This is a genomic window from Ruegeria sp. HKCCD6426 (genome assembly GCF_057221115.1).
This window is the reverse complement of sequence record NZ_JBWVBF010000005.1, coordinates 1-115,343: the sequence shown is the minus strand read 5'-3', so window position 1 is coordinate 115,343 and position 115,343 is coordinate 1. Positions and strand designations below refer to the sequence as shown.

The window sequence follows — 115,343 nt, the reverse complement described above, 5'->3', positions numbered from 1 at the left end:
GCGAGGCGTCGCGCAGAACGACCCCGCGGATCATGTCCATGAAATGCGTGGCGGGCAGGATCTGGGCGATGATCTGCACGGGTCGCGGCATACCGTCGAAGGGGAACATGAAGCCGGACATCAAGATAGAGGGCAGCAAGACGAAAATGGTCATCTGCATCGATTGAAGCTGGTTTTGGGCGAGGGTGGAAATGACCAACCCCAATGACAGGCTGGCAATGATAAACAGCAGCGTCACTACAAGTAGCGCACCCAAGCCACCGTTCATTGGAACTGCAAACAAAACGTGTCCCAAACCAAGTATGATCGCGACCTGTAACAGGCCCAGAAAAATGTAGGGAATGATTTTTCCGATCATCAGCTCGATTGACCGGATCGGCGTGTTGATCAGCATCTCCATATTTCCGCGCTCGCGTTCCCGGACGATTGCGGCAGAAGTGAACAGGATCATTGTCATGGTCAAGATAACTCCGACGAGACCCGGCACAATATTGACGGCGGATCGTTGCTCGGGGTTGAAATAGAGCGTGACCTCGAATGTCGGCACCTGCCGGTTCGGCGGCATTTTCAACAACTCGGTCAATGGCATCGTGCGCAGGGACTTGATCGCGCTGGCCACCATCGTGTCGGAACCATCGACGATCCAGTGCGCGACCGGACGGCTGCTGGTCAGATTAGTAGTATCAGGCAAGCCTAGCCCGACAGAGGGGCTGCGCGCGATCCGATTATCTACGTCCGGCGGGATGATGAAGGCAGCCCGTACGCGGGATTCCGTGATTGCCTGTTCAGCTTCTTCCGGGTTTACCAACTGTTCGGTCACGTTCACGACCTGCGTCGCCTGAACCAATTGCGCCAACGTCCGTGACAATTCCGTATTGGCCTGATCCACAACTGCCACTGGGACGTGCCGTAAGTTGGTGTTGATTGCATAGCCAAACAGAAGCAGCTGAATCAGCGGGATCATGATGACCATGGCGAAGGTCATCCTGTCCCGCCGCAACTGAAGCAGCTCTTTCCTCAGGACAGCGGCGATGCGGCGTAGAGAGATCATGACCCTACCCCACGTGTTGCGCTAACAAACACATCTTCCAGATTGGGGCGCTGAGGCGTCAGAGACAGATCTGAAAAAGTACCAAGAAGCGATTGTAGCATCGCAACCGGATTGGATTCGGATTTGTCAATCAGAACCCGCAACCGCGAACCGACCTGCGCAGTCGACAGTATTTTGGCTTTGCCATCCAGTTCGTGTTTGACCTTCCGCAGGTTTGGGCCTTCGACCTCGACGACGACGGCCTGTAGGTCCTCCATCAACTGCCGTGGCGATCCATCGGCTTTTTTCACACCGTGTTCGAGGATGGCCAATCGATGGCACCGTTCCGCTTCATCCATGAAATGCGTGGACACGATCATCGTTGCGCCGTCATCGACCAGATCGAACAACTGCTCCCAAAAAGTGCGGCGGGTCTCCGGATCAACGGCCGAAGTTGGTTCGTCAAGAAACAGCAGCTTTGGGTGGTGCATGACTGTCGCTGCAAGGGCCAGTTTCTGCCGCTGGCCGCCGCTCATGCTGCCGCTGAGCTGATTGACGTTGTCGGTCAGATCATAGGTGTGGAGCAGCTCCTCAATCCGCGGCGCGGCTTTTTTCCGGGGGATGCCATAAATCTCGGCAGCAAATCTGAGGTTTTCCAATACCGTTAAATCGCGGTAATACGAGAAGATCTGTGTCATATAGCCGATTTCGCTTTTCAGCGGCTCGGCGGCATCAGGCATCGGCCGACCCAGAACCGAGGCCGAGCCACTGCTGGGTGTCAGCAACCCGGTCAACATCCGCATGGTTGTTGTCTTCCCGCATCCGTTCGGACCCAAAAACCCATAAATCTGGCCGGTTCGGATTTCCAGATCCAGGCTGTCGACAGCTGTTTTTTCACCGAACCGCCGAGTCAGACCCTGCGTCGAGACCACCAGGTCGGTCATGGCATCCTGACCTGTACCGGGACACCAGCAGGCAAATCCGGTGATGCGCCCGGCAAGTCGATTTCCGCCAGATAAACCAAGCGGGTTCGGTCGTCCTTGTTCAACCCGTAATAGGGGGTGAACGAGGCGTCATCGCTGATCCAACGCACCACGCCCTCTAACGCGTCATCCAGTCCGTCAACGCGGACCTCAAGACTATCACCCGGTTTAATACCCACGCGATGAGGTTCCGGAATGTAAACACGGGCATAAGGCGTTTGACCGGTGACCATGACGGCAACCGGGCTTCCAGTGGTGACACGTTCACCCAAATTCCAGGGCAGGGAGTCCAGCACACCATCTCGGGTTGCGACGACGGTCAGGTCGTCCAGTACAGTTTTCTCGGCCTTGACCAAAGCGTTTGCGGCACGAACGTTTGCTTCAGCAACGGCCAGATCCTCGGGTCGCGTGCCATTTTGCAATTCCTTCAGAGATTCCCGCGCACTGACCAGTTCTGCACGTGCAGAATCCCGTAAGGCCAGATCCTGTTCCAAACGTGCCTCGGTCACCACTGAATTGACCACCAACTGAGAGTTTCGGTCGTACACCGCCTCGGCGTCGGCTAGCCGTGCCGCGGCACCGGCAACTTTGGCTTCTGCAATCGCAATCTCTTCTTGCCGCGGACCGACCTGAAGCTTGAGAAGCGTTGCCTCAGCCTTTTCAAGCTCCGCCTGCGCCAAACTCAACTTTGCAGTTTGCAACGTACCGTCGAGTTGGACGAGAATATCGCCCGCTTTGACCAGCGTTCCTTCGGGAACCGGCAGGTCCACGACAATCTCGTTCGAGGTCGCAGTCAGAGCCACCCTGTCCCGTGCCAGAACACCCAGGGCTGCGCTGGCATCAGTTCCCGAGCATCGATCCAGAACCGCCGGCAACGCGGCAACGAGGATCAAAGGGATGGGTAGCGTCATGTTCAGCACAGGTCACCTCCTATAGCGGGGCTCCAACAAATGTCAGGTCGATGCCCAAACATACATTCGCGCATTCCGAGTTGTATATACTGAAGTCACTGATTTCCCCCGCTTCTGTAGTACTTAGGTGTATGGCGCTGGCTAAATGAAAACGTCGCAGCAGAGCAGACAGCCATTCCCATCACGTCAATTTTTCTGGCGAAACTTGGCTCAATTCGGTGAAGCTGCTATCGAGCGACGGCATGATAGCTAAATCGAACTTCCAGATGTCAGGATCACATTATGTCCAGCGGCGGTGAAATCAACGGGTTCTGGGAAATTGCCACCGAGCGCAGCGTGGTTATCCGGTCCCTCAGAATTGCGCTCATTGTTGGAACCGTATTGGCGGTGATCAACCATGGAGACCGTTTTTTTACGGGTTCTTTCGATGTGGGGGCCATCTTCAAAATTGCTCTGACTTACCTGGTGCCCTACTGCGTTTCGACTTATTCCTCTGTTCTGGCCGTGCGCGAACGGTTGCAGAGTGTGGACCCTGCACCCGAATAGGAACCGTTCCGGATGGGCGCTTGAATGCCGTCAGTCGTTGTTTTTGGGCTTGAGTCCAATGAAACGACGTAGAATTGCAGATCTGTTTCGACGGGCGAGCGCAAGCAGGCAAAGGGATCTTTCATGAAACCGAATCCAGAACTGACCGCAGAGTGGATGCTGCCGGGTTCGATGCTTTTGCAACAGGGCCGCACCATGGCCGCAGAGTGGCCCTTGGGTCGCAACCTGTTTCTGGACAGCCAAAACGTGGTTTCCGAAGCGGAGTATAAACGTGCCCAGGCGGCCAAAGGGCGCATCATGCAGCACGCGCATATTGGTTTCCGCAGCATTGACCGAACAGTTGATGCGATGACCCGGCTGCATGAAACGGGCTTGGCGCGTGAAGTTGAGATCGACCGTTTCGGCATCACACTGGATTGGTCGATGGGCTATCCACCCGAGCATCGCGCCACCGCCGGTCGCGGCACTGGCATCATTCTGTCTGGACCCGAAGATTTTCGTAGGATCACCAATGCGAGCCCCGCTGCCGCCCATTTCGGGGACTTCATGCTTGGGTTGCCAGGGGCGTTGCACAATACACAGGCTGCTATTGCCGCCGGGGCGACAGCGATTGGCAATCTGGGGCAGTACTTCACCTTTCGGCTGCCCTTCTGGGATGACGACGTTGCCACAACCGAGGCAACTGTCACCGCGCTTGGTCTGATCGCGGCTCAGCCGGGCGAAATTCTGGTGCATTCCAACTTGGATGATGGCTTTGCTGGCTTGTTTCTGGACGTGACCAGCGCCTTTGGCATGATGCTGATCGAAAAGCACATCGTTGAAGACCTGATCGGAGCCCGGGCCTCGTTCTGTTTCGGGCACCATTTTCCCGACCCGCTGACTCGGTCAGCCTTTCTCGCCGCACTGGCGCAAGAAATTGAAACTCCCGGTACGATGATTTTCGGCAATACGGTCGCGTATAGAGGCGTACCAGCGGCAAATTATGCCAGCCTCGCCAATTATCTGCTGGCTGATATCTCTGCGCTAAATCATGCCCACACCGGTCACGCGATCAATCCAGTACCTGTCACGGAAAATCTGCGTATTCCGGATGTGGATGAGATTTTGGATGCGCAGACATTCGCTTCGCGGTTGGCAGAGCATGCTCCCAGCTACACCCGATTGGTTGATCGTGAAATAATCGACGTTTTGGCGCAGAAACTTATTAACGGCGGGCGCAAATTTGCTAGTGCAGCCTTGGCCGGCCTGTCCGAGCGCGGGGTCGACATCACTGACCCGGCCGCTCTGATGCTGGCCATTCGCAGGCTCGGAGCCAAGCAAATGGAGGCGCTATGGGGGCAGGGGCATAAGACCGGTGATCGTCGCCGCCCGCTTGTCCCGGCGGATTGGGCGCAGGAGCTGGACGAAATGGCGCAAGGCTGGGTTCGAACGAACTGCCAAAAAAGCGAAGCTCTGACTGATCTACACGTGGCTCTGGGTACGACGGACGTGCATGAACATGGCGCCTATCTGGTGCGGCAAGCGCTTGAAGGGCTCGGTGTGCGGGTTTCGGATGCGGGTGTTGCGCTGGATCCTCAAACACTTGTGACCAGCGCCTGCGAAGTAGAGGCGGACGTGATCGCGGTCAGCACCTATAACGGCATCGCCCTCAGCTATGCCCGGGCGGTTCAGGACCAAATGCTCCGGCGGGGGCTGGAAATGCCCGTATTGATCGGAGGGAAACTGAACCAAATTGCCGAAAACTCCAACTCCGACCTACCCGTGGATGTTTCAGAGGAGCTGACGGCACTGGGCGCCGTTCCCTGCCATGGGCTGGACGACATGTTGCAGGCCTTGCAAAGCCTGCGTGAGCAAAGGTCGTCCTGATTGCGCCCAATCTTCAAAGTAAAAACAAGGCACGTGAAATGCCTTGTTTAGATAGAACAATTTGTCCGATCAGGCCTTATTGTGGAAGATGAAGCCGATGAAGTTCAACAGCAATTGTGCGGCCAGTATCTGGGTGCTTTCGCTGGGGTCATATGCGGGGGCGACTTCAACCAGATCGATCCCAACGACATCGCCGCGTTTGGTCAGGCCCTGTAGAATTTCCAGTACGTCATAATACTGGAACCCACCATGGCTGGGCGTTCCGGTGCCCGGAGCGATTGACGGGCAGAAGGCGTCGATATCGATGGTAACGTAATAACGGCTGGCCTCTGGAATACGATCCAGAACGCCCTGAGTACCCAACTTGCGCACCTGACGAACCGACAAGATATCCGAACCGCGCGCGCGGGCATCGTCATAGCCCTCTTTCGCAGTAGACGAGACATTGCGGATACCCAGCTGGGTCATGCCGGTCACATAATCCTTCTCTATCGCGCGACGCATCGGGTTGCCGTGGCCGACGGTCACGCCGTGACGTTCATCGACGAAATCCAAATGCGCATCAATCTGAATGACGTGAAGCGGGCCGTTCTTGGTGCAATCCTCGGCATAGGCGTTGATACAAGGAATATTGACCGAATGATCGCCACCGATGGTGACGGGGATCGCGCCTGCATCCAGGATTTTCTTCACACCATACTCAATATTGGCGTGGCTCTCTTCGGTCTTTGTGTGAATGATGTCGGCGTCACCCAGATCCACGATGTGTACATCGCTGCCCAGATAGGTAGCATCATCTTCGTGATCATATGCACCTGCGTGACCAAAGCTGAACAAGGTCGATGCTTCGCGCACGGAACGGGGACCGAAGCGCGCGCCAGGCCGGAACTGACAACCGAAGTCAAACGGCGCCCCAAGGATCGCCACATCCGCGTCGATCTCGTCCCAATTTTCGACATAGGGTTTCTTACCAAAGGTCGAGATGCCGACAAAAGGCAGATTCAGACGACCAGCTTCATAACCATGTCCCGACATGATTTCTCCGTTTCTTATGGTTTAGCGATAGGCCAGTTCCGGCAGGAACAGGGCGATTTGAGGGAAGGCTACCAGCAACCCGGTCACAATCAAAAGAATGATCAGGAACGGTGGCACTCCACGTACGACTTCAACAAAGGGTCGCCGGAAGACGGCGATTGCGGTGAACAGGTTGCAGCCAAAGGGGGGAGTAGCCGCGCCGATGGCAACTTGCAGCGTGATCAGGACACCGACAAGCACTGGATCCAGACCGCTGGCCTTGATCATCGGGGCAAAGATAGGGACCAGGATCAGGATTACCACGATCGAGTCCACAAACATGCATCCGACAAAGAAAGCGATGTTGATGGCGAGCAGAACCATTAGAGGGCTAGCCTGTTCCAGCCCTAGCGCGGCAATGATGGATTGCGGTACTTGTGCAAAGCTAAGTGTCCAGCTGAACGCGGCGCCTGCCGCGATCAAGATGAACACGACCGAGGTGATAGCGCCTGTAGACAGGGCGATGTCGAATAGGTCCCCAACCTTGATCGAGCGGAATATCACCACCTCGAGCACGACGGCATAGAGTACGCAGATCGCAGCAGCTTCGGTCGGTGAAAAGACACCGCCATAGATGCCGCCCACGATGATGGCGGGGAAGCCCATCGGCCACAACGCCTTGCGCAGGGCGGTGAAGCGTTGCCCCCAGCCTTCGCGGGGCAGTACCGGAATGTCGTGGCGATAGGCATAAAACATGCAATAGGCCGAGAACAACACCACGATCAGCAGACCCGGCAGGATGCCAGCAATGAACAATTGCGAGATCGAGGTGCCCGACACGACGCCATAGATAATCATGCCGATGGATGGCGGGATCAGATATGCCAGATCGGCGGCGTTCACGATCAGACCGATCGAGAAACTGTCGCTGTAACCCGATTTCAGCATGCGCGGACGCATCGCTCCACCGATGGCCACAACTGTGGCCTGGGTCGAACCACATACCGCGCCGAACAGCGCGCAGGCCGATGTGACGGAAATAGCTAGCCCGCCTTTGATATGGCCCATGAAGCTCATCACCAGATCGATCAGCCGGTTGGCGGAGTGCCCCCGCGTGATGATGTCGGCAGCCAGAATGAACATTGGTACTGCGATCAATGCAGCAGGTTTAACGCCTCCGATCATTTGCTGAATCAGGATCTGCATGTTCATTTCGGGGAAATAGACGAGGAAACCCAGTACCGCTGCCGAGATTAGCGGCATTTTCATTGGAAAGCCCGCAAGCAGCAGGACGATCATGACGGCAAGCATCAATTCAGTCATTTGTCTGCCTCCGCGGATTCTTCGAATTTCTTGATGGCTGCCGCCGTTTCCGGGTCTTCATAACTGTCAATTTCGAGGTACGAGACATAGACGTCTTTCTCGGCAAAATTCAGGTTCCGGATCGCCGTCAGCAGGTATTGGAATGAAGCGAGGCTCAAGCCGATCACTACCCAGACGTAAGTCAGATAGAGAGGTAGTTGCAGCGCCGGAGTGATCCGCCCGCGTGAAGCCACTTTCTGCACATATTCCAGCGCGTACCAGGCTAGAACTGCCATGATCACGGCCGTCGTCGTTGCAATCACGACCATCAGCCCTTTGCGGATTTTTATCGGTAACGCGTCGTAGATTGCCGACATTCGAATATGGATGCCCTTGCGTGTGGCATATCCCAGCCCCATGAACGTGACGATGACAATCAGGAACTCGTTTAACTCCTCGGAAAAATAGATGGACTGGTTGAACACATAGCGCCCAATGACATTGGCAATCGTGTTTGCAGCCATCAGGATGATCCCCCAGCCCAGGATCCAGACTTCGATCCGTCCGATGACGGCGTCAATCCTTCCCAAGAAGCCGAAGGGAGTGGCAGTACCGCTTGGCATAGTTTCCTCCCATTTTCTGAAAGCCCTCACGCACAAAGTGCGTGAGGAGGTGTTGCGCGTGGTTTGGGGGGAGGGATTAATTGCCCGACAGTTCTGCCTGAAGCGAGTCCAGCAATTCCTGACCACGGTCGCCAACAGTTTCGACATAGGCGGCAGAGGTGCCGGTGCTACGTTCGCGGAAAGCGTCACGCTCTTCTTCTGTCAGCACAACCAGCCCGATATCCGGTTTGGCTTCCTTGATGATATCCAGACGCTTTTGGTTAAAGTCGGTGACTACGCCATCGATGAATCCGGTCATGTCCGCCATGGTGTCGCGCACCAGCTGCTGACGGTCAGGGTTGAGGGTTTCGAACCAGTCCGATCCGGCCACGACGGTGGTGACAAGCTCTTGCTCACCAGCCCAGATCAGGTGGCTGGTGACTTCGTAGAATTTCATCTCTTCGATAGTCGGGATCGGGTTGACCTGACCGTCGACAGCACCCAGCTGAAGCGCGCCGAACACTTCACCAAACGGCAGCGGCGTCGGGCTGGCACCCATGTTCTTGTAGGTTTCCAATAGGATAGGCGAAACCATCACACGCATCTTGAAGTTCTCGAAATCTTCAGGCGTGCGGATTTCACGATTTGTTGTCCAGACCTGCGGGCCTTCGGAATACATGGTCATGACTTCCAGACCGCGCTTGCGGAAATCGTCGTTCAGCGGGCCGTAAATGGTTTCCGACGTGCTGAGGATATTCGAAATCGCCGCCGGGTCAGAGGGCAGCAGATATGGCAGCAGGAACGCCTGGCTTTCCGGCACGATGGTGCCTAGGTTGCCAATCGAAACGTTGGTGAACTGGATCACACCGTCCGCAGCCTGCTCGACCGTCTCGGTGGGCGTGCCCAAGGTGCCCATCGGATAGACGGTCACGGTTACTTCACCATTTGTGGCCGCTTCGATGCGCGATTTGAACTCTTGCGCATAGGCATCCATGATTGAGCCTGGAATCTCTTCGATGGCGAATTTCCAGTCCTCGGCCAAAGCGGCGAGCGGTGTTAGGCTAAGCAGGGCAACTGTGGCAGTTGTTCTCACGTGTCGTAGGGTAAATGTCATGCAGGTTTCCTCCCTATGGTCCTTTGCAGTCTTCAGGTTGGTGACCAGCACAGCACAGAAAAATACACAAAAAAATATCATATTGATTATGTTCACATGAGGAAGTTTTATGTAATCCTGCATCAGAACTCATAGGGTAAATAGGCATTGAAACTGCTCAGAAATACACTGTTGGAAACCTTCGTGACGGTGGTCGAATGCGGCGGGTTCACCGATGCACAATACGCGCTAGGCATCACTCAATCGGCGATCAGCATTCGAATTCGTGACCTGGAGGCGGCGCTTGGGTACCGGGTGTGCGAGCGCGGGCGCGGCGGGTTTCGCCTGACCGAGCGGGGCGAAATCGCCTACAGGAAAGCGGGTGAGATTCTGCGCAATGTCCGGGATTTTGATGCCGAGCTGCTGGAATTGCGTGACGCTGTCACTGGGGATCTGAGGATCGGTATTGTGGACACGGTCAATACGCTCGCAGATCTGCACCTGACCAAATCGCTAAAAAGGTTCCTGGATCGCCCGAACGAAGTCCGACTGGAGATGGTAGTTGCCTCGCCTACCGAATTGACGCAGCGGTTGATCACCGGCGATCTGCACGTCGCCATCGCGCCCTTCCGAAATCATGTGGCAGAACTCAGCTACACCAAGCTTTGTCAGGAGGAACACCGGCTATATTGTGGGCATGGCCATCCGTTGTTCGACATTCCGGATGAAGAAATCAGTCCTGATGTTCTTTCCCAATATCAGATTTGCCAGCGCTCTTACGACATGTCCGTTTCGCCGGAGATAAAAACGACAGAGTTAAGGGCCGTCGTTGCGAATATGGAAGCAATGGCAGCGCTGATAGAAACCGGGCATTATCTTGGAACTTTGCCGGTGCACTTCGCACAAAACTGGATGCACTTCCAAAAGCTCAGGGATCTTGCCCCAGACAAATTGCAGTGGAATTCGACCTTCTACCTGGCCACTCGATCGACCCACGTGAGCAGGCGCGCGGTCGAGCTTTTTGTCGAAGACATGTTTTATTTTACCGTCGGCAAGAACAGCGACTGACGGGATGATATGCCCTTCGTTTAGGTTCCAGCGTGTAGTCTACGAAGGAGGCATCCTTGAAGGATGACCAAACAGCACCGAGCGTGACCATGACTTTGTAGCGAAAAACTCACAGTTGATGTAAAGGCATCATCACGTTGTGATTTCAATCACGGTGTGTACGGAGGCCGAATGTCAAAACGTTCAACGATCTCGGAGATTGCGCGTGCAGCGGGTGTTGGAACAGCGACTGTGGACCGCGTGCTGAATGATCGTGGGAATGTCAGGGAAGAAACCAAGCGCAAAGTATACGACGCAGCGGTTTCCGTTGGCTATCATGCCGTACCGCTGCTGCGCGACCGACTGCGGTCGAGTTTTACCGTTCGGAAGCTGGGTATTCTGCTGCAAAAGGAAAATCAGGAGTTCTACCAAAGCCTTGCACGGAAATTTGAAGAGCATGTTTTGGCATATCCGGGTATCCGAGGGCAGGCTGAAATCGTTTACGCGAAATCACAGGATCCCAATGAACATGCCAAGCTTCTGGCCGAGTTGGGACGGAGAAATCACGTCGTTGCGGCAACGGCCGTAAACCACCACGAAGTATCACGCACTGTGCGGGATTTACGAGAAACCAACACGCCTGTCTTTTCACTTCTGAACGATTTCGGTCAGGGGCTGACGCATGCCTATATCGGCTTAAACAATATGAAAGTTGGTCGTATTGCAGGTTGGGCGGTCAATAGTGTCACTCATCGCAAAGGAAAAATTGCGGTATTTGTTGGAGGCAGCCGGTGGCATGGTCACGAGTTGAGGGAAACCGGCTTTCGCAGTTACCTTCGGGAGCACTCTTCGCATCACCATTTGCTGGAAACACTGGTCAACTTGGAAACTCGGAACGTGACCTATGAGGCAATGCTGGATCTGTTGCACCGGCATTCAGATCTCAGAGGGGTTTTTGTCGCCGGAGGGGGCATGGAAGGCGCGATTCAGGCGGTGCGCGAAAACCGGGACCCTGGCGAGGTTGCAATAGCGGTCAACGAACTGACCCGACTGTCCCAGAGCGCCCTTCAGGACGGGTATGTAAGCTTGATCTGTAGCACGCCGTTGGATCGGTTGTGCAAAACGTTGGTTCAAACGATGGTAGAAGCCTGCTCTGAACATTCAGCAGGTGAACCCCGACAGATATTCCTGCAGCCAGAGATTTTTGTGCCGGAAAGCCTTTGATGATTTAAATACATCATAGCAAAGCTATTTCACATCACCTTTGATGTGATTTTAGTTGGTTAACAGTTGATTTGGCTCTGTTTGAATTGCTTGAGTCACACTACCTTCCAAACTCAGTCGGAGCCCAACGTAACCCGAGCTTTCTCATCGAATGTTCCGAACGCTGCTAAGTTAAACCTTCCGGGTGTACCAGCAACCCAGCGAACCGGACTGACCTTGGGCAGGATGTGCAATATCGAGGTGTGAAATGACTATAAGAATGGCCCTGCTCGGAGCAGGTCGAATAGGTAAAGTGCATGCTCAGGCGATTGAGGGAAATCAGGATGCTAAGCTTGTAGCCGTATCGGATGCGTTCCCGCAAGCGGCGCAGGGTATCGCAGACCAGTATGGCTGCGTAGTTCGAAGCACTGACGAGATTGCTAACGACCCAGACATCGAAGCGGTGATCATCTGCACGCCCACCAACACACACGCCGACCTCATTGAGCAGTTTTCGCGTGCTGGTAAGGCGATTTTCTGCGAAAAACCGATCGATCTGGATCTTGATCGGGTCAGGGCGTGCCTGACGGTTGCGGAAGAAAACAATGCCCGCCTGATGCTGGGCTTCAATCGTCGTTTCGATCCCCATTTTGGTGCGGTCAAACAGGCAATCACAAATGGCAAATTGGGCGCCGTCGAGCAGATCACCATCACCTCACGCGACCCGGGCCTGCCACCGTATGAGTATATCGACGTATCCGGTGGCATCTTCCGGGACATGACGATTCACGATTTCGACATGGCTCGTTTTCTGCTGGACGAAGACGTCGCGACGGTGATGGCCACGGCCTCGGTTTTGGTCGATCCCAAAGTTGGTGACCACAACGATTTTGACACTGCCACTGTGGTTCTGACCACAGCGAGCGGCAAGCAGTGTACCATACTGAACTCGCGCCGCGCTTCTTATGGTTATGATCAGCGTGTCGAAGTGCTAGGCTCCGAGGGGCTGGTTTCGGCCGAAAACCAGCGGCCTGTTTCCATCGAGATCGCAAACGCCAACGGGTACACCCGCCCTCCACTGCATGATTTTTTCATGACCCGTTATACCGAGGCCTATGCGGCTGAAATCGCCGCCTTTGTCGCCACAATTCGTGATGGCGCGAAAGCATCTCCATCGGGATATGACGGTATGATGGCGCTGGCCCTGTCCGAGGCGGCTTTGAAATCCGTGGCCGAGGGGCGTGTTGTCTCGGTGAGTGAGATTCTCTGAGGCGGCCATGACAAAGACCCTGGGACTTCTCACCATAAGCCGATCCTCGGTCGATCTGCGCCGCGCGCGGCCTGAAACAGCGGCGCTTAAGGCGGTGGAACTGGCGCGATAATGTGGCGTGCGGACAGCAATAGACATCCAATCGGTGGGGTGTTGATGGGCATGGCGGCCGAGAGGGCCGTCATGTTGAAAGCGCGAAGGTGACGAAGATGCTGCAATCGATCCTTCACCAGTTCGATCTCATCGCCGGGGACCGAAAGGAGATTTACATTGCCCGCGGCACTGCGGACGCAAACGCGGCTCCGCAGGCCATCCGAGCGGTGACTGACGCGGCTGTTGTTCGCAAAAGTGACCCTTTGGGTGCCGGGGACGGGTTCATATCCGGCTTTCTCAAAAGTTGGCTGGATGACGATAACTGGCCAACTGCGCTGGATTACGCCAATGCCTGTATGATGGGTGTCAAGATCACCGCTGTGATCCCCGACAACCGGCGCTTTGGCTGCATCAACCGACTGCAAAGTGGCACTGGGGGTGCCGAGTTCAACAACTTGCTGAACCACACCCATCACGTGAACCCGTCAAATATCGACTTTGCCGCGCATACGGCATCGATGGAGGCGGCCAGCACTCACGTAGGTTCGATTGCGGAACTGGAAGAACCCCTTGCGCGTGGTAAAAAAGCAGCTCTGCGTGCACGCCTGAACTGAATGTAAAGACGGATAAATTCATGATCCAATACGGAACGAACCCCATCGCCTGGGCCAATGACGACGACCAGACCCTAGGCGCGCATATCCCTACCGAACAGATTCTGGCTGAGGCCAGCCAGATCGGCTTCGATGGGATCGAAAACGGCCACCGATGGCCGCAGAACGACCCCGAGGCGTTGAAGCAGCTATTGGGCGGGCATGGCCTGCAGTTTATTTCCGGTTGGCATTCTATGAACCTGCTGGCGCATTCGGTTTCAGAGGAGAAGGCCGCGATTCAACCGCACTTGGACAAGCTCAAGCACAATGGCTGCAAGGTGTGCATCGTCTGCGAAACGTCAAACTCGGTGCAAGGTCTTGACGTACCCGTCAACGACGCGCCAGTTCTAAACACCGATGAGATGACAGAATTCGGAGCAAAAGTCGAAGAGATTGCCCAATACTGCTCGGATCAGGGCATTGATTTGGTTTATCATCACCACATGGGAACAGTGGTTGAAACTCTTACCGAGATCGACGCCTTCATGGCATCCACTGGTCCGGCGACCAAACTGTTGTTCGATGCCGGCCATTGCTATTTCGGGTCCAACGGACAGGACCCTGTCCCGGTGCTTGAGAAATATGCCGACCGGGTGCGCCACTTTCACGCCAAAAACGTGCGACCCGATGTAATGAAGCGAGTGCGCGAAACAGACATGCCATTCATGGATAGTGTCCGGGCCGGTGTTTTCACCGTGCCAGGCGACCCTGAAGGAGGCATCGACTTTACCCCTTTGTTACGCGTGCTCAAAGACAAGGGCTATGACGGGTGGATCGTCATCGAGGCTGAGCAGGACCCCGAGGCGCGCAACCCGTATGACTATCAGTCCATGGGTCTGGCCTCTCTGAAGCAGACCGCCCGCGACATCGGGCTGGAGAGAGGTCGAGTGGGCGATGTTTGACACTTCTCACCCCTGGTTCCGACCGCTCTGGGTGCGGGTTGTCTTGGTTGCTGCCTGTCTGGGATGGGCCGGGTTTGAATTTTTGACAGGATCTCCTGGGTGGGCTCTTGTATTTGGAGGGGCTGGTGCTGTCTGCGCATACGCTTTGTTGTTGACCTATAAACCGGAGAATTCAGATGACTGATCTGTTGCGCAAACCAACAGCGCCCGCAGGCAAAGTACATGACATCACTGTGGCCAGCGCAAAAGGCCCGCAAAGCTCCGATTGGAGTTACGTTGGCTTTGGCCTTTATCATCTGGAGCCGGGCGAAACCGTGTCCGAGGCGACCGGTGACCGAGAAGTCATTCTGGTGTTGGTCGAAGGTAAGGCAAAGCTGTCTTGCGACAATCTGGATTTTGGTGAAATGGGCGACCGGATGAGCGTGTTTGAAAAGACGCCACCGCATTGCGCCTATGTGCCCAATGACAATGCCTGGTCCGCGACTGCCACCACCCGATGCGTTCTAGCAGTGTGCAGCGCGCCGGGCGAAGGAAACTACCCCGCCAGCCGTCTCGGACCAGAGGGGATCGAACTGACGCCACGTGGCTCGGGACAGAACACTCGGTACATCAATAACATCGCCATGGAAGGTCGCGACGTGGCCGACAGCTTGCTGGTAACCGAGGTTTTCACACCTGACGGCAACTGGTCTTCGTACCCCAGCCACCGTCATGACGAGGATGACTTCCCCAACATGACCTACCTGGAGGAGACCTACTATCACCGGATAAGTCCGGGGCAAGGTTTCGGGATTCAGCGGGTCTATACCGAGGATGGCAGCCTGGATGAAACCATGGCCGTCAAGGATGGTGACGTGGTTCTTGTCCCGAAGGGACACCATCCCTGTGGCGCTCCCTACGGGTATGAGATGTACTATCTGAATGTAATGGCCGGTCCGATGCGAAAATGGCGGTTCAAGAACGATCCCGACCACGACTGGATCGCACAGCGCGATGCGTGATTATGGCGATTGCCACTACAGCTGAATCAAGGCCTGAATTTTCGCTATATCCGAGTTCGTTTTCCGCGATGGGGCGAATCTCGTAAATGGAGGCTAGGTCAGTGTAGTGCATCCGTTCGATACAGACGAATTTTCGTACCACCATGGTCGACGATCGGGCCAGGTGGCAACAGTGGCAGGCGCGTCGAACGTGCCAGTGAAGCGTTGCTGGTGACGATCCCGACCCGCCAGCCCTGAAACCGGGACATCAAAACTTTGCCAAGGCTGCCATAAAGCGAACGCAGCCGTTTCTCGTCTCCGATCCGCGCACCATAGGGTGGGTTGGCAATGACCAGACCCGGAGGGCCATCCGGCGGTTTTATCTCGCCGATAGAGCGCTGCTGAAACCGGGTGATGTCCCCAACGTTGGCACGCGAGGCATTTGTCGAAGACGCCTCAATGGCGCCTGCGTTTCGATCCGAACCCCAAAATGTCAGGTCTGGCGAATGCGCAACCGCATTGCGCCGCATATCCTGCCAGGAATCGTTGTCGAACGTCAGAAGATTTTCGAACGCAAATTGCCGGGATCGGCCGGGATACAGCCCGGACGCGATCTCCGCCGCTTCGATCACAAATGTACCTGAGCCGCACATCGGATCCAGTACCGGTTCGGTCCCATCGAATCCGCATTCACGCAAGAACATCGCTGCCATGGTCTCACGCATCGGAGCCTTGGCAACGGCGGGTTTATGGCCGCGTTTGTGTAGGGGCTCGCCCGAGCTGTCGACCGAGAAGGTGCAGATGTCCTTTTCGATTCGCAGCATTACGCGCAAGGCAGCATCCGGCGAAATGGTGGCCCCAAGTGTTTCAGAAATGGCCTTTTCAACTCGCTGGCGCGCCGCCCCGGCATGATAGATGCGGGATTTTCGACTGGTCGCTTCAACCTTGACCGGGACGTCGGCGCGCAAAATGTCGGGCCAGGGAAACTTGCGGGCGCGCTTATCCAACTGGGCAAGATGCACTGCGGGAAAGCTGCCCAAGCGCACAAGGACCTTATTTGCCCCGCGCAGCACGAGATTAGCGCGCCACACCTCGCGCCAGCTGCCTCGGCAGACCACACCGCCACGAACGATCTTAGCACTTGCGAATCCATTTTGAACGGTTTCCGCAAACAAAGGAGCCTCTAGCCCCGGAGTGGCAATCAGGAATATCTCAAGTTCTTCAGTATTTTCCATTTCGGCTGCTTATACCGGATGTCGTTGGGGTGCGACAGGCAAATTGGTCTGGTCAAACTGTTCAGAATTGGTCCAAATTTGTATGAAAGTGATGATCAGACCTCAGTTTCTGCGGTAACAGGTTTGCGTTTAGCCCCGTCCCCGCGTAAAGGAGCCCTAATCGGAGTAACGCCTACGGATTTTGGACGGTTTTCGACGCTTTTGCGACCGGTGCCGAAAAAAGCCACGCTATTGGATGTCCCCTAAAGGGCGTCGCAGATAGAAGGCGCAGGACAGAAGCTTGGAAGAACGTAGCCACATGCAAACTTTCAAACTGAAAAAAGGGTTGGATCTGCCGATAGAAGGCGCGCCCGATCAGACCATTCAACCAGGACCGGAGTTTTCCACGGTTGCCGTTCTAGGCGGTGATTATATCGGCCTGAAACCCCGGATGCTGGTGCAAGAAGGCGATGACGTGCAACGGGGCACGCCAATATTCTGCCATAAGGATGCTCCCGATGCGATGATGGTCGCACCGCTTAGCGGCAAGGTCGTCGCGATCAACCGCGGTGCCCGTCGGGTTTTGCAGAGCGTCGTCATTGAAGTGTCAGACATCAATGACACCGGTGTTGATTTCTCGGGCATTGGCGACGGGGAAAGTGCAGAAGGCATTACTGCCAAACTCTGTGCTGCTGGTCTGTGGGCCGCCTTCAGAACGCGTCCCTATTCGAAGATGCCAGAGCCGGGTAATAAACCGGCGGCAATCTTCGTGACTGCGATGGATACAGATCCGCTGGCGCCCGATGCAGCAACGATAATTGCCGATGCCAACGAGGCATTTACCGCTGGTCTGGCCACCGTATCTCGATTGACCGATGGCAAGACCTACCTTTGTCAGAAGGAAGGCGATTCGATTTCCGGTACTGATCTGCCAGGTGTCGAAGCCGCTGGTTTTTCTGGGCCACATCCGGCAGGGCTGGCGGGTACGCATATCCATTTCCTTGAACCTCTGGTAGGTGACAAACAGGTCTGGACCATCGGCTATCAAGATGTGATCGCCATCGGTCGCTTGATGCAGACCGGTCATCTGGATCCTAATATCGTGATCGCTCTGACCGGGCCGGGTGCACGCCAGCCGCGTCTGATCCGGACCGTCATGGGAGCTTCGACAGACGAACTGACCCGCAACGAGATCGATCTGGACGGGAAGGCGCGCATTATCTCGGGCTCGATCCTGTCCGGTCGACATGCCGAAGGTCCGCACGCCTATCTTGGCCGGTTTGCGCGTCAAATCACTATCATTCGCGAAGATCCCGATCAGATCACGATGGGATGGATCCTTCCGATGCCATCGAAATACGCCGTGCAACCGGTTCTCGGGTCGGCTTTTGCGAAAAAGCTTTATGCCTTCACCAGCAACCTGAACGGTGGACGCCGCGCGATGGTACCTACGGGTACGTTCGAGGAGCTGATGCCGCAGGACTATCTGCCAACGCAGCTGCTGCGCGCGCTTTTGGTGATGGACACCGACACCGCACAAGCGCTGGGTGCGCTGGAGCTGGACGAAGAGGATCTGGGCCTTGTGGGCTTTGCCTGTCCGGCGAAATATGAATACGGGCTGGCGCTGCGCGACTGCCTGTCCAAGATTGAAAAGGAGGGCTGAGCCGAATGGGTTTGCGCAGCTTCTTTGACCGGATCGAGCCGAACTTTACCAAGGGCGGCAAGTACGAAAAACTCTTTCCCATCTACGAGATGGTCGAGAGCTTTATCTACACTCCGAAAACCGTAACCACGGTCGCGCCTCATGCCCGGTCATACGTGGATATGAAGCGGATCATGACCTATGTCGTGATCGCCACGATCCCCTGTATCCTGTGGGGAATGTGGAATACCGGCTATCAGGCCAACTCGGCCATCGCGACGCTGGGTCCGGAGGCCGCGACTGGATGGCGGATCGCCCTCTTGCAGATGTTCGGCATCTCACTGGACCCGTCCAGCATCTTTGCCAACACCATGCACGGGCTGCTTTATTTCCTGCCAATCTACATCGTCACACTCGTGGCAGGCGGTATCTTCGAGGTGATCTTCGCCACCGTTCGGGGTCACGAAGTGAACGAGGGTTTCCTTGTTACTTCAATGCTTTATACGCTGATCTTGCCTGCAACGACGCCATTGTGGCAAGTGGCATTGGGTATCATCTTCGGCGTTGTGATCGGTAAAGAAGTATTCGGCGGCACCGGCAAGAACTTCCTCAACCCAGCACTTGTGGGTCGCGCGTTCCTGTACTTTGCCTATCCGGCTCAGATGTCGGGCGATGCGGTCTGGACACCTGTCGACGGGTTCTCGGGCGCGACGGCTCTGGCAGTTTCGGCGGCTGATGGTTTCCAGGCGCTGGCCGCGGACGGTATCACCTGGTGGAGCGCGTTTTACGGCACCATTCAGGGTAGCTTTGGCGAAACATCGACGCTGGCCTGTATCATTGGTCTGGCCTTCCTGTTGATGACCAAGATTGCCAATTACCGCCTGATCGTGGGCTGTCTGGCCGGGACAATCGCCTTTACTTGGCTGCTGAACCTGATTGGATCGGACACCAACCCAATGTTCGCGATGCCGTGGTATTGGCATGTTGTTCTGGGTGGGTACGCCTTTGGGCTGGCCTTCATGGTGACCGAACCTGTTTCGGCCAGCCACACCAATCTGGGCCGCTATATCTATGGCGCGCTGATCGGTATCATGGTTGTGTTGATCCGTGTGGTGAACCCGGCTTTCCCCGAAGGCATGATGCTGGCAATCCTGTTCGGCAACGTCTTTGCGCCGCTGATCGACTATTTCGTCGTTCAGGCAAACATCAAACGGAGGGCGCGTCGCCATGTCTGATACGCAACCCCCAGCAAAACACGACGCACCGAAAGGCGCGATTGCCCGGTTCCTGGCGGCTTCGCCGGATTCCGTTGGCAAGACGATCTTTGTCGCCGTCGCCGTTTGCCTTGTAGCTTCGATGATCGTATCGGCCGCAGCGGTCAGCCTGCGCCCGGTTCAAGAAGCCAACAAACTTAAGGACAAGCAGGTCAACGTTCTGCAGGTGGCGGGTGTCTACGAACCCGGCATCAACGTGACCGAGGCCTTTGCTGCGTTCGAACCGCATGTGCTGGACCTTGCCACAGGTGAGTTTGTCGACGATCAGTTCGACCCGGCCACATTTGACGATCTGGCCGCAGCCAGCGACCCTGCGCTTAGCGTCGCGTTGGACAATGACCCCGCAGGGATTGGCCGCAAAGCCAAGTACCGCGTGATCTACCTTCTGCGTGACGATGCAGGTGATCTGGACAAGGTGATCCTGCCGCTGCATGGCTATGGCCTGTGGTCCACGCTCTACGGCTTTATCGCGCTGGAGAACAACGGCAACGATATCTATGGCCTTCAATTCTATCAGCACGGTGAAACCCCCGGACTAGGCGCCGAGGTCGACAACCCACGCTGGAAAGCGCTGTGGAATGGCAAGAAACTACGCGACGATGCAGGCGACCTTCAGATCACCGTGGCCAAGTCGCAGCCCGCTGCTGGACCAGATTTCTATGTCGATGCGCTGGCTGGGGCCACGCTGACTTCGGTCGGTGTCGATAACCTGGTGAAATTCTGGATGGGCGATGCGGGCTTTGGTCCGTTCCTTGCCAAACTGCAAGCAGGAGATCTCTGATGTCCCAGACCAAGAAAGAAATGCTGGTCGATCCGCTTATCGACAACAACCCGATCACCTTGCAGGTGCTGGGGATCTGTTCGGCGCTGGCGGTGACTTCGTCGCTGCAGGTGTCGATCGTGATGGCGTTGGCAGTGATTTTTGTGACCTCGTTCTCGTCCTTTTTCATCTCATGCCTGCGCAACCAGATCCCCGGTTCCATCCGGATCATCGTGCAGATGGTGATCATCGCATCGCTGGTGATCCTGGTGGACCAGATCCTCAAGGCTTATGCCTTTGAGATATCCAAAACCCTGTCGGTTTTTGTAGGTCTGATCATTACCAACTGTATCGTGATGGGCCGTGCTGAGGCATTTGCCATGAAGAACCCGCCGGTCGCGTCTTTCATTGACGGCATGGGCAACGGCATGGGCTACGGTCTGATCCTGCTGCTGGTCGGTTTCATCCGCGAGCTATTCGGGGCAGGATCGCTGTTCGGCGTCACCATTCTGGAGACCGTGAACAATGGCGGCTGGTACGTGCCCAACGGCATGCTGCTGCTGCCGCCCTCGGCGTTCTTCATCATCGGTCTGATCATCTGGGCTTTCCGCACATGGAAGCCGAACCAGGTCGAAGAACGTGAATACAAAATCCAGCAGGTAGAGGCGCACTGATGGAAGGGCTTATCTCTCTGGCCGTTAAGGCCATCTTTGTCGAAAACCTCGCGCTCAGCTTCTTCCTCGGCATGTGTACTTTCATCGCCGTGTCGAAGAAGATTTCAACGGCGCTGGGTCTGGGTATTTCGGTCATGGTCGTGCAGGCGATCACGGTTCCCACGAACAACCTCCTGCTCAGTTATTTGCTGAAACCGGGTGCGCTGGCCTGGGCTGGCTTCCCGGATGTGGACCTGACCTTCCTCGGCCTGATCTCGTATATCGGTGTGATCGCCGCGATGGTGCAGATTCTGGAAATGGTGCTCGATAAGTATTTTCCGCCGCTCTACAACGCACTGGGGATCTTCCTGCCGCTGATCACGGTGAACTGCGCCATCCTTGGTGGTTCGTTGTTCATGGTGGAGCGGGACTATAACTTTGCCGAAGCGGCGACCTATGGCCTGTCTTCCGGCTTTGGCTGGGCGCTGGCGATCACCGCAATGGCCGGTGTTCGGGAAAAGCTGAAGTATTCGGACATTCCGGACGGCCTGCAAGGTCTTGGTATCACCTTCATCACCGCGGGACTGATGGCCATGGCCTTTATGTCCTTCTCGGGCGTGAAGCTGTAAGGGGAGGGGCGAATGGAAACTTTTACCCTGGGCGTTGCCCTTTTCACCCTGATCGTTTTGGCGCTGGTGGCGCTCATCATGGCGGCCCGGTCCAAGCTTGTCTCGACCGGCAACGTCAACATCACCATCAATGGCGAGAAAACCATCGCCGTGCCTGCGGGCGGCAAGCTGCTGCAAACGCTGGCGGCCGAGAAGCTGTTTGTTCCATCGGCTTGTGGCGGCGGCGGAACCTGCGCCCAGTGCCGGGTCCGCGTACATTCCGGTGGCGGGTCGATCCTGCCGACCGAAGAAAGCCATATCACCAAGCGCGAGGCTGCTTGCGGTGACCGCCTGTCCTGTCAGGTGGCGGTCAAGCAGGACATGGACATCGAAGTTCCCGAAGAGGTCTTTGGCGTCAAGAAATGGGAATGCACGGTTCGTTCGAACGAGAACGTGGCGACCTTCATCAAGGCCCTCACGCTGGATCTGCCCGAAGGAGAAGATGTGAACTTCCGCGCTGGTGGATATATCCAGATCGAAGCGCCGGCACACCAGCTCAGCTACACCGACTTCGACGTGGAAGAGGAGTATCGCGAGGACTGGGATCGCTTCAATCTGTGGCAATACAAATCCATCGTGAACGAACCGATCGAGCGCGCCTATTCGATGGCGAACTATCCGGACGAAAAAGGCATGATCATGCTCAACGTCCGCGTTGCATCGCCGCCTCCGGGGTCTGAGGGCATCCCACCGGGTCAGATGTCATCCTACATCTTCAACCTGAAACCGGGTGACAAAGTCACGATCTCAGGTCCGTTTGGTGAGTTCTTCGCCCGCGAGACTGGCAAAGAGATGGTTTTCATCGGCGGTGGTGCCGGAATGGCACCGATGCGCAGCCACATCTTCGATCAGCTCAAGCGTCTTGAGAACCGCAACCGCAAGATCAGCTTCTGGTATGGTGCGCGGTCCAAGAAAGAGATGTTCTTTGTCGAGGATTTCGACCAGCTGGCCGAAGAGTTTGACAATTTCGAATGGCACGTCGCCCTGTCGGATGCTCAGCCTGAAGACGATTGGAAAGGCTATACCGGCTTCATCCATAACGTCCTGTTCGAAGAGTACCTCAAAAACCACCCGGCTCCGGAAGATTGCGAATACTACATGTGCGGCCCGCCAATCATGAACCAGTCAGTGATCAACATGCTGCTGGATCTGGGTGTGGATCGCGAAGACATCATGCTCGACGATTTCGGCGGGTAAGAAATAAAAACCGGCGCCCATTTGGCGCCGTTTTTTATTTGTGGGTATCGATGCCCAACACCGCCTGAATCGCTGTTGGCGGGTCCACGGAATGCACCTGTATATAGGCCTCTACTTCGCGTAGTTTCGCGTCGACAAGATAACGGTACCAAAACCCTTGGAGCAGGTGAAATCTGCGCCCCTGCGGGCTATCCAGAAACCCGAGCCGAAAAATGAAACGCCACAGGAAATAGGCCCCCGCGCGGAAACCCGGGGGAAGGCGCAAATAGAAAACCTCTTTGATCCAACGTTTGCGCGCGGCCTGTGCGCCTTTGGCCGCGGCAATGGTCTCATACGGCAGAAACTGATGCCGTAGGTTAATCAGGTCTACCACTTCGCGACTGGCATATGTGTTGTGCTTGTCGATCCACCAGCCCAGTGGTTTGAGGTTGTCGTCCAGAACATGCCCGGACAACCGCACCGTTTCCCCCTGAACCTTGATATGTTCATCCATCCAACGAGCTTCACACCGACCCTTCCCCGCGCGAAACAGACGCAGCACTTCGACGGGGAATAGCCCGCCGCGGCGTACAGGGCCGCCCAGGAAGTTCATGTATCGCGGGACGTAAGCACCGGCGACATTTGATGAAAGTTCCGGCAGTTGCCGGGCAATCTCCAAACAAAGCGGTGGGCTGACAATCTCATCTGCATCCAATCGCAAAATCCATTCAGACTGATCTGACACCTGATCTAGCGCCCAGTTGAATTGTTCCGCATAATTGCGCCATGAGTTGTGCAGTACTTCTGCACCCAGATCGGCGGCAATTCGGCATGTTGCGTCCGCTGACCCGCTGTCTACAACAACTATCCGAGCAGCAACGGGCTGAACCGAAGAGATCGCTCGTGCGATATGCGGTTCTTCGTCTTTTGTCAGGATGATTACGGTCAGCATTCGTTCAGGGCGCGTGCCGGGTTGCCGACCACGGTTTGACCATCGGGTACCGACTTCATCACCACGGCCCGAGCGCCGACGATGCTGCCCTTACCTACGCAGACGTCCGGTCCGATGAATGCATCCGCCGCGATCCAGCTGTCAGACTCAATCCGGATCGGAGGTGTCAACAAAAGCCGGTCGTTACTGCGATGGTCATGGGTTCCTGCACACAGATGGGCACCTTGAGAGATCGTTGTTCTGGCTCCGATGTCAATCCGCCCCAAGGCATAAAGGATGGCACGGTCCCCGACAGCGCATTGCGTTCTCAGGGTAAGGTTCCAAGGCATTGTAATCGAAACGGTGGGAAATACATGGACGTCGCGCCCGACAGACGCTCCAAATCTGCGCAACAGCCAACGGCGCCACCCCCAAAAAGGACGCGGGCTGAGGCGAAACAAGGGCGCAGCGAAAGCCCACAGCACGCGGGCCGCCTGAATGCGACGCGGATACTTCCGCGCCTTCCGGTTTGTTGAAATATCAGTCAAAAAAGGCTTTCGTAAAACTCCAGCATTCGCTGTGCTCGACTACCCCAGTCGTGATGGTTGCGCATGAAGGCACGCGCATTCCCGCGCAAGAGGGGGACCGGGAGCCGACACAAGACCTGCGCAAGCGTTGCGGCCTCACGCGGAACGCTAATCGCAGCGCCAGCTGCTGCTGGCCCATCGGCAATTGTACCCTCTGTTCCGATCAACGTGCCGCCTGCGGCCATTGCTTCGAGCGCCGCATTCGAGTTGTTTTCAAACTTCGAAGACATCAGCACGGCATCCGCTGCTCGCAGCCAATTGTGCTTTGTTTCAGAATAGACCGGCCCATGAATGTGAAGCCTATCGGCCACACCAAGATTTCGGGCAATAGACACCAATCGGCCTAGGTCACCGCCATCTGGCCCAACTAGATGCAAATGAGCACCGAGGCCGCGGTCGCACAGCAGACGCAGTGCCTCAATTTGGAGATCAATCCCTTTGATCTGCGCTATGCGGCCTAAAAACACCAAGTTCAAGTCCTGCGCCGCCTGCCCGAATAACCTTGTCCTTAACTCGGCACGAGAGGCATTTTTCGCCGGTAGATTGACGCCATTATCGATGATGACGGACGGTCGACCCGCGGTACCAAAGCTGGTTTGCGCTTCTGCTAGTGTCTGAAAATGATAGCCGGTTACGGTCGCCAGTTGCCCACGACCGATAAGTTGCGAAAAGACCGCCTTTGCAGCAGGTGATGATTGCGCCATCGCCGATTTTTGCAGAGACCCTCGCGGAGAGAGCACAACCGGCTTACCGGCACGACGTGCCAGCACGATCATGATCGACGCGAACCCGTTCCAGTATGAATGCACGTGAACCACGTCTACCCGTTTTATGGCTCGATCCATCCGAGCCATTGAGCCGGGCTTGGGGCACCAGAAACGGCTGAAGGCGTATTGAACGGTGTGTCGCGCGGCCAAACCTTGGATCGAAGGCTCTTGCGTATCTTGACCGCAGATCAATTCGACCCGCCCCAAGGACCGTTCGGCCATAGCGGTGACCAAGCCCGCAACGCTCTGGCTGGGGCCGCCGTGGTGCAAAGCGATTGAGGGGATGGCGTGCAAAACGGTGAGGCCATTTTTTGCGGCTGGGGCGGAAGTTCTTATTTGCACTGAAATTGAAACTTTTCAACAAACCCAGCGCCTGGGCAGAGTGTATTCAAGCGCCGTAATTCGGACTGCACCAGCGTATGGCTGTCCGTAGTGAACCAGTCGAACTTGCGCGCTGCATCCGAGGTAACAGTGGTTGGCGCTTTCTGACCTGAATGACGGGTTGCAGCCAATGCCGACAGGCGCTCTCGATCGCAACATCCGTCGAACCGCTCGATTGATCGCGCCAACTGATTTGCCATTACCTTTGGATCAGCGGTGTAGGTCAAAATCGTATCCGTTCCATATCGCTCGACAGCGGCGGCGATGTGATCCGCCCAAGGATGTGGAGACTCGTATGGGTTGGAAAGCTCGGCCTTTAGAAAACCGGCGAACCGGTCCCTATCCCGACGAGCCGGGGTTGATATGCCGTAGCGTTTCACAAAAAGGGACGGGAAAAGCTCATACGGTGAGCGCACGATGTAGAAAACCTTTTTCAAGCCACCCAGGCTCAGGTCGTGCCCGTGCAGCACCTGTGAATAGAGCTGAGGCCACGAATAATGCCGAGGCACGGGCAACCCATAGTAGGCGCCCAGAATTGCCCCAATCCAAGATGTTCCAGACCTCGGATAGCCACAAATTGCAATTGAACGACGGCGGCCCAGCGACCCGCAATAAGTCCGGGTAGCGTGGCTAGACAGGCCTCGCGCCAGCCATTGCACCCGCCCTTTTCGGGCGTCTTGAACCGGGCGATCTACCAAACGCTTTGCACTTTCATCCGGCGTGAAAGAGCCAGCAAAGCAGAGCGTCCAACCAGCAGGACTAACGGTAGAGTCAGCATCCGGTGTACCGCCTGGACCCCATAAAACATTGTGTAAAAGCTGGAAGCTGCCACAAGCAGAACGAGCGTGACCAGCAACGTATCGCCCTTCCGCGCCGCCAATTGGTCAAGCAAGGCCGCCAACGCCCCAAAGTAGGTGGCGATCAGGATCAGAGTCGGGAACCCTCCGGCAAAGTACAACTCGGCGGGAACAAAAAAACCGCCACCATGCACTGCAAAACCGGATAACATAAGCGGGCCGTTGTACAACGTAACGCCAAGGCTGCGCAAAAGACCTGACGGCACAATCTGTACCCACAACGTCACCAGAAACTCTGCCGCACCGCCCCAGTAGGTCTGGTATCCGGACAAACGGATGGTGATCGCATAAAACATATGCGCGATGGACTGCGGTAACAGATCAATCTCGGTCAGAAAGCTGCCCTCGGCCGAGGGTGCCTGCATACCCCAAGATCTCAGGTAAGAGATCTGATCCAGTGCAACCAAAAGTATTGCCGCCAGAATTACGGTCTGAAGCATAGCGCGCCAGCCAAGACGCGACATCCCTACAAGGTAAAACCCGTAAGCTCCTACCAACAGAAACAACAGCGATCCGCGATCCCCGGCTAAAGCATAGTGAATAACAACCGCCCAGAATGCAGTACGGGCCAGATGAAAGTGATGCCCGGTTCCACGTGCCCGGTTAACTGCAATCAGAATAAGTAGATTGGCCATAGCACCTGCACCGCCCAGAGGGATCATCTGAAAAAGCCCCTTGTTCTGAGGATAGGGAGCGAATAACCACCAGCCGTCCGCAGAGATCGCAACCACCGCAAGGCCCGCCACAAGCGGACCCAAAACACCACCATCGGATTGGGAGAGCGCAAGAGCTGGAATTCTCAGCCGAGTTACGATCCACCAGCCTGACAGAAAGCACAGGGTGAAGGCACCAAGTATTGCGCAATTGGCCGTGACAAAGGCAGGTGGTAATTGAGCAAACACACGAACCTGTTCGATCTGACCTGTTACATCAATGGCCAGAACATAAACCGAGTAGGCAAGTACCGTAGCCAACATGCAGGCCGTAACCAGGTTTCGCCTGAGCGCGTTGTGCAACACGAATACGGTCAGCACTGCGATAAGAGGAATTTGATATTGGGGCAGGGTGATCACGCCGGACGAACGCCCGGTGTATGGGATATGATCATGGCCCAACTCAGGAACAAGGCAGATTGGCCAACTTGCGCACCGACAACGCCCCAAATCCCAAATTGCCACGCGCCCAGTAAGATCAACGCGCTTCCCAGAACAGCGGTGGAAACGCGCGGGCGCACCAGCACGGCACTATTCATGGCACCAAACTGGTGCAATGCAATCAGCTCCGCGCTGGCTGTGAAACCAGCGGTCAATACAAGCCATGGCAAGAAAACCGAAGCTTCCTGGTATTCCGGCGCGACCAGCAACCGCGCAATTTGAGTGTGAAACAGGGCAGCAATGACAAAGGCCATCCCCGTCAACCCAAGCGCCCAGAAAGTCACTCGCCAGAGCCTGTAAATCGCCGCCGCCTCATCCTGTTCGAGTTGATCGAACAACCGTGGGCTCAGGAAGCGCAGGATAGCTGACATACCAATACGTGCTGGCGCCAGCGACATTTGAGCAGCAACCGCGTAAAGAGCCAGCGAGTGAGCATCTGCAAAACTCTGCAACGCCCACCGATCCACCACCAACAGAAGCCATGTGAATGGCGCCCATGTGTAAATTGGCCGGGCAAAACGTGAAAACACCGGGTCTATTGTAAGCTCTTTACCGCATTTTACCTCAATCCCTCGCGGTGCGTGCCGGATAGACAGCGATACTAAAACCAACAGGCTGCTTGTAGCGTAGGCTGCGAACAATACCGGCACTGTTGTCCCAACGAAACGTGCAGCCAGTAGAACCAGCACAATTTTTAGAAAGGCATCCGCCGCCTGGTGCAGCGCAATCAAAATTCGAGCGCGCGCTGCGTTTCCAAGCGCGATCAGCGCGCTAACCACACCGTTAAGCAACGAATAGGGCAGAACGACCAGGATCAGGCAGGCCCATTCCGGATAGTCAAATGCCCAAGCCGCCAGAGCCAATACACACAGAGTGACGGACCAAACCCAAGACACGCGCTGATACTTGCGCCAAGCGCACATGTAATAGGCATTCCGCCCTCCGTAACGCGGTGCCAGGGCATATAGGCGCGTGATCGATTGGTTTAGCCCTCCGTACACAACCACCTGGCCGAAGCTGAACAATGTCATCGCGAGCGCCAACTTTGCGTATGCCTCGGGGCTCAGTAATTCAGTTTGAACGCGCAGCAGCAACAGCCCTCCGACCAGTAGGGCAGACTGGCCGAGCGCGACCCAAAAAGCCTCACCCCTTGCGGTCAAAGGGTGCCTCGGGTCGTTATCACTCGAGATTCAATCCCAAAGAAAGCTTCGATTATTTGCCGTGATAGTCGCGAAACCATTCGACGAAACGGGCAATGCCATCCTTGAAATCGGTCTGCGGGCGGTAACCGGTCAGGCGTTGCAAAAGATCGGTATTGGCCCAGGTGGCCGGGACATCGCCCATTTGCATAGGCATGTAGTTGCGGATGGACTTCTTGCCCACAGCCTCTTCAATGGCATCGATGAAATCCAGCAGGCGAACCTTGTCTCCATTGCCAATATTGACAACCCTGTAAGGAGCGACGGGGGACAGGCTGTCTCCCTCTTCAATCTCTTCCGGGTTTGCAGGGCGGACCGGAGGAGTATCGATCAGCAGCCGGATCCCGCGCACCAGATCATCCACATCGGTGAAATCCCGATACATGTCACCATGGTTGTAGATGTCTATCGGGCGGTCATCGAGTATCGCGTCAACGAATTTGTACAGGGCTAGATCAGGCCGACCCCAGGTGCCGTAGACCGTAAAGAACCTGAACATTGTGGTCGGCAGATCCCAAAGATGGGCATAGGAGTGGCCCATTGCCTCATTCGCCTTTTTGGTAGCAGAATAAATGGTCAGCTGGGTGTCCGCCTTTTCGACCTCAGTAAACGGCATCTCTTCATTTGCGCCATAAACCGAAGACGTTGACGCCATCAGTAAGTGGTCCACCTTTTGCAGCCGGGCAATTTCCATCACGTTGAAAGTGCCAACAATATTCGAGTCGATATAGCTGCGTGGATGCTCAAGGCTGTAGCGAACCCCAGCCTGAGCGGCCAGATGGACGATTACATCAGGTTGGAATTCCTCCGCCACTTGTATCAGGCGGTCATAGTTTTCCAGCAGATCCTCGGTCGTTGTAAAGCCAGGAGATTGAAGCAGCATCTGATGACGGCGCTGTTTCAGGGCGACGTCATAGTAGTCGGTCATCCCGTCATAGCCATGCACACGGAACCCTTCGGACAGCAGCAGCTTTGCCAGATGGAACCCGATGAATCCGGCCGTACCTGTGATCAGAACCCGTTTCATGAAACCCTCAGACGCATATGGAACCCTTGCCATCAGGGATACGTTCCCCTCGGCAACGTCAAGGGGTTTCTCATTGAAAGGTCACCCATTTGCCGCATCCAGCCCCGCATTGACCAGCGAGGGCAGGAACTGATCCAGTGCCCGACCCCATGTCGTGATTGGTTGTTCCTGAATGAAAACGATGTCGTTGGGCCGCAATTGCATCCGCGCGGCCACCGATAGGGCCGCCGGGTTGCGGGCATCCAGATGCCACGCAGTGACGGCACCGAATTCCTCGGGCTTAGGCGAGCTACGCAGTACATAGATATGTGCGGCATCCGCTGTTCGGGTGCTGAACCCACCCTGACCGAATAACGCATCCGCGAGATTAAGGTGCTGGCCGTAAGGCAGCGGCAGGCGCGCATTGCTGCGGAACTCTCCACCCAGGTAGACATAGTCGCGCTGCTCTGCCCCCAACTCGGTCCGGGTGGTGAAGTTGGTGCGAGACTCCGTCAATTCGTCCCGTTGCAGACCAACCGCGAGGTCCAGTTCAGTCAGGGCATCCGCCCGGGCCTGCCGGTTCAGGCTGATCACATCGATCTGGTCGCGGTAGTACCCCAGCGCGCGATCCAGATCATAGCTTGTATCCACAAAAACGGCGTCCCCGTTGAGCAGGTTCAGCTGCTGCAAATCAGGACGCCGAAGGTAATCCTTCATCGGAATCTGATAGAGATCGCCGGTTCGGTAAATTCTGATCGTGCCATAGTCGCGGTCGTGTGTCGTGAGTCCACCGGCAGCGGCGATTGCCTGGTTCAGGGTCAAAGGCACAACGGTTATCGCAACATTCTGAGGTGCAGCGACCAGCCCGCCAACCGCTACGCGCTTCGAGTTGTACCCAGTTAGTTCCAGCGAGAATGCCGGGTCGATCTGACGCGCGGCAAACGCATCGAAGACAGCAGCCTCAGCATCGCGCAACGATCGGTTTGCTACGCGTACGGTGCCGATGTCGGGCACGGAAATCGATCCGTCCGAACGGACAGTATACTCCCCGGAAGGCGTGCTCTGGCTAATCGCCAGCTGCCCACCTCTTTTCAGCGTGACAGTATCCCCAGTTCCCAACCGATAGGCCGGTGGTGTGACCCGAGGCGGCGGTCGAAGCTCCAATGGCTGGGGCTCGATCCGCGGCACGTCAGGTTGGGGGGGTAAGGCACCAAGCCGCCGGGTGGCGGCGCCGGTTCCGGCGGTGTCATAGAAGGATGCCGGTAATCGGCGCGGAGTGTAGGCGTTGGAACGATTGGCCACCAGAACCGTTTGCGCGGTCAGGTCGACCTCACGAACAGCGACGCTGTCTAACTGGTTGGAGACGCGGGGACTGGTATACGTCACGCCGCAGGCGCCAGGACTCAGCCCAAGCAGTAACAGTGTCAGGGTGCGGATTATGTTTGGGGTCATATTGCTCTCTGAATATGGTAGCTCAGCGGACCAGGTGTTCGGTCCACACATATCCGGCAAGGTCGCTGACCCATTGCCGGGATTTCCACAGAAACCCGTCTGACCCGGCCCAGTAGATATTGGTCACGGTCCGGCCGGGTGTCGTACAGAATTCTTCGATCCGCATGGTGGAGTGTGGTTGGTCAAGGATGATAATTTCTTCGCTCCGGACGGCGCCGCGTTTGCACTGATACGCTCGAAATGAAGTCTGATATTCACCATCGAGGTAAGAATTCAGGCGAATGTAGTAACCGTTCTCGTCCCCCTCGAGCATGGCCAGTGTCCCCGTCACATCGGCGCTCATCAGGTCGGCACCGAGTCCACGGGTGGCCACCAAAACCCCTTGTCGAAAAGATAATGACGCCCTGTCGCCCGAGGCCCAGCTGATCACGTCCGCATTCTCTCCTACCGGGGCAAGCGTTGCGGCGACCTTGAGCTCGAGCAGTTCCACTAGCAAGGTCGGTTGCCCCAAATCGTCCAACTGCGCACGACTCAGCAATGTGCGTGGATCATCCTTCTGCGGCGCGCAGGCGGCAAGCAACAACAGCGCCAACACCCGGTTCATCGCCAGAACCGCCCCCAATTCGCTCGCAGGTCTTGCTCGCGCAGGCCTCGAACTGTGTCGTAAAGCCGCCCGGCCACCTCAAGTTGCGCACCGCCATCGCGCTGAACCGGACGCAGAACAGTGGTGAAGTCATCCCGATTGGGCGCGCCCGAAAGCCAATCGATCGGAATGGTGACCACAATGCCCTTGTCATAGGACCCTTCGCCAAATTCGGCAGCAGAAGCACTGGTGAAGGTAGCAAAAGCACCGACGCGCCAACCGTTCCTGAATTCACGGTTTAGGGTGACAGTCGAGCCCCAATCTCCCGCTAGATAGCGTCCGGCGTCGACTTGCAGGTGATAGCCTTTCTGCAATTGCCAATAGCCAGACACATGCCCTGTCGCGACCGAGTAGTCCTGAAAGCCAAACAGCTGGTCAAAGTCCCGTTGCCGCACATAGTTCAATTCGGCCCCGAATGCGGCGCGGGATTTGAAGGGGAACCAAAGCAGCTCGGCTGACAGACCGCCAAACATCGGCTCCAGATACCCGGCAGTGACACGGCCAAACAGGTCTGAACCGGTTTGGTAATAATAGGCGGCCGTTAGTTCGGTGATTGCGGGGCTGCCCTCGGCATCATAAAGCGCCCCGTCGCTGCGAACGCGGGGAAGGGTTGAATCCGACTGCCGTGTGGATTGATCCAGATTGCCCACCAAAGGCTGCCGCAAGATACCACGCAGGATGAGACCTCGCGCAACCTCGACCTGAGCCGAAGCCTGAATGCCGAAGTCAACCCGCACGGGTTCGTCCGGGTCGAAGAGCGCAGGTTGCAGGTATGGCGTGAGTCCGGTGTCCCAGACCGGGAAGGCCGCATTGGGACCAGAGATTGCAGGCTCTGGTTCCGAGATCTGCGCGCGGGCATAGGTGGACCAGCTACCATCCAGATCATGTTCCAATGATTCCAAGTCGGAACGACGCAGAGTAACGCGTGTTGGTGTTAGTCCACTCACGGTCGGAGTGATCTGGAACTGCTCGATTTCAGGCGGCAGAGTGCGGGTCATCACCCGAGCCGTTCGGCCGATGTCCTGCGCGGTTCGGGTCCGCGAAGTACCCCCAAAAGTAACATGAGCCGTTCGGCCGCGAATGTTCAGTGCGCGCAGACGTAATCCTTCACTCTGCAAACCAGCGGCCAGTTGGCGCTGTACGCCCAACCCGGTCGTTCGCGCTGGTTGAGAGTTCATTCCGCGAACCATAACCGGAGGCGGCGCCTTGTCGCGCGACCCGCCGAAGGGCGGGTTTTTGGGGTTGAGTGCCAAGGTCAGGTTCACACCCAGCTCTGACCCGTAAAGATACGTCAGTGCCACATGCGCATTTGGGCGCAACCGGTACTGCGCGGCGATATTGATCGGGGATTTTCGGTCAAACGCGGTTCCGTCCTCCTGCGGGTAAGCGTCCGACGAATACTCCGCCATCAGCTTCCACCTGTCGCTGGCCTGCCAATCTACCCCACCGAACATGGCAGCTGGTCCTCGAAACCAGTTTTGCGACTGAATGGTGCCACCTTCGTCGCCTTCGCGTCCCGGCCGAGTGTCCATCCGACTTCCAAACACGTAGGAAAGAGGATTTCGAAATGCGCCGACACCGGCCAGGCGCCCCCATCCCATGCCCATGGTAATACGCAGCCGTGGATGTACTGTCTTTGAAGCCACCACATACTCCGACTGATAAATCCCAGTTCCCAAGAAATCGTTCAATCCAACTGCCAGCGCTGGACGACGCCGGGTTTCGTTTAGAAACCGGTAGTGGATCGAGAAACTGCGGTCGAAAACCTCATCCTGTACGGCCGCGCCGGAAGTGTTCCCCTTTACGTCCCGAAGCGCGGAATATCGCAGACTAGCCGAAAGGCGCGGCGTTGCCTGAAAGGTCAATGTTGTGCGTGTCGTATTGCGAAAGTGGCTGAAATTCATGGCCAACTCGGCGTCCGGCCGACTGAGTGCCGTTGGCATCTCGACAAGCCCCGGGTAGCCGAAGGTGTTATAAGTCGTCTGCACCTGTGGTTCGGCGAAACTCACGTTTGGCACGCACAGAACCAGCGCGACCGAAATTGGCAGGTACCACAGGGTTTTAATGACCGCTGTCTCCGATCAGGGCCGAGAACTGACTGATTTTTCGTAGGTTTTTGGCTGCGAGCACGCCAATACCCCCCACGTTATTCCGCTTCAATGCCCGGTAATCCTCGTGCGTCTTTGTAATGAGCCCCGAAAGTGACCCGGTACTGACGCCACCCTGACGCATCTTGACCAAAACACGCGGTACGTAAGCCAATCGGATGCCACCTGCCCAGATCCACCGCAGCATCGCATCGTAATCTCCGGCAATTCGATACGTTGTGTCATAGACACCCAACCGCTCGAACACATTGCGCCGCAGATACAGGGTAGGGTGGGGCGGCATCCAGCCCCAACGCATCCGGTCGCGCCAGAAAGGACCTGCCCTCCAGTGACGCAAAACACGCCCTGAGCCGGAAATCATGTCCAGGTCTCCGTAAACGCCATCCACGGTTTCGTCCGAAAAGGCATTCGCGACTTCGGCCACTACTTTAGGATCGGCGAGCACGTCGTCAGAGCCAAGCAGTCCAATGACATCTCCGCGGCATCTGGAAATGCCCTTGTTCACAGCGTCATACAGTCCTTGGTCGGCAACACTGTGAACACGGACCGGATGAGACCCGTTCCAATTGTTTATAACATCCAGCGACCCGTCCGTTGAGCCCCCATCCTGAACAGCATGTTCAATATTGCCATAGGTTTGTACTGATACTGACCGCAGTGTTTCCCGGATAGTGTCGGCCCGGTTCAAGATCGGAGTAACGATAGAGATTTTCATTGAATTTTGGGGCTATTAGCTCAGCTCTGCACGTTCGGAATATCAAACAGCAATCCATAGGACAGCCTTCGATCGCTGACAAAACGGATGCCTTGATCTTCAATCACATTACGCAATTTTTGCAGGTTATCCTTGCGGGACTGGGGTACTCCGTCGACGGCTTCGTAGCGGGTGATGGTTGCAGCCCCAACACCCGATTGTTCCGCCAGGCGCCGGACGGACCAGTTCAAAGCCCCCCGAGCCGCTCGAAGCTGTTTGCCAGTGATCGATGCCGCATTAACCTGCGAGTCGTTTTGAGTCATTTTATGAAGATTTGCCTGATTAACGGCTACCGCACCGGAAGAGACTTGGGTCAGCCTTCTGGTTGTGCATGAGTCATGGCGCAAACTTGGCAGGCAAACGACAAAATTTCAATCGCTAAAGTTGATTTTGGGAATGAAATTTCACCCACCGATCATTTTTTATACATTGTTTCAAATAGGTATCGTCATTCAGCTCTGAAAATTTAACGAGTTAGGGGACTGTTAACCATTTCGCGTGAACCTCAAGAAAATTCTTGAGGCGACCTGATGCGATCCAAAATGCTCATCCTGGCAATTTGCAGCTGCATTCCGGCTAATCCGGTCTTGGCGCAAAACAGTGCGGCAATTGATACGGCTCGTAGCCTCGATGCCTGTGGTGGAGCCAAGATCAAAAGGGCAAGCTGGAAGCGCGACGGCAGCCTCAGGGTTGTTTGCGACCGACAATCCAGGGCGCCACGAAACACGCCCCCTGAGATTACCCCAGGTGCCACCAATGTGGTTGGCTTACTGATCCCGACATTGGGGCTTGGCGCAGCCGTCGCCGCGGCTGCGGGAGCGTCGTCCTCGCCTTCGGCAACAAACAGTACAGGGCGAAATTAAGTGCTCAATAGCCGTCTCGACATGGCGTGTAGCCCAATTCAATCATCTGACGTCCGGAGAGGCGGTAAAATCCGTGCAGGCGGTACCGGGCGACTTCAATATACCAATGACGCAGCGCCGGGCTGTAATGGTCGGCAATCACGTTGCTCCAGTATTCAAAGCTTTTTTCATCGAGCGGTAGCCCCCACAGGTTTGGTCCGTGAAACCCAAACACAGTTTCTGCGCCAATGCATACATCACTTGCCCCAAGAAAAAGGGTGCAGGCAGAAAAACAAACCCGACCGCGAATTTCGACCCGATCACCTCGGGTCCGCAGAGTTTCAACCCAGGCCGCGCGGCGATCGATCCTGCCACCCAGATCATTTTTTACAATATGTACGATCTGCGGATTGCCGGGCCGCGCTGCTATCGGCGGGCACCACATCAATGCCAAAACAAGCCACGTCAGTGCCCGCATCGCCTTCCCATACACCACAGACACATCACCACTCCCTGACTGAGCGTTCCGTTCTTCTCACTCTGATCAGTGCTGAATTAACAGCCGGATAAACTTACAATTCTCTGAAAACACGAGGTATCAGCATGACATTTCGCTCCCCCGCCGATGCGAAACCGGATCCGGAAAACTGGTTTGCCGCTCAGCTGCGCCCAAACATGCAGTTGATTGCTGAACGCAACCTGACCCGGCAAGGGTTCGACAGTTTCTCGCCCAAACGGATGGAAACCTTTCGCCGTCGCGGGCGCCTGAAAACCGAAGTGCGGCCGCTTTTTCCCGGATATATTTTTTGTTCGTTTCAACCCTCACGCCTTCGGATGGCAGGCCATCAACGCAACTCGTGGCGTTTTGCGGATCATCACCGATGCCGCGAACAGACCCACCCCATTACCTACTGATTTTATGCAAAGTTTGCAGTCAAGATGTGACCCGAACGGCTTGCTGCAAACAGCCGAACACCTGAGCCAGGGAGACCGGGTGCGTATTTTGTCGGGCCCCTTCGCAGGCCTTGTTTCGCGCATTGACAATTTGGATCAGCAAGAGCGGTTGCACCTACTGATCCAGGTAATGGGACGTCAGGTGCGCACAACTCTGCCAGCGGACATTGTCGATAAAATTCAACACCCTGAACTAGCCTGAGGCGCGGTCAGGCCGATTGCAGACCCACAGGCCCGATATCTTTGGCCCACAGGCGCAATAGCGCTATATGCCCCATCATGTCGGGCCCCAGACTTAAAGCGCTCTGCTTCAAGTTCGGAAGGCCCGGGGCGCTGACTGTACCGGCGGCGGATAGGGTGAACTCAGAACTTGAATGGCGCGACGCGATGGCAAATGGCGCTTTACGGTTCGGGCCAATTTCTCCGACCGCCGTCGCAAGGCTAGTGGCAGTACCATTGGCCCGCTGAATCAACTCAATTTGACCAAAGTTGGGTGCTTCGGCCGAAACTTGATACGTGATCTGATCACCGGTGTCGTTTGACCAATCAAGTATTCTGACCAACCCTGAGCCCGCAACAATATCAACGCCACCCTCGACAGCCAGCGAAACGGCGTTTGAGATCACTGGATCAACCACGTGCGTTGATCGCAATTCCAGCGTATCCGCCGCACGCGCGACCGGCACATCCTGCGTTGCAATATATGAAGACGGAGAAGACCCGATCTCCAGTTGTGCGCCCCAAATATAGGTGAAGCCGGGTTGGGAGGACGCCGTATTCAGATCGTCCTGTGAATTGTAGACCTCAAAATCCGACGCAGCGGTCCGTGTTGCTTCGACGGTAATGGAACATCGGAACCAACCGTTTCCTACATCATGCATTGCAGCGGTGTGGACCGAATTCACTGTTCCCGGAACGCCTTGCCGAAGGTTGAAGTAGCTGTCTTTTGCAAAGCCATTAGTCCGTTCGCGCAAGAACACATAGTCCCGATCACCCGCTTTTGCATAAATCGAAAAGCTCAGCAGCTGACCGGTCATATAACTGGCAGATTGCCGGACGGCCCCATCATACGTGGAGGTGGTACTAACCAGCCGACTGGCCGTCATTGACCCATCCGGTGCCGCACCATCATCCGCTACGATGCTAGACCGGGTTTTCGTCCAATCCGAATGCCCGAGGTCCGCCGACCGGAGCAACATATTCTCACGTGCTTCGCTTTCTAACAGCAATCCGTGACTGACCCATTGACCATCCATCAGCCGGTGATCCAGGCGCGGTTCCCCAGGCGCAGCCCATGATAGAACACCCGATGCATTCGTATAAGTTCCGCCGGTTACTCGTGAAAATGCAAACAAGTTGTCAAATCCGGACGAGTTTGCACCAGCGAATACGCCCCGCCGGAAATCTGAAACAACATCCGGGCGTAAGGCGTTTACTGCATATGCCGCTCGTGGATCATGCTCGGGCTCGTTTCGGCTGCTGTATGCGAACCGGCCGCCAATAAATCTACCTCCTGGCTTCATAGCTCAACCAACCAGAACGGTAGCCTGAGCGTTGTCGCCCACCAGCCACAGACGTTCACCCGATTTCATTTGCAACGCTAGTGATCTGCCTGGCTGCACTGGATGGCCAAGCGCGGCATCCAGCGCGGGAGTAGTGTCCTCCTGAGTGATCTCTAAACGAACAGTGGCACCACTGACATTGCTAAGCAGTATATCCTGATCGGAAGCGGCGGTATGGCGGTTGGTCGCGCTCCAACCAGCTGCAAGTTTGTAGGTGGCCGATGGCATGGGAATCTCCTGATATTTAACGAGCGCCACACTAGGGCAAATCAACCCTGCGTTGCTCGTTCGTTGGATTAAGGCTCTGTTCACGCATGGCAGCACGAGACAATTGCCCCTGGTCGCACAGCAGGTTACTGATCGAGACAAATGAAACCGACTTGGATCAAAAATCTGTTCAGGAAAGCCGCGCCAAACGACGGTAATTTCCCCATGCTTTTACCCGCCGCGCGGTTTTACGCAGTCGGCGATATCCACGGGCGGCTTGACCTGCTTCAAACGCTCCTGAACCGCTTGGATTCTGACTGCCCAGTTGTTTTTGTCGGGGATTACATCGACCGCGGAGATCAAAGCGCGCAGGTTCTTCAACATCTGCATCACCTCGACACGAGTACCAACCGCCAGATTACCTGCCTTATGGGAAACCATGAGGAAATGCTGCTGCAATTCCTGGACACACCCGAATACAGCTGCCGCCTGTGGCTAAGGAACGGAGGCATGCAAACCTTGGCGTCCTTTGGTGTAACCGGCGTTAACCATGCACTCGACGAATCCGAAACCGTCGCAGTTGCAAACCGGCTGCGCGAGGCTATGGGAGTCGAACTCCTGACCTGGTTGCAATCGCGTCCTCTGACTTGGACCAGTGGTAATATTACTGCAGTTCATGCGGCTCTTGATCCGTCCCGCCCAATTGAAAATCAATACAGACAGACCTGCCTTTGGGGGCATCGTCAGTTTCCAACAAGCAGGCGTAACGACGGACAATGGGTGGTTCACGGCCACACGATCATTGCCGCTCCCCGCGTGGGTGACGGTGTTATTTCAATTGATACTGGTGCATTTGCGACCGGACGCCTAACCGCAGTTGAGGTTTCATCCGGGAGCACTCGGTTTATTTCGACAGGCTGATTGACAGCGTAGTGAGTAAATTTATGTCACTCGCATTGGTCAAAGGTCAGCTAGCAGATCACTATCAGAGAACAATTTGCTAACGCGCTGTTAAGGTTAACCAAAAATTTACCAATCTCTTGCGACCCTCAGCCTGTCGAAGGCGCGAAGGAACCTGCTTTGCGTTGTGATCTTCAAAGCAGAGGGTACAAGAATGCCGGACTACGACTTCGTCGTATTGCCTCCAGACAGCCCGGTGGCATTTTTCGACAGGAATACCGATCCCCATCGCGTTTTCTTCGCGATAAAGCGGAGTACGGACGTCAGTTTCTCGCTACTACTTTTGCCGCTGTTGGCTGTATTGGCGGCAATACTGTTGATCCTCAATCCGATACTGAACAAGGGGCCATTGTTGTTTGCCCAGATTAGAATGGGAAAAGAGCGCAGGCCATTTGTTGCTTATAAGTTTCGCTCCATGAGACCAGGTCTCCAGACTGAACGCAAACCTTTCGACCCCATCGAAAACCATAGGATCACTGTACTCGGCCACTTGTTGCGTCGTTGCAGGATTGACGAGTTGCCTCAGATCATCAACGTGCTGAAAGGCGAGATGAGTTTGATCGGCCCTCGCCCGGATTACGTCCATCATGCTCGGTACTACGAACGTCATATTCCCGGCTATCGGTCCCGGTACTGCATTAGGCCTGGCATTAGCGGCTTAGCGCAGACCGAGATCGGCTATGCGCAAAACTCCGCGACCATCACCTCCAAGGTGCGAGCGGACATACAGTACATCAATCATTTGAGTATGATTCAGGATATCCGAATTTTCTGCCGTACGGTTCAGACCGTTCTGGGTCTGAAGGGCAGGTGAAATGTCAAAGTTCGCCAAAGGATCAGATAGAGTACGTCGTTCCGTCCACAGAGCAGAAACTGAAAGAGATGAGCCCGGAGATTTGCTGGATCTGCTCACCTTGATATGGTCAGGAAAACGGACGATTGCATTGTCTGTTTTGATTGGCGTGGTTCTTGCGCTTGTTTGTGCCTTGTACGTCGTCAAACCCGTCTACCAATCGGAAACCACACTTGTTTTCGACCCTGGCGTAGATGAGTTGAATGGACCGGCTGCAGGGTTAGGCGGGTTGAACAGCGACATTTCTGCGATCAACACGGAAATTGAGGTGATCCGATCGCACCAGATGATGCGTGATTTGGTCTTGCGCCTTGACCTGATCAACGACGCTGAATTCAATCCGTTATTGCGAAAGCGCCTGTCATTTGTCGGGACCACACAAAACACTCCTACCGCACTAAATTCGACTGCGGAAAAAACTGCCGACGCAATTACAATCGAGCGGGTGCACAATTCAAACGCATTGATTTTGAGCGCGCGCGCCCAAGACGCCGAGAAATCTGCGTCCATCGCCAATGCATTGGCGACCCTCTACATACAAAAACAGGTTGAGGAAAAGCAGCGCGACATTGTCAATTCTGTTGGGTGGTTGTCCGAACGCGTAGCAACGTTGGAACAAGAAATAGAACGTCAGAACAATGCTGTTCAGGCGTTGAATGCGTCGGTCGTTTTGTCCGAGGCCGAAAGTCTGGCTGTGCGTATTTCAGAGACCAAATCCCGCTTGTCAGCACTGTCACAAGAGCAGCGGCGCATTGTCCAACAATCTGACATTATATCAAACCTGGATGCCGATAATCGTGAAGCCGCGATCGATGACGCCACACTGAAGCGGCACCTAACTGCTGCCCGCAATGGTGATCAGTTTGCTGTCGTCGCCTTTGAAAACCGAAAGGTCGAGCTGCGTGAGTCGCTCGAGCACGATCTGGCACTGTCCAGACGACACTCCACATCGCTAAAGGACGCCCTCAAGCAGTTGGAAGCAGAGTATGAAATTCAAACCAAGGCATTGGTCAATCTGCAACAAATTGATCGTGAAGCCCGGGCAACAGAGCTGCTGCATCAAACTTTCCTGTCTCGGTTGAAAGAGACCGCGCTGCGACGGGGTCTGCAAGCGGCCGACAGTAGGATTGTTTCACCCGCGCCGCCTGGCGAGCGGGTCGCTCCGCGTACGGTTCGTATGGTCGTTCTGGGGGCTCTGGCTGGTGCCGCACTGGGAACGTGCATCGTGTTGTTGCGGCAGCGTCAACGAGCCTCTTTACCAACGGCAGCTCAACTAGAAACTGCCACTGACTATCGTGTTCTGGGTCATATTCCCCAAGCACCAATCCGTGTGCGCAATCAACTGGTCGACTATCTGGCAATCAACCCAACAACCCCACTGGCCGAAGCCGCTCGTAACCTTCGGACCTCGTTACTGTTGGGGAATGCCCAAAAGCCTCCTCAAATCATTCTGAGTACGTCTTCGGTTCCTGACGAAGGAAAAACGACAACCGCTATCGCTCTGGCTTACAATCTCGCTGGGTTAGGTCGGTCCGTCCTCTTAATCGAAGCGGACATCAGGCGTTTGTCTTTTCAGTCTTATTTTGAGGTTAATCCCAACGGTGGATTGATTACCGCGCTTTCCGGAAAAACACTATTGTCAGATGTGATCTGCCGGGACGATCGGATCGGGGTCGATATTCTTATGGGAGAAAAAAGTACGCGTAGTGCGGCTGACGTGTTTTCTTCACCCGAGTTTCGAAGCCTGCTGACCGACCTCAGGGATAAATATGACCACATTATAATCGACAGCCCTCCGGTTTTAGCGGTGCCGGATGCCCGCGTAATCGGGCAATCCGTTGATGCCATCCTGCTGTCTGTCGCGACCTCACGCACCAGTCGTGAAAAGGTGCTACAAGCGCTGCGAGAGCTTTCAAGCGTCAATCTGCACGTAACCGGTCTGGTAATGTCCGAACTGGGAAAGACGACTGATGCCGCCAACGGCCAAGCCTATGGGGCGTATTCCCAATACTATGAGACCTAAGATCAGTTAGCCGACAATCATCTGCTTCATTTTCAGAGCTTCATATTCCAGCTCTTTCAGCCGGAAATGGACCACGTCGCCGATGGTTATGATTCCTTGCAAGTTGCCATCGCTCAGAACCGGCATATGACGAAAACGGCCTTCGGTCATGGTTTTCAGCACATCCATAAGACGGTCTTCCGGAGCGCAGGTATGGACCTCGCGTGTCATCAGGTCTTCGACGGATTGCGGAAGCGTCTGGCCCGGAGTGTCTGCCATGCGCCGCACGATATCGCGCTCTGACAAAATGCCCTGCAGCGCACCATTCTGATCGGTCACGACAACTGCACCGATATGTTTATCCTTCAGAGTGTCCACAACGGCATGAATTGTATCGTTGGGTCGCACCGCAAACACTGCATCCCCTTTGCCTTCCAGAAGTTTGGCCACGGTTGACTGTGTATGCGACAAATTCGACTCGATAGTTTGGCTACGGGTAGTGGGCTCGCCCTTGTCGCCGCGTGTCGGGGGCTGGTAAGAGCTTGGGGCCATGGGCGGTCTCCTCTTTCACAGAAATTGGCTGTCTGTTTCACCTTAGCGCAGGGAGGAACTCTGTATAGGGTGCAAATTCACAAACTGGCGCAACTCTGCCACTTCACAAGGAAATCTTGCCACGTGAGCCAACTGTACCTGACCCCGCCCGTGGCTGCCCTGATCTTCTTTTGTGTAGTAATTTGCGGGCATAATTTTAGAAAACTATGGAAGCAACAGCCTCCCGGATGGCAAAAACGAGCTTGGCTGTTTGGGATTCCGGCCGCCGTCGGTTTGCTTGTGCTTGGCTTCGTACCGCTGAAACTCTAAGCCCGGTTTGACTCTGATTGGGCCCACTGGCATATGCCGGACACGGCTTTTCCAGGAGATCGCCCCATGCGTCATTTGACGGCTCTGGCCCTAACTCTTTTTGTTTCCGGCTGCCTTTTTGACAAGGAGCCCGATGTCGTCCGATTGTCAGGCGAAACTATGGGTACAACGTTCAACATCACAGCCATTGGTGACGATCTGGACGAAGCCGCACTTAGTACAGCAGTACAGGACACATTGGCGCGCGTGAACGCAAAAATGTCCAATTGGGACCCGAATTCGGAAGTGTCGACTTTTTCCGCCTCTACCGACACCGGGCCGGTTCAGGTCTCAGAAGAATTCGCTCTGGTGATTGAGGCCGCAAATGACGTGCATGCGAAAAGCAACGGGACGTTCGATGTCACACTTGGACCACTGATCGAGCTTTGGGGGTTTGGCCCGCGCAAGCCAGAAGACCCCATCCCGGCTGAGGCCGATGTTCGCGCGGCGCTCAACTCGGTAGGTCAAGCCCGGCTGCTAAAGCTTGATCGCGCCGCCGGGACATTGACCAAATCCGAACCTGCTGTTGGAATCAACCTGTCTGCAATAGCGAAAGGTTACGGCATCGATGCGGTGGCGGGGACTTTGCAAGAGGCCGGTATCGAAAACTATATGGTCGAGATCGGTGGGGATCTTGTCGCCCAGGGTGAAAACGACAAAGGCGAAAGCTGGCGCATTGGCGTCGAAAAACCTGAAACTGGGGCGCAAGGCGTTCAGTTGGTTGTTCCGCTGGACAATTTGGGGATGGCCACCTCGGGTGACTACAAGAATTTCTTCGAGCAGGATGGAGTGCGGTATTCGCATATCATCGACCCCGCAACTGGCTACCCGATCACCCACCGCACCACTTCCGTCACTGTGCTGGCCGAGAATGCGATGTTGGCCGACGCATGGGCCACTGCAATGCTGGCGCTGGGACAGGAAGAAGGCTTAAAACTGGCCGAGCAGCATAATCTTGCCGTGTTCTTCATTTCGCGTGATGTGACAGCAGGCGAAGATGCGTATATCACGGTACAAAGCAGCGCATTCAATGAAACGCTGGGATCGAACTGAAGGGCGGACACCGCAATGAGCACCTTTATTTTGGCATTCATTCTTTTGTTGATCATTGTGGTTGGCATGTCTTTGGGCGTTTTGTTGATGGGTAAAACCATCAAGGGCAGCTGCGGCGGGCTAAACGCAATTTCGGGCGCTGACAAATGTGTGGTCTGCCAAAAGGATGTTGATCCCGACAGCCCCCTGCGCGATCAGCTGCAATGTAAGCGCGCCAAGAAAGCGCTTGAGCAAATGGAAGGCTAGGAATGCCCCAGGTCGCCTGTGCGACCACAGATTTAGCTTCCGATTGCCAAAAGGCGGTTCACGCTCGGGCGGGCAAGGGATAGAAGATGGGCCAAGAGCAGTAACCGGAGATCCCAATGACCGCGCCCAAGCCTGTTGTTCTATGTATTCTCGATGGGTGGGGCCTGTCAGACGACACTGCCGCCAACGCGCCCTATTTGGCGAATACGCCAACTTTTGACGCGATCATGGCTGAAGGTCCTCATGCAACACTGATCACGCATGGGCCTGATGTTGGTCTGCCCAGTGGTCAAATGGGGAATTCCGAAGTAGGTCACACCAATATCGGTGCCGGTCGCGTCGTGGCTATGGACCTTGGGCAAATCGACTTGGCGATTGAGGATGGATCCTTTTTCGACAACAGATCTTTGCAAGATTTTATCTCAAAGGTCCAAGCAGCTGGCGGCACTGCGCATCTGATGGGTTTGATCTCGGATGGTGGTGTGCACGGGCATCTGAACCACATCGTCGCTGCGGTGAAGGCCATTACCGAGGCTGGCGTTCCGGTGGTGCTGCACGCCATCACTGATGGGCGCGATGTCGCGCCAAAATCTGCGTTCACTTACATTGCCGAACTCGAAGACCGTCTGCCCGAAGGGGCGCGGCTTGTTACGGTCAGCGGGCGCTATTTCGCCATGGACCGCGACAACCGCTGGGAACGCGTCGCCGAGGCATATAATGCGATGATCAAGGGGCAGGGGCGGGAGGTCACGACCGCACATTCCGCTGTTGATCATGCATATAACCAATCCGAAACAGATGAATTCATCACCCCGACCATTCTGGGTGACTATGACGGCTTCAAGGATGGGGACGGGTTGTTTTGTCTCAACTTCCGCGCTGACCGTGCCCGTGAAATCCTACGCGCGATTGGAGAGCCGGGATTTGCAGAATTCGACATTGGCTCCCGCCCACACTTGTCGGCCCTGCTGGGTATGGTGGAGTATTCTGACGGCCACAATGCCTACATGACGACCGTATTTCCCAAGCGTGATATCGTAAATACGCTGGGTGAATGGGTTGCCAAACAGGGCTTACGTCAGTTCCGGCTGGCCGAGACCGAGAAGTACCCCCACGTCACCTTTTTTCTGAACGGTGGCAAGGAAATTCCCGAATGCGGTGAAGATCGGTACATGCCCAAGTCACCCAAAGTGGCGACATATGACTTGCAGCCTGAAATGTCTTCGGCCGAAGTTACCGCCAAGTTTGTCGAGGCGATCAAGGCGGGGTACGATCTGATTGTCACCAATTACGCCAACCCGGATATGGTCGGCCACACGGGCGATCTTCAGGCCGCTATCAAGGCCTGCGAGGCAGTGGATCAGGGCCTGACCGAAGTGGTTGCCGCTTTGCGCGCGGTGGGCGGCGCAATGATTGTCACAGCCGATCACGGCAATTGCGAGGTCATGGTTAATCCTGAATCGGGTGGCCCGCATACAGCACATACTCTCAATCCGGTTCCGGTTGCCCTGGTCGGGGGTTCTAACGGCATTGGTTTGCGAAATGGGCGGTTGTCTGATCTTGCGCCCACAATTCTCGAACTGATGAACTTGCCCAAACCTCCGGAAATGACCGGAGAAAGCCTTCTGACATGAGGCGGATGGCCTCTGTTGCTGCGTTGCTGATCTGGGCAGCGCCAGCTCAGGTCAAAAGCGATCCGGGACAGGCTGCTTTAGAGGCCGCTCAGATGCTTGAGCAGGCCTCGGTTGCCTTGACCGAAGCTGATAGCGCGCGTGATCGTGTACGCGCCTTGACCGAGACAATTCAGGCCTTTGAAGCCGGATTGACGGCCATGCGGGAGGGCTTGCGTAAGGCCGCTCGGCGAGAAGTTCAACTCAGTGCAGAACTGCGGGCAAGCGAACAGGAAATTGCGCAATTGCTCGGCGTTCTCCAGACGATCGAGACGACCGCACCGCCTGTTCTGATGCTGCACCCGTCCGGCCCCCTTGGAGCGGCGCGGACAGGCATGATGCTGTCTGAGGTCACACCGGGACTGAATGCACAAGCTCAGGCTTTGGCCAATGACCTGCAAGAGGTTAAAACCCTGCGGCAGTTGCAGCAGAACGCTGCCAATACTCTGACCGAAGGCCTGACCGGCGTTCAGGATGCGCGTACCCGACTGAGCGAAGCCATCGCGGATCGCACGGACCTTCCACGCCGCTTTGTCGAGGACCCCGTGCGAACGGCAATCCTGATTTCGTCTACCGAAACACTTGATGGGTTTGCCAGCGGTCTTTCGGAGATATCAGCCGGTGAAATAGCCCAGTCTCGGGCCAGCGTGTCGGATAGAAAAGGTCAGATACCCTTACCCGTGCAAGGTGTTCTGCTACATCGGGCCGGTGAAACGGATGCCGCAGGCGTTACCCGTTCCGGTCTTGTCCTTGGCACTCGGCCCCGCGCATTGGTTACGACGCCAACCGAGGCAACAATCCGATATCGCGGTCCGTTGTTGGATCTCGGAAACCTTGTGATCCTTGAGCCCCAACCCGGGTTGTTGTTCGTTTTTTCGGGTCTGCAAGAAGTCTATGGTCAGACCGGAGAAGTGATTCCCGAAGGCACTCCGGTGGGCTTGATGCCCGGTGAAATGCCCGAAATAGGCGCGATTATGTCAACAAGCAGTGATGGCACTGGAACTGACCGGTCAGAAACGCTCTATATAGAGGTAAGACAAGACAACTCTCCCGTGGACCCGGAAGCGTGGTTCCAGACGGAAAAGGATGGATAGACGAGTATGAAGAGATTTTTGATCGCCGGCGCGGCCGGAACCCTGGCAGGGTTGATCGCAACAACTCAGATCGCGGGTCCCTTGTTGGCGCAAGAGGCTGAAAACAAAGCCAGCGTGTACGAGCAATTGGATCTGTTTGGCGACATCTTCGAACGCATCCGTGCCCAATATGTCGAAGAGGTCGAGCCTGAAGAACTGATCGAGGCCGCCATTGATGGAATGCTGACTTCGCTCGACCCGCATTCCAGCTATCTTTCACCAGATGACGCCGAGCAGATGCGCGTTCAAACCCGTGGCGAGTTCGGAGGTTTGGGGATTGAAGTCACGCAGGAAGATGGCTTTGTCAAAGTCGTCTCACCCATCGACGATACGCCCGCAGATGCGGCCGGGATCGAGGCAGGCGATTTCATCACCCATGTAGACGGCGAAAGCATTCTTGGCCTGACGCTCGATAAGGCAGTTGAACTGATGCGCGGCCCGGTCGGATCCGAGATCGTAATCACCGTTGTGCGCGAAGGTGAACAGGAACCTTTTGACGTCACCATTATCCGCGACACCATCAAGCTGACAGCGGTACGCGCTCGCACCGAAGGCACCAGCGTCGTATTGCGTGTCACCACGTTTAATGATCAGACCTACCCAAATCTGGAGGCAGGTCTAGAGGAACAGATCGAAGAAGCTGGCGGCCTCGAAAATGTCAACGGCATCGTGCTGGACCTGCGCAATAATCCCGGTGGTTTGCTGACACAGGCGATCAAGGTATCGGACGCGTTCTTGAACGAGGGCGAGATTGTTTCGACCCGAGGTCGTGATCCGAATGATGGCGAGCGGTTCAACGCCACGATCGGTGATCTGGCAGAAGGCAAACCAATCGTGGTTCTGATCAATGGCGGCTCGGCATCGGCATCGGAAATCGTTGCCGGCGCGTTGCAAGATCACCATCGTGCCATCGTTGTAGGTACCAAAAGCTTCGGCAAAGGATCGGTTCAAACGGTGATGCCGCTGCGCGGCGATGGGGCCATGCGCCTGACTACCTCTCGTTATTACACTCCATCTGGTCGCTCGATCCAGGCGCTGGGTGTCAGCCCCGACATCATCGTCGAACAACCGCGTCCGGTGCCTGAAAACGAGGACGATGAAGAGGCAAACGCCCGCACACGGTCCGAGGCCGATTTGCGTGGCAGTCTGAATAATGACAGCCTCAGCGAGGATGAAATCAGACAGATCGAAGAGGACCGTGAAAAAGCGGAAAAAACCGCCGAACTTCGGGAGCAGGATTATCAGCTGGCCTATGCCATCGATATCCTCAAAGGATTGTCCGCTTTCACGCCTACTGGGCCATCCCAATAATAGGAACAATAGGAAAAGGGCCGCGCTGACAGCGGCCCTTTTTTGGTCAGGGTGGGCTAGCTTTCGACTTTGTGCAGCTTCTGTTCATCCAGCATCACTGCCAGAATGATCCCGAATGCGACCGACAGTGTGGCAAAGACAAAAGCCATGTTCATGCCGGTGTCAAAAGCGGTCGCAACTGCGGATTTAACCTTTTCGGCCTCAGCAGAACTTAGTTTCTGTATGACTACCTGAGCTGAATCCGTGTTTAACGTGCCGCCGTTGACAATTTTTAGATCAGCTTCCGACATGGTTATCCCAGCCGCTTTTAGCTGGGTACGCAAGCTGGAAAGGCTGGTGACATACATAATAGCGGTTGCACATGCTACCGAGATCGCACCGTACACCAGATGGGTCATGAAACTCAGCCCGCCTACTAAACCCGCCCGTTCGGGTTTGACGGCACAGACAGCTGCGGTGCCCGACGGCCCGACGGTCAAGGTTGCACCAAGACCTATAAGCGCCATTCCCGGAAGGATCTGGAAGTAGCCCAAGCCTGCGGGCATCAAAACGATGCTCGCCGCACCTGCAGTGGCAGAGAGATATCCCCAGAACAACAGCCGCTTGGGGCCAAAATCATTGTACAGTGTCCCTGAAAGGATGGATCCGACGGCTAACAGACCCGTCAGGGGCGCAAGCCCTAAGGCTGATTGAAATACCGACCAACCCAGCACCTTCTGCATGTATTGAGGAAAGTAGAGCAGTCCGACGAAGGCTGCTGAGACATTAAACATATTAAGGCCCAGCGTGATCAGAAACTCTCGGTTCTGCATCAGCTGAGGCAACAGCAGCGGTTCTTGCACCCGCTTTTCGACCCTCGGGAACAACCCAAACAACACCGCGCTGACAAAAAACAACAACAGCAACGGGACCGAGGTCCAGCCCCAGTCCGCGCCCACGTCCAGACCGTAAAGCAGTAGCAAAACGGCAAAGGACAAGATGCCCATGCCGGCAAAATCGATATGTTCGCCCTTTTTGTGCTGGGTCTCCCGTTCCATCAAAAAGATCGCCGTAGCCATCGAGATGCTCGAAAACACAACGTTAGCCAAAAAGAACAACCGCCAGTCACCCAGATCGACAACTGCGCCGCTGATCATAGGACCAAAGACATTGCCTGTGGTAACCCCAGCAAGGATCAGCCCCATGACCAGAGCACGATGTTCCGGCTTGGAAACTTTCGTGGCACCAAAGGCAAGAGTGCAGGGCCAGACACACCCCGCACCAATCCCCTGCAATGCGCGAGCACCGATCAGATAGTCTAGTCCCGGCGATACGAAGCATAGCATCGAGGCAAACAGAAAGATCGACAGCCCGATGATCATTACCTTTCGGTGACCGTACATGTCGCCGAGGCGGCCACCGGCGACCATCGTCATGGCGAAGAAAAGGGCGTAAATATTCAACACCCATTGGGTGCTGGTAATATCAGCGTCAAAGCTGTTTTCGATGGCCGGAACCAACATCAGCGCACCGGTAAAATCGATGCCGATGCCAAAAGCCGTCACCATCAGAGTGATGACCTTTATTATGCTCTTGCGATCCAAAGATGGTCACCCCGCTTGATCCGGACACCTTAATGATGCACGGAAAAAGCTGAATTGATAGGATAATTACCTATTCAGTTGGCGTCAGCCCATCACCAAGATCACTGATCTGGGTTATGCATCCGACGGAAAGCACGTTTCAACATGTCCAGCTCTGCGCGCAATAAGTTGATTTCAGCACGCAGGTCATCGGAAGCCGGAGACCCTGCAATTACCGAGAAGGACTCCAGTTTCTGCCCGGTTTTGGAATCGCAGATTACAAAGGTATGCACACCCTCGGATAACGCTGAAACCGGAACCGGAAAGCTAAATTGCCACCCGTCGCCTTCCGGGACAATTTCAGCACCCGGCACCGCTTCCCCCAGATACAAAACCTCAATCTCGGGGGTATTTGCGCCAGTGAGAATCCCTACCCAAATGCCGTTTTCAAACCGGATCGGGGTCAATGTTGTGTCGGTCATGGCGTGTCCATTTACATATCCGCACGGTGATGGCGGCAGAAGGTCAGATCGCGCAAGGTAATCCGGTTCATTGCGGGCCGGTCAAATATCAGATCCAACCAGACCTTTTCTGTGCGCTGCTCGTTGATCTTCAAATGTGCGAGGTCAAAGTCCACCGAAACCGTTGGGTTAGTCATTTCCAGCTCTCGCAAGACTTGCTCGGTATTTGGGCCATGCTGAACATTAAGACGGGCAAATCCACCAGTGATGTGCTCAGCTTCAATGACCGCATCGACCCGCATTAAGTGCTGACGGGTCAAATCTGTTGCAGCTTCCAAAGGTAGTTCGACTGACAACGACAAGAAAGAACCCTTGAATTCAAACACTTCAATCGCCAAACTGAAAGGTGCCAAATCCTTGTCCCGCCGATTTCGGATTTGCCGCAATGTAATCTCTGCCAGGTCGCAATCGTGAAACAATGTCACCTGTCTATCCATCGGCGCCTTGCGCGGAGCCGACGCCAAGCCGGATCGCGCCAAAGGACCACGCCACAGGTCGGGGCGCCAGGACCAGTCTGTACCCAGAGGTCTGGGGAACTGCGACGAGCCGATCGAAGGACGAATTAGCCGACCATCTGCCTTTTGAATCAGCCGGTCCAGTTGCGTCCGCAGCAACCGTGCCGTGTCACGCTGGCGGCGCAGCTCGGACAAAGCAACCTTATCCGCCAGTTGCCCGGCTAAGCGCCAACGAGACAGAACCTTGCGGTTCAAATAGCGGTCCAGAATTCTTCCCATGGCCCCATCGTCCTTAACTGACCCTCTTTAGTCAAAGATCAGGCTTGGGATAAACCCGTCTCGAAGGAATACCCGCAGAAAATGCCCTAATTGTGAAGCAGGGCAGGTACCGGCGCTGGGTTTTCGCAGATTTCTCACGGCTGGCATTCTTGCAATAGGTCAACCCGCAGCTTACCGTCTGCTCTCTGGTCAAAGGCAAAACTAGCCGGTGCAACAGATCAAAGAAACTGGTGACAAGGCAGGGCATGGAACCCACCCTATTTTCATTCATCTGGAAATACTCGAAAAAGCAGCAGCTGGTCCTGCTGTTTCTGACCGTGCTTTCTTTCCCGTTCCTCTATGCCTCGCTGGAGTTGCCGAAGCAGATCATCAACGATGCAATCGGTGCTCCCACTGACTCGGTAACCATCTTCGGAACGACCGTGACACAGGTTCAGTACCTGCTGATCCTGTGTTTCGCCTTTTTGGCCACGGTGATTGCCAGCGGGCTTATGAAAATGCGCATCAATACGATGAAAGGTGTGCTGGCCGAGCGCATGCTGCGTCGTCTGCGGTTCACATTGATCAGCCGATCGATGCGCTTTCCAAAGTCCTATTTCGCTACGACCAGCCAGGGTGAGTTGGTCTCGATGATCACCTCCGAGGCCGAACCGATGGGAGGCCTGATGGGCGACGCCATCGCGCAGCCGGTTTTCCAATTTGGCCAGATGATGACCATCGTCACCTTTCTGTTCATGCAAAGCGTTTGGTTCGGATTGGCCAGCATCGCACTAATTCCGTTACAGGCTTGGCTGATCCCCAAATTGCAGCGTCAGATAAACTTGTTGAACAAAGACCGCATTCAGGAGGTCCGCCGGCTAAGTTCTGAAATTGGGGAAAGTGCTGCCGGCATCAGCGACCTGCGTACCAACGGCGGCTGGCGGTATCGTCTGGCCCAGTTCAGCCACCGCCTGGGCACGCTGTTCGAGATCCGGTTCAAGATTTACAACAAGAAATTTTTCATGAAATTTCTGAATAACCTGATTACCCAGATGACCCCGTTCTTGTTCTATTCAGTCGGCGGTTATCTGGCGATCACGGGTGAGGTGACAGTGGGCGCTCTGGTCGCGGCGCTGGGGGCTTACAAGGATTTGAGCGGCCCTTGGAAGGATCTTTTGACCTACTACAACCAGGTGCAAGACATGTCCTTGCGGTGGGAGGTCGTAACCGAGCGCTTTGCCCCGGCGAAGATGATCCCGGAAGAGCTGTTTGACGGTGAACCCGAAACCATTCCTCGTCTTACCGGTGAAATTGAGCTGCGCAACGTGACCGTTCGGGACGATGACGGCAAAACGATCCTAGAAGATATCGATCTGACCATTCCTCAGGGCGCGCGCGTGGCTATTCAATCCGCCAATGCGTCAGAACGCAGTGCGCTGGCCCAGTTGCTAACGCGTGAGGTGCTGCCAGCGCGGGGTGAGGTCATAATGGCAGGCCATGACCTGAATGACTTGCATCAGAAGGTGATCGCGGCACGGATTGGCTACGCGTATTCCCGGCCGTACCTGTTTGACGGAACGCTGGGTGACAACTTGTTGATGCCATTGCGTACCCATCCGCAGCACGAAGAGGATGCTCTTAAAGTACCGTCGCGCCGTCAGATAGAAGCCGTGCGCGCTGGCAATCCGCCCGACTCGCTCAGCGATGAATGGATCGATCCCGATTTGGCCGGATTGGAGGATATCGAGGATATCCGCAACTGGTGGTTCAAATTGGTCGAGGCGATGGGGATCGACGAGTTTATGTTCCGCCGTACTTTGCGGTCGCAGTTCGACCCAGAATTACACCCTGTTCTAGCGCAGAAAATCGTTGACCTCCGAGGCACCGTTGCCGAGCGCTTGCAGGAAAGGGGTTTGGACAAACACGTCTACAGGTTTGATCCTGAACTCTTTAACCCCGCTGTCCCATTGGGCGGGAACCTTTTGTATTCAGCTCCTACCCGCGACATTTCTCCTGACATTTTGGCGGGTGACGAACGCTTTCTGTCGATGTTGACCGCGCATGAATTGGATGGCGATGCGCTTAGTATTTCCAATGCCGTACTGGAAACACTGAACCAGACTTTTGGACGTGACGGGGCCGACCACCCGCTTTTCCTTCGATTGGGCATGTCGAAGGATATGTATCACCGACTTTTGGACATCCAGGAGCGTGGCAAGACCAATGGTGATGCCGATCTTAGCGACAAAGACCTGGCGCTATTGTTGACGGTTCCGTTCATGCTCACTGCCGAACAAATTGGACCCAGCTTCCCTGAGGAGTACAAGAACAAGATTTTGTCCATCCGGCATAACCAGGCCGAGCGTCTACGCAACGCCATGGACGGCATGTTCATCCCTGTAACGCCGGACGTGTACCTGCCACGTCTGACAGTTCTCGAGAACGCGTTATTTGGCCGTGTGTCTATCATGGCGGGATCGCAGGCGGACGCTATTGAAGATCTCGTTGCCGAAATACTGAATGAGGCGGGACTACGCCGCCGCGCCGCCGCAATCATTTACGATCTGCCGTCTGGATTGGGTGGGAACAACCTTCCAACTGTTTTTCAGGAACGCGCCTCTTTTTCACGTGCTGGAATCAAGCGTCCGGATGTTCTGATCCTCGACAAGGCGCTGGCCAGCCACGATTCGGAGAGTCGTCTGCGCACACGGTTGAAATTGCGGGAATTGCTACCCGAGTCGATCATGATTTTCATGGAAGACAGCTTTGCGCATCCTGAAGCATATGACCTGTTTGTCGAAATCAAGGACGGTCGCATCGATGGTGTCTCGCGCACACGGGTCGATAGCGAAGACAGCGCTTCGGATGATCTGAGTCGCAAGCTCAAGATTATCTCTTCAACCGAGCTCTTTTCGCGTCTGGATGGTCGAAACCAGCGGCTTTTGGCGTTTTCCGCCCAATGGTATGAAGCTGCTGCAGGCCAGACCATCTTTGCCCGTGGTCAGGCGCCGGATGCGGCATACCTTTGTATCTCGGGTGAGGCCAGTTTGAACTGGCAAGGTCAGGATGGGCAACAACGGTCGATATCCACAGTCGAACCCGGCCGTCTGATCGGCGACCTCGCGATCATTACCGGTGAGCCGCGGCAGATGGATCTGGTCGCCACCACGCAATGCACATTCCTCAGAATCGGTGCGGAAGAACTGCGGGCAGTTGTCGAAAGTGATGCAACCGTTGCCATGCAATTGCTCGAAACCGTTGCGGGGTACCTGACAACCGTTGGCGAGCGCCTACGCGATTCGAATACGCCTTTTGGCGAAGAGGCACATATTTCGGATTCTCAAAATGCCGGCTAACCGGACCGGAAGAGCGTACGCCAGCCACGAGCAACTGGTAGCGGAGGCCCGGTATTATCCGGAGATCTGGCGGCTGATAGTCGGGTTGGTAATCGTAACCGTCATCATATTGGCAATGAACGCCGTTCTGTTTGTTGTAGTGGCCAGTCTTGGCCCCCCCGACTGGGTTGCAGATTTTCTGAACGGCACGACACCTCTCTCGCTGCTGGTGGTCTTGTTCAGCTTTGCCTTTGCGACGCTCGGGGTCGCGATCGCTGCCAAGCAATTACAACATAGAACACTTAGGTCCATCATCGGAGATCGGATCGAGACTTTTTGGCAATTCTGGCGTGTGTCGCGGGCAATGATTCTGCTGGGAGGTGTCCTGCTGATCCTTCCTCCCTACGACATGGGTGCACCCCTGGTACCCAATTTGCCCTGGGCGACTTGGATTATGCTGTTACCCCTGACGATCCCCGCCGTTCTGGTTCAGACCAGCGCCGAGGAAATACTGTTTCGGGGCTACATTCAGCAAAGCCTGGCGGCGCGATTCCGGTCCCCTCTGATCTGGATGGTTCTGCCTTCGGCTCTTTTTGCCCTTGGGCATTACACCCCTGTTGCAGCAGGCGACAATGCGTTTTTAGTCACCGCCTGGGCTTGTATTTTTGGACTGCTATCGGCCGATCTCACTGCCCGTTCCGGTACATTGGGACCTGCGATCGCGCTGCATTTCTTCAATAATTTCTCAGCTCTTTTGCTGATCTCCATACCCGACAGCCTCAGCGGACTGGCGCTGTATCATTTGCCCTACACCATGTCTGATACCGGTATCGTCCGAGAATGGTTGTATGTCGATTTCGCCATCATGATCGTAGGTTGGTTGACAGCAAGGGTTGCGCTCAGGCGCTGATTGCAATTCCTGCCGTTGCGTCTTATTTGACGTCAACGCCGTATTAGCAAGGTTCCGACATGAACTGGATCACAAACTACGTCCGCCCCCGGATCAACTCGATCTTCTCGCGCCGGGAAGTGCCCGAAAATCTTTGGCACAAATGTGACGAGTGCGGAACGATGCTGTTCCATCGGGAATTGGCAGAAAACCAGAATGTCTGCACCCAGTGTGATCATCACATGGCGATCACCCCGCGGGAACGTTTCAAACATTTGTTCGATGGCGGTATTTTTACCGAAGTAAATGTACCTGCCCCAAAAGACGATCCCCTGCTATTCCGTGATCAGAAGAAGTACCCTGACCGGATGAAGGCCGCGCAGAAAAAAACCGGCGAGAAAGAGGCGATGCTGGTTGCATCTGGCGAGATCGGCCGCACACCGATCGTGGCCGCCGCACAGGATTTCTCGTTCATGGGCGGGTCGATGGGCATGTATGTCGGCAATGCCATAATTGCCGCCGCGCAAGAGGCGGTCAAACTGAAGCGTCCCTTGATCCTGTTTTCGGCCGCTGGTGGCGCGCGCATGCAGGAAGGCATCCTAAGCCTGATGCAAATGCCGCGCACAACCGTTGCCGTCGAGATGCTGAAAGAAGCCAATCTGCCTTACATCGTTGTACTTACTCACCCCACGACAGGTGGTGTGACAGCGTCTTACGCGATGTTAGGAGACGTGCATATTTCAGAACCCAATGCGCTGATCTGCTTTGCAGGCCCCCGCGTGATTGAGCAGACTATTCGCGAAAAACTGCCCGAAGGGTTCCAGCGTGCCGAATACCTTCTGGATCACGGTATGTTGGACCGGGTCACCAAACGCACGGAGATGCGGGAAGAGTTGATCACCATCACACGCATGCTGATGAACCAACCGCCCGCAGTCAAAGGCGACTTGCCCGCACCCGATCCTGAAAACGCTGCGGACGAAGCACCTTCCGAAAACACGGACGAAAAATGACCACCGAATCCTCGGACGTCATCCTGGACCGGATGATGGCACTGCATCCAAAGATCATTGACCTGACCTTGGATCGTGTTTGGCGTTTGCTGGCCGCTCTGGACAACCCGCAGATCAAACTACCGCCGGTTATTCATGTCGCTGGTACAAATGGCAAAGGTTCTACCCAGGCTATGATCCGAGCAGGGCTCGAAGGGGCAGGGCTGAGCGCTCATGCCTATACTTCGCCGCATCTCGCCCGGTTTCACGAACGCATCCGGCTGGCCGGAGATCTGATTTCGGAACCAGATCTGACCGCAGTTCTGGATGAATGCTACGCGGCCAATGGTGGTGAGAACATCACCTATTTTGAGATTACGACCTGCGCGGCCCTGCTGGCATTCACCCGGGTGAATGCAGATTACACTCTTCTTGAGGTTGGTCTGGGCGGCCGCCTTGACGCCACCAACGTGATCAGCGACCCCGCCGTCACGGTGATCACGCCGATATCGATCGACCACGAACAGTTTCTCGGCGACACACTTGGCAAGATTGCGGCGGAAAAGGCGGGTATCATCAAACCCGGCGTACCCTGCATTGTCGGCCCGCAGCAGGACGAGGCGCTGGAGGTCATCGAATACACCGCCGCGCGCCTCGGGGCGCCCCTTTTGATACACGGCCAGCATTGGCATGTGAATGAAGAGAACGGAAGACTGGTCTATCAGGACGAGACCGGCCTTCGCGACCTGCCGTTGCCCAATCTGCTGGGCGCGCATCAGATCCAGAACGCTGGCGCCGCTCTGGCCGTTCTGCGTCACCTCGAAATTGGTGATGAAGCGTATGAGGCTGCCGTCAGCAAAGCTGAATGGCCCGCCCGGATGCAGCGATTGAAAACTGGACCGCTTGTGGAACAAGCTCCGCAAGCCGAACTCTGGCTGGATGGTGGCCACAACGCTGCCGCCGGAGAAGCATTGGCTGAAGTGCTTTCAAAACTGCCCAACCGCCCAACCCACATGATCTGCGGGATGCTGAACACAAAAGATGTAACCGGCTATCTGGCGCCATTGGCCCAAAAGGCCCTAAGCCTGACGGCGGTATCAATTCCGGGTGAGGCCAACACACTCAGTGCAGAAGAAACTGCAGCGGCCGCTGGAAATGTGAATCTTACCGCAACAACCGCAGCCAGTGTTTCAAACGCGTTGTCATCGATTCTTGCCGAAACCCCGGACGCAAGGGTTTTGATCTGTGGTTCCCTCTATCTGGCTGGAAACATCCTGCGCGAGAACGGGTAGAACTCCTAATTGAGTATCCCTTGCTAGTTTACGGCTGACAGTGATTGCAGCGAAGCCCGCTACTTCCCCCAATCCTTATCCTGCATTTCACGCAGGCGAGACGCAGTCCGTTCGAATTCAAATGTCCCTTCACCTTCGACATACAGCATTTCGGGCTCAGCTGCAGCGGAGCAGATCAGCCGAACACCTGCCTCGTACAATGCATCAATCAAGGTCACGAACCGTTTCGCTTCATTGAAATTATTCCGCGACAGGCGGGGAATGTCCTCTAACACCAGAACTTTGACGGCCTCAGCGACCGCAAGGTAGTCAGCGGGCCCCAACATGCGGCCGCACAGGTCATAAAACGTCGCGCGCGCTACTCCGTTTCGGAAAGCCGGCAGTTCAACCTCGCGCCCGTTTACCTTCAACCCCAGAGGTTCCGCAGGGCCACCGGACAGGTCCGCCCAGACCGCCCTGATCTTTGCCCGCGCTTCGGGTCCAATCGGAGAAAAGTACACCGGAGAACCTGCGAGCCGGTTTTGCCGGTAATCTGTAGGCGAGACCAACTCATTCACTTCAAGTTGTTCCTTGATGTGGTGAATGAAGGGCAGGAACAACTGTCGGTTCAGCCCATCCTTATACAGGTCGTCCGGATGGCGGTTCGAAGTCGTAATCACCACAACCCCGCCTTTATGCAGCATGTCAAACAACCGCCCGACGATCATCGCATCGGTGATGTCCGTAATTTGCATCTCGTCAAAGGCGAGCAGCCGAACCGATTTGACTACGCGCTCGGCCACCGGAGCCAAGGCGTCTTCCACACCTTCTTCGCGGGCTTTGTGCAGACCTAAGTGAATCTCTTGCATGAAGGCATGAAAATGAACACGCCGGGCCGGGATATCACCCAAAGACTCGACGAACATATCCATCAACATTGACTTGCCGCGCCCTACACCTCCCCAAAGGTACAGCCCCTTGGGTGGGGGCGGTGCCTTTCGAAACAGCCCGCGCTTAACCGGAGCAGCCAGAGCGGAGCGAATACGTTCGAATTCGGGAAGAACCGCCTCCTGCGCGTCGTCACGCGTCAGAGTGCCATCCGCGATACGGGTCTCATAAAGCGAAATCAAATCCGTCATATCCGAGGCATAGCGTTCGCTCTACACCTTGAAAAGCAGACAATCCAATCGAGCATCAAATTTGGTTAACCGTGACCGCAAAACTCCTGAATTGACGCTTTCGACATTCCCGTTAGTGTCCCGTTGGACCCAAAGCGGAGGCTCCATGTTGCCATCGGCTCGTTTGCTTAACCCGGTTCTGATCGTTGGATGTATCATAATCACGGTCAGTTTTGCCGTTCGTGCATCCTTCGGCGTCTTCCAGATTCCCATTGCCGATGAATTTGGTTGGCTTCGCACCGATTTTTCACTTGCGATTGCAATTCAGAACCTTGCATGGGGCATTGGGCAACCAATTTTTGCGGCTATCGCGGAAAAAGTCGGAGACCGTCGGGCGATTGTTCTGGGCGCTTTGACATATGCTGCGGGCATGGTCCTGTCTGCTTGGTCGGTCACGCCCTTTGGCCATCAGATGTACGCTTGGCTAGTGGGTTTCGGTATCGCAGGTACAGGGTTCGGTGTCGTGCTGGCAGTGGTAGGGCGCGCGTCTTCCGATCAGAACCGATCAATGTCACTTGCGATCGTTACGGCCGCAGGCAGCATTGGTCAGGTGATTGGTGCACCGGCTGCGGAATGGTTGCTCAGCTTTTTGCCCTGGCAACAGGTCTTCATCATCTTCGCCGTTGCCATTCTCGCGCTGATCCTGACGCTGCCGTTCATGCGGTCTCCGCAACAGGTCACCCAGACCGAGCTGGCAGAAGGCATGAGCCAGATTCTAGGGAAGGCGTTACGTGATCCGTCTTATACTCTAATTTTTCTGGGCTTTTTCAGTTGCGGCTATCAATTGGGTTTTGTCACGGCCCATTTTCCGGCTTTCGTGACCGAAATGTGCGGCCCGATCCAGCCCGGCGGCGTGCTGCATTCCATCGGCATCACCACCACGTCTGCTTTGGGGGCTCTTTCGATTTCACTGATCGGGCTGGCCAATATTGCTGGAACACTGCTTGCAGGGTGGGCCGGAAATCGCTTTCCCAAGAAATACCTGCTGGCCACAATTTACGCCGGCAGAACGATCGCAGCGGCGACATTCATTGTCTTTCCGATCACTCCAGTCTCAGTGATAGCATTTTCGCTCGTCATGGGCTCGCTGTGGCTGGCAACAGTCCCTCTGACTTCAGGTCTGGTCGCGCACCTCTATGGGATTCGCTATATGGGTACGCTTTACGGCATCATTTTCTTAAGCCACCAGATCGGCAGTTTTCTGGGCGTCTGGCTGGGCGGGCGTTTGTATGATCAATATGGTGACTACACGATGGTGTGGTGGATTGGCATCGCCATCGGTGCGTTCAGCGCCATCGTTCACTTGCCCATTCGCGAGAGCAAACCCGCGGCGGTTGCGGCCTGAAAATAATACTCTTCCAGCCCAAACAACCGCCACACTGAGATGCGCAACATACAGGCCTAGCGCAGTTCCGCTTCGGTGTTTCCTCCATCGACCGTCATGATGTGACCGGTTGTGCGCTCCATCAATGCGAGCGCCACAAAGGCGTCGGCAACGTGAACCGCCTCTACCTCGCGGCCCAAGAGATTACCTTCCATATATTTTGCCTCAGTAACACCCCGTGCATCGGCGCGTTCTTTAATGAAGTCATCTGTTAGCAGGCCCGAGCGGATTCTGTCGGCATTCACACCATTCACACGGACTCCGAACTCGGCCAGCTCCAACGTAAGTTGCCGCAAAAGGAACATCGTCGCGGCCTTTGGCGTGCCGTAGGCGCCCATATTCCGTCCCGGATTGATCGCTTGCTTGGAAATGTTGAACAATACCTGCCCACCACGACCCTGCGCTTGCATCACGCGCGCGGCATTCAGGGCAAAGTTTTTGTGGGCGAAAAAGTTCAGTTCGAATGCGGCCCGAAAGTCCTTGTCATCAAGCTCCATCATCGCGCCACCGGTTGCTGAACCCGCGTTGGACACAAGAATATCGAGCCCGCCAAACCGATGAACGGCAGCTTCCATCGCTGCTTGCGCGGCACCATCTTCGGTAATGTCGCAAGCGAATGACGCGTGCCAGGGGCCAAGATCTTCGACAGCCTGCGCCAAAGCCTCCTCATCTCGGTCTACCAACAAAACATTGGCGCCCTTGCCGGCAAAAGCTTTGGCAGTTGCAAGGCCAATTGCTCCGGCGCCACCCGTGACCATCACGACCCTACCTTGGAATGGCGGTGGCGAACTCTTGCCAAGCTTTGCTTGTTCCAGAGACCAGTATTCGCAATCAAACTGATCTTTTTCACTCAACGGATAAAACCCGCCTGCGTCTTCTCCGACCGCGCGTACTCTCAGGTTTTGTTCGGCCAAGTCCGAAGCAATCGACGCAGCCTTGGCGTTCGGGCCCATACCAACAATGCCAATTCCTTCGATCCAGGCGTGTTTTGGATCGGTCGACAGAATTTTCTTGGGCTCATCTGCCTGCGCAGCCTGCCGTTCGAAATAGTCGCTGTACGTAGCAGCGAACTCTTCCACTTTTTCCTTTAGCCGCGCACGCCCGCCGGACAAGTCTGCCGCTCGCAGCACCAGCGGGCAACCTTTCGTGCGCAATACATGGTCCGGAGAGGCCATGCCGCGTGCTGCCAGTGCCTCCAAGTCCGGGCGTTTGAAAAATTCCATAACCTCCGAGCAGTTGCGCAGATCGAATACCGGCATCGGATCATCGCGACCTGCCGATGTCTCGGCAATGATGCCTCGAAGCACTGGTAGAATGTCCGAATTCACAGCCGGTTCACGAATCCCCAAAGGGGTCAGGTCGTGCATACCAAAATAGGCCGCCACTTCGTTGGTATGCGCCACGATCTTGCCGTAGCTCTCCTTCGCGGTCTGTCCAAACGTGAAGTGGCCATGTTGCAACAACAAAAGCCCTTCAACTTCCGGGTTCTCCTCGAATACTTCGGCAGCTTTTTTCGCCAGCCCGAACCCTGGCATGATATACGGCACGATGCCTAAACGGTCGCCAAAAATCTCGCGGCAGATTTCGGTCGCGTTGGGAAGGTTTGCCAAGACAAGAAACGGAGTGGCGTGCGTGTGATCTACATATTTGTGAGGCAAGAACGCGTGCAAAAGAGTTTCAACTGAAGGGTTCGGTGAGCCCGAGTCCAGCAGGTTGGCACGTTGGACGTTTACCATGTCGAAATCCGACAGCTGGTTCAGCGCACGCAATTTCATCAGGGGGTCCAGCCAAACACCTGGCAGACCCGGTGCCTGGATTGTGTCCAAATCCCAACCAGAGCCCTTCACGTGAAGGACCCGCTGAGGTTCGCCAAAAAGATCAGGACGTTCCAGTTTGACTGATGTGTTTCCTCCGCCATGCATCAACAGATCGGGATTTTTCCCGATCAGCCGAGAGGTATATACACGTTCACCCAGCTCCTGATCAGCAGGGTCGGAACCCGCATCACGTCGCCATTTTTGCGCGTCTTCGGGATCATACCAGTTTTCAATCATTGTTCTTGCCTTATGAGATCCGGCGACGTTTCCCGGATGTATCTTAACAAAGTGTTAACCGGCCCGGTCCGGAAACAGTGCAGCCAGCCCCTCGGCTGATGCGTCACAGACACCGCGTTCGGTAATCAGGCCCGTCACGAGCCGATTGGGTGTAACGTCGAAAGCAGGATTTCCACCTTCGGTCCCTTCGGGCGTGACCCGAACATCCGCAACACGGCCCTTGCCGCCAACACCCAGAACATGCGTAACCTCACGCTGATCGCGTTCCTCGATCGGAATTTCGGCCACGCCATCACGAACAGTCCAGTCGATGGTCGGGGAGGGCAGGGCGACATAAAACGGCACGCCGTTGTCACGGGCAGCCAGGGCTTTCAGATAGGTACCTATTTTGTTGCACACATCCCCTTGCGCGGTTGTTCTGTCCGTCCCGGTGATCACAGCGTCAACCAGCCCGTGCTGCATCAAGTGCCCGCCGGCATTGTCCACGATATAGCGGTGCGGGATTCCGTGTTCTCCAAGTTCCCAAGACGTCAGAGCACCCTGATTACGCGGTCGGGTTTCGTCGACCCAAACTTCAACCTGAATACCTGCCTCGTGTGCGTGATACATGGGGCTGGTTGCCGTTCCCCAATCCACCGTCGCCAGCCACCCGGCATTGCAATGGGTCAATAGGCGCACGGGCTCACCTGCGGGCTTGTCAGCCGCAATTTTCTTGATGAGTTCCAGACCATGCCGACCGATCCCGGCATTGATCTCGACATCTTCGTCAGCAATTTCCTGTGCGAGTTTCCAGGCGTGATCAGCCCGATCTCCAACTGCCAATGGCATCAGTGCTTCGCGACATCGGTCAAGCGCCCAGCGAAGGTTTATTGCTGTCGGGCGCGTGGCGTTCAGTACCTTGTAGGCGGTATCGAATGAACGGTTCGAGCTATCGCGGGCCATTTGCTCGGCAATCCCAAATGCGGCTGTTGCCCCAATAAGCGGCGCGCCTCGGACCCACATATCCCGGATCGCGGCTGCAAACTCATCCAGCGTTTTGAGAGTCACTATTCGGAATTCATGCGGCAACCACCGCTGATCAATTATTCGGACTTCGCCTGCTGCCTTGTCCCACCAAATCGAACGGTAATGATCGCCCTTCACTTTCATAGTGTGATCTCCCAAATCGAGTGTACATGTTCCGACATTTTCGACGTCACCTCCGGTTTCGAAGACAATTTGCCGACCTTCTCCGGAATTCTTTGGCATCGTAAATGCTTTTGACCGCAATTCGAGTGTTTCGATTGTGGGCGAGTTGCGCAAGTAAAAGGTGGGCTTGAAGTCTCTTGAATTATGAGAGGTTATCCTCTTTTGGCTGCCCGTATTTCCCGCTCAAGCGCATCCAGAAAACGGGAGCGATCGGTTTTACCAAATGGTTTCCCACCGCCACCGGCACCCAACGGATTGGCGGCGCGCAGATCAGCCATCAAATCGCGCATCGCAAGTTGCTGGCCGATATTTGCGGCCGTAAAGGCCTCGCCGTTCGGACGCAGAACACGGGCTCCTGTTTCGACGCATTTTGCGGCGAGGGGAATGTCCGACGTCACGACCACATCGCCCGTGCCGCAGCGTTCAGCGATCCACTTATCTGCCTCGTCTGCGCCTTCTGCGACGATAACCACTTGAACCAACGGATTTGGCGACGGGCGCAGCCCGCCATTGGAAACCAAGGCCATCGGGACTTTGTGCCGAGTGGCCACCCGCTCGGCCTCGGTCTTAACCGGGCAGGCATCGCCATCGACATACAGGGTCGTCACGCGCTTTTTGCCTCTTTCTTGGCAGGTGTGGCGGCCTTCTTTTTTACTTTGAACTCGTCCGGGATTGGCATCCGGTTGAAGGCGTCCAGACCGGCAATTTTATAGGCCTCGGCCAATGTCGGGTAGTTGAACGTATTCTGGACAAAGTAATCGACCGTGCCCTTCAGGTTCAGAACGGCCTGCGCGATGTGAATCAGCTCGGTCGCGCCTTCACCCACGATCTGCACGCCCAGGACCCTTCTGGTTTTCAGCGAGAACAGCATTTTCAACATGCCGTGCTCCAGTCCCATGATATGCCCGCGCGAAGTTTCGCGGAACCGCGCCACGCCGACCTCGTAGGGTATGCCACGTTCCTGCAACTCTTCTTCGGACATCCCGCAGGTTGAGATTTCCGGCACCGAATAGATACCGTAGGGATACCAGGGACTTTCGGGCAGGGTGGGGGTTTCAAGCGCGTGGCAGGCAGCCACACGGCCTTGCTGTAGGGAAGTCGATGCCAGCGACGGGTGCCCGATCACGTCTCCGGTGGCGTAGATATGCGGAACTGAAGTCTGATAGGTTTTACGATCGACAGTGATGCGGTTGCGGTGATCGGTTTCAATTCCTACCGCCTGCAGATTCAGAGTCGAGGTCGCTCCCATACGGCCCGCCGCGAACAAAAGCATTTCAGCCCGCACATGGCGTCCATTGTCCAACGTAATTTCGACGTGGCCGCCGGCGTCTTCGATTTTTTCCACGGCGGCACCCAACCGCAAGTCTACTCCATTTTCGCGGATCTGATGGGTGAAATCGTGGATCAGCGTTTTGTCGATGAAATCCAGAAACGTCTCGCGTGGTTCTATCAGTGTCACCCGCACGTCCAATGCCGAGAACATGGTGGCATATTCCACACCGATAACACCTGCGCCAATTACGCAAAGCGAACGGGGGATTTCGTCCATCTCGAGGAAATCGTCCCCATCAACAACCGTTTTGTCGTTGAATGGAACGTAGTCGGGCCGATAAGTCTTGGTCCCGGTAGCAATCAGGAACTTGGACGCCGTCAGGCGGGTGGATTCACCTGCATCCGTAGCCACCTCGACCTCGTGCGGGCCAATGAACTTGGCCAGACCATTCAGCGTTTCCACGTGGTTTCGGTTGAACTGGTGTTCCAGAACATCGACCTCGTGGTCGAGCGTCATGTGCAGTCGTGCTTTCAGATCCTCGGCATGGATTTGGTCCTTTACCCGATAAGACCGCCCGTAAAAGCTGCGCTCGCGCCAGCCGGACAGGTTCAACACTGTTTCCCGCAGGGTTTTGGACGGGATTGTCCCAGTGTGCACTGACACACCGCCGAAACGGTCCTGACGGTCGATGACCAAAACTCTTCGCTGTAGCTTTCCTGCCTGAATTGCCGCGGACCGGCCTGAGGGGCCGGAGCCGATGATAATCAGGTCATAGTCGTATTTGCTCATGCCTCAGTCTCCGTACAGCGCTTCGGCATGGAAGGACACGTGGTCTTCCATGAAGGTCGAGATGAAGAAATAGGAGTGGTCATAGCCGGGCTGCATCCGGAATGTCGCTTGTTGGCGACGTTCCGCGATGGCACCTGCCAATGACTCGGGGCGCAGAAGATCAATGAACTGATCACTGGTGCCGGTGTCGATCAGGATCGAGCCGTCAAAACCCTTTTCCTTCATCAACAGGGAGGAATCGTGTCTGACCCAAGTTGTCTCATCATCACCCAGATAGGCACTTAACTGCTTGCGGCCCCACTCGGTGTTTGTTGGATTCGAAATGGGAGCAAAGGCCGAGACCGATCGGAATCGCCCCGGCAGGTTCATCGCAAGGGTCAGCGCACCGTGGCCGCCCATGGAATGGCCGGTGATCGACTGTCGGTCCGAATCAATGGCAAAACTCTGGGCCAGCAGCGCGGGGAGTTCCTCGGCTACATAATCCCACATCTGAAAATGCGGTGCCCACGGATCTTGAGTTGCGTTTACGTAAAATCCAGCACCCTGGCCCAGGTCATAATCCTCGTGATCCGCCACGCCTTCGCCGCGTGGCGAGGTGTCGGGAAAGACCAGCGCGATACCCTGTTCAGCAGCCCAACTTTGCGCGCCAGCCTTGGTCATGGCGTTTTCGTGGGTGCAGGTCAGGCCAGACAGATACCACAAAACAGGAACCGGGCCGTCCTTGGCCTCGGCCGGCAGAAACAGCCCAAAGGTCATATCGCATTTGCAGGCAGAAGAGGTATGGCGGTAAACGCCCTGCACGCCTCCGAAACAGGCATTTTCCGAAAGGGTTTCCATCTGGTTTTATCCTTGCAATGGGTTTGTGCCATGGCTAACGGCCCGCAAGCCTGAGGTAAAGTCTATGGGCCTTCGGTGCGCTCTTTTGTCGAAAAGGTGAAGGTCAGGGGGTGCCGACCCAGCCGATCACCAGCGGAACGGTCAGAATGCTTGCTATTGTCGACAGCAGAATTGCTGCAGACGCGCGCTGAGGCGCCACCCCGTAATGGGCCGCCAGCATATATACATTGCCCGCCACCGGCAGGGCCGCCGCAGCTATGACCACCATCGCAGGAAACGTGGCGATCGGGATCAGCCAAAGCACCATCAAGGCAACACAAAGCGGATGAATGACTAGTTTGCAAAGGCTCAGCCACGCCGCGATCTGAACACGCTCGGCGGATTTGCCTGCCAGTGATGCACCAATGGCAAAAAGCGCCCCGGGTGTGGCAGCTCCGCCCAGGATTGTCAGAAAGTCGCCAAGCGGTGGCGGAACCGGAATACGCAGAGCCGACCAGATCAACCCAGAGGAGATGGAAAGGATCATCGGGTTCTTCAACAAGCCGATACCGATTTGACGAAGGGTTGCAACGGTCAAACGCCCGTCACGGCCACCGTTGATCAGGATCACGATCAGCGACGAAAACACCACCAGATCAACTGTCAGCACCAACATTACTGGTCCAATTGCAGCTTCGGTAAACAACAGCGCCAACATTGGTAGCCCCAGGAACCCGACATTTCCAATGGCGGCGCATTGGGCCTCGACTGCAGCCGTAGGAATATCCAGTCCACGCAGATTGGCGACCAGTGTCGCCAAGGCGTAAACTCCTGCTGTGCCAATCAGATAGCCGACAACCAATCGTCCATTGAAGATATCGGCGAAGGGCAGGGTGGCCGAAAAGCGAAAAAGCATCGCAGACAGGGCAAAATAGAAAACGAACTTGGTCAGGTATGCCGTGGCTTCCTGTGGAAAAAACCTACTGCGCCCGGCCCAGTATCCCAGGCCGATTATCGCGAAGAAGGGCAGGGTGCGCAGAAAAATCTCGACCATCGGCGAAGTCGTATCACGGTTTGCGACGACCGCAAGCCTTTGGTCCAGAGCCGCCCTGCGTAGGCTGACAGTGCATTTTATGGGAGCGCGGGATTGTCACACGCGCAACATTGTGCGAATCGTTGAAACTAAACCAATCGGTTTATAAATTCAGTAAAACACCACGCAAGGAGATGACATGACCCAAGCCGCCACGATTCTGCGTACAGGACGGAAGTTCGATCAGGTTTTGCGTGGTGCGCGAGAGGTGTTCATGGCGGATGGGTTTGAAGGGGCGAGTGTCGATGACATCGCACGCGCAGCCGGCGTGTCGAAGGCGACTCTGTACAGTTATTTCCCGGATAAGCGTCTGCTGTTCGTGGAAGTAGCACAAACCGAATGCAGCCGAATGGCCGACCGTGTAATCTCGATGGTTGACGAGACAAAGCCTGCGCGTGAAGTTCTGATGATCACAGCGACTCAGCTTGCTGCATTTCTGGTGTCAGATTTTGCACAGCAAGTCTTTCGCGTCTGCGTTGCTGAACGTGACCGCTTTCCTGAACTGGGGCAGGCATTTTACCAGGCAGGGCCCAAGAACGGGCAGTGTCACATGGCAGCCTATCTGGAAAAAGCCGTTGCCAATGGCGAATTGCAAATCGAAGACGTGCAGATTGCTGCCGCTCAATTGTCAGAATTGTGCAAGGTCCGCATATGGAATCGCGCAGCTTTTGGGATTCAGACGGATTTTTCACAAGAAGAGATCGATGAGGTTGCCCAGCAAGCCGTAGACATGTTCATGGCGCGTTACGGCGTTTGACAGACATTCTGTGGTGCGGGTGGAGGGACTTGAACCCCCACGCCTTGCGGCGCCAGAACCTAAATCTGGTGCGTCTACCAATTTCGCCACACCCGCAACCTGATGCCATGGCATCGGAATGTCGCGCTCAATAGCAAAGCTTGCCTTGGAGCGCGAGAGGTAAAATCAGTCTAACGGAAAGATTGTTGCAAGTGGTATCGCACCCGGTAGGGCGTGTGCTTAGTCAAAGGCCAGGCTGGCACTGGTTGAGGCGGCGGGCCACTGTGTGTTCACTGGCCAGTGAGACTGGCAATTCAAACTGCGTTGAGCGAACTAAATTAAAATTTGATAACAAAATGGCTAATGGACTTAATTCACCCAATCGATGTTTCCATTTTAGAAACGATGAGGCGTATTTGATGCCAAATAATAAACACGCAAACGTTGAGTGTCTGAGTGCCGACTGCATACACCTTAAGTTGGCCTGCGAGAATGCAGCCGTAACTGCTTCACAGTGATCTTGTGCTGAGTGCGTTTATTAAGTGAGCATTATCAGTAACTAACTTGAATACTTCATCGCGGAGCAACGTCGGGGTTTGCGAGCCAGCCAAGTGAAAATTGACCCACTCCCTGCTCCACTCAACCAAATTTCTCGCTTAGGTTGAGGCAATACTATGCAGGCGCCACCTTATTTGCGCCACATTTCAAACGCCAAAAAATCTTATTCGCGTCAAATTAAGACCGTGGTGATCGTAATTGATGGAGCACCAGGAGTTAATGAGTCTTTTCGCCACCTGGCAATGTACGAGTTTTAGCTCAACTCCAGTAGCAAGGGTCTCTGTCGTGACCAATCAGATATATTCCGCTGCCTCCGAGCAAGACGCTGTTGATCTTGCACGTGAAAGTTTTGTTGGCGAGCTGAAAACCCTGAACAGCCAGCATCCTGGCACCGGGTTCGGCATCGCACTAAAAACCCACTCGGGTAATCGTTACCTGTTGGCCAATGCCCGCATGCCATTGCCTGCCAACAATTCTCAGGACTTCCCGACCGGGCGCCGCGTGGCGAGCCTGGAGAATGGCGAACACTTCAGCTCAATCGAAGTTCTGGCAGATTCGTTCGCTTACGAATCGATCTCGCCCAAAACCGAGGCGGCAATTCTGGGCAATGCGTTGGATCTGATCGCTCGGATCGACATGTTGCCGGGTAACCCCATCGGCGGTCTGCCGGAAAATAAACAGGTCCACATGGCCGCAACAGGAACCGGAGGCTGACAATGGCGCGCAACGACCACCTTCTGTCCGTAGGAAACGAATCCCTGACCCCGATGACCGAGGCGATGGGTTCGTTGACGACTCAGATCGACCAGCTGACAGAGGTGGCGGATGCACGTTCCTCAGCGCGTCTGGCGACGCTCAAAACGCGTATGGAGAATTTCACCGCCAACGTCACGCTGGTGGGGCAGGTCAAGGCCGGAAAGTCCTCGATTGTGAACATACTGGCGGGACGACCCAACCTGTTGCCATCAGATGTTAACCCCTGGACGTCCGTTGTGACGACGCTGAACATCAATACCCGCACGCAGAGCGATACCCGTTCCAAGTTTACCTTTTTTGAGCAGGAAGAGTGGGACAATCTGATGGTTGGTGGTGGTCGCCTTGGCGAACTGGCCAACCGCGCGGGCGCCGATGACGAAATGGACGACATCCGGCGGCAGATTGGCGAAATGAAGGCGAAGTCTGAAGACCGGCTGGGCAAGCATTTCGATCTGATCCTGGGACAAAGTCACCAGTATGACTATTTCGATGAGGAACTGATCCAACGGTATGTTTGCCTGGGTGACGAGGACGACCCTGATATCAACCCCAAAACCGGTCGTTTCGCCGACGTGACCAAGTCTGCGGAATTGTACATGGACATTCCGCAGTATCCCATTGCGTTGAAACTGTGCGATACACCCGGCGTGAACGACACGTTCATGGTTCGCGAACAGATCACGTTGCGTAGTCTGCGCGGGTCCGAAGTCTGCATAGTCGTTTTGGCGGCCAGCCAGGCTCTGACGACCATGGATATGGCGCTGATGCGGATCATCGCGCAGTTCGAGAACCGCCAGATCATTCTTTTCGTGAACCGCATTGACGAGCTGTCGGACCCTGTAAATCAAGTGCCCGAGATCCGCGACCGGATCCAGGACACACTGAAACAGAACAACATCGACACCGATACCAGCATTGTTTTCGGCAGTGCACAATGGGCCGAAGCTGCTCTGACAGGCAATCCGGACATCCTGACCGAGGAGTCGCGTCAAGCGCTGAATACCTTCTATCTGGCCGCCGGTTTTGGTGATCAGGCCGCCTCGCTTGACAAGATCTGGGCGCTGTCGGGCCTACCGGATTTGCTGCTCGCGATGAATGAGCGCATCGCCGAGGGGGCAGGAAACCGTCTGCTGGATCGCGTTCGTCATCGCGCACGCAATATCGCCAGTCAAATTCGTGCCACCGCCGTTGCAAAAACCCTGGCTGATGGCGAAGGCGTTGTTCGGAATCTGGACGGGATTTCACCGGATGAAGCGATTGCGACCGTAGCCGCCGAGTATGAAAAGAAGGTGGCCGATCTGACTACCGCATTGCGCAGCAAGGTACTGGAGCGATTGAATTCTGCCGAGGCCAACTTTGTCAAACGCGCGACGGATTCGCTGATTGCACATCTCGAACAGAATGGAGAAGAAGGGACCTGGCAGTACGATCCTGCTGGCCTGCGAACCTTGCAAAAGGCAGCCTATTTCAGCTTTGCGCGGTCGATGCGCAAAGAAGCTGGTTCGCTTTACTCTGCCGCGGCTGCCGATATCGGTGCGCTGTATCACAAACTTCTGGGGAACCACCTGGGTGAATTCAGCATCGAAGCCCCGATCGTCCCTCGCGTACCGCCGCCGTTGGGCATTGGCCGCACAATCGCATTGGACCTGCAAAGCACGTGGTGGCGACGCTGGTGGCATAAGCGGAAAGGGTTCGAAGCTTACGCCGCAGATTACACTCGTCTGATCGCATCCGAGGCAAATTCGATCACCAAAGACATCGAGGAGAACCAGATCGCAGCCGTTCTGGAAAATGTCCGGGCCACATTGGCGGATTTCATGCGCGAGCAAAAGGAAACCCTTTTGAACATTTCGCAGTCTGCCGAGAACGACCCGGCCAGGACTTCGGAATTGATGGCCGGAATGCAGCCGCAAAAGTCGCGCGATGACATTCTGGGCGACATCCTCAAAGACCTCAGCAACGAAGCAGCATAAGAAGAGTTATGGTAAAAGATTTTCAACCCCGCTTCGTCTCTCCTAAAGCATGGGAACGCATCGAGCAGTGGTCCCGCCGCAAACCTGTCTTTGCGCTTATGGGAGAATTCAGTGCCGGCAAATCGACACTGATGAACTTTCTCTTGCGCAAGCAGGCATTGCCCACACAGGTCACGGCAACGCAACTGCCGCCCATCTGGTTCAGTTGGGGACGACGGCCTGCTTACATCAAACGCCACGATGGCAGCACGCAGACGATCGAGCTGGATCAACTGGATACGGTTGGCGTGAACGATGCACAGTTTGTACGCATTTTTCTGGAAGCCGACATTCTCGAGGCTGTAGATCTGATTGACACGCCCGGTATTTCCGACCCAAAAATATCGACTGATGTTTGGCGACGTGCGGTTGGTCAGGCCAACGGTGTATTGTGGTGTACGCATTCGACACAAGCCTGGAGGGAAACCGAACGGGCGACTTGGGTGGCGTTGCCCGAACGGCTGCAGAACAATTCTCTGTTGCTGGTGACCCGGGCAGATGCTCTGAATCAGAAAGACCGGCAAAAAGTACTGCGACGGGTGAACCGTGAAGCTGGCCACCTGTTTAACCGTTCGATCCTGTTTTCGGCCCGTGACGCAATTATTGCCCGCGACAAAACTGGCGACGCGGAAATGTGGGCCCGCAGCGGCGGCGGCAAGATGGTCGACAGTTTCCTGGAGATCACCGAACAGATAATGGACAATCGCGCGAATATGCTTGCCCGGTATCAGATCGACAAATCCATGGCGGGTGGTGCCAGAGTGCAGCCCATTCGGCCAACCAGTAGCGCTGATTCTGAAGTATCGACGCTGAAACTGGTTGAAAGAGTCGATCCGGAACCTGCAGATCAAGATGTCGTTACAAACTTCCCTGTCCGTCCAGCGCGCGTTGAGCGGAGAGAAGAAGACACGGGTCGTTCGCGCATTGACGCGGAAGAGGCCGAGAAGCTGCGTGCGGAAATGGTGCCTGAGGTTGATGCGTCCGGCGACGAACTGCGCGCGTACTTTAAGGATACATCTGATGATCCGTTGGATCTGAACGTTTTGGCGCGTCCCGGGGATGACGTGGATGAATTCGAGTTTCTTGCTGACGAAGATCAAGATGACGAACCTGAATTAATCGTCATCGCGGCAGAAGAAACAGATGGACCCCTAGACGCAGAGGCCAAGCCGCATGACTCGGAGACAGAGGCCAAAGAAGCAGGATCGGATATCGAAACATCGGTCTCTTCAATCACGGCGTTACTGGCCGAGCAGTCTCAGAATACCGACCAAGAGTATGAACCAGAACCGGAATCGAATGCCCTGACAGGTGACCATGTCGTTTCAATGGTCAGCGAAGAAAACGAGCAACAGGTGAATACAACCCGGGTCGACGAGGCCGCTCCGGAACTGACAAACTTGCTGAACGTGCCAGCCGGTGTTCCGCTCAGCGCGTCGGATATGTGGCACGAGGTTGTTGCGAACGAGGAACTCCCCGAAGACGCCAAAGGCCTGCAAAGCGTGTTTGCTGCATTTTTGACCGAGTTCGATCAGATCGCTCGGGAACACAGCAACGGCAGCGAGAAAGAGCGGCCAATCCCGAAGCTCAAGGAAAATGGCGGAGCAGATTGGCATGTACTGTAACAGCCCTGCCCCTAGGTTTTTTCGTATTAGGTTATTCGAACGAGTCGAGAGATGACGATAGACGTAGCCTTGTCCTCTGCCATGAAGACCATACCCGACTGCATCGCAGCCGGGTATGTCGATATGGAGACCGGAATGTTGCTGGGGCTGCAGGTAGCAGAGGCTGAACATTCTGAAGTATTGGAGAACTTAGCGCTGGCCGTTGCGAATCTGTTTCAGGGCCGTGGCGTCATTGCCTTTGAAGGACTGTTGCGTGCGGCGGGTTCAGATGGGGCCGATCATCCGGGATTTGGGGAAATCGCGGTGTTTTCGGACAACCGGCTACACATCTTTCTGCGAACGCGGCAATATCCTAATCATGTGATCTGTTACATTTGCCGAGACAGTGCCAATGTCGGGTTGGCACTGACAAAATCGCATCTAAGCCTTGGGCCGGTGGCAGAGGCAGTTTAGACGGGACCAGAGGGGGTCACGGATATGATGGACACAGACATAATGGAGATGCTCGAAGATATCGGGCGATCCTCGACTGCGCGCTTGTCACCTGCCGTTCACCTTGCAGGGGATACAGCAAACGAGCGTCGACAAAAGGTACTGGGCACTATTCGGGGCACAATCCTGCCGCGTCGGCTGGAATTCACCGCATCCACCGGCGATTGTCTCGCGATTGAAGTCAACAGCTCGCGGATTACGGACATCTTTCGCAGCAGCACTGGACCTTTACCCGACTTCGAAACCGAACCGCGCGCCGAACTCACGACGAAACTGGCCCACTTGGTAACCGACATCGCAGGTGCGCCAGGGCCCCTTGAACTGGTATCAATGCGACCTGACACCGCCCTAGAGGCGGATGATGTCGGCATCACCTATTCCGAGATCGAAGCTGCCTGCGCGCAGATCAGTCTACCGGACGAACCGCATGTTTCCATCGTCCCTTCCAGCGCCGAAGACACAGTTGACGCGTGCGATAACAATTCCAGTGATCCAGTGGGCCTGGCCCGTCAGTTTTACGACGATGCCGCGCGTTTTGCGCAGGGCCAAGCTCTGTTCGACGATCAAGACAGTTCCGCACCACTGCTCGATGGGCTATGCGCCCCAGGTCAACCAGCGCACCCGGACGGCGATATTCTGGCTCAGTTTACTCGCGATTTGGCAGGGTGGGATGCTGACACTAAAGCATCGCTTTCGCGACCTCAAATGGTTGTATTGCGCCCGACAGGCGGACAAGGCACTGGTCTAGCTTTGTTGCGGGATGGTCAGCAAACCGTTGCAACTTTGCATGACGCGCGCAAGCTGGGCGCCATGGTGAATTTGTGGAAATCTTTAAAGGGCGCCGTCGAATGACCGCGATCCTGCCCAATATGTTCCTTTCTAATGTGTCAGTCCGAGTATACGAGTTATCAGGGTAAGTATTATGAGTGAGTTTAACCGCCGTGAATTGATCCGCATCGCCGACGAGATGAACGGGATGAGTAATGACGAAACCCGTCAATTCATCACGCGTATTGTGGACGACTTATCAAATCTCAAGCCTTCAATTGCATTCGTCGGCCAGATCAAAGCCGGAAAATCACGCCTGATCAACGGCTTTACCGGTCAGGCGGAATACCTGCCGTCGGATGTGAACCCTTGGACCACGGTTATTACCGACATGCATTTCGGGCACCCGTCCGGGCGGACTTCGGGTGCCGAGTTCCATTTCTTCGACAACCGCCAGTGGCAAGCCCTGATCGCTGAAGGCGAAGAACTGCGCAATATGTTTCCCGATGAGGAAGACAGCTATAAGCGCGAGATGATCGAAGAGCAGGTCGAGGCGATGAAAACCCGCGCCAAACTGCGTCTGGGCGAAAGCTATAAGCACCTGCTGGGTCAGCATCATGATCTTGACGAGCTGACGTCGGATGATTTGGCGCGATACGTCTGTGCCGGCGATGACCCGACAGAGGAAGGTGAATACGATCCGGGTTCGGACCGAGGGCTGTATAGCGACATCACCCGCAAGGCTGAGGTCTATTTCGACATCGGTCATTTTCCGTATCCGTTGACGGTAACCGACACACCAGGCGTCAACGATCCGCTGCTGATCCGTGAAGAGATCTCGCGACAGTACCTCAAGGAATCCGATTTTTTCGTCGTTGTTTTGTCGGCACATCAGGCCCTGTCACGCGCCGATCTGAAACTTTTCCGACTGATGCAAGCACTGGAATTGGGTCAGATCGTCGTATTCATCAATCGTGTGGACGAGTTGGGCGGTGGTTCGGACGATGCTGCCAAAGTTCGCGTCGATGTGATGGACGGACTGGAAAAGGCGCTTGGCAATTCGGACATCGATGTCCTAATGGGCAGCGCCCAATGGGCGCATTACGCGCTGACCGGTGATGATGCCGGAATCAATCACGACGATATTCTGGCCTGGCTGCGCGCCCATCCCGAGCAGATGAAGCAGTACCTGGATGGTGTCGAAGAGATCAAGCAAGGCCCCGGACCCATTAGCCGCGAAGCTGTATTGCGTTTTGCAGCGATGATCGCTTCGGGTCTGCCGGATCTGCGTCGTCACGTGACACAGGCCCTGACCAACGGCCCGCGCAACGAACAATTGCGCATGGCGTGGCAACACCTGAACAGCTTTGCGCAAGGTGAATTGGAGCGCAGCAGCGCAAGGCTGCGGGCGCTGGAGGCTGAAGAAGGGCCAAACGCCAGTGACGCGGATAACAACAAGACCCTCGCCGAGTTGCGCGCGCTAATCGGGAATAAAACCGAAGCAATCAACAATGATATGGATGATGTTCTGGCCAACCTGCGCGGTGTCATGGACGATACCGTGGCCGAGGCGGTCTCGATCGTAGTGCGCGGGCCTGACGGTCAGTCCCCGTTGTTGGCCAAGAATGGCGAAACCGAACTCAACTTTACACCCCTGCGCGAACGGATGCGCGAGCTGGTGCAGGGTGCAACTCAGGTCGTTCGACAGCGCATGCTGAGCGAACTGTATGCCATTGATCTTCAAAGCAACGCTGCGCTGCGCGCCCTGCCGGGCTGGCAGGAACCGGTGGACAACCGAATGAACACCAGTGCCGTGCGCTGGTTCCGCCCTGACATGACCGCCCTGACCCGTGGCATTACCGTGGAACTTCGTGTCACCTGGTTGTCGAGGTTGATTTCACGTAAGAGCGTTGTAAACCGAGCCGAACGGATGATCGTCCAGGAATTCGAGATGATCGGCGATGACCTGATCGATACCGCCCGCAGTGATCTGGTTGAACGGTTACAAACCGTTTTGGACCATTATTTGGCGCTGCTCGCCGGGCATCTGGAACATCGCGTCGGGCCAGACGGGTCCAACCCACGTACCGAGGCTCAACGCGCCGTCGACCAGGCTCGCCGCATTACAGATGAGCTGAGCACGGCGCTGGGACCCATCACCGCGGATAACCCACAGGCAGAGGCTGCAGAATGATCGAATTCCCCAGAACCGAGCAGGAAGTGCGTCAACTTGAACGCTTTCTGACCGCGACTGAAAAGGCACCGGCATCGGATGAGCTTGAGCAGATGCGCGCAAGCGCTCTGATACATGCAGAACGGCTGTCCAACGCGGTAACTATCGGTTTTGCCGGAGAGTTCGGCGCGGGAAAATCCAGCTTGGCTAATATGCTTGCTGGTGCCGATATTCTGCCCACCGGACCGCAACATCTGAAGCTGCCGTTGGTCATCGTGGCGTATGCCGAGCAACCCGAAACCACAGTTGGCTGGTGGGACAAGGAGCCCAAGGTTTATTCCGGCATTGCCCTGGATAAAGCAGCCGGTGACAATCCGGACTTTATCTCGGTCGGAGTAAACACCCCTGCCCTGCAAGAGATTTCGCTCTATGATTTGCCCGGCTCCGGCGCACTTGACGATACGTACAAACAGACGCTGGAATTGCTTGAATATGTTGATTGCGCGATCTGGTGTACCAACGGCACAACAGCCTGGCGAGAAACTGAGCGGCATTTGTGGTCGCAAGTCCCCCAAAAACTGCGGGACAACAGTTTGCTGGCGGTAACACATGCGGATCTTTTGTCTGATGAAACCGCACTCGACAGGGTTACAAAACGTCTGGAGAAGGAAAAGGGAGACCTATTCCAAGCCGTTGTTCCAATTGGCACGCCGGTTGCCGTGCGTGCCATGGCAAAGGAACCCGAACCTGATTTCGATCTCTGGAACGCCTGTGGCGGCCAAAATTTGGCCGAACAAGTGTTGAACATAGCATCCTGCCGTCGTCAGCGCGATCTTGATGCTGCACAACAGGACCTGAAAGATCAGTTTCTGCCTTACCTGGCATCTCTCGAGGGCTCCGAAGAAGTTTCTGACCCAACACCTGGCTCGCATTCTCAGTCGGTTCAATCCAGCTTAAGTGCCGCCCTGCCCCCGCTGGACAATCCAATCCTTGAGGATTGGCTGGCGGCCATTACCAGCATCTATGATGATCTGCGGGAATCCTCGGAAATGGAGCCTGCAGCATTCCTGCAAAGTTGTCAGGAGATCGTCGAGGATTTTGCGGAACGGCTGGAGTCCGGCAGTGAAATCGACCCCGAGGCCGACTGGATTCCCGGTGAGTTCGAAAAGGCAACAGACTTGTTGTTACTGTTGCAATTCGAAAGCGGAGATGCACCACTGAAGGACGCTATCAGCATCCTTGCGCAACTGAGCGACAACTTGGCATGGGCAGGCAGTACCGTGGCATCCGCCTCGCCACGTACCGGAACCTGATCGATTCTCGCTAAAATTGAGTCGAAATCCGACGATTCGAATGAGGCAGAATCATCTTTTTATTGTTTCGAGTTCGTAGACCAAACAATCGAATTCAAAGAATAAGTACACATCGCCTTACCCTAATTTTACAACATGGTGTGTCGATTGTGACGGTAACCACTATATGTGCGATTCTGTAAAATCGCATCCTTAGTGAAGCCATGAGGCGGCCCCAATAAAGTCAAATTTGAACCGTCTAACCGTTTCAAGTGTCCTGCGGTTGTTTTTGGTTGTGAGTTTCGTGGGCTGAATGTCCGGTTTTTTGTGCCGCAAACTAAATTGAATGGGCGGGAAGACATGAGCCACAACCAGGCGGTCGGCGCAACGCACGACGAACCTCAAATCGAAGGCCTGAAACCGGGTGCAAAGCTTTTGCGCGGCCAGTACGAGATCATCAGTTTTCTCAGCAATGGCGGTTTCGGAATCACCTATCTTGCACGCGACAGCCTGGAGCGCGATGTAGTCATCAAAGAGTGCTATCCGGGTGCTCTGTGCCATAGAAATGGCGATCTGGTCGAGCCAGCCGATCCGGACCATAAAGACGACTTGCGTTCGATCATAGACCTGTTCATTCAGGAAGCCCGCAATCACGCGCGGCTGGTACACCCCAACATCGTCGATGTTCACCAGGTGTTCGAAGACAACAACACTGCTTACATCGCGATGGATCTCATCCGCGGTTGCGACCTGCTGGATTACATCGACAAGCCCAACAACGAAAGCGGACCTGACTTTATCGTTCAGGTCACTGAAAAAATGCTGTCGGCGGTATCATTCATTCATCAAAGCGGCATGTTGCATCGGGACATATCGCCCGACAATATCTTGATCGACGAACATGGCGAACCGATCCTGATTGACTTCGGTGCAGCGCGCGAGCAAGCGGCACATAAATCCGCCGCCTTGCTGACACTGCGCGTGATCAAGGATGGCTACTCGCCACATGAGTTTTATGTTCGCGGTGCGGAACAGGGTCCTAGCAGCGATCTCTATGTTCTGGCGGCGACATTGTATCACGCCATCAGCGGCGAACGTCCAATCGATGGTCAAACCCGTTTGAACGCCTTCAACAGTGGCCAATCCGATCCATACACGCCACTGGCCGAACTCTTTGACGGGTATCCGGACGGGTTCCTGGAAGCGATCGACAAGGCGATGGAAGTGCACGCCACTGACAGGCTTCAATCCGCGTTGGATTGGTTGCGTATGTTCCGGGGTCCGGACGTCATGTTCGAAACCTTTGCCTACCGTCCGGTATCAGTCATCGTCGGAATGGACCGCAAGGATGAAGCGGCGGAAAAAGCGCGCATCAAAGCGGAAAGCGACAACGCCGAAGCCGTGGTCACAGCACTGTTGGCTGGTAACGCGGATTTGGCATTGGGCAATGAGGACAAGTCGGAAGAAGAGCTGGCCAAGTTTACGCCCAAGGAAGAAACCCCCACAGCGGTGGATACCATCGTCCAAAGCGGCTCGGGCGGCAGTAGCAAGATGGTCATGGCCGCCGGCGTCGCGCTGGTTGCCCTCGCTGCTGGAGGATATTTCGTAATGTCGGGCGACAAGACACCGTCCGAAGCAAGCCCGGTAACAGCGCAGGCTCCGGCCACTCCGGAGCCAGTGAACGCTGTACCGGAACCGGTCGAGCAGACCGCCGAAGCCGTATCAGAGCCGGAACCGGCCGAACCCGCTTTGGCAACAGAACCAGAGGTCAGACAGGAACAGCCTATCGAGCAGGCGCAGACCCAACCTGAAGCCTCGGCCATCGCCGAAGCCACGAACGAAAAAGCAGAGACGACTGAAGCTCAGGTCGAAGTCGCCCAAGAGGCCGACACTGCAGCCGCGCCGGTCGAAACGACGGCCAACGTGGAAGATGTTCAACCCGTTGAACCCGAACCGGTTGCAGTTGAAGCTTCGGTGAACGTGGCTGAGCATCAGGTTGCATTTGGCCATTGGGACGTTGAAGTCCCGTTTAACACGTCGAAACGTCGCGGTACCACCGGGAACGTTCTTGCTGTCACCGGCATAAAATCCGGGCAGGACATGTCCGTCATAGGTGACTGGGTACAGCGCGGCGCGACGATCTACACGTTGAATGGCAATCCTGTGCGCGCAGATGCATCTCTGGCGGCGCAAGTACTGGACGGCTTTTCGGTTGATCCGGATGGATTTATCCGCGTTACCGCGCGTTACCGCACGTTGGGTAAAACCCGGGCACAGAACGGGTTGCTGGCCTTGCCCGCTATCCGCGCGTTCGGGTTGCAAAACGGCTACACGTTCGAGGCGCGGCATTCAGGCGATACAGGTTGGCAGACTGTTGTGACTACTGCACCGCAGCAAGGTGCAGGCAACCTTCAGCAAGGCGACGTTCTGTTGCATGAGACCCAAACTGGTCTGGCGATTGACGCCCCTGAAGGCCTGGATGCGGTACTGGCCTCTCTGGTTTCCAAAAATATACCCCAAGCGAAAGTGACCGTACTGCGTAATGGGGCTGAGACGGCTGCAACCATGCAGCTAACCCAGGAGTAGATCTGACCGGTGTGAGTGAAATTCGCCAGTGTGTGTTTGCTGAGGGCGGCGTTAATATCGCCTCTCTGTCGGGAGCCGGCCCGTCGCGAAGTTAATTAGTTTCGCTGTTTCTCCTTCATCAGTGACCCCGCCCGCAAGTGCGGAGGTTTGTAGCAACGCCGCGGATTGAACCCCGTGCCAGAACTAAAAAAGGTGTCGACACCATGTTCAAATACAAAAGCCCTCTCAGCCGGCTTCTCGAAGGTGCCGGCAAAACCAAAGACGAAGACAAAGCTGAAGCCAGCGCCGCAGAAGCCGAAAAAACAGAGCAGCCCGCACCGATTGCGGACTTCGCCGCTCTGCGTCAGGCATTGGGCGGCGGTGATACATCTGCAGAAAACTACGAAGAAGCAGATGAGCTGATCCCCGAAGACAAGATGCCCGATTTCGCCGAAAGCGACGTGGTTGAAACTGCGCCGGAATTGGAAGACGAAAGCTCCAGTTCAGAAATCGAAGACACCGAGGCCGAGGCACCAGCCGAAGAAATTGAAAAGAGTGATGAACAGATCGTCACTCTGCACTTAAACCCGTCCGAGTCGGATGGCAGCGAAGACGCCATGCTAGCGGCTGTCTCAGAAGCCGCCACCGAGAGTGTAGACGAAACGCTGGAAACACCCGTCGAGCCTGCTTTGGTTGAAGTTTCTTCTGAGCCCGCTCAGGAACCGAAGCCCGAACCGGTTGTTGAACCCGTGATCGAGGTAACCTCCGAATCGACCGTAGTTGTTTCCGAGCAACCCGCACCGGCCCCGGCCACCGATCGTCGTTCTCGTGTTAAAACGACCTTCCTGGGCTTCGAACGCGCGGATACGCATGTTCAAGAGATGATTGAAACAGCCGCCCCAGTCGCCAAGGCCGAAGCTGCTCAGCAAACCTTTCCTGTAGGTTGGCTGGTTGTGACTGCTGGTCCCGGCCGTGGCTCATGTATTACCCTGACCGAGGGTTTGATGCAGATCGGCCGCAATGACGATCAGGCTATCCAGTTGGATTTTGGCGACACCGGCATTTCACGCAGCAACCATGCGGTGATCGCCTATGATCCCGAAGATCGAAAATGCTACCTGGGTCATGGCGGCAAAGCCAACCTCGTGCGATTGAATGGGAAACCGGTGCTGAGCACCGTTGCCCTATCCAACGGCGATTTGATCCGCATCAGCGAAACCTCGATCCGGTTTACCGCCTTCTGCGATGACGGCTTTGACTGGCGGGATGCCGATTAATGCTGGCGACGCCTGCATATGACATCGCCCTAATTCTGAATCAGGGTCAGCGCGATGGGCAGGAAGACGCGATTGCAGCCCGTGTCTCGGACACGGCCAGCGCGGGATATGTCGTTGTCGCCGATGGGATGGGCGGGCATGACGCAGGCGACATCGCGTCAGAGCTGGTCATTTCCGCATGGCGCGAGGCAATGGATGCTCAGCTGGATGAACCCGACCTTGTTGAGGGCGCTCTGCTCGACGCCCTGCCGTTGGCCGCAATGCAGGCCAACGCCGCTGTGGCAAGCCACGGCGAAGAACACGGGGTCAGATTAGGGTCCACCCTGCTGGGCATGCTGATGCTGGGCCGCCGGGTGTTCTGGATCTCGATCGGTGACAGCCCGTTGTATTTGTTCCGCGACGCGGTGCTGACGCAAATCAATGAGGACCATTCGATGGCTCCCGTGATCGACGCTAAGGTCACCGAAGGTACGTTGACCACGGATGAAGCTTTGTCGCATCCCGACCGCAACCAACTGACTTCGGTCATCATGGGAGCCGCAATCCCCAAGGTGGATTGCCCCGAGCAGCCGCTGGCACTGCGCCCAGCGGACATTCTGATACTCGGCAGCGACGGTCTGCAATACCTCAGCAATCCTGAAATCGAGACCCTTATACGCACTCACGCCCAGTCACCGGCCCGCGATATCGCAGACGCCCTTTTGCAGGCCCTTCAAGGCAAGGGCGATCCGGATCAGGACAACATTTCAATCGCCGTGGTCAAACCGGCGAAACCATAAAAAGGCAAAGCAACGGGACCCATGAGAAAACATCTGATCATATCCAGTCTGGCACTTGCAGCCGCAACAGGCACAGCCTCGGCGCAAGAAGCATGCTCGACGTATGAAATTAAGCGCGGCGACAGCCTACGCGAACTGGCGATTGCGGTCTACGCAACCGAAGACTATCGGTTTATTTTTGACGCCAACCGCGATGTCATTGGATCGAACCCGAACATCATTCGCGTTGGCGACGTCCTGACTCTTCCCTGTCTCGACGAAATAGGGCGCGCGCCGCAGCTGCCAGATACTGAGGCCGGGCGTATGGCTGCCGAAATGGCCGCAGAGCTGGTCAAAGCCGCCGAGCAGCGGGCGGAAAAAGCCATCGCCGAGGCCGAAGCCCGCGTTGCTGTAGCCGAGGCAGAAGCCAAGAAGGCCAGTGAAGAGGCCGTGGTCGTAGCCAAAGCAGCCGCAAAGGAAGAAATCGAAGCGGCGCGCGTGGAAGGCGCAGCCCTGATCCGCAACGCGGATGACGGCGCACGCCCGGAAATCCGTGACCGCCAGCTGCTGTTGATTACCGGCGGCAACTATGCACCGTTCACCGATGAAAACCTGCCCCAACGCGGCCTCTATACAGAGCTTGTTGAGACTGCCTTTCTACGCGCTGCGCCTGAACAGAATTACAAAATTCAGTTCGTAAACGACTGGTCTTCGCATCTGGACCTGCTGATGCCGACGCTGGCCTTTGACGCGACTTTTCCTTGGTCGCGGCCGGATTGCGACTCGGCGGAGGCGCTGTCTGAAAGCGACCGCGCGCGGTGCGAAACTTACAATTTCTCAAACCCTTTCTACGAAGTCGTGGATACGTTCTTCGCCCGCGAGGGATCCGATTACGTTGAAACGCGGACTTACGCAGATTTTGCGGACGCCACGATCTGCCGCCCCGAAGGCTGGTCCCTGTCGCACATGAACGCAGTAAGCCTGTACGAACCAGTCATCAAGCTGATGCGACCAGTATCCCCCGATGACTGTTTTCACGCGGTCATGGAGGGCAACGCCGACATCGTCGCGATCGAGGCGCATCTGGCAGTCGAGGCCATCAGCCGCTTGGGTTACGAGCACCAGATCGTCGAAAACCCCAACCTTGCGGCGATCAAGTCTCTTAACATCATGACACACAAAGATAATCCTGACGGTGAAGCGGTCCTTGAGACGCTGAATCAGGGTCTGGCGATCATGCAGCAATCAGGCGAATGGCGGGATATCGTGTCCACTGCCCTGCGTCATCAAATGGAAAATGGATAAGGCTCCTAAGAAGCCTGACAACACAAATCACTGGAGGAAGTGGAAATGTTTGATATGAAGAAAATCGCGATGTCGGCTGTGGCCTTCACAGCAGTGAGTGCCGGTGCAGCTGCCGCGCAGGAAGCATGTACCAACTACACGGTTGCGGACGGTGACACGATGGCAACCATTGCCATCGCAGCTTACGGCACATCAAACTATCAGCCGATCTTCAACGCGAACCGCAATGTCATCGCCAATCCGAACAGCCTGGAACCCGGTCTGGTACTGGCTTTGCCTTGTGAGGACGGAAGCCTGCCGAACGGTCAGTCGGCACGAGAAATCATCGCTGCGGAAGAACAGCGTGCGGCAAACGTAAAACGCTCCAGCGTATATCAGCCTCCGATCAAGTTGGTCACCGGCAACGGCTGGGCTCCGTTTGCGGATGAATCGCTGAATGGCGGTGGCGCCATCACGCGTCTGGGAACCACAGCCCTGCAGCGTGGCGGTAACGCACGTGATTATTCGGTCAGCTTCGTTGATGACTGGAATTCACACCTGGAAACACTGTTGCCTCTGGGCGCGTTCGACGTGTCAATGGCGTGGAACATGCCGGATTGCACGAACCGTTCCTATGAATGGTCTTGGGAAACCGAAGTTCGCTGCACGCAGTTCGACTCGTCAGTTCCGGTTTATGACATTGTCGTCGGCTTCTACACGATACCGGAAAGCGATTTTGCCGGTGCAACGACCTTCGAAGAACTAAAGGGCGCAACCATCTGCCGGATGGACGGCTGGTTCATTCACGACCTGGAGCAGGAAGGCCTGCACAACGGCGAATCCATGACACTTATGCAACCTATTACGGCTCGTGAATGCCTTGATGCCGTTTTGACCGGAACCGCTGACGTTGCGACTTTCGAAGTTCAGCTGTTCTCGGATACCATGGTGGAAATGGGTTTGAACCAGAACGATTTGGTTGAAAACCCCTTCGTGACATCACTGTCGTCGCTGCGCTTTATCAGCCACCGCAGCAACCCATTCGGCAAGCAATATCTGGCCATGCTGAACAAGGGTATGAATGAAATGCGTGAATCCGGCGAATGGTATGCCATCGTTTCGGATACACTGCGTGAACATAACGAAAAACTGATGGCAGCATCGAACTGATCCCTCGGTTCAGCTGGAAGACTGGGGCCGGTCGTGAGACCGGTCCTTTTTTTGTGCAGCGGAACTTCATTGGTCAACGGCCGTACTTTTTACCGAAATCAGGGTTAACCAAATACGGAATACTCGGCGATTGCCATCAGTGTATTTGCTTATTTGGATATACGTTATGTCTAAATTACGCGTAACTTGTTCACAAAAACTGGTTCACTACGGGAATCCCCTAATATTCAGGGCGAGTAATGAGAGTAGGATTAACTCAACTACACCGGTGTGGCGTAAGCCCCACCACTCACTCAGAAAGGGGCTGGCTATGGGGGCCGGCCCCTTTCTTGGTTTGCTGAAGCAAAAAAACCGGCCTCAGGAAGGCCGGTTTTCATTTCTGAATACAGTGAACCTAGGTCCAGACCCTGTTAGGGTCTGGGTTCTTTTCATCACCCGATAATCGCGTTCAGTGTCGCACTGGGACGCATCACTGCTGCGGCTTTGGCCGGATCAGTGTGATAGTAGCCGCCCAAATCCGCCGGTACGCCCTGCGCCGCGGCCAGTTCGCCCAGAATCTGCTCTTCCTTGTCGGCCAACTCCTTGGCAATTGGCGCGAACTCGGCTGCTAGGGCGGCGTCGTCCGACTGTGCAGCCAGCGCTTCGGCCCAATAACGGGCGAACCAATAGTGGCTGTCGCGGTTGTCGGGCTGACCAACCTTACGGCTGGGTGACTTGTTGTTGTCAAGAATGCCCTGCGTTGCAGCTTCGGCCGCAGCACCCAGAACACCAGCCTTGGCGTTGCCCTTGCTGTCGGCCAGGAAGTTCAGAGATTCACCAAGCGCACAGAACTCACCCATCGAGTCCCACCGCAGGTGGTTTTCTTCGACCAGCTGCTGCACGTGTTTAGGGGCCGAGCCCCCTGCCCCGGTTTCGAACAGACCGCCGCCATTCATCAGCTTGACGATGGACAGCATCTTGGCCGAGGTGCCCAGTTCAAGGATCGGGAACAGGTCGGTCAGGTAGTCACGCAACACGTTGCCAGTGATGGCGATGCTGTCCTTGCCGGCCGTGATCGTCTCCAGCGACTGACGGGTTGCTTCGCGCGGGGCCATGATCAGGAACTTGTCTGCCACACCTGCGCCCTCAAGCGCCGGTTTGACGTATTTGATCAGTTCGGCGTCATGGGCGCGGTTCGCGTCCAGCCAGAAGATAGCTTCGGAACCGGTCAGGCGTTGACGGTCCATCGCCAGCTGAATCCAGTTCTCGATCGGCGCTTTCCGGACGGTGCAGGCACGCCAGATGTCGCCCTTTTCAACGTCATGCGAATGTAGCGTTTCGCCATTAGCCAGAACGATACGGATAGAGCCATCGGCGGGTGCTTCGAATGTGGTCGGGTGGCTGCCGTATTCCTCGGCCTTCTGCGCCATCAGGCCCACATTGGCGACGGCGCCAACCGTGGCAGGGTTCAACGCGCCATTGGCTTTGAAGAACTTTATGCTCTCATCGTAAACGGGTGCATAGCAGCGGTCGGGGATGATGCAGTTGGTATCGCCCTTGGCGCCGGTTTCATCCCAGCCCTTGCCGCCCGCGCGGATCACAGCAGGCATCGAGGCATCGATGATCACGTCTGATGGCACGTGCAGGTTGGTGATGCCCTTGTCGCTGTCCACCATATACATCGACGGACGGTCGCCCTTGATCGCGTCAATCGCGGCCATGATGTCGGCATTGTCCTTCACACGGTCCAGCAGATCGCCCAGGCCGGAATTCGGGTTCACACCCAACGCCTCCAGTTCTGCTCCGAACTTCTCGAAGACAGGCGCAAGCCACGCCTTTACCGCATAACCAAAAATGATCGGGTCACTGACTTTCATCATCGTGGCTTTCATGTGCAGTGAGAACATGGTGCCGTCGGCTTTGGTATCCTCGATGGCATCCGCCAGGAACGAGGACAACGCCTTGACCGACATGAACGTCGCATCGGCTACGGTGCCTTCAGTCAGCGGCCAGCAGTCTTTCAGAACGGTGACACTGCCATCCTTGCCTACGAATTCGATCTTGGCGTCGCCAGCCTGCGCGGCGGTTATGGTGGCCGATTTCTCGTTTGCGTAGAAATCGTTGCCCGGCATGGACGACACTTTGGTCAGGCTGCCCGACGCCCATTCCCCCATCGAATGCGGGTTCTTCTGCGCGTAGTTCTTGACCGCACGTGCCGCACGTCGGTCGCTGTTACCTTCACGTAGAACCGGATTCACGGCCGAGCCCTTGATGGCATCATACCGCGCGCGGATCGCTTTTTCTTCGTCAGTCGAAGGCTCTTCGGGATAGTTCGGAATATCATAGCCCTGCGACTGCAGCTCTTCGACGGCTGCCACCAATTGCGGGACCGAGGCCGAGATGTTCGGCAGCTTGATGACATTCGCATCCGGCGTCTTCACTAATTCGCCCAAAGCGGCCAGATCATCGGTGATGCGCTGTTCATCGGTCAGGTTTTCAGGGAACGTCGCCAGAATGCGCCCAGCCAGCGAGATATCCTTGGTTCCAACGCTCACACCCGCGGCCGAGGCAAACTTGCGGATGATGGGCAGGAACGATGCGCTCGCCAGCTCGGGCGCTTCGTCTACAATGGTATACAATACGTCGAAGTTCGATTTTTCTGCCATATTCCTCTACCTTTTTTAAAGCCTTTCAGGGGCGTGCGATCCAAGAGTGTGTGCCGTTGTGAAACTGGCACCGAGCCGTAACGGGGCGATGGCACCCCACGGGAGACTCTGATTTGACAGGGCCTCCCTTAAATGAGGATTGGTCTGGGATCAATCCGTGTCAGGGAGCGCATATTGACACGGGGGAGTTCAACATCAGTGCCTATTCGCGATGTCAGTGATGCTCTGCCGGGTTTTCCTGACTTTGTAGAGCCCAGTCTGGCGCCTCATTAAATCGGTGAGAAATGTATGCCTCGACGAGAAGTTCATCCGTGGCTCCATCGCCTTCCGATATATCGACGCCATCGTCTACTAACAAAGACACCAAAGTCTCCCGTGCCTCAACGCCGGAAATTTCCAAGAATTCTATCAGTTCGGGGCGAGCAAGATCTCCTCGGGCCAAATGTGCAAACAACATGCCCCTGCGCAGAAACTTTTCGCCTTTCATGAGACTGGATTCCTCGCCGGTTTCCCTTGTGATTCGATTCCAAAGAGATCGTTCTCGGGCATTTGAAGTAACGGACCAGTCCGCATACCGTTCAACTGCGGAAATACCCGCTTGTTCGTCACCGATCGTTAAATGGATGGCTGCGGGAAAAAGAAACTCCATCAAAGGTCTATCACTTAGCTTCAAGGCATTGTCAGCTGCGTTGAGCGCGCTTTCAACGTTTTTGGTATACATGATGTCCAACTGAACCTGATCGTCATACACCCAAAGTAAGTCTGGCCAACGCTCCCTTGCATCATCGAGTGCGATCAGAGCTTTGTCGTAATCTTTGGAATGGTACAAATAGTCGACCATGTATTTTGCTGCATTGGACGCCTCAGGATTCAACTCCAACACTCGTTGGTACCCTTGGAATGCCTCGGTGCGGTCCCCATGGCAATCCAGATACCGCGCCCTTTTCCAATGCGTGAAGGATGTATTTGGTGCCATTTCGACCGCATTGTCGTAATCTTGTAACGCCGCCTCGTGATTACCACCTGCATCGTGGATTTGCGCGCGCAAGACCTTTGTCTTGTAATTGTCCGGTTGCAATTCCAGCGCTCGGTTAACATCGGCAATCGCGCGGTCAAATCTGTCATTGATCTTGTGGGACCAAGTACGCTCCGTCAGGAACAGGTGACGATATTCCGGCGTTGTTTCTGAATTTTCAATCAACTCGGTACACGCCGCTATCACCTCGGATTCAGATGCCTTGGAACTTACACAGGTTCCGACCAGCACCTCGGATTTGGATGGGCTGTCCAACCACAGCAAAGCGGCGGCGCAGGCGGTGATCAAAGCGGCAAGGCGAACCTTCATTCAAACCCTTGTTTTTCAAATAGACTCATCTATCGGCAGTAATCTCCTAAGCTGTCTACAAGTGTCCTGCCTCACTCAACCCCGTAGAAATACAACTTCAAATTTGGCTCCGGTCTCGGACGGGAGAAAACTAATCCGCCCTCCATGCGCGCCCAACAGATTGGCAGCTATTGTCAGGCCCATGCCCGTGCCGCCGTCTTCGCGGGCCGTGGTGAAAAACGGGGTGAAGATGCGGTCGCGGTTGCCCTCAGACACGCCGGGACCGTCGTCCTGAATTGTCAGGCCGTCTGGAGTCGCGGCCAGCATTACACGCTTGGCTCCATGTCGGCGGGCGTTGTCCAGAAGTTGCTGTAAGACAATACGCAACCCCGAGGCGGCCAGCGGTATGTCTTGGTTTCCCTCTTCGATCGATAACTCCAATTCTGGGAAAGTCGTGCGCAGGTCCGGGACCAGATCGATCAACCGGGATTTACCATGATGTTCGGGAACACGCGCCGCGGCAACCCGGTTCAACGCATTCAATTGGGCCTGCATCTGTTCACCTGCACCCAAAAGCTGATCCAGCAACGCCCGGTCCTGATCGCTTAGCGCATCAGTGTCCTGCAACAATTCGCCGGCAGCACGAATAGCTGTGACAGGGGTTTTCAGTTCGTGCGTCACATGATCGGCAAAACTTCGCACAGAAACTTCACGCCGTTGCAGCGTCTCAGCCATGTCGAGCACTGAACCTGCTAGCCGGGTCAATTCCTGCGTACCGAAATGGTTGGGGGGATCGGCACGTTCACCCTTTTGCACTGCAGCTGAGTATTCAGCCAGTGCTGAAATAGGGCGTAGCAACAAGCGCACCAGAAGAAAACCCAGCACAGCGGTCGCCAGTCCGATCAGAACCGCAATCAGAGCTGCGGCGTTGCTAAATCCGATCTCGGGGCCGAGGTACCGCAGCACGATCAGGCCCAGCAGCGACAGGGCCAGCGTACCTGCCAGCCCGCCACCCAAAACAAACCCCAACGAGGGGCGCCATTTGCGCTTCAACCCGGCCATTGACCCATCCGCAACCCGATCCCGTGCACAGTGTCGATCGCGCAATCCCAACCCTGCTCGCTCAACTTTCGCCGCAAGTTACGCAAGTGGCTGTCCAACGTGCGGTCAGCAATCGGGCTGCCTTCGCCATAAATCGCATCAATCAACTGCGGGCGTGAAACGATGGCCTGAGGTGTTTGCATCAACCGGCGCAGGATCGACAGCTCGGTCGCAGTCAGGGTTAACATCGTACCATCCACGCGCGCGGTATGACCAGCAGCATCCAGTTCCAGCGGGCCGTGTCGTAAGACGGGTTCCAATCCTTGCGATGTGCTGCGCTTCAATATTGCCTTGATTCGCGCGACCAGTTCCCGCGGGCTGAAGGGCTTGGTGACGTAATCATCAGCCCCCAGTTCCAGGCCGAGTATCCTGTCAATCTCATCATCGCGGGCGGTCAGAAACAAGATCGGTACGTCGGACCGGGCGCGCAGACGGCGACAGACCTCGAGCCCGTCGAGTTCGGGCAGACCCACATCTAAAACTATCAAGGCAGGGGCTTCGCGGAACGCGTGGGTCAAGGCCATCTGCCCGTCTCGGGCGGTGACAACCTGATAACCGGCACGCTCCAACGTGATTGACACAAGCTCGCGCAGGCGTGGGTCGTCATCCACGACGAGGATTTTCATGACCTGCCTCCTGCTCGGTTTAGGTGCCCAGATTACGATTCACCCGATGCGCGCGAAACCCCCATTCCCGCCAATTACCTATATGTGGCGCGATTGTCCGACATCCGGTTGGACGCTGAGAATGTGCGATTTCAGCGGCGATCATTGGGCCAAGCTGGCAGACATAGTATTCATCATAACGCTGGGGGTGGTGCAGGTTTTCACGGGCAATCAGGGCCGCGAAATTGACGAAACAGCAGGCATATAGCACTGCCAGCCCCAAACCCGCCGACCGGACCAGCAGCCAGCCATTCGAACGACCACGCATGATCTGCCAACCGGCCAAGCACAGCCCTGCCGCAACAAGAACCATCCAGATGGCCGCATGCACGCGCAGATAGGTCAGACCATAGGCTTCGACATACATTGACAGTCGAAACAGCGAGGACAGTACCAGCAGCACATTTTGCCCCAACCACAACATCATCCATCCACGCAGTCCTTTTCCTTCTGCAAGATAGGGACGCGCGGCCAGCGCAAACATCCCAGCCAGAAGCGCGGTTGCCACCAGGGGATAGGCGCCACGGTGGGCGTATTCCGCGTGGCTCATGCCAGTCGGCAATTCGGCGTTACCCCAGAGATACACCGCATCCATCGCCGTCTGCATCGCCAGCAACAGGTTGAACAGGATCAGGGAATTCGCAACGGACTTCGCGTTCAGGCCAAAGGAAGGCAATACGCGTATTCGCTTTGGTCCCTGCTTAGTGCACAACAAGGCTGGATGCGCAGCAACTGCCAAAACCGGCCAAATCATAAACGTCATCCCAAGCCAGAACAACAAACGGTCGAGCCTAACGTCGAACTGCCAGACCTGTTTAACCCAATCGAACAAAACTGGATTGGCGGAAATCATCAGCCCGGACAGAACTAATGCTCCGCCCACTGGAAATCCCCAATTGCGCAAGACCTTTAGCCCAACGCCATCCGCCTTCGAAATTGACTTGCCGTGTTGTACAAGTTCGATCATCTGACGGATGGCCAGAACCGGAAACAACCCGAGAAACCGCCGCAGCGACGCCTCGTCACTGTACCCAAGCACCGCCCAGCACAAGGCTATCAGTGACCCCACGAACAAGAACACAACCGACAAGGCCTGTACGTATTCGACAACCGGCAAAAGGCTTAGAAACAGCAGTAGCGCGGGGCCCATCAGATTTCTACGCAAACCCAACAGCATCCAGACAGCCGCCGCGATGGCCAGCGCAAAAACGGCCAGTGAAATTCCGGGGGTGTGATCCAGAAAGAGTATATCTGCCAGGGCCACGAGTATGACCAAAGCCCCGAGCGCCTGCGGCCATCCACGGCCCCTCGCGAGACGCGACTTGTCCGGCACCACATCAGGCGTGTCAAACCACCAGCTGTCTTGCAGAACCGAGGCGGGGATACCCCGTACAATAAACTGTCCCATATCTTGCTCCGTTTTTTATAGGTCCGGAATGCAGCGAACAGGTGCAGATGCTCGCGCAGTGAATGTGCAGGAACTGTGCAGAACTGAGATTAGGTGTTTTAGGGCCCTTTTCCTTCGCCGCTCTGCTGGCTAGAACGGCCCTCCAACCAAACACACGGAGACCCGCCCTTGGATCGCATCGCCCGCACCATCTCCACGGAAATCAATGCGCGCCCCGAACAGGTGGGTGCGGCGGTCAGGCTGTTGGATGATGGGGCAACCGTTCCCTTTGTTGCTCGCTACCGTAAAGAGGTCACGGGCGGGCTGGACGATTCTCAGCTGCGGGTTCTGGCCGACCGGCTGGTCTACCTGCGTGAACTTGAAGCCCGGCGCGAGACGATCCTTGGGTCAATCAAGGATCAGGGAAAGCTGACCGACGATCTGACGAAGTCCATTGCTCGGGCGGAGACCAAGGCGCAATTGGAAGATATCTACCTTCCGTTCAAACCCAAGCGCCGCACCAAGGCTATGATCGCACGCGAAAACGGTCTGGAACCTTTGGCCGATGCTATTCTGAGCAACCGTACAGCGCGACCTGAAACGCTGGCCGAAGGTTATGTGACCGAAGCGGTGCCCACGACAAAAGACGCCCTGAATGGCGCGCGAGACATCATCACCGAAAGGTTGACCGAAAACGCTACCCTGCTTGGCGAATTGCGTGATTTCTTGAAACGCGAAGCCCTGCTGACCGCCAAAGTGATCGATGGAAAACAGCAGGAGGGCGCCAAGTTCAGTGATTACTTCGATCATTCAGAACTATGGTCTTCGGTCCCGTCGCACCGGGCACTGGCGATGCTGCGCGCGTCGAAAGAGGGGATCGTGACGCTGGATATCGCCCCCAATCCGGAAACCGGGGCCGCCCGGGCCGAGGCGACTGTCGCATCGCATCTGCATACGCGCAGCGATGGGCCGGGAGACGTTTGGTTGCGCAAAGTGGCGGGCTGGACTTGGAGGGTTAAACTGTCCCTGTCGATGATGGTCGAACTGATGGCTGATCTGCGGGCCAGCGCTCAGGAAGAGGCCATTCAGGTGTTCTCGCGCAACCTTAAGGATTTACTATTGTCGGCTCCTGCAGGGGCACGGGCGACGCTAGGCCTCGACCCCGGCATTCGCACCGGTGTGAAGGCAGCGGTCGTGGACGCTACTGGCAAGGTGCTTGCGACAGATACGCTCTATCCATTTCAACCAAAGAACGATTTGCGCGGTGCACAGGACACGATTTACCGGCTGATCTCGACGCACAATATCGAGCTGATCGCCATCGGAAACGGAACCGCCAGTCGCGAAACGGAACGCCTTGTCGCCGATACGCTCAAACTGTTGCCCAGTTCTGTGAAGGCCCCGACAAAAGTGGTTGTGTCTGAGGCCGGAGCTTCTGTCTATTCCGCCTCGGAACTGGCTGCACGAGAATTCCCGGATCTTGATGTCTCGTTGCGCGGCGCGGTCTCGATCGCGCGGCGTCTACAGGATCCCTTGGCCGAACTGGTCAAGATTGAACCCAAAAGCATTGGCGTGGGTCAATATCAACACGATGTGGATCAGCACCGGCTGTCACAATCCTTGGAGGCAGTGATCGAGGACGTGGTGAACGCAGTAGGCGTCGATCTGAACACCGCTTCTGCGCCGCTTCTGTCACATGTCTCCGGCCTCGGGCCGGGGCTGGCTGAGGCGATCGTAGTTCATCGGGACGTGAACGGCGCCTTCGGGTCCAGAAAAGACCTTATGGAAGTCGCGCGCCTTGGCCCCCGCGCTTATGAGCAATGTGCTGGCTTTCTGCGCATCCGGGACGGCTCCGAACCTCTGGACGCCTCTTCGGTCCACCCCGAAGCCTATGACGTGGCCCGCCGCGTGGTTGCGGCCTGTGGCCGCGACATTCGTCAAATCATGGGCCATGAAGGTGCATTGAAGCGACTCCGCGCAGAACAGTTTGTCGACGACAGGTTCGGCCTGCCAACCATCCGCGATATATTTGCCGAGCTTGAAAAACCTGGCCGCGACCCGCGCCCGAGTTTCGTAACCGCGTCTTTTGCAGATGGGGTGGAAGAGATCACCGATCTTAAACCCGGGATGTCACTGGAGGGTACGGTGACCAACGTCGCCGCATTTGGCGCGTTTGTGGATATCGGGGTGCACCAGGATGGCCTTGTTCACATAAGTCAGCTGGCCGACAGGTTCGTTAAGGATCCGCACGACGTGGTCAAAGCCGGACAAGTGGTTAAGGTCCGGGTGGTTGACGTCGATGTTCCGCGCAAGCGCATCGGTTTAACAATGCGAAAAGATACTTCCGGTTCAAGACGTTAACCCTTTAAGCTCGACAAGGTCGCTTAAACCTGCACATCGTTAGAGTCCAGCAATGCTGCGTCTGATCGTTTCGCGAAAAGAAATGTTGACGCAAGGCCTCATGCTATCCCAGTATCGCCGGGATTACAGCAGGAAGGCCAGTGGTTGTGCTAATCAGTTCCGTCCAGCCCATGATGCGTCGTCAGACAGGGTGCGATCTCGTCGCCTGACCCGACGGCCTTCGCGCGTTAGCGAATGAGCTGCCTTCGGGCCTGATTTTTTCTTCCAGCAATAGACACCTCATGACACAGACACATGGATTGCGCATGGCAATCGATATCGGCGGCACGTTCACTGACACCGTACTGATGAATGACACGTCGGAAATCGTGGCGACAACAAAAACGCCAACGACCCCACAACAACCTGCCATAGGTGCATTGGAGGGCGCGAACCGGGTCCTAGCCAGCGCAGGTGCAAGTTGGGATCAGGTTACCGGTCTTATCCACGGAACTACGCTGGCCACCAATGCGCTGATCGAGCGCCGGGGGGCCGTCACCGCCACGATCACAACGCAGGGCTTTCGGGATATTCTCGAAATCGCATACGAGCGCCGCTACGGCCAGTATGCTATCAATCTGGTCAAACCCGATCTGATCGTGCCGCGCACTCATGCGCTGACGATTGGTGGGCGGATGAACGCGCAGGGCTGCGAACTGGTGCCACTCGACGAGGCGCAAGTTTCGACACTCGCACAAAACCTCCGGGATCTGGAGGTCGATGCCGTCGCGATTTGTCTCCTGCATTCTTATGCAAACCCGGAGCATGAGCTGCGGTTGAAAGCGCTGTTGTCTCAGCAGATGCCCGAACTGGTCATCTCACTGAGCCACGAGATCAGCCCGGAAGCGCGGGAGTTCGATCGCCTCTGCACCACTATTGCAAACGCCTATATTCAGCCGCTGATGGCGGGCTACCTGGCGGATTTCGAAGAGCGGTTCAGAGATATGGGTCTGACCTGCCCGATCCTGATGATGACTGCCGGCGGCGGTATGACGACGGTTGAAACCGCGGCGCGATTGCCCATCCGACTGGTCGAGTCCGGCCCGGCGGGCGGAGCCATTCTCGCAGCCCGCATCGCACAGGAAGCCAAGGAAGTTCAGGTGCTGTCCTTCGACATGGGCGGAACAACTGCCAAGCTGTGCCTGATTGACAATTTCCGCCCTCAGACCGCCCGGAAATTTGAAATCTCCCGCGCCGAGCGTTTTATTAAGGGGTCCGGCATGCCGGTCAGAATTCCCGTTATCGAGATGATTGAGATCGGCGCAGGCGGCGGGTCCATTGCTCGTGTTGATCGGCTGGGGCGCGTTCAGGTCGGACCACACAGCGCAGGATCTGATCCCGGCCCGGCTGCTTTTGGGAAAGGCGGAACACATCCGACAGTCACCGATGCGGATGTCACGCAAGGCTTGATCGATCCTGCGCGTTTTGCCGAGGGGCGCTTGGCGATTGATCGCGATGCTGCAACCGACGCGTTGACCAAAGATGTCGGGCACCATCTAAACCTGCACCCAGACAAAGCCGCCTTTGCGGTCAGCGAGATCGTAGACGAAAGTATGGCCAGCGCGGGACGTATGCACGCGGTCGAATCCGGCAAGGATCTGGAGCCCCGCGTTATGATCGCCTTTGGCGGCAATGGTCCGTTGCATGCTACCCGAGTGGCGCGCCGTGCCCGGATGAACCAGGTTCTGATCCCGCGCGATCCCGGTGTTGGTTCGGCCGTTGGCTTTCTGTTCGCCCCTGTCTCGTACGAGATCATCAGGTCCCGGTATGCCCGGCTTGAGACGCTGGATATCGACGGCCTGAACAGTTTCTTCGACAGCATGTACAACGAGGCCCTGGCGGTGGTGCGAGCCGGTGCACCCACGGGCGAGTTGTCACACCGCCGGGTCGCGTTCATGAGGTATCACGGACAAGGCCACGAGATCGAAATCAGGTTACCGGATCGGGAATTGGGCTTTGCTGATTTGCCGGACCTGAAAGCGGCGTTTGAAGCCGAATACAGTCGCCAGTTCAGTCGAACGGTTCCAGGAATGACAATTGAAATCCTGAACTGGGGGTTATCGGTCTCATCCGCTGCACCCGCTCTTCGGGACCGCGCCGACATACCCGCCACCAGTACGCAGCAGGCCAGCGAAACTCGCGAGATTCTGTGTGACGTGACTGGCAAGTGGCGCACGGCTGGGTTGTTCAGCCGCAGAGATCTGCAGCCCGGGGACACGATCAATGGCCCTGCCCTGATCGTCGAAGCGCAAACCACAACCTGCGTCAGTGCAGATTTCAAAGCTACGATCGACGGACAAGGCAATATCTGGCTGACACGAGAAAGCGAGGCCGCAGCATGACAACTTCCGATACGCGCCTTCAGGTGATGTGGAACCGGTTGCTCGCCGTGGTCGAAGAACAGGGACAGGCGCTGATACGCGCCGCCTTCAGTCCAATTGTACGTGAATGCGGTGACATCTCGGCCGGGATTTTCGATGCGCAGGGACGGATGCTGGCTCAGGCAGTCACAGGTACGCCCGGCCATATCAACACGATGGCCGAAGCCGTTAAAACCCTGCGCGACCGCTTTCCGATTCCCAATATGCAACCTGGCGATATCTATATGACCAACGACCCGTGGATCGCGTCAGGACATCTGAATGACTTCCTGCTGATGATGCCGGTGTTCTATCGCGATCAGGTCATCGGTTTCACGGCCTGCACCTCACATCTGGTCGATCTGGGTGGTTTAGGAATGGGGCCGGAAGGCACAGACATCTACGACGAGGGACTGTTGATCCCGCCCTGCAACCTCGTTAGCCAAGGTGTAGTCAACGCTTTGCTGCTGGACATCATCAAGGCAAACTCGCGCGAGCCTGTCGCCAACGAGGGTGATATCTATGCGCTGATCGCTTGTTGCGAGGCAGGATCGGAACGTTTGGTTCAGATGATGGACGAATTTGGCATCGGCGACTTGGGCACCCTGTCTGATTACATCATCGAAACCTCGCGACGTGGCACCCTCGATGCCATCGCGGCATTGCCAAAGGGTACGTGGCATCACGTGCTCAAAGTGGATGGCTATGAAAGCGAAGTCGAGCTGCACGCCGCCCTGACTATTGCAGATGATCATCTTTTGTTGGATTTCGACGGATCCGCCGGATGCGTCGGAAAAGGGATCAATGTTCCGCTGAACTACGCTACTGCCTATTCCGTCTTTGCACTTCGCTGCATCATCGGAGCCGATATACCGAACAATGCGGGTTCGCTGGAACCGTTTCGGGTTACAGGACCAAAGGGCTGTATTCTAAACGCCCAGCCCCCTGCCCCGGTCGCCATGCGGCATACTCTGGGTCAGATGACGCCGGACCTTGTCTATGGATGCTTGTCTCAGGTCCTGCCGGAACTGGTCCCGGCCGAAGGCGCCTCGTGTATGTACGATCTGCCCCTGCGTCACGCTGCCGAAGCCGTAAATCGGGGGGATGACCTATTCGCGCTCGAACTTGTCTTTAACGGAGGTACCGGAGCGCGCCCTACGTTAGACGGCCTTTCGGCCACGGCTTTCCCAAGCGGTGTCTGGGGCAGTCAGGTTGAAACAACCGAGGCCGTCTCGCCCGTCCTGTTTCACCGACGTGAACTGCGGGTCGATTCTGGTGGCGCAGGCAAGTTTCGCGGTGGGCTCGGTCAACACATCGAAATCAGCGCCTCAAAAGATCAGGACCTGATGCTGTTTCTCTCGGTTGAACGTGTGCTCAACCCGGCAAAAGGCCGATCTGGAGGTCGGGACGGCGCACCCGGCTGCATCAGGATTGAGCCGGAAGGGAAAGCCCTTCCTGGCAAAGGTGAGTTTCGTATCCGCGCAGGCGAGACCCTTGTGTTCGAAACGCCCGGTGGTGGTGGGATCGGCTTCCCCGCTGAGCGCACGCAGGAGGCGCTTCGAACAGATCTTTCGTCTGGATTGGTCAGCGAACAAGCGGCCAATACTGTGTATAGGGGGCGCATATGACATATCCTCGTTCTCACATCGCACGTATGGAACCCTATGCGCTGGCCAAACTGACGGCGCCGTCCGGCACACCGCCGATCTCGCTGTCCCAGAACGAAAGCCTGCGCCCGCCCAGCCCTCTGGCCATCGCTGCAGCGACGGAGACGCTGGGACGTGGAAACCTCTATCCGGATCCAGACTGGACAGACCTGCGCCACGCACTGGCCGAGCTGCATAAGCTTGAGGCAAATTGCATCCTGTGCGGTAACGGCTCGCTGGACCTGATCGGTTGCATCGCCCGAGTATACTCGGGCCAGGATCGTGCCGTTTTGGCCCCAGCGCACGCTTATCCTTTCTTCCGGACTGCAGCGCAAATGGCAAACGCCCGCTTTGATACCGCTCCGGAGAAGGACGCCGTCGTGAGTGTCGACGCACTGTTGGAAGCCGTTCAACCAGACACCGGCATCGTCTTTGTCGCCAATCCCGGAAACCCGACTAGCACACGAATTGCCAGATCAGACCTGCAACGCCTTCGGAGTTCTTTGCGACCTGACATCCTGTTGGTGATTGACGAAGCCTATGGCGAGTTCGCAGACCATCTGAACGAACGCAACTTTGATTTGGTTCTGGGCGGAAATACAGTGGTTCTGCGGACGTTTTCCAAAGCCTACGGAATGGCGGGATTCCGCGTTGGGTGGGGGTACTTCCCACCCGCTATTGCTGCTGAACTCCGCAAAGTCATGAACCCCAATGCGATCACGGCTCCGACGCAGGCGGCGGCCGTGGCAGCCGTCAAGGATGACGCATACATGCGTGAGACCTGCACTCTGACGGCCAAGCTAAAAGAATGGACTGAGAACAAGTTATCGCAAGCTGGCTTTCACACCTATCCGAGCTTTACCAATTTCTTGCTGATCGACACAGGTGGCCCCAAGAATGCAACGGTTGCGAATAGGGTTCTTTGCCGCGAGGGGATATTCCTGCGGGCGCAATCTGGCGCGGGTCTACCGCACACCCTGCGTATGACAATCGGCCCGAAACCCGCGATTGAGGCTGCCTTGAACGGCCTCACGCACTGGAAGGAGTCCGCGCTATGACAGCATCAAGAGGCCGAGCCCGGTTTGGAGTGTTGGTGCCCTTTACCAACACCAACCTCGAACCTGACATGGTACTGATGCGACCCGAAGGCGTGTCGCTGCATTTTGCGCGTTTGGGCGGATATGATGAGGATGAAATCCCGGATGCAGACCAGATGCATGGGCTTGGGGCTGCCGATCAGGACGAACCTCTACACCTTTTGATGGGCGCAAAGCCGGACGTCGTCTTTTACGGCTGTACTTCGGCAACCCTGACCCACGGCCCCGATTTCGACCGCATGCTGGCGGCGAAAATCGGTGACAGTTGTGGCGCCCATACAGTTACCGCCGCCGGGGCGCTTGCGAACGCGCTCACCAAACTGGGCGCGAAGCGCATCGGATTTGCCTCACCTTATGTACCAGCAATCAACGACATGGCAGTGCGATTTCTGGAAACATTTGGGTTTGAAACCGTCCAGAGATCAGAAGTAACCGAAACGCTCGACAATACAGGTCAGGGCGCTCTTGGTCCTGACGCTGTATTTGACCTGGGCCGCAGGGCGGATCACCCTGATGCCGATGTTGTTGTCCTGTCCTGCACCGATATGCGCAGCGTCGAGGTTTTGGAACGGTTGGAAACTACTGTCGGAAAACCTGTAATCAGCTCAAATCAGGCGATGCTGTTTGCAGCACTGGAAGCTATGGCTATCCGCGATCCTATCAGAGGTTATGGGCAACTTCTCGCAAACCGGCGCTGAGTGCGGGTGTTGCCGTTCAGTCGTTTTCACCTACGGCTTCGTTGATTAAGCTTGCTTTGCAAGAGATTTATAGCTCGATCGGCGGTGCCTATTGTGACAAGATAGAGGCCCGCAATTCGCTCAGCGCCTGACTGTCTGGCAGTTTGCCCAGTGCTTCCTCCAAAACAGCCAAAGTGGCCTCGCGACCATCCACAGCGGCAGTAATCCGAGCCAGCATCACCCACGCTTCTTCGCGTTGTGGGTCCATGCGTACTACCTCCCCGAAAGCCCCCTGGGCAGCCTGGAAATTTCGTAATGTGAGCGCCATGCCGCCCAGCACCAAATGCGTTTCTGGAAAATCTATTCGCGCTTGCAGGGATTTCCGCCATTCTGCCATCGCCAGCCGCATATCTGCTTCAGCCCGTTTCGAAAGGCGAACCTTCGGAGCTGTCAGCATAGCCTTGGCCGCCTCGATCCGGACCATCCGCTTTGGATCACCCAGCATTTCACTGATACGCTGCACTTGAGTCTGCGGTGGGGCTGCCTGCTGGACCGAAATCGCTGCTGCACGAACCAAAGGGTCATCGTCTGCAAGCAATGGTGCCATTTCATTGGCTGCAGCTTCGTCGGCACTTTGAGACAGCAACCACAATGCTGTTGCTCGGATCAGGCCCGGTTGGCTTTCGTCCAGTGCCAGCTTTCTTAAATTCGGTTGCGCATCGGCGGCGTTCGCCCTTCCAGAAGCCAAGGCCACTCCGTAATGCGAGCGAGAAGCGGCGCTCGGATGATGTTTTGCAATCTCTGCCGCCGCCCATTCCGCGGACTGGTCCGAGTGGCAATCCGTACAGGCATCAGGCGCACCGGTTGTTGCTGCCAGATCAGGTCGTGGAATGCGAAAGCTGTGATCGCGCCGACCGTCGATACCCATATAAGTTCGCTCGATCATGTGACAGTTTTTGCACTGAGCTCCGTCGGACCCTTCTTCATGAAAGTGATGAGACGCGGCATCATAGGATTTTAATGGCAGCGACGCGAAATCGGGGTTCCCCGCCGGTGAGTGGCACTGCGTACAGACCGTGTTGCCCTCGGCTTTCAATCCAGCTGTATGAGCGTCATGACAATTCAGGCAGCCAACCCCTTTGTTGTACATCTTGGACTGCAGGAATGAGCCGTAAACATAGACCTCGTCCAATATTTGGCCGTCCGCGTGGTAAAGACCCGGGCGCAACAATGAGAGGTTATAGGCATCGTGAAAACCTGTGCCCGGCAACGGGTTTCCGTCCCCCAGCGGCTCACGCCGGGAATGGCATGTCGCGCATTGTTGAATGGTTGCCTCGGTTCCCGCCGTCTTGAAATCCATCGAAAACCCATATCCTTGCGGAGCCGAGTCCGCGGAAACACTCGGTGTTTCAGCCCAATCGACATGGCGCGAACCGGGACCATGGCAAGCCTCGCATCCGACACCGATTTCTGCTTGGGTCGAGGCATAGGTCTGACGGGTTTCATCAAAGCGTTTTTCGAACCCGGTAGCGTGGCATTCCGCGCATCGGGCGTTCCAGTTCTTATAGGGGCCGGTCCAATGCAACCCGTCATTTGGTGGCAGATTCTGGTCGGGATATAGGTGATACCAGCGTTCCTCAGCGACATCCCAGACGACATCAAAACTCTGCACTTTTCCCGGTTCTGTCTCGATCAGGTATTGCTGGAGCGGTGCGACTCCAGCAACCGAATGAACGGTGTAGTCGTTCACTGCGCCGTCCGCCTCGATTAGACGAACATGATAGGCACCATCCACTACCGAGAATTCATACTGTACCCCGTCATGTTCGAAACGGGTTCCTTCAAAATCACCCAAAACCGTTTCCGGTGACGGCTTGGTCCAGGCGAGCGCATGGTGCGAACCAGCCCAAGCATCGGCGGTTTCCTGATGGCAGGTGGTGCATTGCGCGGACCCAACATAGCGGACCGTTTCGTTCGAAGTTTGCGCCCACGCTGTTGCAGACAAGAAGAACCCGATCAACAAATAGGAAATTAGAGATCGGGTCATCTGGAACTCCTGCCGGTTGCCTGAACCGGGTTTAAAGGTGGCAGGGATGAAAGAACACCCGGCTTCGCGCCCTCAGGGTGATACGTACGAACCGCGTCGCGTAGGCTGGTCCAGGCCGCATCATCGTTCACCTCGTTGGCGGTTCGGCCGTAGCGTGCCTTGCCAATCTGCACTAGGGCCTCGCTGATGGCGGCATCTTGCTTGGGATCAATACCGCTTTGCCTTTCGGCCCAAAGTTCCAAAGCGTTCAGGCAGGCCGCCAGATCCTGCCTTCTTATTGCGTCGCGCAAGGTGTCGCGGGCATATTGGGCCGAAGCCAGATAGTGCGCTTTACGCTTCGCCCGATGGCGTGACCAACGCGACCAAACCGGTTGCAAGACCAACAACAGACAACCTAGCACGGTAATTCCTGCAACTGCGATCCAGATCAATGTCTGCAAGGTGAGATCCGAGGCGCGTCGCGCGACCGGTGCGTCCACCTCTAACGGGAAACCTTCAACTGCTGCCGTTTCGATTTGACCTGTTTCCAGATTGAACCACTCCAAAGCAATTGCTTCGGCCAAGCCATTGCCGCCGCTTTGCGCAAGATAAGTCACCTGTTCGACCCGGGTTCCGACAAGTACGCCGCGCTCGGAGGTTTCGGTCAACAGGGGCTCAGACGGATAAGTGGCGATCCCTTCAATCGGAGGTGTTTGCACAAGCGCCGGAATAAACATGGGCGACGTGCCTTCGATCTTGGCAGTAATGCGTCGCTGGACGCTGTCACCGGGTGAAAGCGGCGCCTGTCCACCGGAAACCTCCTGCGTCAGCTCAAGTTTTGTTGCGCCGATAAACGGGTCCATACCTTCGGCGCCCTCGGGCAACTTGCCGGTGATGACGATCGCCTCGATTTTGGCGCGATCCTCACGTGGAGCATTCGTTTCCGGGTCGGCCCATGTCACAATCAATTCCTGTTCCGGTATTTCGTAACGGCCCGGCGCCATTGGCATAAGGCGATAGCGACGTGTAACCCCGGACCACGTATCACCATTGACGCTTTCGCTGACCGGACCGGTGGCGCGGTCCGGAAGCCGTACGTTCAAGTTGGGCGCTTCGAAACTTGGGAACACAACCGGTTTGGGCATCCATGTTGGCACCAGAACAGTAATGCGAAGATCAATCGCCTGGCCTGGGATCGCTTCGTCCGCCGCCTGCTCCACGGATACGCGCGGCGCAAGTTCGGTCTGCGCAAACGCCGAACCGGCAGCCAGAATGAGGGCAAGGCACAAACGGATTAATCGCATCATTGCCTCGCGTTTGCCTCAAACTGAAACCGCATCCGCAGAAAATCCTCGGTACGCGTATCGACAGTTGTCATCCATTGTTCAGCGCTCAGGACAGCAACCTCTCCCTGAGGTTGTTGTTCTAACTGAGTATCCGCCCCGCGCGCGGCTTCATTGTCGAATACGACGTCATCTGCGCCGATACCTGCCTCTTCGCCAGTATCCGAAGCTTCGCGTGTGGCTTCAATATATTCCACGATTTCCTGCGCGGTGTGCAGGTTTTCTACAGCGCCAGGGAAATCAGGATCACGCTCCACCGTTGTCTTGAATGCACGCACGCCATCACGGTACTGCCGATTCTTGATATGGGCCAAACCTTGGGTGAACGACGCCTCGGCCGTGTCGAGGCGCTGTAGCACGTCAATCGCATCGGCATAGCGGCCAGCACGATAGAGGGTGTAGCCCTGCCACAGAGGATCGACGAAGGTCTCGGCCGCACTTTGGAAATCGTTGTTGCGGTAAGCCCGGTACCCTTGTTGATCCGGTGTCAGGAACCAGTCTGCGATCCCGTCTGCATGAGCAGACGAAGGCCCAATAGGTGAAGCCATAAGCGCGATAATGGCAGCAGACCAACGCATCGTCCAACCCTGCCTGAACCAGATCAAGGCTAACAGGACGGCTGGCACGGCCAGCCACCAGCCGCGATCCTCCCATGGCTGGTCTCCATTCTGTAGGATGGCTCGGCGATAATCCGTGTTCAGCAACCTGTCCAACCGTGCAACATCTGCGTCATTTGGTGTCGTGCGGATCACGGGCACGGATGCGAGCAGATCGAGGCCCTGATCACCGATGCCATCCGGCAGCATCGCCAAAGTGGCAATAGATGTACTCTCAACAGTATTGAGCTGACGCGCATCGGTTACGCTCATCCCGTCCAGAACAAACAGGATACCGCCCTCCCGCTCTGCCTCCAGCAGCGTAGTAGCCAGTTCCAGTGCGGCAGTCGCATTTGAGCCACTCTCGGGCATTACTTCGGGTTGCAATCCCTCCAGGTAGGGCAGCATGACCTGCGGATCTTCGGTAAACGGCAAAACGCGATGTGCGGTTCCTGCATAAGCCACCAATGCGGTGCGCCCGCCGGCGCGCAAATCTAGCAGGTCCCGGATCTTGAATTTTGCGCGCTCTAAACGGTCAGGCGGCAAGTCAGGCGACACCATCGATGGAGTCACTTCAAGTGCAATCACCAATGGACCGGTTTTGGCCAGAAACGGATCCACTTGCCGCGTCCAGGTTGGCCCCGAGGTGCCAAGAATGGCAAGCGCAAGGATCAGCGCGACATGGTCGATCGGCAAATACCACCCACGCCCCGCGTCGCCGACAGTTAGTGCCTTTTGTAGATGTGGGGCAATTCGGTCTGACATCGGGTTGGACCGGGTTGCTGCGCGGCGATTCACCCACCAAAGAACCAGCAATGGAAGCAACAGCATCAGCCACAAAGGGCGCAGAAAGTGAAAGGCCTCCAGAAACAATCCCAATTCGCGCAGCAGCAGGTCCATCACGCGGCTCTCCAACCAGTTCGCCGCAAGGTCAGAAGAGTCAGGGTAAGCAAACCCAGAAACGACGCCAAAGCCAAAGCAACGGGCGCCAACTGCGTACGGGGTCGATACGAAACCTGCTCGACCAGACGTGGTGCCAATTCGTCAATCCGTGCGTATACAGACGCCAGTGCTTCCGCGTCCGAAGCAAAAAAGGAACTGCCGCCTGTTCGTTCGGCAATATCAGCAAGGGCTTGAGTGTCGACGCGGTTTTCCCCCGTTGCGTTGGGATCGCCGACCGCGATGGTATGAATTTCAACGCCCTTGCTACGCGCGATCTCTGCAGCGTTCAAAGGGCTCATGCGGCTGCCGGTATCGCTGCCATCGGACAGCAGGATCATCAAACGTTGATCAACCTCGCTGACCTCAAAGGTCCGAATACCCAGCCCGATGGCGTCGCCAATGACTGTGTTTGGCCCAGCCATTCCAACTTCGGTTAGCTCCACCAGGTCGCTGATCGTGGCCAGATCCTCGGTTAGCGGCGCCTGAAGGAAAGCGCGGGTCCCAAAGACGATTAGCGCAACACGGTCACCTTCGCGCTCGGCAACGAAATCCTGAACCACATTCTTGACTGCCGCCAACCGCTGCACGCGATCCCCATTCGGCATTTCGAAATCGACAATGTCCATCGATCCTGAAATATCGATGGCCAGAACCACGTCGCGGGCGGACCGGGTGATTTCAATGGGCTCACCCAGCCGTTCCGGACGAGAGAGCGCCAGAACCAAAAGCACCCAAATCGCCACCGCCGTCACCATCTGAATCCGAGTCCGTTGCAGGATAACTGCGCCGGGGGACGGTGTGACCTCGGCTGCGACAACAATTTTTCGGAAAAATGGAAATCTGAGCGCCGGCACTCTTTCTTTCCGGGCAGGCATGAATCGCCAGACCAGCCAAGGCAGCGGTAATAGTAACAAGGCATAAGGAAAATCTAACGCAATCACGTTACCCCTCCCGCTTGTGACTTCGGACCCAGCGTTCCGCGCAACTTTTCAACCCAGATGCCATGGCAGGGTGGGATGAATACGGAGTCTGCGACACAACCTGCCCCTCGCCCTGCCGGAAATAGGAACCACCGCCGGTCCGGTCCAGAAAGGCAAGCCAGTCAGGGCCGCTCAGGCTTGCTACATCCGCACGCGGGAATGCAGCCAGCGCACAGCGTCTGAGAATTTCAGCAATCGCCACAGGGTCGGATGCCGCGGCTTTTAGCGCGGCCAGCGCATCTCGCCGATAAGCGTTTGCCAGATAATGACGCCGCCAGCGCCACAGCCCATACGCCAGCAAACTCAGCAGAATGACAGCCACGGCTGCCCATCCCCAGGTTTGCGGCATCATTGGAATCGCTGGCGGCTCCGGGGGTGGAACAAGACGATCAATGAGGTCGACCAGAGTGACAGGTGCTGTTTCGCCAGTTTCGTTCATCGCCGCATCAACCCCATCAGCCGCCGCATCTGTGCAAGGCTATCCTGCGCAGATGTGAGGGGCAGGACGGGAATTCCCATAGTCCGCGTCCAGTCCAGAACTTCGGCCAGGCGGCCGCGCGACATCTCAAGCAACTGGCGATGTACCGTTTTCTTCCCTGTATCTATCTCGGCCTGCATGATCCCGTCCGAAATGATCAGTCGGAGATCTTCTGGTAGGTCATCGGCAATCGGATCCGTCACAAATCCGAGGATCAGATCATTGTGGCGCGACAGTCCGCGGATCAGCTTGTTCGTCTGGTCGTCAATGATGTCAAAATCCGAAAAGACCAAAACCAGATGGTCCCGAGGGGCAATCCGGCTGACCGAGGCCAAGACCTGATTCAGGCTGACAGGCGCAACATTTGGCGCATCAGCACGCAACAACGCATTTGCGCCCGCAATTGCAGTCAGAAACCGGTTCAAAGCGGCTGTACTTCGGCGTGGTCTGATTTCGGCAATTGCTTCGTCGCCGAATACGATCCCACCGACCCTGTCACCCTGATCCAGAATTCGGAACGCTGCAAGAGCTGCGCATTCGGCAGCCGTGACAGATTTCATGTTCAGGTGAGAGCCAAAGAACATCGACATTCGCTGATCCACGACAATCAACGCAGGCCGGTCTCGTTCTTCGGTAAACACTCGGACATAGGGTTTGCCGGTGCGCGCGGTTACTTTCCAGTCGATTGACCGGACATCATCGGACGGCAGGTAGCCACGCAACTCTTCAAAGGCCAGCCCTCGCCCACGCATCCGCGAGGCATGCCGACCGTTCAGGGCACTACCTGAAGGCTGCCGTGGTAGAAAATTGAGGGATCGGGCTTGCCCTTGCAGTCGCCGCAGATGTGCCAGGTCCACAGACACCCGAGCATCGAGATCGGAGTCTGCGGATGGGACGGGTGTTATCCCAGTTCGAACACGGGCAGCCCGGTCAATCATAACATCCTCATGTCAACGCAACCTGAGTGATCATCTCTTCCACGACACGGTCAGGGGTGACGCCTTCGCCCTGGGCCTCATAGCTCAGACCCAGGCGATGACGGAATACATTGGCGGCGATGGCGCGGATATCCTGCGGATCCACGTAATCACGGCCTTTCATCCAGGCGTGGGTTCGGCCGCATTTGTCCAAAGCCAACGACGCACGTGGACTTGCGCCCACTTCGATCCAACGCCCGAGGTCATTACCGAAGTCGCCGGGATTACGCGTCGCACACACAAGATCCACCATATAGCGTTCCATCGCATCCGAAACGTGGACGTCCACAATCTCGCTGCGGGCCTGAAACACCATGTCCTGAGACATGGTCTCCGGCGGCTTGGTACTCGAAGATTTTGGCTTACTGGCTGCGGCTTCTTCGCCGCGCACCAATCGGATCACCTGCACTTCATCTTCGGCAGGCGGGTAATCAACCAGAACATGCATCAGGAACCGATCCATCTGTGCCTCGGGCAGTGGATACGTCCCTTCTTGTTCGATCGGATTCTGTGTCGCCATCACCATGAACAGCGGCGGCATTTTGTGGGTCGTGCTGGCAACCGTGACCTGACGCTCCTCCATAGCTTCCAGCAAAGCGGCCTGCACTTTCGCCGGGGCGCGGTTTATTTCGTCCGCCAGAACCAGATTGGCGAAGATCGGCCCGGGCTCGAACCGGAATTCAGATCCCTTGTCGGTCTGGTAATAAACCTCTGTCCCGGTCACATCTGACGGCAACAGATCTGGCGTGAACTGGATGCGGCTGAACTGGCTTTCCAGATTTTTGGCCAACGCCTTGACCGCCCTCGTCTTAGCCAGTCCGGGCAGGCCTTCGACCAATAGATTGCCGTTTGCCAACAACCCGATCACCAGTCTTTCGATCACGTCCCTTTGTCCGATTATCGACTCGCCCATCCGGGAAATCAGAGTGTCAATTGCATTCTGCGCATCTGTTGCCATAGGAATTCCAAAACAAGCTGAAATAAGGACACCCTGAGCCCGTAAGCACAGGTATTTGGTGATAATGTACTGTTCGCCTAGATCGCACTTCGCCGCAACTCAGAACGACGACGATTACCTAGTCGGCATTGAAACCGGAGGCTGATTAAATTGCAATGCCGGAAACTGGCACCGTCAATCGCGTTTCAGAGTTCGGGTCGTTGAGATCAGTTTAAGGAACATCTTTCGCCTGTACATCAGCCGTGCCATTTTGGAACGTGCAAGTGTCTGCTATTGAACTTTCGTTCTACGGCAGACCCGCTGTGGCAAAGAGGGACTAACAGTGTCGTGGATCGATACGTTCAAAGGGCTGAGCCGCCTGCCGGAAGATATCCGCACCGAGCTTGAAGGCGGGAGCCAGATTGTTTCGGTCCCTGCGGGTACGCAGGTTTTTGCGCCGGGCCAATCTGCTGACAATCTGCTGCTGCTGCTCGAAGGCACGGTGCGGGTCCAGCAAAGGTCGGACACCGGACGTGAGGTTTTTCTCTACCGGGTACACGCCGGGGAAAGCTGCGTTTTGACCACAGCCTGCATGCTGGCCTTCGAGGAGTATTCCGCAGATGGTATTGCCGAAACGGACGTATCGGCTGTTGCCATCCCCAGACAGACCTTTGATGATCTGCTGGCACGTTCGCCAGTGTTCAGAGAATTCGTTCTGGCAGCGTATTCACGGCGGATTACCGACCTTTTCACGCTGATTGACGATATCGTGTTTCAGCGCATGGATGTTCGCCTTGCCGCCCGTCTGCTGGAGCTTGCCGACCAGGATGGGATCATTCACGCAACACACGCATTTCTTGGAACGGAACTCGGGACTGCTCGCGAAGTGATTTCGCGCACTCTGTCGGAATTTCAACGTCGAGGCTGGGTTGAACAATCTCGCGGAGAAGTGCGTTTGACGGGGCGGGTCGGTCTTGAACGGCTGGCCAGATCGGCTGGCGTCGAAGGATAAAGGCAAGCCTTAAAACCAGGCCTCGCCAGTTTGGTGATCAAGTCACCAAAGATCGTTGTTGCCTTATGCAATGTTGCCTCCATCGAATCTCGATGGAGTGAGACATGAAGACCAATATGGGAAAGATTGACCGGGCCCTCCGCCTGATACTGGCAGCGGTCCTTCTGCTTGCGGCTTTCAGCACAACTGCAATCGGATCAGGCCTTATGTTTTGGTTGGCTCTGGCAGTTGCAGGTGTCTTTACGCTGACGGCATTTGTCGGCAGCTGTCCGCTTTATTCTGTTTTTGGCCTCAAGACCTGTCAGGATTGCGGATGATCGAGACTGCATTTACGCCTTGGGCATCGCTAACGGGCGGCGTTCTGATCGGAATCTCCGCAACCCTTCTGATGCTTTTCCTGGGTCGCGTGATGGGTGCCACAGGTATTCTTTCGGGTCTGCTCCAACCTCGGTCCAGAAACGACTTTACATGGCGTGCGTCTTTGGTGGCCGGAATGGTAACTGGACCACTGGTCGTCGCGATGGTGACAGGGCAATTTCCAGCTGTACAAGTTCCGAACTCAACCGCAGCGCTTGTTCTGGGCGGTTTCATCGTCGGACTGGGTGTCACCTTCGGGGCTGGATGTACGTCGGGTCATGGAGTCTGCGGCATGGCTCGGCTCAGCCCCCGGTCCATCGTGGCGACAGTAACATTCATGGCCTTCACCTTCGCGACTGTTTTCATTGTCCGACACGTGATCGGAGGCTGAGACATGAATCTGATCTTAACTTACCTGATTGGCCTTGTTTTTGGCGTAGGTATTTCAATCTCGGGCATGGCAAACCCAGCCAAGGTATTGAATTTCTTTGACGTGTTGGGATCGTGGGACCCGTCCCTGATCTTTGTGATGGGCGGAGCGTTGATGACTACCTTTGTCGGCTACAAGCTGGTTTTCGGTCGCGCTAGGCCAGTCTTCGAAACCAGTTTCAAAGTTCCTACGTCGCGATCAATCGATGCACAGCTCGTCGGTGGCTCGGCCGTATTTGGAATCGGCTGGGGTATATCCGGCTTCTGTCCGGGCGGCGCGCTGCCCGCACTCGGCACTGGCCGGTGGGAGGTCTTCGGTTTTGTCGCCGCACTTTTGGTCGGGATCGCCCTTGCCCAGGTTCTGCGCCCCACCGCCATACCAAAACTACAGGCCAAGCCCTGAAACTATCCGGAGGAGAACCGCTAAGATGACCTATCCCGTGAACATGACGATTAAGCCCGAAGTACAGGCCTTTTTTGACAAGACCACGAACACGATCAGCTATATCGTGAAGGATCCGAATTCGAACGCTTGCGTTATCGTCGACAGTGTCATGGACATCGACTACGCCGCGGGCCGTATCACCTTTGACCACGCCGACGAGCTGATCCGCTGCATCACCGAGCAGGGGTTGCAACTGGAGTGGATCATCGAAACCCATGTCCATGCCGACCACCTGTCTGCCGCGCCCTACATTCAGGGGAAACTGGGCGGCAAGATCGGAGTCGGATCGAAGATCACCGTTGTACAGGACACGTTCGGCAAAGTTTTCAACGAAGGTACCGAATTTCAGCGGGACGGTTCGCAGTTCGACGCGTTGTTCGAAGACGGCGACACCTACATGATTGGCACCATGCAGGCGTTCGCCATGTACACGCCAGGCCACACGCCAGCCTGCATGGTGCACGTGATGGGCGACGCCGCCTTTGTAGGCGATACCCTTTTTATGCCGGATGGCGGCTCTGCGCGGGCGGATTTTCCCGGTGGTGATGCGGGTATACTTTATGACTCGATCCAGAAGGTTCTTGCTCTGCCCGACGAAGCCCGACTGTTTATGTGCCATGACTACGGACCAAACGGTCGCGATATTGCCTGGGAAACCACCGTGGCCGAAGAAAAGGCGCACAACATCCATGTCGGTGGCGGCAAGACGAAAGAAGAATTCGTCAAATACCGCACCGAACGCGATGCCACCCTTGCCATGCCAAATCTCATCCTTCCGTCCCTGCAAGTAAATATGCGCGCGGGTGAGGTACCGACCGATGCGGATGGGAACCCTATGCTCAAAGTGCCGGTCAACGGGATTTGAGTCGGAAAAGGGGAGAAAAAGCATGAAACTCTGGGAAATATCGTCAAAGTTCGCGGTCAGCCCTCAAATCACGGCTGAGGATGTTGAAACCCTCGCCGCGCAAGGGTATCGCGCGATTATCTGCAACCGGCCCGACGGCGAAGGTGCTGACCAGCCGTCGTTCAAAGAGATTGAGGCTGCGGCACAGGCAGCTGGCATCGAAGCACGATATGTCCCAATAAAATCCGGCTTAGTGAAGGACGAGGACATCACCATTTTTGGTGAAGCCCTGGAGGATCTGCAGCGCCCGGTTCTGGCCTATTGCCGCACCGGCACACGGTCGGCCACGCTCTGGTCCTTTCACGAGGCGAAGAAACGCCCGATGGCCGAAATCCTGATGGCGACCAAGGCGGCCGGGTATGACATGAACGGGGTTGCCCGCCGCATTGCGAATGGTGGGAAAACTCCGACCGATACCGGAGACGCCCATTTCGACATCGTGATCGTCGGCGCTGGAGCAGGCGGGATTTCCGTAGCTGCCAGCCTGAAGTCACGACAGCCGGATCTGAACATTGCAGTCATCGACCCAGCGGACATTCACTACTACCAGCCCGGCTGGACGATGGTTGGCGGTGGCATCTTTGATGTTCAGACAACGGCCAAGACGATGGGCAGCTTGATCCCGATGGGTGTGCATTGGGTCAAATCCGCCGTCGCGGCATTTGAGCCGGACAACAACGCAGTCATCCTGGATGGTTGCCGGGTCGTGAAATACGACCGTCTGGTTGTGTGCCCCGGCCTGAAACTTGATTGGGGCAAAGTCGAGGGCCTGAAAGAGACGCTGGGCCGCAATGGTGTGACGTCGAATTACCGCTATGACCTCGCCCCGTATACCTGGCAACTGGTGCAGGAGATCAAGGAAGGGCGGGCTATCTTTACCCAACCTCCGATGCCGATCAAATGTGCAGGCGCACCGCAAAAGGCAATGTACTTGTCCGGCGACGCCTGGGTCCGCGGGGGTGTGCTCAAGAATATCGACATTCAGTTCATGAACGCAGGCGGCGTGCTGTTCGGCGTCAAGGACTACGTGCCTGCACTGCAGAAATACATTGAGAAATACGGCACAACGCTCAACTATTTTCACAATCTGATCTCGGTCGACGGCCCCGCAAGGAAGGCAGTTTTCGAAGTCAAAAAACCAGATACCGACGCAACCACGGTCGAGGTCGACTTCGACATGATGCATGTCTGTCCACCCCAGACCGCGCCGGATTTCATTCGGGTATCGCCTTTGGCCGACGCATCGGGTTGGGTCGACGTAGACCAGTCAACGCTGCGCCACAAAAGCTATGACAACATCTGGTCGCTGGGTGACGTGATGAATGCGCCCAATGCCAAAACCGCTGCTGCAGCCCGCAAACAGGCCCCGACAGTCGCGGATAACATCGTGGCCGACATTGCCGGCCGATCAGCGGTGGCACAATACGACGGTTATGGTTCCTGTCCTTTGACCGTTGAGCGCGGCAAGATCGTTCTGGCCGAATTCGGCTATGGCGGCGCCCTCAAACCTAGTTTCCCGAGGTTCCTGATCGATGGGACACAGCCAAGCCGGGCGGCCTGGTTTCTGAAGGAAATTCTACTTCCGCCGATTTACTGGAAAGCAATGCTGCGCGGTAAAGAATGGATGGCCAGACCCGAAAAGCTCAGGGTCGCGGCAAAGTAGCCAACTGACATCCGCACAATCCAATCACGGTGCATTGCAGATAGCGCGGCGTGAGTTGCCCACTTATCGTCACAGAATAGCAGAATGATCGATAAAATCCGCCAATATGTTCCTGTTCTTGATTGGGGCCGTACCTATTCCAGGGCAGCGTTCTCCAATGATTTGATCGCAGCCGTGATCGTGACGATTATGCTGATCCCGCAATCGCTGGCCTATGCCTTACTGGCCGGATTGCCGCCCGAGGCAGGAATTTATGCCTCCATCGTACCCATCGCGCTGTATGCCATTTTCGGAACAAGCCGGTCGCTGGCCGTTGGTCCGGTCGCGGTTGTCTCGCTCCTGACGGCATCCGCGATCGGGCAAGTCGCCCAACAGGGGACAGCGGGTTATGCGACTGCGGCCCTGGCCCTTGCGTTTCTATCCGGCGGGTTTCTTGTGCTGATGGGCGTCTTGCGCCTGGGGTTTCTTGCAAATTTTCTCAGCCATCCGGTGATTGCAGGATTCATCACAGCCTCTGGCATCCTTATCGCGACCAGCCAGCTCAAGCATATATTGGGCATCAATGCACATGGTCACACGCTGCCTGAGATGCTGGGCTCAAATTTTGCACATCTGACCGAGGTCAACTGGTTCACAATGACAATCGGATTGGTTGCCGCAGGGTTTCTGTTCTGGGTTCGCAATAACCTCAAACCGTTACTCCTACGGCTCGGATCGCCCTCAACACTGGTCGATGTTCTGACGAAAGCCGGCCCTGTCGGCGTTGTGGTTGCCACGACCGTCGCCGTCTGGGGCTTTGGTCTTTCAGATCAGGGCGTAAAGATAGTCGGCGCGGTACCGCAAAGTCTGCCGCCACTGACCCTGCCCGACCTATCGCCAGATCTACTGAGCGCGCTTCTTTTACCGGCCATCCTTATTTCGATCATCGGATTTGTCGAAAGCGTCTCAGTCGCGCAGACCCTCGCCGCGAAAAAGCGTCAGCGCATCAACCCCGATCAGGAATTGATCGGTCTTGGGGCCGCAAATCTCGGGGCCGCTTTCACCGGTGGCTATCCCGTAACCGGTGGTTTTGCCCGATCGGTGGTAAATTTCGATGCTGGTGCGGAAACACCTGCGGCCGGAGCATTTACCGCTATCGGCCTCGCATTCGCCGCCGTCGCGCTTACGCCGTTGGTCTATTACCTTCCAAACGCAACACTGGCGGCCACTATCATTGTTGCCGTACTTAGCCTTGTCGATCTGTCGATCCTGAAAAAAACATGGAGATACTCCCGTGCCGATTTCACCGCCGTGGCGGCAACAATTCTGCTTACGCTTGGCCTTGGCGTCGAAGTTGGTGTGGCATCCGGTGTGGCCATTTCGGTCCTGTTGCATCTCTACAAGACATCGCGACCACATGTGGCCGAGGTTGGATTGGTCCCTGGCACACAGCATTTCCGGAACGTTCTGCGCCATGAAGTTCAGACAGACCCATCGGTTGTAACGCTGCGCGTCGACGAGAGCCTGTATTTTGTAAATGCACGGTTTCTGGAAGACTTGGTACAGCGGCGTGTGACCGAAACATACACCGTTCAACACGTCATCCTGATGTTTTCGGCTGTTAACGAAGTCGACTTTTCCGCGCTGGAAAGTCTCGAAGCGATCAATCTGCGTCTGAAGGATCTGGGCGTCGGCCTTCACCTGTCAGAGGTCAAGGGACCCGTAATGGACCGTCTGAAAAGGTCACATTTCCTCCAGGATCTGAATGGGCACGTTTTTCTGTCTCAGTACGATGCCTGGAAAGATCTCATGCGCACGCCACTGCCCGAGGCTGCGGAGTAAGGGTTGCCGAGGCTGTATTTACTGACTGGCTTGCACGCAACATAGGCGCTTTCCAGATCAGAATGCGCCTGAAAGAATATTCGACCAACATCTATTCAGCGAAGGATCGAGTGTCCTGCGTATTCGGCGACTTCGCCTAGGCTCTCTTCGATGCGGATCAGCTGGTTGTACTTCGCCAACCGGTCCGAGCGCG

The 115,343-nt window shown here is 56.0% G+C and carries 101 protein-coding genes and 1 tRNA gene (1 of these 102 running past the window's edge); 54 read left to right on the top strand and 48 right to left on the bottom strand.

All coding sequences use genetic code 11. The annotated features are described in order from the left end of the window. The 3 genes in view from AC2TDA_RS15495 to AC2TDA_RS15485 are tightly spaced (each overlapping or abutting the next) and all read right to left on the bottom strand, a layout consistent with a single transcriptional unit that may run on beyond the window. Positions 1-1,051, bottom strand: partial view of an ABC transporter permease gene (locus AC2TDA_RS15495; protein ID WP_480879579.1) — the 5' portion only. The gene continues 95 nt to the left of window position 1, outside the view; only the first 1,051 of its 1,146 coding nucleotides appear in the window; it begins with the start codon at positions 1,049-1,051; the stop codon falls past the left edge of the window. After that, entirely contained in the window at positions 1,048-1,974 is a 927-nt protein-coding gene (locus AC2TDA_RS15490) for an ABC transporter ATP-binding protein (RefSeq protein ID WP_480879578.1), read from the bottom strand. The genes AC2TDA_RS15495 and AC2TDA_RS15490 overlap by 4 nt, the downstream gene beginning before the upstream one ends. Next, the gene (locus AC2TDA_RS15485; RefSeq protein ID WP_480879860.1) at positions 1,971-2,924 is read right to left on the bottom strand and encodes an HlyD family secretion protein; all 954 of its coding nucleotides are present in this window, start codon (positions 2,922-2,924) and stop codon (positions 1,971-1,973) included. The genes AC2TDA_RS15490 and AC2TDA_RS15485 overlap by 4 nt, the downstream gene beginning before the upstream one ends. Positions 2,925-3,206: 282 nt before the next feature. On the opposite strand from AC2TDA_RS15485, the gene nrtS reads away from it, so the two are divergent. Then, positions 3,207-3,470, top strand: a complete 264-nt coding sequence (gene nrtS / locus AC2TDA_RS15480; protein WP_480847357.1) for a nitrate/nitrite transporter NrtS — start codon at positions 3,207-3,209, stop codon at positions 3,468-3,470. 123 nt (positions 3,471-3,593) lie between these two features. Next, a complete protein-coding gene (locus AC2TDA_RS15475) occupies positions 3,594-5,336 on the top strand; it encodes a cobalamin-dependent protein (protein WP_480879577.1) in 1,743 nt (580 codons plus the stop codon). A 69-nt stretch (positions 5,337-5,405) separates the two neighbouring features. On the opposite strand, the gene speB is transcribed toward AC2TDA_RS15475, so the two are convergent. From speB to AC2TDA_RS15455, 4 genes are all read right to left on the bottom strand, one after another. Continuing rightward, on the bottom strand, positions 5,406-6,371 hold the full coding sequence (gene speB / locus AC2TDA_RS15470; protein ID WP_480879576.1) for an agmatinase: 966 nt from the start codon (positions 6,369-6,371) through the stop codon (positions 5,406-5,408). 21 nt (positions 6,372-6,392) lie between these two features. Then, positions 6,393-7,673, bottom strand: coding sequence for a TRAP transporter large permease (locus AC2TDA_RS15465; RefSeq protein WP_480847362.1), 1,281 nt, complete (start codon positions 7,671-7,673; stop codon positions 6,393-6,395). Further along, entirely contained in the window at positions 7,670-8,275 is a 606-nt protein-coding gene (locus tag AC2TDA_RS15460; protein WP_480879575.1) for a TRAP transporter small permease, read from the bottom strand. The genes AC2TDA_RS15465 and AC2TDA_RS15460 overlap by 4 nt, the downstream gene beginning before the upstream one ends. Before the next feature lie 76 nt (positions 8,276-8,351). Then, entirely contained in the window at positions 8,352-9,368 is a 1,017-nt protein-coding gene (locus tag AC2TDA_RS15455; protein WP_480879574.1) for a TRAP transporter substrate-binding protein, read from the bottom strand. Positions 9,369-9,515: 147 nt separating this feature from the next. Here AC2TDA_RS15455 and AC2TDA_RS15450 point away from each other — a divergent pair, with 147 nt between their 5' ends. The 6 genes from AC2TDA_RS15450 to iolB all read left to right on the top strand — a co-directional run bounded on the left by AC2TDA_RS15450 (position 9,516) and on the right by iolB (position 15,516). Continuing rightward, a complete protein-coding gene (locus AC2TDA_RS15450; RefSeq protein ID WP_480879573.1) occupies positions 9,516-10,415 on the top strand; it encodes a LysR family transcriptional regulator in 900 nt (299 codons plus the stop codon). Between the two features lie 171 nt (positions 10,416-10,586). Continuing rightward, positions 10,587-11,618, top strand: coding sequence for a LacI family DNA-binding transcriptional regulator (locus AC2TDA_RS15445; RefSeq protein WP_480879572.1), 1,032 nt, complete (start codon positions 10,587-10,589; stop codon positions 11,616-11,618). Between the two features lie 247 nt (positions 11,619-11,865). Further along, entirely contained in the window at positions 11,866-12,867 is a 1,002-nt protein-coding gene (gene iolG, locus AC2TDA_RS15440; protein WP_480879571.1) for an inositol 2-dehydrogenase, read from the top strand. A gap of 209 nt (positions 12,868-13,076) precedes the next feature. Further along, on the top strand, positions 13,077-13,574 hold the full coding sequence (locus AC2TDA_RS15435; RefSeq protein ID WP_480879570.1) for a PfkB family carbohydrate kinase: 498 nt from the start codon (positions 13,077-13,079) through the stop codon (positions 13,572-13,574). 20 nt (positions 13,575-13,594) lie between these two features. Next, the gene (iolE, locus tag AC2TDA_RS15430; RefSeq protein ID WP_480847370.1) at positions 13,595-14,515 is read left to right on the top strand and encodes a myo-inosose-2 dehydratase; all 921 of its coding nucleotides are present in this window, start codon (positions 13,595-13,597) and stop codon (positions 14,513-14,515) included. Between the two features lie 176 nt (positions 14,516-14,691). Then, entirely contained in the window at positions 14,692-15,516 is an 825-nt protein-coding gene (gene iolB, locus AC2TDA_RS15425) for a 5-deoxy-glucuronate isomerase (protein WP_480879569.1), read from the top strand. A 98-nt stretch (positions 15,517-15,614) separates the two neighbouring features. On the opposite strand, the gene AC2TDA_RS15420 is transcribed toward iolB, so the two are convergent. After that, positions 15,615-16,730 carry a THUMP domain-containing class I SAM-dependent RNA methyltransferase gene (locus AC2TDA_RS15420; protein ID WP_480879568.1) on the bottom strand — a complete coding sequence of 372 codons (1,116 nt, stop codon included), beginning with the start codon at positions 16,728-16,730 and terminating at the stop codon, positions 15,615-15,617. A 298-nt stretch (positions 16,731-17,028) separates the two neighbouring features. On the opposite strand from AC2TDA_RS15420, the gene AC2TDA_RS15415 reads away from it, so the two are divergent. From AC2TDA_RS15415 to nqrF, 6 genes are read left to right on the top strand one after another with little or no spacing between them, the layout of a single operon-like run. After that, positions 17,029-18,372: a Na(+)-translocating NADH-quinone reductase subunit A gene (locus AC2TDA_RS15415; RefSeq protein ID WP_480879567.1), complete on the top strand. Its 1,344-nt coding sequence runs from the start codon at positions 17,029-17,031 to the stop codon at positions 18,370-18,372. Between the two features lie 5 nt (positions 18,373-18,377). After that, on the top strand, positions 18,378-19,586 hold the full coding sequence (locus AC2TDA_RS15410) for an NADH:ubiquinone reductase (Na(+)-transporting) subunit B (protein WP_480879566.1): 1,209 nt from the start codon (positions 18,378-18,380) through the stop codon (positions 19,584-19,586). Then, positions 19,579-20,406 (top strand): Na(+)-translocating NADH-quinone reductase subunit C, encoded by an 828-nt coding sequence (locus tag AC2TDA_RS15405; RefSeq protein WP_480847376.1) that lies wholly within the window; start codon positions 19,579-19,581, stop codon positions 20,404-20,406. The genes AC2TDA_RS15410 and AC2TDA_RS15405 overlap by 8 nt, the downstream gene beginning before the upstream one ends. Further along, entirely contained in the window at positions 20,406-21,059 is a 654-nt protein-coding gene (locus AC2TDA_RS15400; RefSeq protein ID WP_480879565.1) for an NADH:ubiquinone reductase (Na(+)-transporting) subunit D, read from the top strand. The genes AC2TDA_RS15405 and AC2TDA_RS15400 overlap by 1 nt, the downstream gene beginning before the upstream one ends. After that, entirely contained in the window at positions 21,059-21,667 is a 609-nt protein-coding gene (nqrE, locus tag AC2TDA_RS15395) for an NADH:ubiquinone reductase (Na(+)-transporting) subunit E (RefSeq protein WP_010441340.1), read from the top strand. The genes AC2TDA_RS15400 and nqrE overlap by 1 nt, the downstream gene beginning before the upstream one ends. A 12-nt stretch (positions 21,668-21,679) precedes the next feature. Further along, positions 21,680-22,903: an NADH:ubiquinone reductase (Na(+)-transporting) subunit F gene (gene nqrF, locus AC2TDA_RS15390; protein ID WP_480847378.1), complete on the top strand. Its 1,224-nt coding sequence runs from the start codon at positions 21,680-21,682 to the stop codon at positions 22,901-22,903. A 34-nt stretch (positions 22,904-22,937) separates the two neighbouring features. Here nqrF and AC2TDA_RS15385 read toward each other — a convergent pair whose 3' ends face one another. The 13 genes from AC2TDA_RS15385 to AC2TDA_RS15325 all read right to left on the bottom strand — a co-directional run bounded on the left by AC2TDA_RS15385 (position 22,938) and on the right by AC2TDA_RS15325 (position 36,065). Further along, on the bottom strand, positions 22,938-23,834 hold the full coding sequence (locus tag AC2TDA_RS15385; RefSeq protein ID WP_480879564.1) for a glycosyltransferase family 2 protein: 897 nt from the start codon (positions 23,832-23,834) through the stop codon (positions 22,938-22,940). Then, a complete protein-coding gene (locus AC2TDA_RS15380) occupies positions 23,828-24,361 on the bottom strand; it encodes an LbetaH domain-containing protein (RefSeq protein WP_480879563.1) in 534 nt (177 codons plus the stop codon). Before AC2TDA_RS15380 ends, AC2TDA_RS15385 begins: the two co-directional genes overlap by 7 nt. Further along, the gene (locus tag AC2TDA_RS15375) at positions 24,358-25,509 is read right to left on the bottom strand and encodes a glycosyltransferase (protein WP_480879562.1); all 1,152 of its coding nucleotides are present in this window, start codon (positions 25,507-25,509) and stop codon (positions 24,358-24,360) included. Before AC2TDA_RS15375 ends, AC2TDA_RS15380 begins: the two co-directional genes overlap by 4 nt. Next, on the bottom strand, positions 25,500-26,057 hold the full coding sequence (locus tag AC2TDA_RS15370) for a hypothetical protein (RefSeq protein ID WP_480879561.1): 558 nt from the start codon (positions 26,055-26,057) through the stop codon (positions 25,500-25,502). Before AC2TDA_RS15370 ends, AC2TDA_RS15375 begins: the two co-directional genes overlap by 10 nt. Before the next feature lie 182 nt (positions 26,058-26,239). Then, entirely contained in the window at positions 26,240-27,478 is a 1,239-nt protein-coding gene (locus tag AC2TDA_RS15365) for a hypothetical protein (RefSeq protein ID WP_480879560.1), read from the bottom strand. After that, positions 27,475-28,719, bottom strand: a complete 1,245-nt coding sequence (locus AC2TDA_RS15360; RefSeq protein WP_480879559.1) for a lipopolysaccharide biosynthesis protein — start codon at positions 28,717-28,719, stop codon at positions 27,475-27,477. The genes AC2TDA_RS15365 and AC2TDA_RS15360 overlap by 4 nt, the downstream gene beginning before the upstream one ends. A gap of 52 nt (positions 28,720-28,771) precedes the next feature. Beyond that, a complete protein-coding gene (locus AC2TDA_RS15355) occupies positions 28,772-29,785 on the bottom strand; it encodes an NAD-dependent epimerase/dehydratase family protein (RefSeq protein WP_480879558.1) in 1,014 nt (337 codons plus the stop codon). A gap of 81 nt (positions 29,786-29,866) precedes the next feature. Then, positions 29,867-31,216: a polysaccharide biosynthesis/export family protein gene (locus tag AC2TDA_RS15350; RefSeq protein ID WP_480879557.1), complete on the bottom strand. Its 1,350-nt coding sequence runs from the start codon at positions 31,214-31,216 to the stop codon at positions 29,867-29,869. A 22-nt stretch (positions 31,217-31,238) separates the two neighbouring features. Continuing rightward, positions 31,239-31,820 (bottom strand): YjbF family lipoprotein, encoded by a 582-nt coding sequence (locus AC2TDA_RS15345; protein WP_480879556.1) that lies wholly within the window; start codon positions 31,818-31,820, stop codon positions 31,239-31,241. Beyond that, entirely contained in the window at positions 31,817-33,868 is a 2,052-nt protein-coding gene (locus AC2TDA_RS15340; RefSeq protein ID WP_480879555.1) for a YjbH domain-containing protein, read from the bottom strand. Before AC2TDA_RS15340 ends, AC2TDA_RS15345 begins: the two co-directional genes overlap by 4 nt. 52 nt (positions 33,869-33,920) lie before the next feature. Then, the gene (locus AC2TDA_RS15335; RefSeq protein ID WP_480879554.1) at positions 33,921-34,682 is read right to left on the bottom strand and encodes a glycosyltransferase family 2 protein; all 762 of its coding nucleotides are present in this window, start codon (positions 34,680-34,682) and stop codon (positions 33,921-33,923) included. Positions 34,683-34,702: 20 nt separating this feature from the next. Beyond that, a complete protein-coding gene (locus tag AC2TDA_RS15330; RefSeq protein WP_480879553.1) occupies positions 34,703-34,984 on the bottom strand; it encodes a helix-turn-helix domain-containing protein in 282 nt (93 codons plus the stop codon). 604 nt (positions 34,985-35,588) lie between these two features. Next, positions 35,589-36,065 carry a hypothetical protein gene (locus AC2TDA_RS15325; RefSeq protein ID WP_480879552.1) on the bottom strand — a complete coding sequence of 159 codons (477 nt, stop codon included), beginning with the start codon at positions 36,063-36,065 and terminating at the stop codon, positions 35,589-35,591. Positions 36,066-36,166: 101 nt separating this feature from the next. On the opposite strand from AC2TDA_RS15325, the gene AC2TDA_RS15320 reads away from it, so the two are divergent. Continuing rightward, positions 36,167-36,478 carry a transcription termination/antitermination NusG family protein gene (locus tag AC2TDA_RS15320; RefSeq protein WP_480879551.1) on the top strand — a complete coding sequence of 104 codons (312 nt, stop codon included), beginning with the start codon at positions 36,167-36,169 and terminating at the stop codon, positions 36,476-36,478. After that, positions 36,429-36,719, top strand: a complete 291-nt coding sequence (gene nusG / locus AC2TDA_RS15315) for a transcription termination/antitermination protein NusG (protein WP_480879550.1) — start codon at positions 36,429-36,431, stop codon at positions 36,717-36,719. The genes AC2TDA_RS15320 and nusG overlap by 50 nt, the downstream gene beginning before the upstream one ends. 7 nt (positions 36,720-36,726) lie before the next feature. Here nusG and AC2TDA_RS15310 read toward each other — a convergent pair whose 3' ends face one another. Together AC2TDA_RS15310 and AC2TDA_RS15305 are read right to left on the bottom strand one after the other, a co-directional pair. Beyond that, positions 36,727-37,773 (bottom strand): phage head spike fiber domain-containing protein, encoded by a 1,047-nt coding sequence (locus AC2TDA_RS15310; RefSeq protein WP_480879549.1) that lies wholly within the window; start codon positions 37,771-37,773, stop codon positions 36,727-36,729. A 270-nt stretch (positions 37,774-38,043) separates the two neighbouring features. Beyond that, positions 38,044-38,307 (bottom strand): hypothetical protein, encoded by a 264-nt coding sequence (locus AC2TDA_RS15305; RefSeq protein ID WP_480847403.1) that lies wholly within the window; start codon positions 38,305-38,307, stop codon positions 38,044-38,046. A gap of 141 nt (positions 38,308-38,448) precedes the next feature. Here AC2TDA_RS15305 and AC2TDA_RS15300 point away from each other — a divergent pair, with 141 nt between their 5' ends. The 3 genes from AC2TDA_RS15300 (at position 38,449) to AC2TDA_RS15290 (ending at position 42,122) form a co-directional block, all read left to right on the top strand. Further along, positions 38,449-39,207 (top strand): metallophosphoesterase family protein, encoded by a 759-nt coding sequence (locus AC2TDA_RS15300; protein ID WP_480879548.1) that lies wholly within the window; start codon positions 38,449-38,451, stop codon positions 39,205-39,207. A 193-nt stretch (positions 39,208-39,400) separates the two neighbouring features. Beyond that, on the top strand, positions 39,401-40,060 hold the full coding sequence (locus AC2TDA_RS15295) for a sugar transferase (RefSeq protein WP_480879547.1): 660 nt from the start codon (positions 39,401-39,403) through the stop codon (positions 40,058-40,060). A 1-nt stretch (position 40,061) separates the two neighbouring features. Beyond that, on the top strand, positions 40,062-42,122 hold the full coding sequence (locus AC2TDA_RS15290) for a GumC family protein (RefSeq protein ID WP_480879546.1): 2,061 nt from the start codon (positions 40,062-40,064) through the stop codon (positions 42,120-42,122). Between the two features lie 6 nt (positions 42,123-42,128). On the opposite strand, the gene AC2TDA_RS15285 is transcribed toward AC2TDA_RS15290, so the two are convergent. Continuing rightward, complete coding sequence (locus tag AC2TDA_RS15285) at positions 42,129-42,653, bottom strand: CBS domain-containing protein (RefSeq protein ID WP_480879545.1); 525 nt, start codon at positions 42,651-42,653, stop codon at positions 42,129-42,131. Between the two features lie 375 nt (positions 42,654-43,028). On the opposite strand from AC2TDA_RS15285, the gene AC2TDA_RS15280 reads away from it, so the two are divergent. The 5 genes from AC2TDA_RS15280 (at position 43,029) to AC2TDA_RS15260 (ending at position 48,414) form a co-directional block, all read left to right on the top strand. Beyond that, positions 43,029-44,054 (top strand): FAD:protein FMN transferase, encoded by a 1,026-nt coding sequence (locus tag AC2TDA_RS15280; protein WP_480879544.1) that lies wholly within the window; start codon positions 43,029-43,031, stop codon positions 44,052-44,054. Positions 44,055-44,069: 15 nt separating this feature from the next. Further along, positions 44,070-44,300: a (Na+)-NQR maturation NqrM gene (gene nqrM, locus AC2TDA_RS15275; RefSeq protein ID WP_480847413.1), complete on the top strand. Its 231-nt coding sequence runs from the start codon at positions 44,070-44,072 to the stop codon at positions 44,298-44,300. Positions 44,301-44,416: 116 nt separating this feature from the next. Beyond that, a complete protein-coding gene (gene gpmI / locus AC2TDA_RS15270) occupies positions 44,417-45,934 on the top strand; it encodes a 2,3-bisphosphoglycerate-independent phosphoglycerate mutase (RefSeq protein ID WP_480879543.1) in 1,518 nt (505 codons plus the stop codon). Between the two features lie 5 nt (positions 45,935-45,939). Then, positions 45,940-47,064: a murein hydrolase activator EnvC family protein gene (locus AC2TDA_RS15265; protein ID WP_480879859.1), complete on the top strand. Its 1,125-nt coding sequence runs from the start codon at positions 45,940-45,942 to the stop codon at positions 47,062-47,064. Positions 47,065-47,070: 6 nt separating this feature from the next. Beyond that, on the top strand, positions 47,071-48,414 hold the full coding sequence (locus AC2TDA_RS15260; protein ID WP_480847418.1) for a S41 family peptidase: 1,344 nt from the start codon (positions 47,071-47,073) through the stop codon (positions 48,412-48,414). Positions 48,415-48,470: 56 nt separating this feature from the next. Here AC2TDA_RS15260 and AC2TDA_RS15255 read toward each other — a convergent pair whose 3' ends face one another. The 3 genes from AC2TDA_RS15255 to AC2TDA_RS15245 all read right to left on the bottom strand — a co-directional run bounded on the left by AC2TDA_RS15255 (position 48,471) and on the right by AC2TDA_RS15245 (position 51,231). After that, positions 48,471-49,997 (bottom strand): MFS transporter, encoded by a 1,527-nt coding sequence (locus AC2TDA_RS15255; RefSeq protein WP_480879542.1) that lies wholly within the window; start codon positions 49,995-49,997, stop codon positions 48,471-48,473. Between the two features lie 101 nt (positions 49,998-50,098). After that, positions 50,099-50,458: a hypothetical protein gene (locus AC2TDA_RS15250; RefSeq protein ID WP_480879541.1), complete on the bottom strand. Its 360-nt coding sequence runs from the start codon at positions 50,456-50,458 to the stop codon at positions 50,099-50,101. A gap of 11 nt (positions 50,459-50,469) precedes the next feature. Beyond that, a complete protein-coding gene (locus AC2TDA_RS15245; protein ID WP_480879540.1) occupies positions 50,470-51,231 on the bottom strand; it encodes a DUF6478 family protein in 762 nt (253 codons plus the stop codon). A 245-nt stretch (positions 51,232-51,476) separates the two neighbouring features. Between AC2TDA_RS15245 and AC2TDA_RS15240 the strand changes: the two genes are divergently transcribed. The 4 genes from AC2TDA_RS15240 to AC2TDA_RS15225 are packed head-to-tail and all read left to right on the top strand — an operon-like array spanning position 51,477 to position 57,718. Continuing rightward, complete coding sequence (locus AC2TDA_RS15240; RefSeq protein ID WP_480879539.1) at positions 51,477-54,566, top strand: ABC transporter transmembrane domain-containing protein; 3,090 nt, start codon at positions 51,477-51,479, stop codon at positions 54,564-54,566. After that, a complete protein-coding gene (locus tag AC2TDA_RS15235; RefSeq protein WP_480847425.1) occupies positions 54,556-55,455 on the top strand; it encodes a CPBP family intramembrane glutamic endopeptidase in 900 nt (299 codons plus the stop codon). Before AC2TDA_RS15240 ends, AC2TDA_RS15235 begins: the two co-directional genes overlap by 11 nt. Before the next feature lie 59 nt (positions 55,456-55,514). Further along, positions 55,515-56,447 (top strand): acetyl-CoA carboxylase, carboxyltransferase subunit beta, encoded by a 933-nt coding sequence (gene accD, locus AC2TDA_RS15230; protein WP_480879538.1) that lies wholly within the window; start codon positions 55,515-55,517, stop codon positions 56,445-56,447. Then, entirely contained in the window at positions 56,444-57,718 is a 1,275-nt protein-coding gene (locus AC2TDA_RS15225) for a bifunctional folylpolyglutamate synthase/dihydrofolate synthase (RefSeq protein WP_480879537.1), read from the top strand. Before accD ends, AC2TDA_RS15225 begins: the two co-directional genes overlap by 4 nt. 59 nt (positions 57,719-57,777) lie before the next feature. Here AC2TDA_RS15225 and zapE read toward each other — a convergent pair whose 3' ends face one another. After that, positions 57,778-58,836 carry a cell division protein ZapE gene (gene zapE, locus AC2TDA_RS15220; protein ID WP_480879536.1) on the bottom strand — a complete coding sequence of 353 codons (1,059 nt, stop codon included), beginning with the start codon at positions 58,834-58,836 and terminating at the stop codon, positions 57,778-57,780. 145 nt (positions 58,837-58,981) lie between these two features. Between zapE and AC2TDA_RS15215 the strand changes: the two genes are divergently transcribed. Further along, a complete protein-coding gene (locus AC2TDA_RS15215) occupies positions 58,982-60,220 on the top strand; it encodes an MFS transporter (RefSeq protein ID WP_480879535.1) in 1,239 nt (412 codons plus the stop codon). A gap of 56 nt (positions 60,221-60,276) precedes the next feature. Here the strand turns inward: AC2TDA_RS15215 and AC2TDA_RS15210 are convergent, their stop codons facing one another. From AC2TDA_RS15210 to AC2TDA_RS15185, 6 genes are all read right to left on the bottom strand, one after another. Further along, complete coding sequence (locus AC2TDA_RS15210) at positions 60,277-62,313, bottom strand: bifunctional aldolase/short-chain dehydrogenase (protein WP_480879534.1); 2,037 nt, start codon at positions 62,311-62,313, stop codon at positions 60,277-60,279. A gap of 54 nt (positions 62,314-62,367) precedes the next feature. After that, entirely contained in the window at positions 62,368-63,462 is a 1,095-nt protein-coding gene (gene mtnA / locus AC2TDA_RS15205; protein WP_480879533.1) for an S-methyl-5-thioribose-1-phosphate isomerase, read from the bottom strand. Positions 63,463-63,653: 191 nt separating this feature from the next. Then, positions 63,654-64,109: a YaiI/YqxD family protein gene (locus tag AC2TDA_RS15200; RefSeq protein WP_480847432.1), complete on the bottom strand. Its 456-nt coding sequence runs from the start codon at positions 64,107-64,109 to the stop codon at positions 63,654-63,656. After that, positions 64,106-65,563 carry a Si-specific NAD(P)(+) transhydrogenase gene (gene sthA, locus AC2TDA_RS15195; protein WP_480847434.1) on the bottom strand — a complete coding sequence of 486 codons (1,458 nt, stop codon included), beginning with the start codon at positions 65,561-65,563 and terminating at the stop codon, positions 64,106-64,108. Before sthA ends, AC2TDA_RS15200 begins: the two co-directional genes overlap by 4 nt. A 3-nt stretch (positions 65,564-65,566) precedes the next feature. After that, positions 65,567-66,400 carry an S-formylglutathione hydrolase gene (fghA, locus tag AC2TDA_RS15190; RefSeq protein WP_480879532.1) on the bottom strand — a complete coding sequence of 278 codons (834 nt, stop codon included), beginning with the start codon at positions 66,398-66,400 and terminating at the stop codon, positions 65,567-65,569. A gap of 103 nt (positions 66,401-66,503) precedes the next feature. Then, positions 66,504-67,433: an AEC family transporter gene (locus AC2TDA_RS15185; RefSeq protein ID WP_480847437.1), complete on the bottom strand. Its 930-nt coding sequence runs from the start codon at positions 67,431-67,433 to the stop codon at positions 66,504-66,506. 178 nt (positions 67,434-67,611) lie between these two features. Between AC2TDA_RS15185 and AC2TDA_RS15180 the strand changes: the two genes are divergently transcribed. Continuing rightward, entirely contained in the window at positions 67,612-68,229 is a 618-nt protein-coding gene (locus AC2TDA_RS15180; RefSeq protein WP_480879531.1) for a TetR/AcrR family transcriptional regulator, read from the top strand. A gap of 11 nt (positions 68,230-68,240) precedes the next feature. On the opposite strand, the gene AC2TDA_RS15175 is transcribed toward AC2TDA_RS15180, so the two are convergent. Beyond that, positions 68,241-68,325, bottom strand: a tRNA-Leu gene (locus AC2TDA_RS15175). Positions 68,326-69,051: 726 nt separating this feature from the next. On the opposite strand from AC2TDA_RS15175, the gene AC2TDA_RS15170 reads away from it, so the two are divergent. The 12 genes from AC2TDA_RS15170 to AC2TDA_RS15115 all read left to right on the top strand — a co-directional run bounded on the left by AC2TDA_RS15170 (position 69,052) and on the right by AC2TDA_RS15115 (position 84,938). Next, positions 69,052-69,480 (top strand): hypothetical protein, encoded by a 429-nt coding sequence (locus tag AC2TDA_RS15170; RefSeq protein ID WP_480847441.1) that lies wholly within the window; start codon positions 69,052-69,054, stop codon positions 69,478-69,480. A gap of 2 nt (positions 69,481-69,482) precedes the next feature. Next, a complete protein-coding gene (locus tag AC2TDA_RS15165; RefSeq protein ID WP_480879530.1) occupies positions 69,483-71,495 on the top strand; it encodes a dynamin family protein in 2,013 nt (670 codons plus the stop codon). Between the two features lie 8 nt (positions 71,496-71,503). Continuing rightward, positions 71,504-73,159, top strand: a complete 1,656-nt coding sequence (locus AC2TDA_RS15160; protein ID WP_480879529.1) for a dynamin family protein — start codon at positions 71,504-71,506, stop codon at positions 73,157-73,159. A gap of 51 nt (positions 73,160-73,210) precedes the next feature. Next, entirely contained in the window at positions 73,211-73,612 is a 402-nt protein-coding gene (locus AC2TDA_RS15155) for a hypothetical protein (protein ID WP_480879528.1), read from the top strand. A 24-nt stretch (positions 73,613-73,636) separates the two neighbouring features. After that, a complete protein-coding gene (locus AC2TDA_RS15150) occupies positions 73,637-74,503 on the top strand; it encodes a hypothetical protein (protein ID WP_480879527.1) in 867 nt (288 codons plus the stop codon). A gap of 70 nt (positions 74,504-74,573) precedes the next feature. After that, positions 74,574-76,613, top strand: coding sequence for a dynamin family protein (locus tag AC2TDA_RS15145; protein WP_480847450.1), 2,040 nt, complete (start codon positions 74,574-74,576; stop codon positions 76,611-76,613). After that, positions 76,610-77,905 carry a dynamin family protein gene (locus tag AC2TDA_RS15140; protein ID WP_480879526.1) on the top strand — a complete coding sequence of 432 codons (1,296 nt, stop codon included), beginning with the start codon at positions 76,610-76,612 and terminating at the stop codon, positions 77,903-77,905. The genes AC2TDA_RS15145 and AC2TDA_RS15140 overlap by 4 nt, the downstream gene beginning before the upstream one ends. Before the next feature lie 339 nt (positions 77,906-78,244). Further along, positions 78,245-80,470: a serine/threonine protein kinase gene (locus AC2TDA_RS15135; RefSeq protein WP_480879525.1), complete on the top strand. Its 2,226-nt coding sequence runs from the start codon at positions 78,245-78,247 to the stop codon at positions 80,468-80,470. A gap of 203 nt (positions 80,471-80,673) precedes the next feature. Continuing rightward, positions 80,674-81,726, top strand: coding sequence for an FHA domain-containing protein (locus AC2TDA_RS15130; protein WP_480879524.1), 1,053 nt, complete (start codon positions 80,674-80,676; stop codon positions 81,724-81,726). Further along, complete coding sequence (locus AC2TDA_RS15125; RefSeq protein ID WP_480879523.1) at positions 81,726-82,505, top strand: PP2C family protein-serine/threonine phosphatase; 780 nt, start codon at positions 81,726-81,728, stop codon at positions 82,503-82,505. The genes AC2TDA_RS15130 and AC2TDA_RS15125 overlap by 1 nt, the downstream gene beginning before the upstream one ends. 21 nt (positions 82,506-82,526) lie before the next feature. Then, positions 82,527-83,789: a peptidoglycan-binding protein LysM gene (locus tag AC2TDA_RS15120; protein ID WP_480879522.1), complete on the top strand. Its 1,263-nt coding sequence runs from the start codon at positions 82,527-82,529 to the stop codon at positions 83,787-83,789. Positions 83,790-83,834: 45 nt separating this feature from the next. Then, entirely contained in the window at positions 83,835-84,938 is a 1,104-nt protein-coding gene (locus AC2TDA_RS15115; protein WP_480847459.1) for a peptidoglycan-binding protein LysM, read from the top strand. A 431-nt stretch (positions 84,939-85,369) separates the two neighbouring features. Here the strand turns inward: AC2TDA_RS15115 and AC2TDA_RS15110 are convergent, their stop codons facing one another. The 5 genes from AC2TDA_RS15110 to AC2TDA_RS15090 form a co-directional block, all read right to left on the bottom strand. After that, positions 85,370-87,583 (bottom strand): NADP-dependent isocitrate dehydrogenase, encoded by a 2,214-nt coding sequence (locus AC2TDA_RS15110; protein WP_480879521.1) that lies wholly within the window; start codon positions 87,581-87,583, stop codon positions 85,370-85,372. A gap of 214 nt (positions 87,584-87,797) precedes the next feature. Further along, a complete protein-coding gene (locus AC2TDA_RS15105) occupies positions 87,798-88,850 on the bottom strand; it encodes a tetratricopeptide repeat protein (protein WP_480879520.1) in 1,053 nt (350 codons plus the stop codon). Positions 88,851-89,003: 153 nt separating this feature from the next. After that, the gene (locus tag AC2TDA_RS15100) at positions 89,004-89,969 is read right to left on the bottom strand and encodes a sensor histidine kinase (RefSeq protein ID WP_480879519.1); all 966 of its coding nucleotides are present in this window, start codon (positions 89,967-89,969) and stop codon (positions 89,004-89,006) included. Further along, complete coding sequence (locus AC2TDA_RS15095) at positions 89,957-90,634, bottom strand: response regulator transcription factor (protein ID WP_480847465.1); 678 nt, start codon at positions 90,632-90,634, stop codon at positions 89,957-89,959. The genes AC2TDA_RS15100 and AC2TDA_RS15095 overlap by 13 nt, the downstream gene beginning before the upstream one ends. Positions 90,635-90,653: 19 nt before the next feature. Further along, a complete protein-coding gene (locus tag AC2TDA_RS15090) occupies positions 90,654-92,081 on the bottom strand; it encodes a DUF4153 domain-containing protein (RefSeq protein WP_480879518.1) in 1,428 nt (475 codons plus the stop codon). Between the two features lie 168 nt (positions 92,082-92,249). On the opposite strand from AC2TDA_RS15090, the gene AC2TDA_RS15085 reads away from it, so the two are divergent. From AC2TDA_RS15085 to AC2TDA_RS15065, 5 genes are all read left to right on the top strand, one after another. Continuing rightward, the gene (locus AC2TDA_RS15085; RefSeq protein ID WP_480879517.1) at positions 92,250-94,421 is read left to right on the top strand and encodes a Tex family protein; all 2,172 of its coding nucleotides are present in this window, start codon (positions 92,250-92,252) and stop codon (positions 94,419-94,421) included. A 281-nt stretch (positions 94,422-94,702) separates the two neighbouring features. Then, positions 94,703-96,802 (top strand): hydantoinase/oxoprolinase family protein, encoded by a 2,100-nt coding sequence (locus AC2TDA_RS15080; RefSeq protein ID WP_480879516.1) that lies wholly within the window; start codon positions 94,703-94,705, stop codon positions 96,800-96,802. Continuing rightward, on the top strand, positions 96,799-98,448 hold the full coding sequence (locus tag AC2TDA_RS15075) for a hydantoinase B/oxoprolinase family protein (RefSeq protein ID WP_480879515.1): 1,650 nt from the start codon (positions 96,799-96,801) through the stop codon (positions 98,446-98,448). The genes AC2TDA_RS15080 and AC2TDA_RS15075 overlap by 4 nt, the downstream gene beginning before the upstream one ends. Next, complete coding sequence (locus tag AC2TDA_RS15070) at positions 98,445-99,524, top strand: pyridoxal phosphate-dependent aminotransferase (RefSeq protein ID WP_480879514.1); 1,080 nt, start codon at positions 98,445-98,447, stop codon at positions 99,522-99,524. The genes AC2TDA_RS15075 and AC2TDA_RS15070 overlap by 4 nt, the downstream gene beginning before the upstream one ends. Beyond that, positions 99,521-100,261: a maleate cis-trans isomerase family protein gene (locus tag AC2TDA_RS15065; RefSeq protein ID WP_480879513.1), complete on the top strand. Its 741-nt coding sequence runs from the start codon at positions 99,521-99,523 to the stop codon at positions 100,259-100,261. The genes AC2TDA_RS15070 and AC2TDA_RS15065 overlap by 4 nt, the downstream gene beginning before the upstream one ends. A gap of 88 nt (positions 100,262-100,349) precedes the next feature. On the opposite strand, the gene AC2TDA_RS15060 is transcribed toward AC2TDA_RS15065, so the two are convergent. The 7 genes from AC2TDA_RS15060 to AC2TDA_RS15030 are packed head-to-tail and all read right to left on the bottom strand — an operon-like array spanning position 100,350 to position 108,540. Continuing rightward, positions 100,350-102,287: a multiheme c-type cytochrome gene (locus tag AC2TDA_RS15060; protein ID WP_480879512.1), complete on the bottom strand. Its 1,938-nt coding sequence runs from the start codon at positions 102,285-102,287 to the stop codon at positions 100,350-100,352. Beyond that, entirely contained in the window at positions 102,284-103,570 is a 1,287-nt protein-coding gene (locus AC2TDA_RS15055) for a hypothetical protein (RefSeq protein ID WP_480879511.1), read from the bottom strand. The genes AC2TDA_RS15060 and AC2TDA_RS15055 overlap by 4 nt, the downstream gene beginning before the upstream one ends. Next, on the bottom strand, positions 103,570-105,105 hold the full coding sequence (locus AC2TDA_RS15050; protein WP_480879857.1) for a VWA domain-containing protein: 1,536 nt from the start codon (positions 105,103-105,105) through the stop codon (positions 103,570-103,572). Before AC2TDA_RS15050 ends, AC2TDA_RS15055 begins: the two co-directional genes overlap by 1 nt. Then, positions 105,105-106,088: a VWA domain-containing protein gene (locus AC2TDA_RS15045; RefSeq protein ID WP_480879510.1), complete on the bottom strand. Its 984-nt coding sequence runs from the start codon at positions 106,086-106,088 to the stop codon at positions 105,105-105,107. The genes AC2TDA_RS15050 and AC2TDA_RS15045 overlap by 1 nt, the downstream gene beginning before the upstream one ends. A 1-nt stretch (position 106,089) precedes the next feature. Next, complete coding sequence (locus tag AC2TDA_RS15040) at positions 106,090-106,566, bottom strand: DUF4381 domain-containing protein (RefSeq protein WP_480879509.1); 477 nt, start codon at positions 106,564-106,566, stop codon at positions 106,090-106,092. Next, positions 106,563-107,543 (bottom strand): DUF58 domain-containing protein, encoded by a 981-nt coding sequence (locus AC2TDA_RS15035; RefSeq protein WP_480879508.1) that lies wholly within the window; start codon positions 107,541-107,543, stop codon positions 106,563-106,565. Before AC2TDA_RS15035 ends, AC2TDA_RS15040 begins: the two co-directional genes overlap by 4 nt. Before the next feature lie 7 nt (positions 107,544-107,550). After that, on the bottom strand, positions 107,551-108,540 hold the full coding sequence (locus AC2TDA_RS15030; RefSeq protein WP_480879507.1) for an AAA family ATPase: 990 nt from the start codon (positions 108,538-108,540) through the stop codon (positions 107,551-107,553). A gap of 322 nt (positions 108,541-108,862) precedes the next feature. Between AC2TDA_RS15030 and AC2TDA_RS15025 the strand changes: the two genes are divergently transcribed. The 7 genes from AC2TDA_RS15025 (at position 108,863) to AC2TDA_RS14995 (ending at position 115,150) form a co-directional block, all read left to right on the top strand. After that, positions 108,863-109,531, top strand: a complete 669-nt coding sequence (locus AC2TDA_RS15025) for a Crp/Fnr family transcriptional regulator (RefSeq protein ID WP_480879506.1) — start codon at positions 108,863-108,865, stop codon at positions 109,529-109,531. A gap of 104 nt (positions 109,532-109,635) precedes the next feature. Further along, positions 109,636-109,848 (top strand): YgaP family membrane protein, encoded by a 213-nt coding sequence (locus AC2TDA_RS15020; protein WP_480879504.1) that lies wholly within the window; start codon positions 109,636-109,638, stop codon positions 109,846-109,848. Continuing rightward, the gene (locus AC2TDA_RS15015; RefSeq protein ID WP_480879503.1) at positions 109,845-110,279 is read left to right on the top strand and encodes a YeeE/YedE family protein; all 435 of its coding nucleotides are present in this window, start codon (positions 109,845-109,847) and stop codon (positions 110,277-110,279) included. The genes AC2TDA_RS15020 and AC2TDA_RS15015 overlap by 4 nt, the downstream gene beginning before the upstream one ends. 3 nt (positions 110,280-110,282) lie before the next feature. Beyond that, complete coding sequence (locus tag AC2TDA_RS15010; protein WP_480879502.1) at positions 110,283-110,720, top strand: DUF6691 family protein; 438 nt, start codon at positions 110,283-110,285, stop codon at positions 110,718-110,720. Positions 110,721-110,745: 25 nt separating this feature from the next. Continuing rightward, positions 110,746-111,627: an MBL fold metallo-hydrolase gene (locus AC2TDA_RS15005; protein ID WP_480847492.1), complete on the top strand. Its 882-nt coding sequence runs from the start codon at positions 110,746-110,748 to the stop codon at positions 111,625-111,627. A 22-nt stretch (positions 111,628-111,649) separates the two neighbouring features. Then, positions 111,650-113,329, top strand: a complete 1,680-nt coding sequence (locus AC2TDA_RS15000; RefSeq protein ID WP_480879501.1) for a bifunctional protein tyrosine phosphatase family protein/NAD(P)/FAD-dependent oxidoreductase — start codon at positions 111,650-111,652, stop codon at positions 113,327-113,329. 84 nt (positions 113,330-113,413) lie between these two features. Continuing rightward, complete coding sequence (locus AC2TDA_RS14995; RefSeq protein ID WP_480879500.1) at positions 113,414-115,150, top strand: SulP family inorganic anion transporter; 1,737 nt, start codon at positions 113,414-113,416, stop codon at positions 115,148-115,150. Positions 115,151-115,245: 95 nt separating this feature from the next. Here the strand turns inward: AC2TDA_RS14995 and AC2TDA_RS14990 are convergent. Beyond that, positions 115,246-115,343, bottom strand: a 98-nt coding sequence (locus AC2TDA_RS14990) for a hypothetical protein (protein ID WP_480879856.1), incomplete at its 5' end; no start/stop codon positions are given.

Excerpts from the sequence above, each read along its gene's own strand:
- AC2TDA_RS15490 (WP_480879578.1), bottom strand. The coding sequence starts at position 1,974 with ATGACCGACCTGGTGGTCTCGACGCAGGGTCTGACTCGGCGGTTCGGT.
- AC2TDA_RS15485 (WP_480879860.1), bottom strand. The coding sequence starts at position 2,924 with ATGACGCTACCCATCCCTTTGATCCTCGTTGCCGCGTTGCCGGCGGTT.
- nrtS (WP_480847357.1), top strand. The coding sequence starts at position 3,207 with ATGTCCAGCGGCGGTGAAATCAACGGGTTCTGGGAAATTGCCACCGAG.
- AC2TDA_RS15475 (WP_480879577.1), top strand. The coding sequence starts at position 3,594 with ATGAAACCGAATCCAGAACTGACCGCAGAGTGGATGCTGCCGGGTTCG.
- speB (WP_480879576.1), bottom strand. The coding sequence starts at position 6,371 with ATGTCGGGACATGGTTATGAAGCTGGTCGTCTGAATCTGCCTTTTGTC.
- AC2TDA_RS15465 (WP_480847362.1), bottom strand. The coding sequence starts at position 7,673 with ATGACTGAATTGATGCTTGCCGTCATGATCGTCCTGCTGCTTGCGGGC.
- AC2TDA_RS15460 (WP_480879575.1), bottom strand. The coding sequence starts at position 8,275 with ATGCCAAGCGGTACTGCCACTCCCTTCGGCTTCTTGGGAAGGATTGAC.
- AC2TDA_RS15455 (WP_480879574.1), bottom strand. The coding sequence starts at position 9,368 with ATGACATTTACCCTACGACACGTGAGAACAACTGCCACAGTTGCCCTG.
- AC2TDA_RS15445 (WP_480879572.1), top strand. The coding sequence starts at position 10,587 with ATGTCAAAACGTTCAACGATCTCGGAGATTGCGCGTGCAGCGGGTGTT.
- iolG (WP_480879571.1), top strand. The coding sequence starts at position 11,866 with ATGACTATAAGAATGGCCCTGCTCGGAGCAGGTCGAATAGGTAAAGTG.
- AC2TDA_RS15435 (WP_480879570.1), top strand. The coding sequence starts at position 13,077 with ATGCTGCAATCGATCCTTCACCAGTTCGATCTCATCGCCGGGGACCGA.
- iolE (WP_480847370.1), top strand. The coding sequence starts at position 13,595 with ATGATCCAATACGGAACGAACCCCATCGCCTGGGCCAATGACGACGAC.
- iolB (WP_480879569.1), top strand. The coding sequence starts at position 14,692 with ATGACTGATCTGTTGCGCAAACCAACAGCGCCCGCAGGCAAAGTACAT.
- AC2TDA_RS15420 (WP_480879568.1), bottom strand. The coding sequence starts at position 16,730 with ATGGAAAATACTGAAGAACTTGAGATATTCCTGATTGCCACTCCGGGG.
- AC2TDA_RS15415 (WP_480879567.1), top strand. The coding sequence starts at position 17,029 with ATGCAAACTTTCAAACTGAAAAAAGGGTTGGATCTGCCGATAGAAGGC.
- AC2TDA_RS15410 (WP_480879566.1), top strand. The coding sequence starts at position 18,378 with ATGGGTTTGCGCAGCTTCTTTGACCGGATCGAGCCGAACTTTACCAAG.
- AC2TDA_RS15405 (WP_480847376.1), top strand. The coding sequence starts at position 19,579 with ATGTCTGATACGCAACCCCCAGCAAAACACGACGCACCGAAAGGCGCG.
- AC2TDA_RS15400 (WP_480879565.1), top strand. The coding sequence starts at position 20,406 with ATGTCCCAGACCAAGAAAGAAATGCTGGTCGATCCGCTTATCGACAAC.
- nqrE (WP_010441340.1), top strand. The coding sequence starts at position 21,059 with ATGGAAGGGCTTATCTCTCTGGCCGTTAAGGCCATCTTTGTCGAAAAC.
- nqrF (WP_480847378.1), top strand. The coding sequence starts at position 21,680 with ATGGAAACTTTTACCCTGGGCGTTGCCCTTTTCACCCTGATCGTTTTG.
- AC2TDA_RS15385 (WP_480879564.1), bottom strand. The coding sequence starts at position 23,834 with ATGCTGACCGTAATCATCCTGACAAAAGACGAAGAACCGCATATCGCA.
- AC2TDA_RS15355 (WP_480879558.1), bottom strand. The coding sequence starts at position 29,785 with ATGAAACGGGTTCTGATCACAGGTACGGCCGGATTCATCGGGTTCCAT.
- AC2TDA_RS15350 (WP_480879557.1), bottom strand. The coding sequence starts at position 31,216 with ATGACCCCAAACATAATCCGCACCCTGACACTGTTACTGCTTGGGCTG.
- AC2TDA_RS15345 (WP_480879556.1), bottom strand. The coding sequence starts at position 31,820 with ATGAACCGGGTGTTGGCGCTGTTGTTGCTTGCCGCCTGCGCGCCGCAG.
- AC2TDA_RS15335 (WP_480879554.1), bottom strand. The coding sequence starts at position 34,682 with ATGAAAATCTCTATCGTTACTCCGATCTTGAACCGGGCCGACACTATC.
- AC2TDA_RS15330 (WP_480879553.1), bottom strand. The coding sequence starts at position 34,984 with ATGACTCAAAACGACTCGCAGGTTAATGCGGCATCGATCACTGGCAAA.
- AC2TDA_RS15320 (WP_480879551.1), top strand. The coding sequence starts at position 36,167 with ATGACATTTCGCTCCCCCGCCGATGCGAAACCGGATCCGGAAAACTGG.
- AC2TDA_RS15310 (WP_480879549.1), bottom strand. The coding sequence starts at position 37,773 with ATGGATGGTCAATGGGTCAGTCACGGATTGCTGTTAGAAAGCGAAGCA.
- AC2TDA_RS15305 (WP_480847403.1), bottom strand. The coding sequence starts at position 38,307 with ATGCCATCGGCCACCTACAAACTTGCAGCTGGTTGGAGCGCGACCAAC.
- AC2TDA_RS15300 (WP_480879548.1), top strand. The coding sequence starts at position 38,449 with ATGAAACCGACTTGGATCAAAAATCTGTTCAGGAAAGCCGCGCCAAAC.
- AC2TDA_RS15295 (WP_480879547.1), top strand. The coding sequence starts at position 39,401 with ATGCCGGACTACGACTTCGTCGTATTGCCTCCAGACAGCCCGGTGGCA.
- AC2TDA_RS15290 (WP_480879546.1), top strand. The coding sequence starts at position 40,062 with ATGTCAAAGTTCGCCAAAGGATCAGATAGAGTACGTCGTTCCGTCCAC.
- AC2TDA_RS15285 (WP_480879545.1), bottom strand. The coding sequence starts at position 42,653 with ATGGCCCCAAGCTCTTACCAGCCCCCGACACGCGGCGACAAGGGCGAG.
- AC2TDA_RS15280 (WP_480879544.1), top strand. The coding sequence starts at position 43,029 with ATGCGTCATTTGACGGCTCTGGCCCTAACTCTTTTTGTTTCCGGCTGC.
- nqrM (WP_480847413.1), top strand. The coding sequence starts at position 44,070 with ATGAGCACCTTTATTTTGGCATTCATTCTTTTGTTGATCATTGTGGTT.
- gpmI (WP_480879543.1), top strand. The coding sequence starts at position 44,417 with ATGACCGCGCCCAAGCCTGTTGTTCTATGTATTCTCGATGGGTGGGGC.
- AC2TDA_RS15265 (WP_480879859.1), top strand. The coding sequence starts at position 45,940 with ATGGCCTCTGTTGCTGCGTTGCTGATCTGGGCAGCGCCAGCTCAGGTC.
- AC2TDA_RS15260 (WP_480847418.1), top strand. The coding sequence starts at position 47,071 with ATGAAGAGATTTTTGATCGCCGGCGCGGCCGGAACCCTGGCAGGGTTG.
- AC2TDA_RS15250 (WP_480879541.1), bottom strand. The coding sequence starts at position 50,458 with ATGACCGACACAACATTGACCCCGATCCGGTTTGAAAACGGCATTTGG.
- AC2TDA_RS15245 (WP_480879540.1), bottom strand. The coding sequence starts at position 51,231 with ATGGGAAGAATTCTGGACCGCTATTTGAACCGCAAGGTTCTGTCTCGT.
- AC2TDA_RS15240 (WP_480879539.1), top strand. The coding sequence starts at position 51,477 with ATGGAACCCACCCTATTTTCATTCATCTGGAAATACTCGAAAAAGCAG.
- AC2TDA_RS15235 (WP_480847425.1), top strand. The coding sequence starts at position 54,556 with ATGCCGGCTAACCGGACCGGAAGAGCGTACGCCAGCCACGAGCAACTG.
- accD (WP_480879538.1), top strand. The coding sequence starts at position 55,515 with ATGAACTGGATCACAAACTACGTCCGCCCCCGGATCAACTCGATCTTC.
- AC2TDA_RS15225 (WP_480879537.1), top strand. The coding sequence starts at position 56,444 with ATGACCACCGAATCCTCGGACGTCATCCTGGACCGGATGATGGCACTG.
- zapE (WP_480879536.1), bottom strand. The coding sequence starts at position 58,836 with ATGACGGATTTGATTTCGCTTTATGAGACCCGTATCGCGGATGGCACT.
- AC2TDA_RS15215 (WP_480879535.1), top strand. The coding sequence starts at position 58,982 with ATGTTGCCATCGGCTCGTTTGCTTAACCCGGTTCTGATCGTTGGATGT.
- AC2TDA_RS15210 (WP_480879534.1), bottom strand. The coding sequence starts at position 62,313 with ATGATTGAAAACTGGTATGATCCCGAAGACGCGCAAAAATGGCGACGT.
- mtnA (WP_480879533.1), bottom strand. The coding sequence starts at position 63,462 with ATGAAAGTGAAGGGCGATCATTACCGTTCGATTTGGTGGGACAAGGCA.
- sthA (WP_480847434.1), bottom strand. The coding sequence starts at position 65,563 with ATGAGCAAATACGACTATGACCTGATTATCATCGGCTCCGGCCCCTCA.
- fghA (WP_480879532.1), bottom strand. The coding sequence starts at position 66,400 with ATGGAAACCCTTTCGGAAAATGCCTGTTTCGGAGGCGTGCAGGGCGTT.
- AC2TDA_RS15185 (WP_480847437.1), bottom strand. The coding sequence starts at position 67,433 with ATGGTCGAGATTTTTCTGCGCACCCTGCCCTTCTTCGCGATAATCGGC.
- AC2TDA_RS15180 (WP_480879531.1), top strand. The coding sequence starts at position 67,612 with ATGACCCAAGCCGCCACGATTCTGCGTACAGGACGGAAGTTCGATCAG.
- AC2TDA_RS15165 (WP_480879530.1), top strand. The coding sequence starts at position 69,483 with ATGGCGCGCAACGACCACCTTCTGTCCGTAGGAAACGAATCCCTGACC.
- AC2TDA_RS15160 (WP_480879529.1), top strand. The coding sequence starts at position 71,504 with ATGGTAAAAGATTTTCAACCCCGCTTCGTCTCTCCTAAAGCATGGGAA.
- AC2TDA_RS15155 (WP_480879528.1), top strand. The coding sequence starts at position 73,211 with ATGACGATAGACGTAGCCTTGTCCTCTGCCATGAAGACCATACCCGAC.
- AC2TDA_RS15150 (WP_480879527.1), top strand. The coding sequence starts at position 73,637 with ATGATGGACACAGACATAATGGAGATGCTCGAAGATATCGGGCGATCC.
- AC2TDA_RS15145 (WP_480847450.1), top strand. The coding sequence starts at position 74,574 with ATGAGTGAGTTTAACCGCCGTGAATTGATCCGCATCGCCGACGAGATG.
- AC2TDA_RS15140 (WP_480879526.1), top strand. The coding sequence starts at position 76,610 with ATGATCGAATTCCCCAGAACCGAGCAGGAAGTGCGTCAACTTGAACGC.
- AC2TDA_RS15135 (WP_480879525.1), top strand. The coding sequence starts at position 78,245 with ATGAGCCACAACCAGGCGGTCGGCGCAACGCACGACGAACCTCAAATC.
- AC2TDA_RS15130 (WP_480879524.1), top strand. The coding sequence starts at position 80,674 with ATGTTCAAATACAAAAGCCCTCTCAGCCGGCTTCTCGAAGGTGCCGGC.
- AC2TDA_RS15125 (WP_480879523.1), top strand. The coding sequence starts at position 81,726 with ATGCTGGCGACGCCTGCATATGACATCGCCCTAATTCTGAATCAGGGT.
- AC2TDA_RS15120 (WP_480879522.1), top strand. The coding sequence starts at position 82,527 with ATGAGAAAACATCTGATCATATCCAGTCTGGCACTTGCAGCCGCAACA.
- AC2TDA_RS15115 (WP_480847459.1), top strand. The coding sequence starts at position 83,835 with ATGTTTGATATGAAGAAAATCGCGATGTCGGCTGTGGCCTTCACAGCA.
- AC2TDA_RS15110 (WP_480879521.1), bottom strand. The coding sequence starts at position 87,583 with ATGGCAGAAAAATCGAACTTCGACGTATTGTATACCATTGTAGACGAA.
- AC2TDA_RS15100 (WP_480879519.1), bottom strand. The coding sequence starts at position 89,969 with ATGGCCGGGTTGAAGCGCAAATGGCGCCCCTCGTTGGGGTTTGTTTTG.
- AC2TDA_RS15095 (WP_480847465.1), bottom strand. The coding sequence starts at position 90,634 with ATGAAAATCCTCGTCGTGGATGACGACCCACGCCTGCGCGAGCTTGTG.
- AC2TDA_RS15090 (WP_480879518.1), bottom strand. The coding sequence starts at position 92,081 with ATGGGACAGTTTATTGTACGGGGTATCCCCGCCTCGGTTCTGCAAGAC.
- AC2TDA_RS15080 (WP_480879516.1), top strand. The coding sequence starts at position 94,703 with ATGACACAGACACATGGATTGCGCATGGCAATCGATATCGGCGGCACG.
- AC2TDA_RS15075 (WP_480879515.1), top strand. The coding sequence starts at position 96,799 with ATGACAACTTCCGATACGCGCCTTCAGGTGATGTGGAACCGGTTGCTC.
- AC2TDA_RS15070 (WP_480879514.1), top strand. The coding sequence starts at position 98,445 with ATGACATATCCTCGTTCTCACATCGCACGTATGGAACCCTATGCGCTG.
- AC2TDA_RS15065 (WP_480879513.1), top strand. The coding sequence starts at position 99,521 with ATGACAGCATCAAGAGGCCGAGCCCGGTTTGGAGTGTTGGTGCCCTTT.
- AC2TDA_RS15060 (WP_480879512.1), bottom strand. The coding sequence starts at position 102,287 with ATGACCCGATCTCTAATTTCCTATTTGTTGATCGGGTTCTTCTTGTCT.
- AC2TDA_RS15055 (WP_480879511.1), bottom strand. The coding sequence starts at position 103,570 with ATGCGATTAATCCGTTTGTGCCTTGCCCTCATTCTGGCTGCCGGTTCG.
- AC2TDA_RS15050 (WP_480879857.1), bottom strand. The coding sequence starts at position 105,105 with ATGGACCTGCTGCTGCGCGAATTGGGATTGTTTCTGGAGGCCTTTCAC.
- AC2TDA_RS15040 (WP_480879509.1), bottom strand. The coding sequence starts at position 106,566 with ATGAACGAAACTGGCGAAACAGCACCTGTCACTCTGGTCGACCTCATT.
- AC2TDA_RS15035 (WP_480879508.1), bottom strand. The coding sequence starts at position 107,543 with ATGATTGACCGGGCTGCCCGTGTTCGAACTGGGATAACACCCGTCCCA.
- AC2TDA_RS15030 (WP_480879507.1), bottom strand. The coding sequence starts at position 108,540 with ATGGCAACAGATGCGCAGAATGCAATTGACACTCTGATTTCCCGGATG.
- AC2TDA_RS15020 (WP_480879504.1), top strand. The coding sequence starts at position 109,636 with ATGAAGACCAATATGGGAAAGATTGACCGGGCCCTCCGCCTGATACTG.
- AC2TDA_RS15015 (WP_480879503.1), top strand. The coding sequence starts at position 109,845 with ATGATCGAGACTGCATTTACGCCTTGGGCATCGCTAACGGGCGGCGTT.
- AC2TDA_RS15010 (WP_480879502.1), top strand. The coding sequence starts at position 110,283 with ATGAATCTGATCTTAACTTACCTGATTGGCCTTGTTTTTGGCGTAGGT.
- AC2TDA_RS15005 (WP_480847492.1), top strand. The coding sequence starts at position 110,746 with ATGACCTATCCCGTGAACATGACGATTAAGCCCGAAGTACAGGCCTTT.
- AC2TDA_RS15000 (WP_480879501.1), top strand. The coding sequence starts at position 111,650 with ATGAAACTCTGGGAAATATCGTCAAAGTTCGCGGTCAGCCCTCAAATC.
- AC2TDA_RS14995 (WP_480879500.1), top strand. The coding sequence starts at position 113,414 with ATGATCGATAAAATCCGCCAATATGTTCCTGTTCTTGATTGGGGCCGT.